The sequence below is a fragment of the Achromobacter sp. FW305-C-28 genome (genome assembly GCF_058783235.1).
Genome location: NZ_JBYSYL010000006.1, coordinates 263,845 through 365,350 on the forward strand (window position 1 = coordinate 263,845; position 101,506 = coordinate 365,350).

The 101,506-nt window shown below is 64.8% G+C and carries 98 protein-coding genes, 1 tRNA gene and 1 pseudogene (1 of these 100 cut by a window edge); 50 read left to right on the plus strand and 50 right to left on the minus strand.

Going from position 1 to position 101,506, the window contains the following annotated elements; all coding sequences use genetic code 11:
* From carB to AC3WMR_RS17285, 3 genes are all read left to right on the plus strand, one after another.
* Positions 1–1,869, plus strand: partial view of a carbamoyl-phosphate synthase large subunit gene (gene carB / locus AC3WMR_RS17275; protein WP_492264042.1) — the 3' portion only. Its footprint begins 1,374 nt before the window's first position; 1,869 of the gene's 3,243 nt are visible here — the last part of the coding sequence; the start codon falls outside the window, past its left edge; it ends in the stop codon at positions 1,867–1,869.
* Between the two features lie 53 nt (positions 1,870–1,922).
* The gene (gene lpxO, locus AC3WMR_RS17280; RefSeq protein ID WP_492264041.1) at positions 1,923–2,819 is read left to right on the plus strand and encodes a lipid A hydroxylase LpxO; all 897 of its coding nucleotides are present in this window, start codon (positions 1,923–1,925) and stop codon (positions 2,817–2,819) included.
* A gap of 86 nt (positions 2,820–2,905) precedes the next feature.
* The gene (locus AC3WMR_RS17285) at positions 2,906–3,685 is read left to right on the plus strand and encodes an SDR family oxidoreductase (protein WP_492264040.1); all 780 of its coding nucleotides are present in this window, start codon (positions 2,906–2,908) and stop codon (positions 3,683–3,685) included.
* 43 nt (positions 3,686–3,728) lie between these two features.
* Here AC3WMR_RS17285 and AC3WMR_RS17290 read toward each other — a convergent pair whose 3' ends face one another.
* The 6 genes from AC3WMR_RS17290 to AC3WMR_RS17315 form a co-directional block, all read right to left on the minus strand.
* A complete protein-coding gene (locus AC3WMR_RS17290; RefSeq protein ID WP_492264039.1) occupies positions 3,729–4,373 on the minus strand; it encodes a histidine phosphatase family protein in 645 nt (214 codons plus the stop codon).
* 39 nt (positions 4,374–4,412) lie between these two features.
* Entirely contained in the window at positions 4,413–5,321 is a 909-nt protein-coding gene (locus tag AC3WMR_RS17295; protein ID WP_492264038.1) for a LysR family transcriptional regulator, read from the minus strand.
* A gap of 24 nt (positions 5,322–5,345) precedes the next feature.
* Positions 5,346–6,431, minus strand: coding sequence for an ABC transporter ATP-binding protein (locus tag AC3WMR_RS17300; RefSeq protein ID WP_492264037.1), 1,086 nt, complete (start codon positions 6,429–6,431; stop codon positions 5,346–5,348).
* Positions 6,432–6,446: 15 nt separating this feature from the next.
* Positions 6,447–8,153 carry an ABC transporter permease gene (locus tag AC3WMR_RS17305; RefSeq protein ID WP_025139571.1) on the minus strand — a complete coding sequence of 569 codons (1,707 nt, stop codon included), beginning with the start codon at positions 8,151–8,153 and terminating at the stop codon, positions 6,447–6,449.
* A 107-nt stretch (positions 8,154–8,260) separates the two neighbouring features.
* Positions 8,261–9,586, minus strand: coding sequence for an ABC transporter substrate-binding protein (locus tag AC3WMR_RS17310; protein ID WP_492264036.1), 1,326 nt, complete (start codon positions 9,584–9,586; stop codon positions 8,261–8,263).
* Between the two features lie 147 nt (positions 9,587–9,733).
* Positions 9,734–10,156 carry a FlxA-like family protein gene (locus AC3WMR_RS17315; RefSeq protein ID WP_492264035.1) on the minus strand — a complete coding sequence of 141 codons (423 nt, stop codon included), beginning with the start codon at positions 10,154–10,156 and terminating at the stop codon, positions 9,734–9,736.
* Positions 10,157–10,287: 131 nt separating this feature from the next.
* On the opposite strand from AC3WMR_RS17315, the gene AC3WMR_RS17320 reads away from it, so the two are divergent.
* Positions 10,288–11,604 (plus strand): solute carrier family 23 protein, encoded by a 1,317-nt coding sequence (locus AC3WMR_RS17320; RefSeq protein WP_492264034.1) that lies wholly within the window; start codon positions 10,288–10,290, stop codon positions 11,602–11,604.
* Positions 11,605–11,701: 97 nt separating this feature from the next.
* Here AC3WMR_RS17320 and AC3WMR_RS17325 read toward each other — a convergent pair whose 3' ends face one another.
* On the minus strand, positions 11,702–13,321 hold the full coding sequence (locus AC3WMR_RS17325; protein ID WP_492264033.1) for a methyl-accepting chemotaxis protein: 1,620 nt from the start codon (positions 13,319–13,321) through the stop codon (positions 11,702–11,704).
* A 677-nt stretch (positions 13,322–13,998) separates the two neighbouring features.
* On the opposite strand from AC3WMR_RS17325, the gene greA reads away from it, so the two are divergent.
* Entirely contained in the window at positions 13,999–14,475 is a 477-nt protein-coding gene (greA, locus tag AC3WMR_RS17330) for a transcription elongation factor GreA (RefSeq protein ID WP_025139566.1), read from the plus strand.
* A 131-nt stretch (positions 14,476–14,606) separates the two neighbouring features.
* On the opposite strand, the gene AC3WMR_RS17335 is transcribed toward greA, so the two are convergent.
* Entirely contained in the window at positions 14,607–15,218 is a 612-nt protein-coding gene (locus tag AC3WMR_RS17335; protein ID WP_492264032.1) for a YhbY family RNA-binding protein, read from the minus strand.
* 18 nt (positions 15,219–15,236) lie between these two features.
* Between AC3WMR_RS17335 and AC3WMR_RS17340 the strand changes: the two genes are divergently transcribed.
* The 5 genes from AC3WMR_RS17340 to AC3WMR_RS17360 all read left to right on the plus strand — a co-directional run bounded on the left by AC3WMR_RS17340 (position 15,237) and on the right by AC3WMR_RS17360 (position 21,220).
* Complete coding sequence (locus AC3WMR_RS17340) at positions 15,237–15,869, plus strand: RlmE family RNA methyltransferase (RefSeq protein ID WP_025139564.1); 633 nt, start codon at positions 15,237–15,239, stop codon at positions 15,867–15,869.
* Between the two features lie 228 nt (positions 15,870–16,097).
* On the plus strand, positions 16,098–17,996 hold the full coding sequence (ftsH, locus tag AC3WMR_RS17345; protein WP_492264031.1) for an ATP-dependent zinc metalloprotease FtsH: 1,899 nt from the start codon (positions 16,098–16,100) through the stop codon (positions 17,994–17,996).
* An 18-nt stretch (positions 17,997–18,014) separates the two neighbouring features.
* On the plus strand, positions 18,015–18,860 hold the full coding sequence (folP, locus tag AC3WMR_RS17350) for a dihydropteroate synthase (RefSeq protein WP_492264030.1): 846 nt from the start codon (positions 18,015–18,017) through the stop codon (positions 18,858–18,860).
* Positions 18,857–20,200 carry a phosphoglucosamine mutase gene (glmM, locus tag AC3WMR_RS17355; RefSeq protein ID WP_492264029.1) on the plus strand — a complete coding sequence of 448 codons (1,344 nt, stop codon included), beginning with the start codon at positions 18,857–18,859 and terminating at the stop codon, positions 20,198–20,200. The genes folP and glmM overlap by 4 nt, the downstream gene beginning before the upstream one ends.
* 216 nt (positions 20,201–20,416) lie before the next feature.
* Positions 20,417–21,220 carry a GNAT family N-acetyltransferase gene (locus tag AC3WMR_RS17360; protein ID WP_492264028.1) on the plus strand — a complete coding sequence of 268 codons (804 nt, stop codon included), beginning with the start codon at positions 20,417–20,419 and terminating at the stop codon, positions 21,218–21,220.
* Positions 21,221–21,388: 168 nt separating this feature from the next.
* Here the strand turns inward: AC3WMR_RS17360 and ppx are convergent, their stop codons facing one another.
* Entirely contained in the window at positions 21,389–22,876 is a 1,488-nt protein-coding gene (gene ppx, locus AC3WMR_RS17365) for an exopolyphosphatase (RefSeq protein ID WP_025139559.1), read from the minus strand.
* Between the two features lie 221 nt (positions 22,877–23,097).
* Here ppx and ppk1 point away from each other — a divergent pair, with 221 nt between their 5' ends.
* The 5 genes from ppk1 to pstB all read left to right on the plus strand — a co-directional run bounded on the left by ppk1 (position 23,098) and on the right by pstB (position 29,364).
* A complete protein-coding gene (gene ppk1, locus AC3WMR_RS17370) occupies positions 23,098–25,173 on the plus strand; it encodes a polyphosphate kinase 1 (RefSeq protein ID WP_492264027.1) in 2,076 nt (691 codons plus the stop codon).
* A gap of 291 nt (positions 25,174–25,464) precedes the next feature.
* Entirely contained in the window at positions 25,465–26,505 is a 1,041-nt protein-coding gene (gene pstS, locus AC3WMR_RS17375; RefSeq protein ID WP_492264026.1) for a phosphate ABC transporter substrate-binding protein PstS, read from the plus strand.
* Between the two features lie 137 nt (positions 26,506–26,642).
* Positions 26,643–27,659 carry a phosphate ABC transporter permease subunit PstC gene (gene pstC / locus AC3WMR_RS17380; protein ID WP_175194411.1) on the plus strand — a complete coding sequence of 339 codons (1,017 nt, stop codon included), beginning with the start codon at positions 26,643–26,645 and terminating at the stop codon, positions 27,657–27,659.
* Between the two features lie 26 nt (positions 27,660–27,685).
* Entirely contained in the window at positions 27,686–28,540 is an 855-nt protein-coding gene (gene pstA / locus AC3WMR_RS17385) for a phosphate ABC transporter permease PstA (RefSeq protein WP_175194414.1), read from the plus strand.
* 47 nt (positions 28,541–28,587) lie between these two features.
* Complete coding sequence (gene pstB, locus AC3WMR_RS17390; RefSeq protein ID WP_006221056.1) at positions 28,588–29,364, plus strand: phosphate ABC transporter ATP-binding protein PstB; 777 nt, start codon at positions 28,588–28,590, stop codon at positions 29,362–29,364.
* 64 nt (positions 29,365–29,428) lie between these two features.
* Here the strand turns inward: pstB and AC3WMR_RS17395 are convergent, their stop codons facing one another.
* Positions 29,429–30,784, minus strand: coding sequence for an MFS transporter (locus AC3WMR_RS17395; RefSeq protein ID WP_492264025.1), 1,356 nt, complete (start codon positions 30,782–30,784; stop codon positions 29,429–29,431).
* A 155-nt stretch (positions 30,785–30,939) separates the two neighbouring features.
* Here AC3WMR_RS17395 and AC3WMR_RS17400 point away from each other — a divergent pair.
* Positions 30,940–31,016, plus strand: a tRNA-Pro gene (locus AC3WMR_RS17400).
* 119 nt (positions 31,017–31,135) lie between these two features.
* On the opposite strand, the gene argE is transcribed toward AC3WMR_RS17400, so the two are convergent.
* From argE to AC3WMR_RS17420, 4 genes are all read right to left on the minus strand, one after another.
* Complete coding sequence (gene argE / locus AC3WMR_RS17405; RefSeq protein ID WP_492264024.1) at positions 31,136–32,323, minus strand: acetylornithine deacetylase; 1,188 nt, start codon at positions 32,321–32,323, stop codon at positions 31,136–31,138.
* A gap of 47 nt (positions 32,324–32,370) precedes the next feature.
* Entirely contained in the window at positions 32,371–33,339 is a 969-nt protein-coding gene (locus tag AC3WMR_RS17410; RefSeq protein ID WP_492264023.1) for a LysR substrate-binding domain-containing protein, read from the minus strand.
* A gap of 95 nt (positions 33,340–33,434) precedes the next feature.
* On the minus strand, positions 33,435–34,106 hold the full coding sequence (locus tag AC3WMR_RS17415; protein WP_492264022.1) for a DUF1028 domain-containing protein: 672 nt from the start codon (positions 34,104–34,106) through the stop codon (positions 33,435–33,437).
* 20 nt (positions 34,107–34,126) lie between these two features.
* Positions 34,127–34,540, minus strand: a complete 414-nt coding sequence (locus AC3WMR_RS17420) for a RidA family protein (RefSeq protein ID WP_175194459.1) — start codon at positions 34,538–34,540, stop codon at positions 34,127–34,129.
* A gap of 317 nt (positions 34,541–34,857) precedes the next feature.
* Here AC3WMR_RS17420 and AC3WMR_RS17425 point away from each other — a divergent pair, with 317 nt between their 5' ends.
* From AC3WMR_RS17425 to AC3WMR_RS17460, 8 genes are all read left to right on the plus strand, one after another.
* A complete protein-coding gene (locus AC3WMR_RS17425; RefSeq protein ID WP_492264021.1) occupies positions 34,858–35,655 on the plus strand; it encodes a maleate cis-trans isomerase family protein in 798 nt (265 codons plus the stop codon).
* Positions 35,656–35,697: 42 nt separating this feature from the next.
* Positions 35,698–36,489 carry a transporter substrate-binding domain-containing protein gene (locus AC3WMR_RS17430; RefSeq protein WP_492264020.1) on the plus strand — a complete coding sequence of 264 codons (792 nt, stop codon included), beginning with the start codon at positions 35,698–35,700 and terminating at the stop codon, positions 36,487–36,489.
* Between the two features lie 124 nt (positions 36,490–36,613).
* Positions 36,614–37,327 carry an ABC transporter permease gene (locus tag AC3WMR_RS17435; protein WP_492264019.1) on the plus strand — a complete coding sequence of 238 codons (714 nt, stop codon included), beginning with the start codon at positions 36,614–36,616 and terminating at the stop codon, positions 37,325–37,327.
* The gene (locus AC3WMR_RS17440; protein ID WP_492264018.1) at positions 37,317–38,006 is read left to right on the plus strand and encodes an ABC transporter permease; all 690 of its coding nucleotides are present in this window, start codon (positions 37,317–37,319) and stop codon (positions 38,004–38,006) included. Before AC3WMR_RS17435 ends, AC3WMR_RS17440 begins: the two co-directional genes overlap by 11 nt.
* Positions 38,007–38,043: 37 nt before the next feature.
* Positions 38,044–38,829 (plus strand): amino acid ABC transporter ATP-binding protein, encoded by a 786-nt coding sequence (locus AC3WMR_RS17445; protein WP_492264017.1) that lies wholly within the window; start codon positions 38,044–38,046, stop codon positions 38,827–38,829.
* 25 nt (positions 38,830–38,854) lie between these two features.
* Positions 38,855–39,880, plus strand: a complete 1,026-nt coding sequence (locus AC3WMR_RS17450; protein ID WP_492264016.1) for an ABC transporter substrate-binding protein — start codon at positions 38,855–38,857, stop codon at positions 39,878–39,880.
* A gap of 71 nt (positions 39,881–39,951) precedes the next feature.
* On the plus strand, positions 39,952–40,806 hold the full coding sequence (locus AC3WMR_RS17455; RefSeq protein WP_492264224.1) for an ABC transporter permease: 855 nt from the start codon (positions 39,952–39,954) through the stop codon (positions 40,804–40,806).
* Positions 40,806–41,627: an ABC transporter permease gene (locus AC3WMR_RS17460; protein ID WP_492264015.1), complete on the plus strand. Its 822-nt coding sequence runs from the start codon at positions 40,806–40,808 to the stop codon at positions 41,625–41,627. Before AC3WMR_RS17455 ends, AC3WMR_RS17460 begins: the two co-directional genes overlap by 1 nt.
* 43 nt (positions 41,628–41,670) lie before the next feature.
* Here the strand turns inward: AC3WMR_RS17460 and AC3WMR_RS17465 are convergent, their stop codons facing one another.
* The 5 genes from AC3WMR_RS17465 to AC3WMR_RS17485 all read right to left on the minus strand — a co-directional run bounded on the left by AC3WMR_RS17465 (position 41,671) and on the right by AC3WMR_RS17485 (position 45,960).
* Entirely contained in the window at positions 41,671–42,630 is a 960-nt protein-coding gene (locus AC3WMR_RS17465) for a 2-hydroxyacid dehydrogenase (protein WP_492264014.1), read from the minus strand.
* A 12-nt stretch (positions 42,631–42,642) separates the two neighbouring features.
* Entirely contained in the window at positions 42,643–43,134 is a 492-nt protein-coding gene (locus tag AC3WMR_RS17470; RefSeq protein ID WP_492264013.1) for a type II 3-dehydroquinate dehydratase, read from the minus strand.
* Entirely contained in the window at positions 43,124–43,738 is a 615-nt protein-coding gene (locus tag AC3WMR_RS17475; protein WP_492264012.1) for a glutathione S-transferase, read from the minus strand. Before AC3WMR_RS17475 ends, AC3WMR_RS17470 begins: the two co-directional genes overlap by 11 nt.
* 15 nt (positions 43,739–43,753) lie before the next feature.
* Positions 43,754–44,752 carry an NAD(P)H-quinone oxidoreductase gene (locus AC3WMR_RS17480; RefSeq protein WP_492264011.1) on the minus strand — a complete coding sequence of 333 codons (999 nt, stop codon included), beginning with the start codon at positions 44,750–44,752 and terminating at the stop codon, positions 43,754–43,756.
* 86 nt (positions 44,753–44,838) lie between these two features.
* Complete coding sequence (locus AC3WMR_RS17485) at positions 44,839–45,960, minus strand: ABC transporter ATP-binding protein (RefSeq protein ID WP_492264010.1); 1,122 nt, start codon at positions 45,958–45,960, stop codon at positions 44,839–44,841.
* Here AC3WMR_RS17485 and AC3WMR_RS17490 point away from each other — a divergent pair.
* Entirely contained in the window at positions 45,959–46,201 is a 243-nt protein-coding gene (locus tag AC3WMR_RS17490) for a hypothetical protein (RefSeq protein ID WP_492264009.1), read from the plus strand. The genes AC3WMR_RS17485 and AC3WMR_RS17490 overlap by 2 nt on opposite strands.
* Positions 46,202–46,358: 157 nt before the next feature.
* Positions 46,359–47,609, plus strand: a complete 1,251-nt coding sequence (locus AC3WMR_RS17495; RefSeq protein WP_492264008.1) for a flavin-containing monooxygenase — start codon at positions 46,359–46,361, stop codon at positions 47,607–47,609.
* Between the two features lie 170 nt (positions 47,610–47,779).
* Here the strand turns inward: AC3WMR_RS17495 and AC3WMR_RS17500 are convergent, their stop codons facing one another.
* The 4 genes from AC3WMR_RS17500 to AC3WMR_RS17515 all read right to left on the minus strand — a co-directional run bounded on the left by AC3WMR_RS17500 (position 47,780) and on the right by AC3WMR_RS17515 (position 51,609).
* On the minus strand, positions 47,780–48,868 hold the full coding sequence (locus AC3WMR_RS17500) for a fimbrial protein (RefSeq protein ID WP_492264007.1): 1,089 nt from the start codon (positions 48,866–48,868) through the stop codon (positions 47,780–47,782).
* Positions 48,869–48,973: 105 nt separating this feature from the next.
* Positions 48,974–50,065 (minus strand): fimbrial protein, encoded by a 1,092-nt coding sequence (locus tag AC3WMR_RS17505; RefSeq protein ID WP_492264006.1) that lies wholly within the window; start codon positions 50,063–50,065, stop codon positions 48,974–48,976.
* Between the two features lie 128 nt (positions 50,066–50,193).
* Positions 50,194–50,736: a fimbrial protein gene (locus tag AC3WMR_RS17510; protein ID WP_492264005.1), complete on the minus strand. Its 543-nt coding sequence runs from the start codon at positions 50,734–50,736 to the stop codon at positions 50,194–50,196.
* Positions 50,737–50,985: 249 nt separating this feature from the next.
* On the minus strand, positions 50,986–51,609 hold the full coding sequence (locus tag AC3WMR_RS17515) for a response regulator (protein WP_492264004.1): 624 nt from the start codon (positions 51,607–51,609) through the stop codon (positions 50,986–50,988).
* Between the two features lie 788 nt (positions 51,610–52,397).
* Between AC3WMR_RS17515 and AC3WMR_RS17520 the strand changes: the two genes are divergently transcribed.
* The 5 genes from AC3WMR_RS17520 (at position 52,398) to AC3WMR_RS17540 (ending at position 57,290) form a co-directional block, all read left to right on the plus strand.
* On the plus strand, positions 52,398–52,940 hold the full coding sequence (locus tag AC3WMR_RS17520; RefSeq protein WP_492264003.1) for a fimbrial protein: 543 nt from the start codon (positions 52,398–52,400) through the stop codon (positions 52,938–52,940).
* 98 nt (positions 52,941–53,038) lie between these two features.
* Positions 53,039–53,782, plus strand: coding sequence for a fimbrial biogenesis chaperone (locus tag AC3WMR_RS17525; protein ID WP_492264002.1), 744 nt, complete (start codon positions 53,039–53,041; stop codon positions 53,780–53,782).
* Positions 53,783–53,881: 99 nt separating this feature from the next.
* Positions 53,882–54,046: a pentapeptide repeat-containing protein gene (locus tag AC3WMR_RS17530; protein WP_492264001.1), complete on the plus strand. Its 165-nt coding sequence runs from the start codon at positions 53,882–53,884 to the stop codon at positions 54,044–54,046.
* Positions 53,998–56,472: a fimbria/pilus outer membrane usher protein gene (locus AC3WMR_RS17535; RefSeq protein ID WP_492264000.1), complete on the plus strand. Its 2,475-nt coding sequence runs from the start codon at positions 53,998–54,000 to the stop codon at positions 56,470–56,472. Before AC3WMR_RS17530 ends, AC3WMR_RS17535 begins: the two co-directional genes overlap by 49 nt.
* Before the next feature lie 104 nt (positions 56,473–56,576).
* Positions 56,577–57,290 carry a fimbrial biogenesis chaperone gene (locus AC3WMR_RS17540; protein WP_492263999.1) on the plus strand — a complete coding sequence of 238 codons (714 nt, stop codon included), beginning with the start codon at positions 56,577–56,579 and terminating at the stop codon, positions 57,288–57,290.
* 23 nt (positions 57,291–57,313) lie between these two features.
* Here the strand turns inward: AC3WMR_RS17540 and AC3WMR_RS17545 are convergent, their stop codons facing one another.
* A complete protein-coding gene (locus AC3WMR_RS17545) occupies positions 57,314–57,778 on the minus strand; it encodes a YqhG/Tai3 family protein (protein WP_492263998.1) in 465 nt (154 codons plus the stop codon).
* A 37-nt stretch (positions 57,779–57,815) separates the two neighbouring features.
* Complete coding sequence (locus tag AC3WMR_RS17550; protein WP_492263997.1) at positions 57,816–58,757, minus strand: LysR family transcriptional regulator; 942 nt, start codon at positions 58,755–58,757, stop codon at positions 57,816–57,818.
* Between the two features lie 96 nt (positions 58,758–58,853).
* On the opposite strand from AC3WMR_RS17550, the gene AC3WMR_RS17555 reads away from it, so the two are divergent.
* The 3 genes from AC3WMR_RS17555 (at position 58,854) to AC3WMR_RS17565 (ending at position 61,783) form a co-directional block, all read left to right on the plus strand.
* Positions 58,854–60,221, plus strand: a complete 1,368-nt coding sequence (locus tag AC3WMR_RS17555) for a 2-hydroxycarboxylate transporter family protein (RefSeq protein ID WP_492263996.1) — start codon at positions 58,854–58,856, stop codon at positions 60,219–60,221.
* Between the two features lie 22 nt (positions 60,222–60,243).
* Complete coding sequence (locus AC3WMR_RS17560) at positions 60,244–61,209, plus strand: alpha/beta hydrolase family protein (RefSeq protein ID WP_492281578.1); 966 nt, start codon at positions 60,244–60,246, stop codon at positions 61,207–61,209.
* A gap of 106 nt (positions 61,210–61,315) precedes the next feature.
* A complete protein-coding gene (locus AC3WMR_RS17565; protein ID WP_492263994.1) occupies positions 61,316–61,783 on the plus strand; it encodes a carboxymuconolactone decarboxylase family protein in 468 nt (155 codons plus the stop codon).
* A 47-nt stretch (positions 61,784–61,830) separates the two neighbouring features.
* Here the strand turns inward: AC3WMR_RS17565 and AC3WMR_RS17570 are convergent, their stop codons facing one another.
* The 3 genes from AC3WMR_RS17570 to AC3WMR_RS17580 form a co-directional block, all read right to left on the minus strand.
* Entirely contained in the window at positions 61,831–62,433 is a 603-nt protein-coding gene (locus AC3WMR_RS17570; protein ID WP_492263993.1) for a LysE/ArgO family amino acid transporter, read from the minus strand.
* 131 nt (positions 62,434–62,564) lie between these two features.
* Entirely contained in the window at positions 62,565–62,816 is a 252-nt protein-coding gene (locus tag AC3WMR_RS17575; RefSeq protein ID WP_492263992.1) for a hypothetical protein, read from the minus strand.
* A 135-nt stretch (positions 62,817–62,951) separates the two neighbouring features.
* Entirely contained in the window at positions 62,952–63,176 is a 225-nt protein-coding gene (locus AC3WMR_RS17580) for an HP1242/YdcH family protein (protein ID WP_025139528.1), read from the minus strand.
* 261 nt (positions 63,177–63,437) lie between these two features.
* Between AC3WMR_RS17580 and AC3WMR_RS17585 the strand changes: the two genes are divergently transcribed.
* A complete protein-coding gene (locus tag AC3WMR_RS17585) occupies positions 63,438–64,583 on the plus strand; it encodes a sterol desaturase family protein (protein WP_492263991.1) in 1,146 nt (381 codons plus the stop codon).
* Between the two features lie 3 nt (positions 64,584–64,586).
* On the opposite strand, the gene AC3WMR_RS17590 is transcribed toward AC3WMR_RS17585, so the two are convergent.
* The 4 genes from AC3WMR_RS17590 to AC3WMR_RS17605 all read right to left on the minus strand — a co-directional run bounded on the left by AC3WMR_RS17590 (position 64,587) and on the right by AC3WMR_RS17605 (position 67,658).
* Positions 64,587–65,312, minus strand: a complete 726-nt coding sequence (locus AC3WMR_RS17590) for an anti-sigma factor (RefSeq protein WP_492263990.1) — start codon at positions 65,310–65,312, stop codon at positions 64,587–64,589.
* Positions 65,309–65,878, minus strand: coding sequence for a sigma-70 family RNA polymerase sigma factor (locus tag AC3WMR_RS17595; protein ID WP_492263989.1), 570 nt, complete (start codon positions 65,876–65,878; stop codon positions 65,309–65,311). Before AC3WMR_RS17595 ends, AC3WMR_RS17590 begins: the two co-directional genes overlap by 4 nt.
* Positions 65,879–65,991: 113 nt before the next feature.
* On the minus strand, positions 65,992–66,540 hold the full coding sequence (locus AC3WMR_RS17600; RefSeq protein WP_025139524.1) for a DUF3455 domain-containing protein: 549 nt from the start codon (positions 66,538–66,540) through the stop codon (positions 65,992–65,994).
* Positions 66,541–66,698: 158 nt separating this feature from the next.
* The gene (locus AC3WMR_RS17605) at positions 66,699–67,658 is read right to left on the minus strand and encodes an AraC family transcriptional regulator (RefSeq protein ID WP_492263988.1); all 960 of its coding nucleotides are present in this window, start codon (positions 67,656–67,658) and stop codon (positions 66,699–66,701) included.
* A 319-nt stretch (positions 67,659–67,977) separates the two neighbouring features.
* Here AC3WMR_RS17605 and AC3WMR_RS17610 point away from each other — a divergent pair, with 319 nt between their 5' ends.
* The 3 genes and pseudogenes from AC3WMR_RS17610 to AC3WMR_RS17620 form a co-directional block, all read left to right on the plus strand.
* Positions 67,978–69,024 (plus strand): aldo/keto reductase, encoded by a 1,047-nt coding sequence (locus AC3WMR_RS17610; protein ID WP_492263987.1) that lies wholly within the window; start codon positions 67,978–67,980, stop codon positions 69,022–69,024.
* Positions 69,025–69,151: 127 nt separating this feature from the next.
* A complete protein-coding gene (locus AC3WMR_RS17615) occupies positions 69,152–69,841 on the plus strand; it encodes a lysozyme inhibitor LprI family protein (protein WP_492281579.1) in 690 nt (229 codons plus the stop codon).
* Positions 69,842–69,850: 9 nt separating this feature from the next.
* Positions 69,851–70,603: pseudogene (locus tag AC3WMR_RS17620) on the plus strand (YoaK family protein); the annotation flags it as partial.
* A gap of 67 nt (positions 70,604–70,670) precedes the next feature.
* Here the strand turns inward: AC3WMR_RS17620 and AC3WMR_RS17625 are convergent.
* The 3 genes from AC3WMR_RS17625 to AC3WMR_RS17635 all read right to left on the minus strand — a co-directional run bounded on the left by AC3WMR_RS17625 (position 70,671) and on the right by AC3WMR_RS17635 (position 72,917).
* Complete coding sequence (locus AC3WMR_RS17625; RefSeq protein WP_492263985.1) at positions 70,671–71,477, minus strand: hypothetical protein; 807 nt, start codon at positions 71,475–71,477, stop codon at positions 70,671–70,673.
* Between the two features lie 87 nt (positions 71,478–71,564).
* The gene (locus AC3WMR_RS17630) at positions 71,565–72,317 is read right to left on the minus strand and encodes a tetratricopeptide repeat protein (protein ID WP_492263984.1); all 753 of its coding nucleotides are present in this window, start codon (positions 72,315–72,317) and stop codon (positions 71,565–71,567) included.
* Between the two features lie 54 nt (positions 72,318–72,371).
* The gene (locus tag AC3WMR_RS17635) at positions 72,372–72,917 is read right to left on the minus strand and encodes a fasciclin domain-containing protein (protein WP_492263983.1); all 546 of its coding nucleotides are present in this window, start codon (positions 72,915–72,917) and stop codon (positions 72,372–72,374) included.
* A 283-nt stretch (positions 72,918–73,200) separates the two neighbouring features.
* Here AC3WMR_RS17635 and AC3WMR_RS17640 point away from each other — a divergent pair, with 283 nt between their 5' ends.
* A complete protein-coding gene (locus AC3WMR_RS17640; RefSeq protein WP_492263982.1) occupies positions 73,201–73,860 on the plus strand; it encodes a thiopurine S-methyltransferase in 660 nt (219 codons plus the stop codon).
* 60 nt (positions 73,861–73,920) lie between these two features.
* Here AC3WMR_RS17640 and AC3WMR_RS17645 read toward each other — a convergent pair whose 3' ends face one another.
* From AC3WMR_RS17645 to AC3WMR_RS17660, 4 genes are all read right to left on the minus strand, one after another.
* Positions 73,921–74,520 (minus strand): transglycosylase SLT domain-containing protein, encoded by a 600-nt coding sequence (locus tag AC3WMR_RS17645; protein WP_492263981.1) that lies wholly within the window; start codon positions 74,518–74,520, stop codon positions 73,921–73,923.
* A gap of 215 nt (positions 74,521–74,735) precedes the next feature.
* Positions 74,736–77,327 (minus strand): bifunctional aconitate hydratase 2/2-methylisocitrate dehydratase, encoded by a 2,592-nt coding sequence (gene acnB, locus AC3WMR_RS17650; RefSeq protein ID WP_492263980.1) that lies wholly within the window; start codon positions 77,325–77,327, stop codon positions 74,736–74,738.
* 303 nt (positions 77,328–77,630) lie between these two features.
* Positions 77,631–78,539, minus strand: a complete 909-nt coding sequence (locus tag AC3WMR_RS17655; protein WP_492263979.1) for an FxLYD domain-containing protein — start codon at positions 78,537–78,539, stop codon at positions 77,631–77,633.
* Entirely contained in the window at positions 78,529–79,410 is an 882-nt protein-coding gene (locus AC3WMR_RS17660; RefSeq protein ID WP_492263978.1) for an FxLYD domain-containing protein, read from the minus strand. The genes AC3WMR_RS17655 and AC3WMR_RS17660 overlap by 11 nt, the downstream gene beginning before the upstream one ends.
* 410 nt (positions 79,411–79,820) lie before the next feature.
* Between AC3WMR_RS17660 and AC3WMR_RS17665 the strand changes: the two genes are divergently transcribed.
* Positions 79,821–80,585 (plus strand): TSUP family transporter, encoded by a 765-nt coding sequence (locus AC3WMR_RS17665; protein ID WP_492263977.1) that lies wholly within the window; start codon positions 79,821–79,823, stop codon positions 80,583–80,585.
* Positions 80,586–80,639: 54 nt separating this feature from the next.
* Here the strand turns inward: AC3WMR_RS17665 and AC3WMR_RS17670 are convergent, their stop codons facing one another.
* The 7 genes from AC3WMR_RS17670 to AC3WMR_RS17700 form a co-directional block, all read right to left on the minus strand.
* A complete protein-coding gene (locus AC3WMR_RS17670; protein ID WP_492263976.1) occupies positions 80,640–81,080 on the minus strand; it encodes a CBS domain-containing protein in 441 nt (146 codons plus the stop codon).
* Positions 81,064–81,531 (minus strand): type II toxin-antitoxin system RelE/ParE family toxin, encoded by a 468-nt coding sequence (locus AC3WMR_RS17675; RefSeq protein ID WP_492263975.1) that lies wholly within the window; start codon positions 81,529–81,531, stop codon positions 81,064–81,066. The genes AC3WMR_RS17670 and AC3WMR_RS17675 overlap by 17 nt, the downstream gene beginning before the upstream one ends.
* A 438-nt stretch (positions 81,532–81,969) precedes the next feature.
* Complete coding sequence (locus tag AC3WMR_RS17680; RefSeq protein WP_492263974.1) at positions 81,970–82,983, minus strand: proline racemase family protein; 1,014 nt, start codon at positions 82,981–82,983, stop codon at positions 81,970–81,972.
* A gap of 35 nt (positions 82,984–83,018) precedes the next feature.
* Entirely contained in the window at positions 83,019–83,810 is a 792-nt protein-coding gene (locus tag AC3WMR_RS17685; protein ID WP_492263973.1) for an ABC transporter permease, read from the minus strand.
* Positions 83,807–84,655 (minus strand): ABC transporter permease, encoded by an 849-nt coding sequence (locus tag AC3WMR_RS17690; protein ID WP_492263972.1) that lies wholly within the window; start codon positions 84,653–84,655, stop codon positions 83,807–83,809. The genes AC3WMR_RS17685 and AC3WMR_RS17690 overlap by 4 nt, the downstream gene beginning before the upstream one ends.
* Positions 84,652–85,701 carry an ABC transporter ATP-binding protein gene (locus AC3WMR_RS17695; protein WP_492263971.1) on the minus strand — a complete coding sequence of 350 codons (1,050 nt, stop codon included), beginning with the start codon at positions 85,699–85,701 and terminating at the stop codon, positions 84,652–84,654. Before AC3WMR_RS17695 ends, AC3WMR_RS17690 begins: the two co-directional genes overlap by 4 nt.
* A gap of 16 nt (positions 85,702–85,717) precedes the next feature.
* The gene (locus AC3WMR_RS17700) at positions 85,718–86,773 is read right to left on the minus strand and encodes an ABC transporter substrate-binding protein (protein WP_492263970.1); all 1,056 of its coding nucleotides are present in this window, start codon (positions 86,771–86,773) and stop codon (positions 85,718–85,720) included.
* Here AC3WMR_RS17700 and AC3WMR_RS17705 point away from each other — a divergent pair.
* From AC3WMR_RS17705 to AC3WMR_RS17725, 5 genes are all read left to right on the plus strand, one after another.
* A complete protein-coding gene (locus AC3WMR_RS17705; RefSeq protein ID WP_492263969.1) occupies positions 86,772–87,980 on the plus strand; it encodes a GlxA family transcriptional regulator in 1,209 nt (402 codons plus the stop codon). The two genes, AC3WMR_RS17700 and AC3WMR_RS17705, sit on opposite strands and share 2 nt — an antisense overlap.
* A gap of 105 nt (positions 87,981–88,085) precedes the next feature.
* On the plus strand, positions 88,086–88,793 hold the full coding sequence (locus AC3WMR_RS17710) for a glutathione S-transferase (RefSeq protein ID WP_492263968.1): 708 nt from the start codon (positions 88,086–88,088) through the stop codon (positions 88,791–88,793).
* Between the two features lie 472 nt (positions 88,794–89,265).
* On the plus strand, positions 89,266–90,735 hold the full coding sequence (locus tag AC3WMR_RS17715; RefSeq protein ID WP_492263967.1) for a methyl-accepting chemotaxis protein: 1,470 nt from the start codon (positions 89,266–89,268) through the stop codon (positions 90,733–90,735).
* 127 nt (positions 90,736–90,862) lie between these two features.
* The gene (locus AC3WMR_RS17720; RefSeq protein WP_025139499.1) at positions 90,863–91,087 is read left to right on the plus strand and encodes a DUF1653 domain-containing protein; all 225 of its coding nucleotides are present in this window, start codon (positions 90,863–90,865) and stop codon (positions 91,085–91,087) included.
* Between the two features lie 3 nt (positions 91,088–91,090).
* Positions 91,091–91,711, plus strand: a complete 621-nt coding sequence (locus tag AC3WMR_RS17725; protein WP_492263966.1) for a 3'-5' exonuclease — start codon at positions 91,091–91,093, stop codon at positions 91,709–91,711.
* A gap of 13 nt (positions 91,712–91,724) precedes the next feature.
* Here the strand turns inward: AC3WMR_RS17725 and AC3WMR_RS17730 are convergent, their stop codons facing one another.
* Positions 91,725–92,015: an antibiotic biosynthesis monooxygenase family protein gene (locus tag AC3WMR_RS17730; RefSeq protein WP_492263965.1), complete on the minus strand. Its 291-nt coding sequence runs from the start codon at positions 92,013–92,015 to the stop codon at positions 91,725–91,727.
* Between the two features lie 122 nt (positions 92,016–92,137).
* On the opposite strand from AC3WMR_RS17730, the gene AC3WMR_RS17735 reads away from it, so the two are divergent.
* From AC3WMR_RS17735 to AC3WMR_RS17745, 3 genes are all read left to right on the plus strand, one after another.
* On the plus strand, positions 92,138–92,551 hold the full coding sequence (locus AC3WMR_RS17735) for a hypothetical protein (RefSeq protein WP_492263964.1): 414 nt from the start codon (positions 92,138–92,140) through the stop codon (positions 92,549–92,551).
* A gap of 458 nt (positions 92,552–93,009) precedes the next feature.
* Positions 93,010–93,483: a hypothetical protein gene (locus AC3WMR_RS17740; RefSeq protein WP_492263963.1), complete on the plus strand. Its 474-nt coding sequence runs from the start codon at positions 93,010–93,012 to the stop codon at positions 93,481–93,483.
* Positions 93,484–93,529: 46 nt separating this feature from the next.
* Entirely contained in the window at positions 93,530–94,252 is a 723-nt protein-coding gene (locus AC3WMR_RS17745; RefSeq protein WP_175194586.1) for a hypothetical protein, read from the plus strand.
* Between the two features lie 31 nt (positions 94,253–94,283).
* On the opposite strand, the gene AC3WMR_RS17750 is transcribed toward AC3WMR_RS17745, so the two are convergent.
* Positions 94,284–96,710, minus strand: coding sequence for a DUF3772 domain-containing protein (locus tag AC3WMR_RS17750; protein WP_492263962.1), 2,427 nt, complete (start codon positions 96,708–96,710; stop codon positions 94,284–94,286).
* A gap of 162 nt (positions 96,711–96,872) precedes the next feature.
* Positions 96,873–97,796 carry a LysR family transcriptional regulator gene (locus tag AC3WMR_RS17755; RefSeq protein WP_492263961.1) on the minus strand — a complete coding sequence of 308 codons (924 nt, stop codon included), beginning with the start codon at positions 97,794–97,796 and terminating at the stop codon, positions 96,873–96,875.
* Between the two features lie 125 nt (positions 97,797–97,921).
* On the opposite strand from AC3WMR_RS17755, the gene scpC reads away from it, so the two are divergent.
* Positions 97,922–99,439 (plus strand): succinyl-CoA:acetate CoA-transferase ScpC, encoded by a 1,518-nt coding sequence (scpC, locus tag AC3WMR_RS17760; protein WP_492263960.1) that lies wholly within the window; start codon positions 97,922–97,924, stop codon positions 99,437–99,439.
* Between the two features lie 50 nt (positions 99,440–99,489).
* Here the strand turns inward: scpC and AC3WMR_RS17765 are convergent, their stop codons facing one another.
* Positions 99,490–100,437 (minus strand): LysR substrate-binding domain-containing protein, encoded by a 948-nt coding sequence (locus AC3WMR_RS17765; RefSeq protein WP_492263959.1) that lies wholly within the window; start codon positions 100,435–100,437, stop codon positions 99,490–99,492.
* Between the two features lie 155 nt (positions 100,438–100,592).
* Between AC3WMR_RS17765 and AC3WMR_RS17770 the strand changes: the two genes are divergently transcribed.
* Positions 100,593–100,958 (plus strand): hypothetical protein, encoded by a 366-nt coding sequence (locus tag AC3WMR_RS17770; RefSeq protein ID WP_492263958.1) that lies wholly within the window; start codon positions 100,593–100,595, stop codon positions 100,956–100,958.
* Positions 100,959–101,506: the final 548 nt, after the last annotated feature.

Consider the following 101,506-nt stretch of genomic DNA (forward strand, 5'->3'; position numbering starts at 1 on the left):
CACATCGACCCCTGGTTCCTGTCGCAGATCAAGGAAATCGTCGACATCGAGCTCGCGCTCGAGCAAAAGACGCTGGCCGACCTGGACTACGCCACCCTGTGGGAACTGAAGCGCCGCGGTTTCTCCGACCGCCGCCTGGCGTTCCTGCTGGATTCGGCCGAATCCGAAGTGCGCAAGCTGCGTCACCAGCTGAACGTGCGTCCTGTCTACAAGCGCGTGGACACCTGCGCCGCTGAATTCGCCACCCGTACCGCCTACATGTACTCCACGTACGAGGAAGAGTGCGAATCCGCCCCCACCGATCGCAAGAAGATCGTGGTGCTGGGCGGCGGTCCGAACCGCATCGGCCAGGGCATCGAATTCGACTACTGCTGCGTGCATGCCGCGCTGGCGCTGCGCGAAGACGGGTACGAGACCATCATGGTCAACTGCAACCCGGAAACCGTGTCCACCGACTACGACACGTCCGACCGTCTGTACTTCGAACCCCTGACGCTCGAAGACGTGCTGGAAATCGTCCACAAGGAAAACCCGGTCGGCATGATCGTCCAGTACGGCGGCCAGACCCCGCTGAAGCTGGCGCGCGCCCTGGAAGCCAACGGCGTGCCCATCATCGGCACCAGCCCCGAATCCATCGACGTCGCCGAAGACCGCGAGCGCTTCCAGAAGCTGCTCAACAAGCTCGGCCTGCGTCAGCCGCCCAACCGCACGGCCCGCACCGAAGGCGAGGCCCTGGCCCACGCCACCGAAATCGGCTACCCGCTGGTGGTGCGTCCCAGCTACGTGCTGGGCGGCCGCGCGATGGAAATCGTGCACGAGCAGCAAGATCTCGAACGCTACATGCGTGAGGCCGTGAAGGTCAGCAATGACTCGCCGGTGCTGCTGGACCGCTTCCTGAACAACGCCACCGAAGTCGACGTCGACTGCCTGGCCGATGGCGAAACCGTCTTCATCGGCGGCGTCATGGAACACATCGAGCAAGCCGGCGTGCACTCGGGCGACTCCGCCTGCAGCCTGCCGCCTTACTCGCTGTCGGCCGACGTCATCGCCGAGATCAAGCGCCAGACCACCATGATGGCCAAGGCCCTGAACGTCAGCGGCCTGATGAACGTGCAGTTCGCCATCCAGGGCGGCGATGTCTACGTGCTGGAAGTGAACCCGCGCGCTTCGCGTACGGTGCCTTACGTGTCCAAGGCCACCGGCCTGCAACTGGCCAAGATCGCCGCGCGCGCCATGGCCGGCCAGACGCTGGCGGCCCAGGGCATCACCAAGGAAGTCGTGCCGCCTTACTTCTCGGTCAAGGAAGCCGTCTTCCCGTTCGTGAAGTTCCCGGGCGTGGACACCATCCTGGGTCCGGAAATGAAGTCGACCGGCGAAGTGATGGGCGTGGGCATGAGCTTCGGCGAAGCCTTCGTGAAGTCGCAGCTGGCCGCGGGCGTGCGCCTGCCGGACTCCGGCACGGTGTTCATCAGCGTGAAGAACCAGGACAAGCCCCGCGCCGTCGAAGTGGCGCGCGGCCTGCACGCCCTGGGCTTCAAGCTGGTCGCCACGCGCGGCACGGCCGCCGAGATCGAAGCGGCCGGCATTCCCGTGCAGCGCGTGAACAAGGTCACCGAAGGTCGTCCGCACATCGTCGACATGGTCAAGAACGGCGAGATCTCGCTGGTCATCAACACCGTCGAAGAACGTCGCAACGCCATCGTCGACTCGCGCACCATCCGCACCCAGGCGCTGGCCGCCCGCGTGACCTTCTTCACCACCATCGCCGGCGCCCGCGCCGCGGTCGAAGGCATGCAGTATCTGCGCCAGGGCTTGGGCCTGCAGGTTTATCCCCTGCAGGAACTGCACGCGTCTTTAACTGACAAATAATGCTTGGGCGCGCAGAGGGCGCGCTGCAAGTGAAGTGAGGTGAGGGCAAAGGAATGAAATGGTTCATTCTGGCGTTATTCATTGTGTGCGCCACGGTAGTTCACTACCGTGGCCGTGTCAGGCACCGGTTCTCGCGGCAGGCGTTGGATCACTCCACGTTCACGGCGCCGCTGAACTGCTTCATGTACGCGTTCTCCAGCGTGCCCAACAAGCCCTATCTCGATCTGGACCAGTTTCCAGAGCTGAAGGTCTTGTTGGAACGCTGCGACGAAATCCGGGCAGAGGCCGTCCACCTGTATGGCGACGGCCACATCAAGGCCTCGGACAAATACAACGACGCGGGCTTCAATTCCTTCTTCAAGACCGGCTGGAAGCGTTTCTACCTGAAATGGTATGACGCAGACCACCCGTCGGCCCAAGCCCTCTGTCCGGTCACGACCCAGCTGCTGGCAGGCATTCCCACCATCAAGGCGGCGATGTTCGCCTCGTTGCCCCCGGGCAGCCGCCTGCCGCGGCACCGCGACCCGTACGCCGGTTCGTTGCGCTTTCATATGGGCCTGATCACGCCGAACAGCCCCGACTGCTATATCAACGTCGACGGCCAGGAATACCACTGGCGCGACGGCGAAGCGGTGGTGTTCGACGAAACGTTCATCCATTACGCCGAAAACAAGACCGACCAGAACCGCATCATCCTGTTCGCGGACGTCGAGCGCCCCATGCGTTACCGCTGGGCGCAGGCGTTCAACCGGGGGGTGGGCGGGTTCCTGTTGCGTGCTGCAGCGGCGCCCAACCAGGAAGGCGACGCCACCGGCGGCATCAACCGCATCTTTGGCGTGGTGTACGCGGTGCGGCGCTTCGGCAAGGCGCTCAAGAAAAAGAGCAAGCCGCTGTACTACCTGTCCAAGTGGGCGTTGGTGGCGGCGATCTTCGCGCTGATTTTCCTGTAATCCCCGGCGCCGGCCTTCCTGTAGGATATCGGGCGGCCCTCCCTGGCGGGAGGCGCCGCCTTTTTTCATCCGACCCAGGCGAATCCATGGACAGAGTCTTCATTACCGGCGCCAGCAGCGGCTTGGGCCGAGCCCTGGCCCAGCAATACGCCGCGGCCGGCGCCACGCTGGGCCTGCTGGGGCGGCGCGAAAACGCGCTGCGTGAACTGGCCGACAGCCTGCCGGGCCAGCACCGCTGGTACGCCGTGGACGTGCTCGATCGTCCCGCGCTGCATGCCGCTGCACAGGATTTCATTGCCTTCTGCCAGGGGCGGGTGGACGTGGTCATCGCCAGCGCCGGCATCAGCGCGGGCACCCTGACCGGCCACACCGAAGACTTTGACGTCTTCAAGGCCATCGTCGACACCAACCTGCTCGCCACGGTGGCTACCTTCGAACCCTTCGTGGAATCGATGCGGGCTGCCGGCGGCGGGCGGCTGGTGGGTATCGCCAGCGTGGCGGGTGTGCGCGGCCTGCCGGGCGCAGGCGCCTACAGCGCTTCCAAGTCTGCGGTGGTGACCTACTGCGAAAGCCTGCGGCTGGAACTGGCGGACGACGGTATCCGCGTCGTCACCATCGCGCCGGGCTACATCCGCACGGCGATGACCGCGCACAATCCGTATTCCATGCCGTTCCTGATGGATGCCGACGCCTTTGCGCGGCGCGCGCAGGCGGCCATCGGGCGCGGAACGTCGTACACGGTGATTCCCTGGCAGATGGGCGTAGTGGCCAAACTGATGCGCCTGTTGCCCAATGCCGTCTACGACCGCCTGGCGCGCAACGCGCCGCGCAAACCGCGCAAGGCGGACAAGGCAGGGCAGTCGTAGATCTGGCGGGCCAGGCCGCGCCCGGCGGGCAGGCCCTGGGGCATCACGGCACGACGTCGTCGCCGACTTCGGCTGCCACGTGGCCCACGTCGCCCCAATCCAGCACTTGCCATTGGCGGCCCTTCACGCCAACCCGGTTGATGCTGACATTGAGCAGCGCGGCGTCGCGCGGCGCGTTCAGCGGCACGCCGCTGGCATGGCGCCAGATGATGTCCAGCACGCCGCCGTGGGTGAACATCAGGATGCGTTCGCCATCGTGGCGGCTGGCAATGTCATCCACGGTGGCAATCACGCGCGACTGGAACTGGCCCAGCGTTTCGCCGCCGTCCAGCGGGCGCAGCGGATCGCGGCTTTTCCAGGCGGCAGCGGCTTCGGGCGCCAGCACGTCGATGCGGTCGTGATCCAGGCCTTCCAGCACGCCAAAGCCGCGCTCGCGGATGCCGGGTTCGACGCGTACGCGCAGGTCCAGTTGCTCGGACACCGGCACGGCGGTAGCGTGGGCGCGTTGCAGGTCGCTGCTGTAGATGGCGTGGATCGGCGTGTGGCGGGCTTCTTCGCGCAGGCGCGCCGCCAGCAGGCCGGCCTGGTTGCGGCCGAATTCGTTCAGCGGGATGTCTTTCCAGCCTTGCAGGCGGCGTTCGCGGTTCCAGTCGGTTTCGCCGTGGCGGATGAACCAGATTTCAGTCATTGCAATATCGATACGGTGGGGAAAGGGCGCGGGCCCGGCTCAAAGCGGGTCGGGCGCGATCGGCGCGCGCGGCTTCCAGATGGCTTGAATGACCGAGCTTAACGCGACCAGCGCGGGCTCGCTAGCGCGTTCGTAGGGCAGGATGAAGCCCAGCATGGCGTCGGCGCGCGCCTGGCCCCAGACGATGAAGTCGTTCGAGGCCGCGCCGGCCAGCGCGGTTTCCTCGCGCAGCAGCGCGCAGCCGGCGCCCGCCCGCACCAGCGCTTCCAGGTTGGCCTGGTCGTCGTGTTGCATGGCCACGCGCGGCGACAGGCCATGGCGTTCGAACATGTCGCGCAGCAGCAGGTGGGTATGGCTGCCGGCCGGGCCGTCCAGCCAAGGCAACTGCGCCACTTCGCGCCAGCCGCCGCGCTTGAGCACGGCGGCCTGTTCCTTGGGCAGCGCGATGCGGTAGCGCACGCTGCGCAGCGGTTGCCACAACACCCCGCGCGGCGGGTGCGCGGCAATCGTCAGCGCCGCCGGCAAGCGGCCGGTGCTGACCTGTTCGGCAAGCGTGGCAGTGGGCAGCGTCTGCGTTTTCAATTCGATCAGCGGCAACCGCTGGGCAATCGCCGAGGCCAGTTCGCCCAGCCGCAGGAAGTCGGGCTTTTCGCTGGGCACGCCCAGTTCGACCACGCCCTGCAGGCTGCCCTGCAACTGCTGCGCCTCGGACTTGAATTGCGCGCCCAGCACCAGCAGCGATTCTGCCGTGGGCAGCAGCATTTCGCCGGCCTTGGCCAGCGCCAGCCGGCCGCCGCTGCGATCGAACAGGGCCACGCCCAGGCTTTGTTCCAGGGCCTTGATCTGCCCCGTGACGGCGGGCTGGGTCAGCGACAGGGCGTCGGCGGCCTTGGTCAGGTTGCCCAGCCGGGCCACCGTGACGAAGGCGCGTATCTGATAGATTTCCATGGCGCCTTTGTAGGGGAACCGGCGTCAGGCGGCAAGCAGCCGCACTTGGGTCGGCTCCAGCCCGATCGACACAGGCGCCCCCACCGGAAACGGCGACAGCCCCGCCAGGTGAGACTGGTCGGCCGTCAGGCGCTGCTCGCCGACCTGCACCTGGTAGCGGGTGAATTCGCCCAGGAATTCGCTGCTTTCCACCACGCCCGGCAGCCATACGTAGCGTGCATCGCCCAGTCCGTCGGCCATTTCGATTTGCACCGTGTGTGGCCGGAAGCTCGCGGCCAGGCGCTGCGCGGCGGGCGCTTCGGCGGTCAGTGGCAGATGCAGGTCGCCCACGCCTTCGACCGCCAGCACCACGCTGCCGCTGGTGCGTTCGCGCACATTGCCTTCCAGCACGTTCATGGTGCCCACGAAGTTGGCCACGAAGCGATTGACGGGATAGTCGAACAGCGTGCTGGGCGCGCCGATCTGCTGCACCACGCCGTGGTCCAGCACGGCCATGCGGTCGGCGGTGGTCATCGCCTCTTCCTGGTCGTGCGTCACGAAGATGGTGGTGATGCCCAGCCGCCGTTGCAGGCTGAGCAGGTCCTGGCGCATCTGCACGCGCAGCTTCTTGTCCAGGTTCGACAGGGGCTCGTCCAGCAGCAGTACTTGCGGTTCGATCACGATGGTGCGCGCCAGCGCCACGCGCTGCTGTTGGCCGCCGGACAGCTGGTTGGGCCGGCGGCGGCCGTACTGCGACAGGCCCACCAGTTCCAGCGCGGCCTCGACCTTGGCGCGGATCTGGTCGCGCGGCAGCTTGCGTTCGACCAGGCCGAATGCCACGTTGTCCCACACGGTCATGTGCGGCCACAAGGCATAGTTCTGGAACACCATGCCGATGTTGCGGTTCCAGGGCGGAATGCCGCCGATGTCCTTGCCATCCACCAGCAACTGGCCGGCGTTCTGGCGGTTGAAGCCCGCGATCAGGCGCAGCAGGGTGGATTTGCCCGACCCCGACGGCCCCAGCAGGGCGAAGAACTCGCCGGGCTCGATGCTGATATTGACGTCCTTGAGCACTTCCGTCTTGCCGTACGACAGGCGGATATTGCGGCATTCAACGCTGACTTTCTTCATGTTTTTCCCCTTGGTTCAAGCCTCGTCGCCGCGCGCCGGACGCTGGCGCGCCTGGGCGCGTTCCACCAGCAGGTGCGAGACATACGTGCCGACGGCCACGGCCACCACCGCCAGCACCCCCAGCGCGGCCCCGGGCCCGCGGCCCGCCGCGCTTTGCATGTACAGGTAGATGCCGTAGCTCATTGGCGCCTGGCTGTCCTTGGTGACCAGCATGATGGTGGCCGACAGCTCGACTGCCGCCGTCACGAAGCTGGTCACGAAGCCGGCCAGCATGCCGCCTGCCATCAGCGGCACCACCACGCGGCGGATGGTGCGCATGCGGGTCGCGCCCATCGATTGCGCGGCTTCTTCCAGCGACACGTTGATCTGCTGCAGCGAGGCCACGCAGGAGCGCAGCGCATACGGCAGCCGCCGCACCGAGTACGCGATCATGATGATGATCCACGACGAGGTCAGCAGCGTGCCAGTGCCGGGAATCTCCACGCCGCGGAACGTGCGCAGCAAGCCGATCGCCAGCACGATGCCGGGAATCGCCAGCGCGGCGGACGCCAGGAAATCCAGCCACTGGCGGGCCGGCAGGCGGGTGCGCAGCATCAGGTAGGCGATGGCGGTGCCCAGGATCACGTCCACGCCCGCGGCCAGGCCGCAATACAGCAGCGTATTGGCGATCATGCCCTGTGACTCGCTGAACACCGCGGCGTAATGCGCCAGCGTGTAGCCATCGGGCAGCGGCGCAAAGCTCCAGACGCTGGCCAATGACAGCAGCAGGACGCCCATGTGCGGCGACAGCACCAGCAGCAGCACCAGCGCGATCCAGCCATAGGCCAGCGTGCTTTCCAGCGGCCGCAGCTTGCGCTTCTGAATCGAATTGCCGCCCTTTTGCAGCGTCGAATAGTCGCGGCCCTTGAGCACCCGCGCCGACAGCCACAACGCCAGGATCGAAAACGCGATCATGATCACGCTGATCACATAGCCCAGCGGATCTTCCAGGCCCACCTGGGTGATGCGCAGATAGGCCTGCGGCGCCAGCATGTTGGTGGTGCCCAGCACCAGCGGCGTGCCCAGGTCATCGAACACTTTCACGAACACCAGCGACGTGCCCGCCACGTATCCGGGCAGCGCCAGCGGGAAGATCACGCGGCGAAACAGCCGGAACCCGCGCGACCCCAGGTTGAAGGCCGCCTCTTCCATGGCGCCGTCGATGTTGCGCAGCGCCACCACCAGGTTCATCAGGATGAACGGGAAGTAGTGCAGGGCCTCGACGAAGATCACGCCGTTCAGCCCGTCCATGAACGGGATGGTGAAGCCGAACCAATCGTTCAGCAGCAGGTTCACGCTACCCGAGCGGCCGAAGATCAGCTGCATGGCCACGGCGCCCACGAAGGGCGGCATGATCAGCGGCAACACGCCTAGCGTCTGGATGATGAGCGCGCCGCGAAAGTCGAAGCGCACCGTGAAATACGCCAGCGGCACCGCGATCAACGAGGCCAGCAGGGCGGACCAGCCCGCGACGTAGAGGCTGTTGAAGAACGCCTCGCGCATCAGCGGCTGGTTGAAGAAGGCGCCGAAATGGCCCGTGGTGAAGCTGCCGTCCGCATTGACGAACGCCGTGTAGAACACGGTGCCCACCGGCACGGCCAGGAACAGCGCCAGGAAACCCAGCACCAGAAGCGCGGCCAGCACGGGGCCGGCGGGCAGGCGGGTATGGCCCGGAAGATTCATCGAGATTCCCGTTGTGGTTGAAGACAGGCGGTGCCCGCCGGCCTGCGGCAAGGGCCGGGCCGGCGGTCACGCAGGCGGGGCGAGCCCCCCGCCCGGCAGGTCCTGCGTTACAGCGCTGCCGCTTCCCGCGCCAGCTTCACGGCCTGCTCATAATTGCTTTTGGCCGTGCCGTTCCATTCGCCTTCCAGCTGCGTGATCTGCTGGTTGACCGCTGCGTCCTTCTTGTTGCCGCTGAAGATCTTCAGGAAGGCAGGGTCGGCGGCTTTCTTGCCATCGACAAGCGGGGCCCACGCCAGCTTGCGCGCCTGTGCCAACAATTCGGCCGGTTTGCCGCTCCTGGCCTTCTCGCCCAGCTTGGTCTCGGCGTCGTAGATCGCCTTGGTCGCCGCCTGCAATTCCTTCAGGCGGAACGTGACGGTCTGGTCATACAGCGACTGCACCACGTAGTAGCGCGTCTGCGACAGGTCGGCGTTGAACTGGACCTTGCTGCGGCGCGCGATCTCGGCCGGGTCCGGGTAGCCTTGCGGCACCTTGCCGGCCAGCGCCGAGTACGGCAGCACGGGCAGGCGCGAGATCTTGGGTTCCAGCAGCAGTTCCTGGCCTGCCTGGCTCAGCGTGAAGGCGATGAACTTCTTGCCTTCCTCGGTGTTCTTGGCGCCGTCGATCAGCGCGATGTTGGCCGGCACGATGGCCGTTTCCGACGGATAGACGAATTCCACGGGGAACTTCGAATACTTGCTCGACAGGCCGAAGAAGTCGATGACCGGACCCGCGCCGAACTGGCCGTTGTTGACGCCGTCCGGCACGCCGAACGAACGTTCGGTGACCGCGCTGCTGTTGCCCGACATGCGCAGCAGGGTGTTCCAGCCGTCGTCCCAGCCTTCGCCCTGCAGGATGGTTTCCACGGTCAGGTGCATGGTGCCCGAGCGCGACGGTGACGTGATGCCGACGTGGCCGAACCACTGCGGCGCCAGCAGGTCCTTCCATTCGACCGGCGCGGGAATGTTGTGGGCCTTGATGTAGCGCGTGTTGTAGACGATGCCGTAGCCGGCCAGCGCCTGCCCCAGGTACATGCCGCCCGGGTCGTTGATGGGGTAGTTGCCGATCTTGTCCGGCACGTCCTTGTTGGCCACGTCCGACGACTTGGCCAGCAGCTTGTCGCGGCCCAGCACCTCGAACGCGTCGGGAGCGCTGGCCCAGAACACCTCGGGGCGCTGGCCCGCCGGCGTCTCGCGCACGTAGGCGATGCCGGACACGGTGTTCTTGTTCAGGATTTCCAGCGTGATGCCGGGGTTGGCCTTTTCGAACGCGGTCTTGTAGGCCTGGGTCAGGTCTTTCGGGAACGACGTGATGACCGTGACGGTGCCCGCCAGGGCCGGCGCCGCGCAGGCGGCCAGCAACGCCCCTGCAAGGGCTGTGCGCATTGCATGCATGGTTTGTCTCCGTGGTTTTTTGATTTGTCCGGAGACCTTAAAGGCTGCGCCCGCCACGCGTCCAATCAGAAATTTTGATGCGCGTCATCAGCCCGGGGGGGGGCACGGCCCCGGCCCTGGCCTGGGGCCGGGGCAGGCAAAACGCGTCTAAGCCGTGGCGGCCACGCCGCCGTTCGCTTTGGCCATCGCCTTGGCCTTTGCGGCCAGGACCTGCTGGATCTGGTTCATGATCTGAACTGCCTGCCCGTTCAGCGTCTGCATCTGAGTGGCTTTTTGCTCGGCGGACGCGTTGCTGTCGCGCACGCGTGCGATCTGCTCCATGACCCGCTTGAGCTGGCGCTGCAGCTCCTTGATCTGCCGGGTGTAGTGGTCGTCGTTCTCGGACGATTCAGGCTCTTCGGTCTGGCCGACTTTCATGCCCTTGGCATTCGTGACGCGGATCTTGCCGTCCGGTGCCACGGCGGTGCTATTGGCGGTGTCCTTGGCTTCCTTGTTTGCCCTGATTTTTTGCGCCCAGAGGTCCGCCATATTGGCAATACGCGAATTGCCATTGAGGGGATCGATAGCCATGAAGGTCTCCAGAGATCGAGTTGACTGGGGTTTCCACTAATACGGCATGCTGACCGGGAACTTAAGTTGCCGCCCGTTCCCGCCCCCCTTTACACTGGCGCCCGCTCACACCAATCACCCCCGGGGAATCCATGTCCAATTCCTATTTTCCGCGCTGGCGCCTGGCCGATGACGCCGAGCCCGGTGTCATCATCGCGCCCGATGAACGGCTGTCCTGGCCCAAGAACGTGGCCATGGGGGCGCAGCACGTGGTGGCGATGTTCGGCTCCACCGTGCTGGCGCCGCTGCTCATGGGCTTCGATCCCAACGTCGCCATCCTGATGTCGGGCATCGGCACCCTGATCTTCTTCCTGTTCGTCGGCGGCCGGGTGCCCAGCTACCTGGGGTCCAGCTTCGCCTTCATCGGCGGCGTGATCGCCGTGACCGGCTACGCCGGCGGCGGCGCCAACGCCAATATCGGCGTGGCGCTGGGTGCCATCATCGCCTGCGGCCTGGCCTACACCCTGATCGGCGTCATCGTCTGGATCGTCAACGCCCGCGCGGGCGGCGGCGCCAACTGGATCGATACCTTGATGCCGCCGGTGGTGACTGGCGCGGTGGTCGCGGTGATCGGCCTGAACCTGGCGCCCATCGCCGCCAAGGGCGCCATGGGCGCCTCAGGCTTCGACAGCGTCATGGCGATCGTCACCATCGTGTGCGTGGGCGGCATCGCCGTCTACACCAAGGGCATGGTGCAGCGCCTGCTGATCCTGGTCGGTCTGATCCTGGCCTGCGCGGTGTACGCGATCTGCGCCAATGGCCTGAACCTGGGCAAGCCCATCGACTTTTCCGCCGTGTACGCCGCGGCCTGGTTCGGGCTGCCCCATTTCGCTGCGCCGGTCTTCAAGGCCGAGGCGATGGGCCTGATCGTGCCGGTCGCCATCATCCTGGTCGCCGAGAACCTGGGCCACGTCAAGGCGGTCAGCGCCATGACCGGCCAGGACCTGGACCGCTACCTGGGCCGCGCCTTCGTCGGCGACGGCGTCGCCACCATGGTGTCGGGCGCCGTGGGCGGCACCGGCGTCACCACCTACGCCGAGAACATCGGCGTGATGGCAGTCACTCGCATCTATTCGACGCTGGTGTTCGTCATCGCGGCCCTGATCGCCATCGTGCTGGGCTTCTCGCCCAAGTTCGGCGCCTTGATCCAGACCATCCCGGCCCCCGTGCTGGGCGGCATGTCCGTCGTGGTGTTCGGCCTGATCGCCATCGCCGGGGCTCGTATCTGGGTCGTGAACCAGGTCGATTTCAGCGACAACCGCAACCTGATCGTGGCCGCCGTCACGCTGGTGCTGGGCGCGGGCGACTTCACCGTCAAGCTGGGCAACTTCACGCTGGGCGGCATCGGTACCGCCACCTTCGGCGCGATCATCCTGTACGCGTTGCTGCGCCGCAAGAAACAGGGGTAGGGCGGCAGGCAGGGGCCCGGCGACGGGTAGCCTGCACGGGCCAGGGGGCTCCCGGCAGGCCCAGGCCGGCATAGCGCCCGCCCAGGCCCACGCTGCGTCAGGGCCGCGATAGCCGCGAGGCCGGCGCCCGGCCCGTCACCCGCACCGGCGCGGCCTCGATCACCTGGCCCGACTGGGTCTTGAATACCGCGGTGGCCTCCGACAGGCGCCGCGCCTGGTCCTCCATCGCCGACGCCGCGGCCGAGGCCTCTTCCACCAGCGCGGCATTCTGCTGCGTCACCTCGTCCATCTGCGACACCGCCAGGGTGACCTGGTCGATGCCGCCGGCCTGCTCGGCCGACGCCGCCGAGATCTCGCCCATGATGTCGGCCACCCGCTGCACCGAGGTCACGATCTCCTCCATGGTCTGGCCGGCAGCCGACACCTGTGATGACCCCGCCGTCACCGTCTCGACCGACGTTTCGATCAAGGCCTTGATCTCCTTGGCCGCCTGTGCCGCGCGCTGGGCCAGCGAGCGTACTTCGCCCGCCACCACCGCGAAACCCTTGCCCTGTTCGCCCGCGCGCGCCGCTTCGACGGCGGCATTGAGCGCCAGGATGTTGGTCTGGAAGGCGATGCCGTCGATTACCGAAACGATGTCGGCGATGCGGCGCGAGCTGTCCGAAATGCCCTGCATCGTCGCCACCACCTGCCCGACGGTATGGCCGCCGCGTTGCGCCACTTCCATGCTCACCGCGGCCAATTGATTGGCCTGGGCGGCGTTCTCGGCATTCTGCTTGACCGTGGCGGCCAGCTGTTCCATGGTGGCCGCCGTTTCCTCCAGCGCCGCCGCCTGCTCTTCGGTGCGGCTGGACAGGTTGGCGTTGCCCGCGGCAATCTCGGCCGCGCCGACGTTGATTTCCTCCACGCCCTGGCGCACCGTCGTCACCGTTCGGGTCAGCCCGTCCTGCATCCGCCTGACCGCCGAAAACAGCAGTCCGATCTCGTTGTTCGAGCGGGCGTCCACCCGCTGGGTCAGGTCGCCGGCGGCGATGCGGTCGAAGTGGCGGCCCGCGTCCTGCAAGGGCAGCAACACGCCGCGGCGGATGAAGGCCCAGCACAGCACGGCCAGCAGCACGGCCACCGACAGCAGCACGATGGACGACACCCTGGCTGTGGCATAGGTCGTCTGCGAGCGGTCGAGCACGCCATCGCTGCGTTCCTGCACCCGCGCCAGGAAAACCTGCATGTCCTTGGCGAAATCCGTGTCTGACTGCCGCACGGCGCCTTCGCCCTGCTGGTAGCGGGCGACCGAACCTTCCTTCAGCGCGGAATCCAGTTCCTGAAGCGCTGCGGCGTAGCGGTTGAAACGGCCTTCCAGCACCTGGGCAAGCTCCTGGCCGCGTTCGCTCTTGGGTACGGCCATGTAGCGGGCAAAGCGCTCCCGCGCCAGCTGCAGTTGCTCGGTCGCCGCCGTTTCCGCCGCCGCGGCCTGGTCGTTGGCGCCCGCCTGGAGGTTCGCGATGCCGGCGCCCAGCGCCAGCCGAGTCCGCAAGAGGGCGCCATTGGCCTCGTACAGCGGGTCGACCTGGTGCACGGCCACATTATTCAGGTCTTCGATTTCTCCTACGCTGCTTTCGGCATTCATCCAGCTCAAGCCGCAAGCCAGCGCCAGGGTCACGACGAAGCAGGCCAGCACCAGCGTCATTCCCGTACGGACTTTCAGTTTTTCCAGCATGAGAGCTCCCGTTCTTGAACGCGCTCCACCGCCGGCGCAGGCCCCAAGCCCATGGGCGCTGCGGTAGAGGGGCAAACGTCGAGCCGAATGACTGCGATGCGTCCGCCCAATCTGCAACACGCACAATCGATCGATACACGCGGGGGCCGCATTATGTTTATTGGCCGCAGCGCCCCTGGGGTCTGAATAAGGAAAATCGCCGGTTGATTCCGACTTGTATTTAATTGTTATTAATAGGCCGATTTGTCGGTTATACCTTTTTTATTGAAGACAACAGGCCGTTTTTACAGAAACCCGAGGGCGTCCCGACATTCGGGTTATCGGTGAGTATCTTTTATGCAACGCCCGGACGCGGCGATCTTCCGTCGGGTCAGGGCAAGGCTGGTCGGGGACGGGTCGATAACAAGACCGTTTTGAGAAACGACGGGTTTTAGCGGGTTACAGCGGCGAAATGCGCCGAAAACGACGGTTTCTCCGGTGGCTTGCAATTCCCGTGGACTTTGACCACAATATGGCCTTGATTGCCCCGGTTCCGACCCGAGCCGGGGTTTTGTTTTGGTCGCAGCTTGCCGCATCCGCCTGGCGAGCCGACCGGACGCCTACTGCGTCAGGTCCAAGACCTTCACACCGAGAACGCTCCGTCGGGGGCGTTTTCTACTTTTGTTTGGGAAACGACAATGTCTGCCATTCCTTTGACCGTGCGCGGGGCCGAGCGCTTGCAAGAAGAGCTCCAGCGGCTGAAAACCGTGGAACGTCCCGCCGTCATCAACGCTATCGCTGAAGCGCGCGCGCAGGGCGATCTGTCGGAAAACGCCGAGTACGATGCGGCTCGCGAGCGCCAAGGTTTTATCGAGGGCCGGATTGCCGAACTTGAAGGCACGCTTTCCAATGCCCACCTGATCGACCCGTCCTCCCTCGAGGCCGAAGGCCGCGCCGTGTTTGGCGCTACCGTCGACATCGAAGACCTGGATTCGGGCGACCGTGTGACGTACCAGATCGTCGGCGACGTCGAAGCCGACATCAAGTCGAACCTGATCTCCGTGTCGAGCCCCGTGGCCCGCGCACTGATCGGCAAGAGCGAAGGCGATGTGGTCGAGGTCAAGGCCCCGGCTGGCGTTCGCGAATATGAAGTCCTGGGCGTGCGTTACATCTGACGCCTGCCAATAGCGGTAACATCAGCAAAACACCATAGCCAGAACGTAGCGTTCGTCAGGATTTCCGCGGCAATAAGGCGGATCGCTATGGTGGACCGGGCGCGTAAAGCGCCCGTTTTTGTGCCCGGGTTCTATCTTTTGGGCGACGATTTGCGGCTGGTGCCGCTGCGAGCCCCGGCCCGCAGGCTGAGCGCGCTGCCGGCGCGGCGCGGAATGCCGTGACCGCTCGAAGCCGTCTTCTTGTTGCTGGGACGCATCGGCTTGCCGTTCTTGTTCAACTGGTCCTGGGGCACGAAGCGGGTCTTGGCCGGCTTGGGCTCTTCGGTTTCGGAACGGCGCGGACGCTTGGACAGGGTCTTGCCTTCGGCGGCCAGCTTCTTGGGCGTATGCGGCTCGGAGGCGCGGCGCTTGGTCGAGGCGGGGCGTTCCGGTTCCATGGCGGCCAGCGCGGCGGGCTTGATATTGCCGGCCAGCGGGCGGAAAAGAATCAGGGTCTTGCCCAGGTGGTGCACGGGGGCGCAGGACAGCGTGTCGCAGATGGTCGACAGCATGGCATCGCGGGCCTCGCGGTCGTCGCCGCCGGCGCGGACCTTGATCAGGCCGTGGGAAGCGAGTGCCAGATCGATTTCCTTGAGCACGGCTTCAGTCAGGCCATTGTCGCCAATCAGGACGACGGGGCGCAAAGGGTGAGCGGCGGACCGAAGGTCGCTGCGCTCACGAGAGGTAAGTTCTAATATAGGCATGCGTGGAATTGTACGGTAATGGCCAAGAATAAATTCTCCAAAGACTGGATTCACCAGCACATCAACGATCCCTATGTGAAGATGGCGCAACAGAAGGGCTACCGGGCCCGCGCCGCCTTCAAACTGATCGAGATCCTCGACACCGAGAAACTGATGCGCCGGGGCGACCTGGTCATCGACCTGGGCTCGGCGCCCGGCAGCTGGTCCCAGGTGGCGCGCGAGCGCCTGGCCGGGCCGGGCGGCGTCGTGGACGGGCGCATCATCGCGCTCGACATGCTGCCCATGGAACCCGTGGCGGGCGTCGAATTCATCCAGGGCGACTTTCGCGAAGATGACATTTTGAAACAACTGGAAGACATGGTCGGATCGCGCGCGGTAGACCTTGTAATTTCCGACATGGCCCCCAACTTGTCAGGCGTGGGTATCGCCGACGCCGCGCGCATCCAGCATGTGTGCGAGTTGGCGATGGAATTTTCGCTCGCCCATCTCAAGCCCAACGGGGCGCTGATCGTCAAGGCTTTCCACGGAACTGGCTTCTCGCAGATCGTGCAAAGCTTCAAGCAGCACTTCAAGCGGGTGGTCGAGCGCAAGCCGAAGGCATCGCGGGACAAGTCCTCCGAAACCTTTCTGGTGGCCCGCGATCTGAAATAACCCGTGCCGGAGCCTCGCGCCCCGGTCAGAAAAAACCCCCCGGTCGGCCACGGCCGGCCTGCCGAGACAACGACCAGCAAAATCACGAATCAGACGTAATTTAGAGGCCCCGGCTGTTCCCAGGACGCAACCCGGTCCAACAGGGTAGAATGGGCTATTGACATACTTGTGACTGTGCCATATGCGGGTGCGCGGTCGCCGGTCGGAATCGAAAGCAGGAGATCGACCTTGAATAATTCATTTTCGAAAGTCGCCGTCTGGATGGTGATAGCCCTGGTGCTATTCACGGTCTTCAAGCAGTTCGACGGACGCGCGCAGACCCAGGACGGCGTGACCTACACGCAGTTCATGGACGACGCCAAGGCGGGACGTATCCGCAAGGTGGACGTGCAAGGCGGCCCTGGCGGCGACGTGCTCTACGTCACCCCGGACGCGGGCCGTGCCTACACCCTGACCTCGCCGGGCGACCTCTGGATGGTCTCCGATCTGCTCAAGTACGGCGTGCAGGTGTCGGGCAAGCCGCGCGAAGAGCAATCGCTGCTGATGAGCATCTTCGTGTCCTGGTTCCCCATGCTGCTGTTGATCGGCGTGTGGGTGTTCTTCATGCGCCAGATGCAGGGCGGCGGCAGGGGCGGTGCGTTCAGCTTCGGCAAGTCGCGCGCCCGCATGCTCGACGAAAACACCAACCAGATCACCTTCGCCGATGTGGCGGGCTGCGATGAAGCCAAGGAAGACGTCCAGGAACTGGTCGATTTCCTGCGCGACCCCAGCAAGTTCCAGAAGCTGGGCGGTCGCATTCCGCGCGGCGTGCTGATGGTCGGCTCGCCCGGTACCGGTAAAACGCTGCTGGCCAAGGCCATCGCCGGTGAAGCCAAGGTGCCGTTCTTCAGCATCTCGGGCTCGGACTTCGTTGAAATGTTCGTCGGCGTGGGCGCTGCCCGCGTGCGCGATATGTTCGAAAACGCCAAGAAGCACGCGCCTTGCATCATCTTCATCGACGAAATCGATGCGGTGGGCCGCCAGCGCGGCGCCGGCCTGGGCGGCGGCAACGACGAACGCGAACAGACCCTGAACCAGATGCTGGTGGAAATGGACGGCTTCGAATCCGGCCAGGGCGTCATCGTGATCGCCGCTACCAACCGTCCCGACGTGCTCGACCCGGCGCTGCTGCGTCCGGGCCGCTTCGACCGCCAGGTCGTGGTGCCGCTGCCCGATATCCGTGGCCGTGAGCAGATCCTGAAGGTCCACATGCGCAAGGTGCCGCTGTCGCCCAACGTCGACGCGACCATCCTGGCGCGCGGTTGCCCGGGCTTCTCGGGCGCCGACCTGGCCAACCTGGTCAACGAAGCCGCGCTGTTCGCCGCTCGCCGCAATGGCCGCACGGTGGATATGTCCGACTTCGAAAAGGCCAAGGACAAGATCATCATGGGCGCCGAGCGCCGCTCGATCGTCATGCCCGAAGAGGAACGCAAGAACACCGCGTACCACGAGTCCGGCCATGCGATCGTTGCTCGCCTGTTGCCCAAGACCGATCCGGTCCACAAGGTCACCATCATCCCGCGCGGCCGTGCGCTGGGCGTGACCATGCAGTTGCCCGAAACCGATCGCTACAGCATGGACAAGAGCCGTCTGCTGTCGACCATTGCCGTGTTGTTCGGCGGCCGTATCGCCGAAGAACTCTTCATGGATCAGATGACCACCGGCGCCTCGAATGACTTCGAACGTGCCACGGCCATCGCCCGCGACATCGTCACGCGCTACGGCATGACCGACGAACTGGGCCCCATGGTCTACGCCGAGAACGAGGGCGAAGTCTTCCTGGGTCGCAGCGTCACCAAGACCACGCACATGTCCGAAGCCACCATGCAGAAGGTGGATTCCGAGATCCGCCGCATCATCGACGAGCAATACGGCGTGGCGCGCAAGATCCTGGAAGAAAACCGCGACAAGGTCGAAGTCATGACTGCCGCGCTGCTCGAATGGGAAACCATCGACGCCGACCAGATCAACGACATCATCGAGGGCCGCCCCCCGCGTCCCCCGAAGACGCCGCAGGGGCCGTCGGATACGCCCGACACGCCCCCCACCGGCCTGGCTGCAGGCGGCAATACGGCGGCTGCAGTCTGAGGTCTTCCGTCCTGAGTTATGGCAAATAACTTTCTTTGCGGGCGCTTCGAGTTTGATCTCGAGCGCCCGCTTGTCATGGGCATCGTCAATGTCACGCCGGACTCGTTTTCCGACGGCGGCCAGCATGACGATACCGATTCCGCCGTCGCCCACGCGCGCCAGCTCATCGACGAAGGCGCCCAGATCCTCGACCTGGGCGGCGAGTCCACGCGCCCTGGCGCCGACCCGGTATCGGTGGCCGACGAACTGGACCGGCTGCTGCCGGTGATCGAGGCGCTGCGCGACTGCGGCGTGCCCTTGTCCATCGACACCTTCAAGCCCGAGGTCATGCGCGCCACGCTGGATGCCGGCGCCGACATGATCAACGACATCTACGGTTTCCGGCAGCCTGGCGCCATCGAGGCGGTGGCGCAATCGCGCTGCGGCCTGTGCGTCATGCATATGAAAGGCGAGCCGCGCACCATGCAGGCGACGCCACCTGAATATTCAGACCTGATCGGCGAGATCGGGCTCTTCCTGGGGGCGCGCGCCCAGAAACTGCGCGCGGCCTGGGTCGACCCCCGACGCATCGTACTGGACCCGGGCTTCGGGTTCGGCAAGACCGCCGACCAGAACTTTCAACTGCTGCGCAGGCTGTCCAGCCTGCGCAGCGGCGGTTATCCATTGCTGATTGGCTTGTCGCGCAAGACCATGATCGGCCAGGCCACTGGCCGGCCGGTTGGCGACAGGCTGCCCGGCAGCATTGCCGCCGCCCTGGCCTGTGTGGCCCGTGGCGCGTCCATCGTGCGGGTGCACGATGTGGCGGCCACGGTCGACGCGCTCAAGGTTTGGCACGCGGCAGAACAAGGAGCTATTACTTCATGATTCGACGCAAGTATTTTGGTACCGACGGGGTCCGTGGCGAAGTCGGCGGTCCGGTGATCAACGCCGAATTCGCGTTGCGCCTGGGCTACGCCGCCGGCCGCGTGCTGGCCCGCGAACACGCGGTGCGCGGCGGCAGCCGCCCGCAGGTCGTGATCGGCAAGGACACGCGCATTTCCGGCTATATGCTGGAATCGGCCCTGGAAGCCGGGCTGTCGGCGGCGGGCATCGACGTGCTGCTGGCGGGTCCGATCCCGACCCCGGCCGTGGCCTACCTGACGCGCGCATTGCGCCTGGTCGCCGGCATCGTGATCAGCGCTTCGCACAATCCCTACCAGGACAACGGCATCAAGTTCTTCTCGGCCCAGGGCATGAAACTGCCCGACGAGATCGAAGCCGCGATCGAGGTCGCGCTGGACGAGCCGCTGGGTTGCGTCAGCTCCGAAGGGCTGGGGCGCGCGCGCCGCATGTCGGATGCGCAGGGCCGCTACATCGAATTCTGCAAGAGCACGTTCCCCAACGATCTGGACCTGAACGGCATGACGATCGTGGTGGACGCGGCTCACGGCGCCGCCTACAACATCGCGCCGCACGTCTTTCGCGAGCTGGGCGCCGAGGTCCATGCCATCGGGGTGCATCCGGACGGTTTCAACATCAACAAGGGCGTGGGCGCGCTGCACCCCGAGCTGCTGGCCAAGGAAGTGAAGGCACGCGGCGCGCAGGTCGGCATTGCGCTGGACGGCGACGCCGACCGCCTGCAGATGGTGGACGGTGAAGGCCGCATCTACAACGGCGACGAACTGCTTTATGCCATCCTGCGCGAGCGCATGCAGCGCGGCAAGGTCGATGGCGTGGTGGGTACGCTGATGACCAACTTCGGGTTCGAGCGCGAACTGAACCGCCTGGGCGTGGGTTTCGAGCGCGCAAATGTGGGCGACCGCTACGTGCTGGAACAGATGCAGGCGCGCGGCTGGCTGTATGGCGGCGAAAGCTCCGGCCACCTCTTGTGCCTGGATTGCCATTCCACCGGCGACGGCATCGTGGCGGCCTTGCAGGTGCTGACCGCGCTGCGCCGCAACCAGGTGTCGATGGCCGACTGGGTCAAGGACCTGCGCATGTACCCGCAGAAGATGATCAACGTGCCGATCACCCCCGGGCAGGACTGGAAGTCGCACCCTGGCCTGAGCGCGGCGCGCAAGGCGGTCGAGGCCGAACTGGATGGCCGCGGCCGCATCCTGATTCGTGCCTCGGGCACCGAACCCAAGCTGCGCCTGATGGTCGAAGCCGAAGACGAGGCCCTGGCCGTGGCGTCTGCTGAAAAGCTGGCGGCCAGCCTGGGATAAGCCGTTTTTTGCGTGGATTGAACATGGCCATTCATCGTTTTGCGATGAATGGCCATTGTTTGTGAACGTTGCGTATTGCTTTGTAAATATTTGTCGAGCTTTGCAGGAATTGGGCCTCATTGCTCCGATCTAAACTTCATAGTCACGTAACATATTGGTCAAGTCTTTGACATACAGGGCGTCCAAACTGACCGGACTCTCTAGGAGCTTCGCGCAATGCTGGAACTAGCACGCATCAACCCAAGCCGTAATGCCGCCGAACCGTGGACGGGACCTGCCGCCAGGGTGCTGGTGGTCGGCCTGGCGCGCACGGCCGAGGAAATCGAACAAATCCAGCGCCTGCGCTACGACGTCTTCACCGAAGACATGGGCGTGGTTTTCCCGGATGCCCAGGATGGGATCGAGCACGATCGCTTCGACCCCTTTTGCGAGCATCTGATGGTTCGCGAGCTCGACACCGGCCGTGTCGTGGGAACCTACCGCATCCTCACGCCTGAAAAGGCGCGCGAGGCGGGCGGCTACTACTCGCAATCCGAATTCGACCTGTCCGGCCTGGGCGCCATTCGCGACGAGCTCGTGGAAGTGGGCCGCTCGTGCACGCATGCCGACTACCGCAACGGCGCGGTCATCATGCTGCTGTGGTCGGGCCTGGCGGAATACCTGCGCCGCGGCGGCTACCAGTACGTGCTGGGCTGCGCCAGCGTCAGCCTGCGCGACGACGGCGTGACGGCCGCCGAAGTGTGGCGCACCATTTCCAAGCAGCTGCCCCAAGAGGGCCAGCCGCATGTGACGCCGTTGCACCGTTATCCGGTGGAAAAGCTCAACAGCACGCTGCCGGCCCGTGTGCCGCCGCTGATCAAAGGCTACCTGAAGTTGGGCGCCACGGTTTGCGGCGAACCCGCCTGGGACCCCGATTTCAACGCCGCCGATTTCCCGGTGCTGTTGAAGATGGACGGCATGGACGAGCGCTATCGCCGCCATTTCGGCCTGGATCAACCCGTCGCCAACGGCCAGCGCTGATCATGCGCCGCCTGTTCCGCCGTATGAAGATCAAACTGATACGGCGGGCCACGCGGCCTTTCCGTCTGGAACTCAAGCAGCTGGAACGGCAGACGGATCTGTTGCCGTTCTAGCACGCCTGAGTCTTGAGCCACACGACGCGGGGCCTGCCCCGCGTCGTCGTTTGCCTCAGAATTCCAGCAGTTCGAACGAGAACCCCACCTTCGACCACTCGGCTTCTTCCGCGCGCAGCGTGAAGTCGCTGAGCGGATGCTGCGCAAGCCAATCGCGGTTCACGCGGACCACGATCGAGTCGTTGCGCATCGATGCCGTGAGGGGCAGGGGCTCGATTTCGCCGCGGCGGCGAAACAGCAGCACCGCCAGGCGCAGGCTCAGGATGGCCATCCACTGGGCGCGGGTGCGTACCAGGGGTTCCAGCTTGCTCAGCTTGCCTTGGTGGCCAAGCGCCAACAGCGCCAGCAATTGCTGGTCAGCGCGCGAGAAGCCGGGCATGTCGGCGTTTTCCAGCACGTAGGCGGTGTGCTTGTGATACGCGTTGTGGGCGATCGACAGGCCGACTTCGTGCAGGTCTGCCGCCCAGCCCAGCGCCACGCGCAGTTCGGTGCGCTCCGGGCCTTCGGGCATCATCGCGTCGAACAGGCTGAGCGCGGCATGGTGAACGCGGCGGGCCTGGTTGACGTCGACGTGGTAGCGCTTCATGAACTGGCGCACCGACTCGTCGCGTTTGTCGTGTTCGTCGTCGCGGCCCAGCAAGTCGTACAGCACACCCAGGCGCAGTGCGCCGTCGCCGGTGTGCATGACGTCGATCCCCAGTTCGTCGAACAGAGCGCTCATGATGGCCAGGCCGCCGGGCAGTACGTCGGCGCGCTCGACCTTGATGCCGGGCAGTTCGGACGGGATCACCCGGCCGGCGCGCACGATGCGGTCTTTCAGCTTGGTCAGGCCGGCGCGGGTGATGCCGCGATCGGACAGGCCGCCTTCGGTCAGGATGGCGAACAGCGCCTTGGCGGTGCCGGACGAGCCATAGGCTTCTTTCCAGCCGGTCTTGCGGTACTGTTTGGCGATGACTTCGATTTCGCGGCGGGCGGCCAGTTCGGCCAGCTTCATCTGGTGGGCATCGACGATGCCGTCCGAGAAGAACTGGCGGCTGTAGCTGACGCAGCCCATGTACAGTGACGACATCAGGCCGGGCTCGTGGCCCTTGCCGATGATGACTTCGGTGGAACCGCCGCCGATGTCGATCACCAGGCGCTTGTTGGGCGAGGGGGGCAGGGTGTGGACCACGCCCGAGAAGATCAGGCGGGCCTCTTCGCGGCCGGCGATGACTTCGATGGGAAAGCCCAGTGCGGCTTCGGCACGGGGCAGGAAGTCGCGGGTGTTGCGCGCCACGCGGAAGGTGTTGGTCGCCACGGCTCGCACCCGGTTCGGGTGGAAGCTGCGCAGGCGGTCGCCGAAACGTTCCAGCACGGCGATGGCCCGCTCGATGGCGTCGTCGCCCAGGCGCTTTTCTGCGTCCAGGCCAGCGGCGAGCCGGACGGTTTCCTTGAGGCGGTCGATCTGATAAATCTGGGGCGTACCGTCCTGCTGAACGATGCGTCCGATGGAGAGGCGGAAGCTGTTGGACCCGAGGTCCACGGCGGCCAGAAGTTGATCCATGCGGCTCGTCAATATTGGCTTTGAGGTGGCCTGATTATAGATACCCCATGTGACAGCGCCGTCGGCTGCGGGTTTTCGCTTATGGAACATATGGTTGGCGTCGAAAGAAGGGGGCGCCATGTGTCCCGGTTTTGTCGTACGCTACACATTTGGCGTTGTGTCATAGAACCGTCACCCTTTTGCAGTAAAACTCCACGCTCTCCCTACGTATGGAATCCGGTATGACCACACGCCCGCCCGCCGAGCCCTTGCTCCTGAATCGCGAGTTGTCGCTGCTCAAATTCAACGAACGCGTGCTGGCGATGGCGGAAAATCCCAAGACGCCCTTGTTGGAAAGGCTGCGCTACGTCTGCATCGTCAGCTCGAACCTGGATGAATTCTTTGAAATCCGGATTTCCAGCCTGAAAGAGCAGCAGCGCCAGTCACCCAACCTGGTGGGCCCGGACGGCATGACCCCGGACCAGGCGTTCGAGAATGTCCAGCAGGCGGTGCACGAGCTGGTGGGGCGGCAGTACGCCCTGCTCAATGACGAGATCCTGCCGGCCATGCAGGCCGAGGGTATTGCGCTGCACCATGCCTCGGAATGGAACCCGCAGCAGCAGGAGTGGGCGCGCGAGGTCTTCAACCGCGACGTGATGCCGCTGTTGACCCCCATCGGGCTGGACCCGGCGCATCCGTTCCCGCGCGTCTACAACAAGAGCCTGAATTTCATCGTGTCGCTGTCTGGCGCCGACGCCTTCGGCCGCCAGGCATCCATTGCCGTGGTGCAGGCGCCGCGCGCGCTGCCGCGCCTGATCAAGATGCCGCCCGAGCTGTCCGGCCACCCTGAGGGCTACATCCTTCTGACCTCGCTGCTGCGCGCCTTCGTCGGCGAACTGTTCCCGGGCCTGGAAATGCTGGGCTGCTACCAGTGGCGGGTGACGCGCAACAGCGACCTGTTCGTGGACGAGGAAGAAGTCACGAACCTGCGCCACGCGCTGCAGGGTGAACTCTCGCAGCGCAACTTCGGCGCCGCGGTGCGGCTGGAAATCGACAAGCTCACGCCGGTGGAACTGGAAAACTTCCTGCAGCGCGAGTTCTCGCTCAAGCCGGAAGACACCTACCGTGTGCCGGGCCCGGTCAACCTGTCGCGCCTGATGCAGCTGTGCAACTCGCCCGACCGCCCGGACCTGCTGTTTCCCGACTACCGCGCGCCGCTGCCGGCGCCGTTCGACCGGGTTGGCGACAAGCCGTCCGACCTGTTCGAGGCCGTGGCCGAGCAAGACCGCCTGCTGCACCATCCGTACCAGTCGTTCCAGCCCGTCATCGACTTCCTGACCGCCGCCGCGCTGGACCCGGATGTGATGGCCATCAAGCAGACCATCTACCGCACCGGCGAGGATTCCGAGCTGATGAAGATCCTGCTGGCCGCCGCGCGCGCCGGCAAGGAAGTGACGGTGGTGGTGGAATTGATGGCCCGCTTTGACGAGCAGACCAACATCAATTGGGCCTCCAAGCTCGAAGAGGTGGGCGCTCACGTGGTGTACGGCGTGGTGGCGCACAAGACGCACGCCAAGATGGCCGTCGTGCTGCGGCGTGAAAAGGGCCGCCTGCGCCGCTACGCCCACCTGGGTACGGGCAACTACCACCCGCGCACCGCGCGGCTGTACACCGATTTCGGCCTGCTGACCGCCGATCCCAAGCTGTGCGAGGACATGGACAAGGTCTTTGCGCAACTGACCGGCCTGGGCGCGCGCCGCTCGCTCAAGGCGCTGATGCAGTCGCCATTCACCATGCATGACGGCATGGTGGCGCTGATCCGCGCCGAGGCTCGCGCGGCCAAGGCGGGCAAGCGCTCGCGCATCATGGCCAAGATGAACTCGCTGCTCGAAGAGCAGATCATCGAAGAACTGTACAAGGCCAGCCAGGCCGGCGTGAAGATCGACCTGATCGTGCGTGGCGTCTGCGCCCTGCGGGCGGGCGTGCCGGGCTTGTCCGAGAACATCCGGGTGCGTTCCATCGTGGGCCGCTTCCTGGAACACTCGCGCGTGTTCTATTTCTACGCCGAGGGCGCCGAGACCGTGTACCTGTCGTCCGCCGACTGGATGGACCGCAATTTCTTCCGCCGCGTCGAAATCGCCTTCCCGATCTACGACAAGTCGCTCAAGAAGCGTGTCATCGACGAAGCCTTCACCTTTGCCCTGCGCGACAACCAACTGGCCTGGCAGCAGCAGGCCGACGGCGACTACGTCCGCGTCAAGAGCCGCCGCGAACCCTTCAACCTGCACCAGTACCTGATGCAGAAGCTGGGCGTGTAGCCCCAGCCCGGGCAGGGGGGATGGGTATCCGTCCCCCTATAAATCTGCCCCCATTTCCCCGCAAGCAAAAAGAGGCATTCGAGGCAGGCGCTCCCAGAGCGCAGCCGCGCGGATCCGGCTACGCCGGTCCGCCACCGGCGCCCCCCTGGGGGGGAAGCGCGCAGCGCTCCGGGGGGGGGTTTGTGACTGTCACTATCTTGTCACGTTGGACTTCTAAGATGCGAGGGTCGCTGAAAGACAGGCAGTAGAAAGCCTGCCAAGACTCCTCTAACGAGCACAGAAGGAACCAAGATGTTCAAACGTGTCTTCAAACAAGTTTCACTGGGTGTCGCGCTGAGCGCCGCCGTGTTTGCCGTCCAGGCCGCCGATGTGACCGGCGCCGGCGCATCGTTCCCGTACCCGGTCTACGCCAAGTGGGCGTCGGACTACAAGGCAGCCACCAACAACGCGGTCAACTACCAGTCGATCGGTTCGGGCGGCGGCCAGCAACAGATCATCGCCAAGACCGTCGATTTCGGCGCTTCGGACGATCCCATGAAGGCAGCCGACCTGGACAAGAACGGTCTGCTGCAGTTCCCGGCCGTCATCGGCGGCACCGTGGCCGTGGTGAACATCGACGGCATCGCACCGGGCAAGCTGAAGCTGTCGGGCAAGGTCCTGGCCGAAATCTTCCTGGGCAAGGTCAAGAAGTGGGATGACGCCGCCATCAAGGCGCTGAACCCCGACCTGAAGCTGCCGTCGGCCGACATCATCGTCGTGCACCGTTCGGACGGCTCGGGCACCACCTTCGGCTGGACCAACTACCTGTCCAAGGTGTCGCCGGAGTGGAAGGAACAAGTCGGTGAAGGCAAGGCCGTCAAGTGGCCCGTGGGTCAAGGCGGCAAGGGCAACGAAGGCGTCGCCGCCTACGTCGGCCAGCTGAAGAACTCGATCGGCTACGTGGAATACGCCTACGCCAAGCAGAACAAGCTGGCCTGGACGCAGCTGCAGAACAAGGACGGCAAGTTCGTCCAGCCGGAACAGAAGGCCTTCGCTGCTGCCGCCGCCAACGCTGACTGGAAGAGCGCGCCTGGCATGGGCGTGGTGCTGACCGACGAGCCGGGCGCCGATTCCTGGCCCGTGACCGCCGCGACGTTCATCCTGATCCACAAGTCGCAAGACAAGCCCGCCCAAGGCCGCGCTGTCCTGGAATTCTTCGACTGGGCCTTCAAGAATGGCGCCAAGTCGGCTGAAGCCCTGGACTACGTGCCGCTGCCGGAAGCCGTGACCAAGGAAATTCGCGCCGCTTGGGGCGAAGTCAAGGCAGCCGACGGCAAGGCCGTCTGGAAGTAAAGCGGAACCCCGGCGCGGCGGCATCGCCCCGCGCCGGGATCTGCCCGCCGCCCCGGCGTCCGGATATCCGGATGCCGGGGCGGGTCTCCCGGATTCTCTCGTAGTTTCCCCCCAGGTTTCCTAAGGAAAGTCCATCCATGAGCGCGGTAATGGATAATAGTGTGCCGCTTTCGCCCAGCGTGGCGGACTCCGTGACTACCGGCACGCCTTCGCCTATGAAGCAAAATAAAAACGCGCTGATGGATGCGCTGTTCAAGAACCTGACCCGCCTGTTCGCCTTCCTGGTGTTCATTCTGCTGGCGGCGATTCTTATCTCCCTGATCTACGGCAGCCGCGAATCGCTGGCCAAGTACGGTCTGTCGTTCCTGTGGCTGAACGACTGGGACCCCGTCAAGCAGAACTACGGCGCCGTGGTGCCCATCATCGGCACGCTGCTGACGTCGGCCATCGCGCTGATCATCGCCGTGCCGGTGTCGTTCGGCATCGCCATCTTCCTGACCGAACTGTCGCCCACCTGGCTGCGCCGCCCCTTGGGCACCGCCGTCGAAATGCTGGCCGCCATCCCGTCCATCATCTACGGCATGTGGGGCCTGTTCGTCTTCGTGCCGGTGTTCCAGCAATACGTGCAGCCTTTCCTGATCGCCACGCTGGGCAGCGTGCCGATCATCGGCGGCATGTTCGCCGGGCCGCCTTTCGGTATCGGCATCTTCACCGCCGGGCTGATCCTGTCGATCATGATCATCCCGTTCATCGCGGCAGTGATGCGCGACGTGTTCGAGCTGGTGCCGGCCATGCTGAAGGAATCAGCCTACGGCCTGGGCAGCACGACCTGGGAAGTGATGTGGCGCGTGGTGCTGCCGTTCACCAAGTCCGGCGTCATCGGCGGCATCATGCTGGGCCTGGGCCGTGCGCTGGGCGAGACCATGGCCGTGACCTTCGTGATCGGCAACGCCTTCAAGTGGTCCGGCTCGCTGTTCTCGCCGGGCAACTCGATCGCCTCGGCGCTGGCCAACGAATTCAACGAAGCGGGCGGCATCCAGAAGTCGGCATTGCTGGAACTGGGCCTGATCCTGTTCCTGATCACGACGATCGTGCTGGCCCTGGCCAAGATGCTGCTGGTTCGCCTGTCTGCTGGCGAAGGCAAGAAAACCTGACGCGCCGCGAGCCCAAGGAAAAGAACATGGCTGTATCCGTACTCAATATGCAGAACGGCGTGTATCGCCGGCGCCGCGTGGTCAACCGCATCATGCTGACCATCTCGCTGGGCACGCTGGTGTTCGGGCTGTTCTGGTTGTTCTGGATCATCCTGACGCTGCTGACCAAGGGCGCGCCGGCGCTGTCGTACACCCTCTTCACCGAGATCACGCCGCCGCCGGGGCAAACCGGCGGCCTGATCAACGCTATCTTCGGCAGCGTGATGATGGCCGGCGTGGGCACGCTGATCGGCACGCCGGTCGGCATCCTGGCCGGCACCTACCTGGCCGAATACGGCCAGCGCGGCTGGCTGGCGCCGGCCACGCGCTTCCTGAACGACGTGCTGCTGTCGGCGCCGTCGATCATCATCGGTCTGTTCATCTACGCCGTTTACGTGGCGCAGGTGGGGCACTACTCGGGCTGGGCCGGCGCCATCGCGCTGTCCATCCTGGTGATTCCGGTGGTGGTGCGCACGACCGACAACATGCTGCTGCTGGTGCCCAACAGCCTGCGCGAGGCCGCGGCCGCGCTGGGCTGCCCCAAGTGGCGCATGATCACGCTGGTCTGCTATCGCGCCGCCAAGACCGGCATCATCACCGGCGTGCTGCTGGCGATTGCCCGCATCTCGGGTGAAACCGCGCCGCTGCTGTTCACGGCGCTGTCGAACCAGTTCATGTCGACCAACATGAACGGCCCGATGGCCAACCTGCCGGTCGTGATCTACCAATACGCCGCCAGCCCCTTCAAGGACTGGAACGACCTGGCCTGGGCCGGGGCTACCCTGATTACGCTGCTGGTGCTGGGCATCAACATCCTCGCCCGCAACATGTTCCGCAAGTAAAGATCGCTTTGCCGGCGCGCCAGGCGCGCCGGACCTAGGGAAACCAAATGGAAAACACCGCTACCGCCGTCAAGAACAAGATCGAGGTCAAGAACCTGAACTTCTACTACGGCAAGTTCCATGCGATCCGCAATGTGAACATGTCGATCCAGGAGAAGAAGGTCACCGCCTTCATCGGCCCGTCGGGCTGCGGCAAGTCGACGCTGCTGCGTACCTTCAACCGCATGTTCGAGCTGTATCCGGGCCAGCGCGCCGAGGGCGAAATCATCCTGGACGGCGAAAACCTGCTGACCGCCAAGACCGATATTTCGCTGATCCGCGCCAAGGTCGGCATGGTGTTCCAGAAGCCCACGCCGTTCCCCATGAGCATCTACGACAACATCGCCTTCGGCGTGCGCCTGTTCGAGCGCCTGTCCAAGGGCGAGATGGACGAGCGCGTGGAATGGGCGCTGAGCAAGGCCGCGCTCTGGAACGAAGTGAAGGACAAGCTGCATCAGAGCGGCAACAGCCTGTCGGGCGGGCAGCAGCAGCGTCTGTGCATCGCCCGTGGCGTGGCCATCAAGCCGGAAGTGCTGCTGCTGGACGAACCGTGTTCGGCGCTGGACCCGATCTCGACCGCCAAGATCGAAGAGCTGATCGCCGAACTCAAGAACGACTACACCGTCGTCATCGTGACTCACAACATGCAGCAGGCCGCGCGCTGCTCGGACTACACGGCCTACATGTACCTGGGCGAGCTGATGGAATTCGGCCAGACCGACCAGATCTTCGTGAAGCCGTCGCGCAAGGAAACCGAAGACTACATCACCGGCCGTTTCGGTTGAGGTGACGCCGGCCTGAGTGGCCGGATCATTGACGGCGCGCCCGCAAGGCGCGCCGTTGTCGTTTTCAGGACCGTTGCTGTTGCAGGGTCTGCGCGCCGGGGGCGGGTTGGGCCTGCGATCCCCCGGCGTAGCGGCCGGGGATCAGGATCACGAACACGGCCGCCAGTACCGCCGCGCACGAGAAGGCGATGAAGTTCCAGGCCAGCGGCAATTGCAGGCTGGCCAGGTAGCCGCCGACGATGGGGCCGCTCATGGCGCCGATGCGGGCAAACGACAGCGCCCAGCCGGTGGCCGCGCCGCGCGCATGCGCCGGGTAGTAGCCAGCCAGGTAGCCCGTCAGGATCAGCGACGACGAGATGCTGCCTACGCCCGCCAGCGCCACCCACAGGTAGTTCACGACCAGCGGGTTGTTGTAGGTCAGGCAATAGATGCCGACGGCGCCCACCAGGAAGAACAGCGCCACGATCTTGCGCGGCTCGGTCTTGTCGGCAAACCGTCCCAGCACCAGGCCGCCAATGGCGGACGCCAGGCTGAACACCAGCAGGAACGACAGGCTGGAACCCAGGTCGTAACCGTTCTTGCGCATGATCTGCGGCAGCCAGGTGTTCAGGCCATAGACCAGCATCATGCCCAGGAACAGCGCGCCCCAGAAACACAGGGTGGCGCGCAGGTGGCGCGGCGAGAACACCGCCGCCATCACATCACGCCAGGTGGCTTTCTCGCCCGCGACTTCGCGCGGGCGGAAGGGCTCGAGCGATACGATACCCAGGCGATCGGCCATGGCGCGGGCGCCGGCTTCGTCCCCCTTGGCCAGCAGGTATTCCAGCGACTCGGGCAACCAGCGTGCCAGCAGCGGCACCAACAGCAACGGCGCTGCACCCACCAGTATTACCGAGCGCCAGCCCCAGTGCTGCAGCAGCGCCATGGCCACCGCAGCCGAACACAGGATGCCCAGCGAATAGCCGGAATACATCACGCCGTAGTTGAAGCCGCGCTTGGCCGGCGGCGAGTATTCGATGGTCAGCGCGGCCGCCACGGGAATCACGCCGCCCAGCCCCAGGCCGCCAATGAAACGGAAGGTGGCGAACCACGTCGGCGTGGGCGCCCAGGCGGCGCCGATCATCGTCAGGGAAAACAGCGTGACGCAGGCCAGCAGCATGCGCCGGCGGCCCAGCAGGTCGGACAGCGTGCCCACCGCGAACGAGCCCACGAACATCCCGGCCAGCGCGTAGCTGCCCAGCATGCCCAGCTGGATCGGCGTCAGGTTCCAGCTCTTATCGTCGGCCAGGGCGGGCAGCACCGCGCCCATCACCCCGACGTCGTAGCCTTCGAACAGGATCGCCAGCCAGCAGACGAACAGCACGGTATAGGTGGTCCGCGTTGGAGCAGCCCAGGCGGACGAAGCAGAGGCGGTGGCCATGATTTTCCCGATGAGTATGTCGTTATGGATTTGAATTTAATTTATGCTTCAACTATATAGGTGTCAATCAGGGCTTGCGCGCGAAAGCGGCCTTCACGGACGCGGGAAGGGCGCGGTTTCGGCGTGCCTGCCGTATCTGGTATAGTTGCCACCCTCGGGGCGTAGCGCAGCCTGGTAGCGCATCTGCTTTGGGAGCAGAGGGTCGTGAGTTCGAATCCCACCGCCCCGACCAGTAAAAACAAAGGGTTAGCTCATTTTTAATGAGCTAACCCTTTTCGTTTTGGGGGGTACGCGTCTTCAGAGAGGCGCTTCAGCGCGGATCTTCGGCGTGCGTCTGGGACTCAGGGGGACTCAGCGGCCCGCCGGCGCCATCAGATACCGCGTCAGCTTCTCCATCATCGCGTCGCACGCCTCAAGCTGGGACAGTTCGACGTATTCATCGGCCTTGTGCGCCACCTCGATGCTGCCCGGTCCGCAGATCAGCACCGCCGTCTGCCCCCACAGCTGCTGGAACAGCCCGCCTTCGGTGCCGAATGCGGCCTTGGTGAGCGGCGTGTCCGGCGGTAACCACGAGGCCAGCAGCGCCACGCCCGCGGAGTCCTCCGGCGTGGCAAGGCCGGGATAGCTGTTGACCGTGGTGACCCGGGGTGGCTCGGCATCGGGCAGGGCGCCTGCGGCACGCATCTTTGTCTGCGTGAGCGCCAGCACCCGCTCCAGGATCTGGTTCGGGTCGTCCTGCGCGACGTTGCGAATCTCGAAATTGACTTCGCATTCCGCGGGCACGATGTTCAGCGCCGTGCCGCCCTTGATGGTGCCGGCATGCACGGTGGTGTAGGGCACTTCATAACCGGGTTCGCGTGGCCCGTGTTCGGCCAGGTCATGCTGCACGTCGCGCAGGGCGCTGATCAGGTCGCTGGCCGTATGGATGGCATTGACGAAGTGCGGCGCCAGTCCCGAGTGACCCGCCTGGCCGCAGCACAAGGCCCGGTAGGCGGCCTTGCCCTTGTTGCCGGTGCCGATCTTCATCAGCGTCGGCTCGCCCACCACGCAGAGCAGCGGGGCGGGTTGCATGGGTTTCAGCGCGCGCAGCAGATGGCGCACGCCGACGCAGCCAATTTCCTCGTCGAACGACAGCGCCAGATGCAGGGGCCGCGCAAGCGGCTGACCGGCCGCGCGGATCATGGCCATCACGGCGCAGGCGACAAAGCCCTTCATGTCCGCGCTGCCCCGGCCATAGATGCGCCCGTTGCGCTCAGTCGCCTCGAAGGGCGGCGAGGTCCAGGGCTGGCCGGTCACGGGCACTACGTCGGTATGGCCCGAGAGCACGATGCCGGGCACGTCCAGGGGGCCGACGGAGGCGAACAGATTGCTGCGCCGGGCGTCCTGCGGGTCCGCCACCCGCGTGGACGCGATGCCCGCCTGCGCCAGCAACGCCTGCACGCGCTCGATGAGTGCGACGTTGGGCGTCAGCGTGACGGATTCAAACGCGATCAGTTCGCGCAATAGGTCTGGACTGTTGTCCGGAGTCGGAGTGCTCATGGCATGGATCTGCAGGGTTGCGAGCGGCACGCGGGCGTGCCGTCCGTTCAGTTGGTTTCAGGGGGCGGCACATAGGGGTCGAAGAAGCTGCCTTCGCTCATGCCGGGTATGTATTGATCCGAGATATAGGCGCGGCAGCGCTGCATGAAGACTTCGGTCAGCCGTGACGGTTTCATCGGCTTGTAAGTCGTCAGCCCAAGCAGCATCGGGCGATGCTCGCCCACCAGGCGCAGCCGCACCAGCCGCTTGCCATCCAGCGCCTGGGTGGACTTGGGCCGCACGTTGAACAGGGCATAGCCGATGCCGTTGGCGACCATGGACCGCACCACTTCTTCCGAGCGCGAACGCGCCACGATGTTCGGCTCCAGGCCGAACTTCGCGAACAGCGACATGAAGTAATCGCGGCTCAAGGGCAGGTCCAGCAGCACCATGGGCAGGCGGGCCAGCTCTTCAAGCGTCACCGCGATCTGCTGCGACAGCGGATGCAGTTCGCTCACCACCACATGCGGCGGCAGGCGCGCCAGCGCCTCGAACGAGATTTCATCGCCCAGCCTCAGGTCGTAACTGAGCGCGACGTCGATTTCCAGGGTATGCAGCTTGTCGATCAGCAACTGCTGGTCGCCTTCGACCATGTGCAGATCCACTTTGTCGAAGGCGCGGGAGAAGCCGAAGATCACCTCGGGCGCGATCATGGCCGTGAGCGACTGGAAGCAGCCCACGCGCAAGGTGCCCTGGATGGTATTGCTGGAGACGGATGCGATCTTGTAGAGGCGCGACGCGCGCTCGAGCAGGTCTTCGCATTCGCTCATGACCTGTTGGCCGAGCACCGTCAGGGCCAGGCCCTTGGACGGATGCCGGACGAACAGCTGCACGTCCAGCTCCGTTTCGACATGGGCGATGGCGGCCGAAATCGACGGCGCCGAAATGTGGATCTGGCTGGATGCCGCAGCGATGCTGCCGTGTTTGGCCGTGGCGACGAAGTACTCCATCTGGCGCAGCGAAATGCGATTGAGCATAGTCCGAAGTGAGAAAGAAGAGTGTCTCCACTATGCCCGGACGGCGGGCAGGGCGCTCCTCGGGTTTTCTCGCACTCGCCGCCTGCCACCGCCTGTCACAGGTTGCCGGGCACGCCGAAACTCGGTGCGGCGCGCGGATCCCTGGCGCGGGTGATGTAATCCTGGATCTGCGGTTCGTAGACCTTCCAGGCCTCGTACAGGGTTTCGACGGGGCATTGTTCCACCCAGTCCATGCGCAGGTCGACGATAGGCCAATCCAGCTCTGCCACCACCAGCAGCCCGGCCGAATGCACCGGCCCTTCTTCGCCGCCGGCTGCCTGACCCGCCAGCATGGCCTGCATCAGGCGTTCGGCCAGCGAACCCGGCGTTTTCTCGAAGGCCGACAGCATGGCGGCGGGCACATCCAGCGAGGCCAGCATATTGCCGGCGGACGCGGCGTGCTCGCCCTTCGCGCTGGCCAGGCGGCCCAGCGCGTTCGACCCGGTGAAGATGGCCGGCGCCTGCGTGGCGTCAATGGCCATCAGTTGCCGATAGCTGATGAACGGGCGCTCGGCCAGCGACTGCAGCGCCCGCTCGGGCGAATGGCCCTGGCCCATCGCGTCAAGGATGAGCGGCCCCAGCGCGGGGTCGGTGATGTTCTGGCTGACCGCTGCTCCCACGCCAGCGCGTGCGCGCACGCACCGCGCCGCCACCGCGGGCGACGACGATGAGACGGCCGCGCCGAACTGGCCGGTGGCCGGGCAACGGGCAATGATGGAAAAAGTCATGACCTGGGCCTCCTGTTGCGTCAATCCGGAATAACGGCAGTCGCGTCGATTTCCACCAACCATTCGGGCCGCGCCAGTGCCGACACCACGATACCGGTGGACACGGGGAATACGCCCTTGAGCCACTTGCCCACCACCAGATAGACCGCTTCGCGATAACGGGGATCGATGATGTAGATCGTGATCTTGCAGATGTCCTGCAGCTCGCCGCCGGCTTCCCTGAGCAGCATGTCGATGTTCTTCATCGCCTGCTCCGCCTGGCCCGAGGCATCGCCGATGCAGACGCTCTCGGACGTGTCCAGATTCTGGCCGATCTGCCCGCGCAGGAAGACGGTGCTGCCGCGCGCGACGACGGCCTGGCACAGATCGTTGTCGAGTTTCTGTTCCGGGTAGGTGGCCTTGGTATTGAAAGTGCGTATGCGCTTGTGCTTCATGGCTCGTATCTTTATTAGGGTTTATCCGGGGCCCCCGCGTCTGCCTGGCAAGCGGCATCGCATAAGACCGTGACCTGCCCGCTGATGGTCGGCCCAAGCGACGCAGCAGCCTATTTGTTTTTTCCGGCGTCCCGTCTCGGAAATCCTGACGTGGGCGACGTCCGCGGCGGCGGGCCGTTGCCATGCCTCGGACGGCCTGGTACGGCCATCAGGAAAATCTATCCATGCCAACGGAAAAGGCGACTTGGTCGCTCGGATCGCGTCTCTCATCATTGGTTTTCGCTGGCCCACGCCACTTCTCCTTGCAGGGAATCCGGATGAACACCGCCTCTACACGCCCACCCGCCACTTATCCCCGATTTCGCTACGACGGTTCCGGCGATCTCGCCCGCATCGGGCTGATCTACATCGCCTCCAGCGTCGTGATGGAAGAAGAGATGTGGGCCATGTCCGCACCGGGGGTTTCCACCCATACCGCGCGCATCAAGCTGCCCAAGGTCACGGTGCAGGGCATCGAGGAAATGATGAACGCCCCGGAACTGGAACAGGCGGCGCGGCTGGCGGGCGCAGCCCCCATCGACGTGCTGCTGTTCGGCGGCACCAGCGCCTCGTTTCTGCATGGCACCGCCTACGACCAGGCACTTATCGAAAAGCTGCGGCAATGGGTGCCGGGGCCGAAGATCACCACGGCATCGACCGCCACGCTCGCGGCCTTGAATAAGGTGAAGGCCGGCAAGGTGGCGCTGGCCACGCCGTATCTGCCGGAAATCCATGAGCGCGCCATCCGCTTCCTGCAAGAGAATGGCCACGAGGTCGTCAAGAGCGCCTGCCTGGGCATCTCGGATGACCACGCGCTGGCCGAGGTCTCGCTCGAGAAGGTCTATGACCACGTTGTCTCGGTCGACCACCCGGACGCGACGGCCATCTTCGTGTCGTGCACCAACTTCCGGACCGTAGGCGCCATCGAGGCGCTGGAGCAGAAACTCGGCAAGCCGGTGATCTCGGCCATCCAGGCCTCGTTCTGGCACTGCCTGGACCTCACCGGCGCGGCGGGCGCCAAACCCGGTTATGGCTCGCTGTTCGACTCGACCCTGAGCAAGGCCCACACGATGTAAGCACTTCGCCACGGCGGATCACCAATAAACAAGGGGAAAAAGATGCATCTGCACAAAACCATCACGGCGCTGACACTCGCAAGCGCCTCGTTATCCGTCTTGGCGCCGGCCCATGCCGAGAAGCTGGTGCTTGGCAACGAGGGAAGCTATCCCCCGTTCAGCATGGTCGATCCGTCGGGTCGCCTGACGGGTTTCGAACCCGACCTGGCGCGCGAGATGTGTAAACGGATGAAGGTCGATTGCGAAATCGTCGTCATGGACTTCAAAGCCCTGATCCCGGCGCTGCTGCAGAAAAAACTGGATGCCGTGGTCAGCCAGACCAAGCCACTGCCAGAGCGCAAGGAAAAGGTGCTGTTCGGCCGTGCGGTGCTGTTCAATCCGGACTCTTACGTGGTGCCCGAGGCGAAGCACTACACCTTCACGCCCGAGGGACTCAAGGGCGTACGGATCGGCCTGCAACGCGGTTCGGCGCAAGCCAAATACGTGTCCGAGACGTTCGGCAACGCCGTACAGATCGTGTTCTACGACAACCCCGACCAGATCCGGCTCGATCTCGCCAACGGGCGGCTGGACATGAGCCTGGGTCCCAAGATCAGCTGGACCAACGAGTTCCTGTCCAAGCCCCAGGGCAAGGGTTGGAAATTCGCGGGCGGCGACTTGTGGACCGGCGGCGGCGAGGCCGGATCGAGCTGGATCGCCCGCAAGGACAGCGGCGAGCTGCTCAACCGCATGAACGCCACGCTGGAAACCATCATCAAGGACTGCACCTTCACCAAGCTGCGCAAACCCTATATGGAAGTGGAACTGCTGCCCGAGGAAGCGGCCTGCCGCTAGCCCGATCCGCGCAACCCGCCTGAGCCGCTCGGCACGAGGCCGGCGGACCAGGCGGTATGTTTCGCACGCTTGCCAGGGTTTGTGCCTGGCGCTTTTCAATGTGACCAGGCTTTAGGAATACCTCATGCCTTCGATGGGTTTCGTGCAGCAACTCGCGACCGGCGCGATGATGACGATCCAGGTCGCCGTCTGTGCCTATCTGCTGGCGCTTGTGATCGGGACGTTCTTCGCCCTGATCACGCTGCGGCCAACGCTGCTGGCCAGAATCATCTGGATTCCGTATGCCTCCATTTTCACCGGCGTGCCTTCGCTGCTGGTGGGCTTCCTGTTCTATTACGGCGGCTCGCAGATCGTCGCCGGCATGCTTGCGCCGTTCGGCATCGGCCAGCGCATCGAGATCACGCCTTTCATGGCGGCGGTGGCGGCGCTGGGCATGGTCTACGGGGCCTACCTGGCCGACCTGATACGCAGCGCGATCCAGAACGTGCCCCATGGACAGTTCGAGGCCGCGCGCGTGCTGCTGGTGCCGCGCAGCGCTATCTGGCTGAAGATCATCCTGCCGCAGATGTTGCGCCTGGCCTTGCCCGGCATGACCAATATGTGGATCGTCGTGCTCAAGGACACCGCGCTCATTTCGCTGATCGGCCTGAAGGAAATCATGGCCTACGCCAAGCTGGCCTCCGGCGTGACCAAGGAGCCCTTCGTCTATTACCTGCTGGCGGCGTTCTTCTTCCTCATGATGACCTGGCTGACCTACTACGTGGCCCGCCGCGTCGAAACGTGGGCCGCGCGAGGCTTTCATCCCGTCGTGACCCAGGGAGCGTCTCATGCACTTTGATTTCCAGGTGGCCTGGGACAGCCTGCCCAAACTGCTGGCCGGCGCCGGCACCACGTTCGCCGTGTTGCTGCCGGTGCTGGTCATCGGCCTGCTGCTGGCGCTGCCGGTTGCCCTGGCGAGCTTTCGGCCGGGCCCGCGCACCGTCTTCGCCAGCAGCTATATCGGTTTCTTTCGCGGCGTACCCAGCCTGGTGCTGCTGTACCTGATTTACAGCGGACTGCCGCAGTTCTCTTTCGTGCGCGACACTTTCCTGTGGGACGTCTTTTCCAGTGCCTACGTCTGCGCCTGGCTGGGCCTGGCGTTGACGCACTCGGGCTTCATGGCAGAGATCATTCGCGGCGGGCTGGCGGCGATTCCCAAGGGCACCATCGAAGCCGCGCAGACCCTGGGCCTGAAGCCCGCGCAGATCCTGTTCCGCCTGCGGCTGCCGCTGATGGCGCGCTATGTGCTGCGCGCCTATCAGAACGAGCTGCTCATCATGGTGAAAAGCACGGCGGCCGTCAGCGCCATCACGCTGGTCGACCTGACCGCCGCCGCCAACACCGTGTTCGACTACACCTACGACCCGTTCACGCCCCTGATCACGGCGGCGGCCATCTACTGGTGCATCACCAACTGCATACGTCTTGGATTCTCGATCGCCGATCGCAAATTGAACCGCTATCTCGTCAGAGTCTGAACCGCCCGGCCGACCGTCCACCAGAGCGCGAACCATCATGACTGCCATCCTGTCCCGCATCACGCCGCCGTTGTCCTCCGTCCGTTCTGAATGCGCGCCCGCGGTATCCATCGCGGGACTGAACAAGTTCTACGGCACGTTCCACGCCTTGCGGGACATCCACCTTGAGGTGGCCAGCGGTGAGATCGTCATTCTGTGCGGCCCATCGGGATCGGGAAAGTCCTCGCTCATCCGCTGCATCAACCATCTGGAACAGCACGACTCGGGCGAGATCCACGTCAATGGCACCGCGCTGACCCGGCGCCCGGAAAGCGTGGAGCAAGTCCGGCGCCAGCTGGGCATGGTGTTCCAGAGTTTCAATCTCTTTCCGCATATGACGGTGCTGGAGAACTGCACCTTCGCGCTGAAGATCGCCTTGAAGACGCCGGCCGGCGAGGCCGAGCAGACGGCTCGGGAATACCTCGCCAAGGTCAATGTGATCGAACAGGCTGGCAAGTATCCGATCCAGCTTTCCGGCGGCCAGCAGCAGCGCGTGGCCATCGCGCGCGCGCTCTGCCTGCGGCCGCGCATCATGCTTTTCGACGAACCGACCTCGGCGCTGGATCCGGAATCGGTCGGTTCCGTGCTGCGCATCATGGAAGACCTGGCCCAGACCGGCATCACCATGATCTGCGTCACCCACGAAATCGGCTTTGCCCGCAGGGTGGCCGACCGCTGTGTGTTCATGGAGCGCGGCGAAATCATCGAGACCGCGCCCACCGAACAATTCTTTGCCTCGCCCAGGAACGAGCGGTTGAAGACTTTCCTGGAGCAGGTTCTGTAGCCAACAACATAGACAAGGGGTTGTCATGATCAAGAAACTTATTTGCGCGGGCCTCGTTGCCGGCGCGGCCTTCGCCGGTACGGCGCAGGCGCAGGATGCGCTGGTGGTGAGCACCTGGGGCGGCAGCTTCCGGGACCTTATCGACGAGACCATCGGCCGTGAGTTCACGCGGCAGACGGGGGTGCCGGTGAAGTACATCACGGGCGGCACCATCGATCGCCTGAACAAGGCCAAGCTCGCCACCAAGCCGGAAAGCGACATCACGTTCACCACATCGCACATCGGCTGGCTCTACGTCAATGCCGGCCTGTACGAGAAGCTGGACCTGAGCAAGATCCCCAACTACGCGCACCTGGTGGAGCGCGCCAAGATCAGCCCGTACCATATCGGCAGCTGGGCGTATGTGTACACCATCGGCTACCGCCCCGACCTGGTTCCCGCCGGCATCACCTTCAACAGCTGGAACGACCTCTGGAACCCGGCGCTGAAAGGCAAGCTGTCCGCGCCCGATTTCGACCCCAGCCATATCATCGATATTTCGGCGTTGCTTTCGGGCGGCGACGCGAGCACCTGGGAAAAAGGGCAAGACAAGCTCAAGGCCCTGAAACCCAACTTCAAGGCCTTCTACACCAACGATGCCAACAGCCAGCAACTGATCGCCGCCGGCGAGACGCCCGTACAGATCGTGCTGTCCATGAACGCCTACTACATGATCGGCCAAGGCGTGCCGATCAAGGTGGCCATGCCCAAGGAAGGCGCGGTGCTGGGCGTGGATACCATGGGCATCATGAAAGGCAGCACCAAGATAGACCTGGGGCACAAGTTCATGAACATCGCGCTTTCGCCGGACGTGCAGGCCAAGATCGTGGCCGCCAAGAAGGCCAGCCCTGTCATCGACGACGCCAAGGTCTCGCCCGAAGACGCCGCGCTGCCGGGCGTGTTCACGACCAGGCAGCAATGGGATACCCAGGCCATCGTCATCGACGACAAGCTGCGCGCCGAGAAGACCGCCGAATGGCGCAAGTGGTTCACCGAGAACATCATGAACTGACCGCCGGCGCCTCGGCCTTTCCGGACCGCGGCGCCGCCACGCTTTCACCGTACACGAAGGATGGGTCCACCATGGATGCGCGTTCCAACTTGAGGGGATGGCTGATATCCCCGGCCAGCTTCATCGCGCTGTGCATCTGCGTCGCCATGGCGGCCGTGCTGCAGTACAGCTTGCGCACTTTCATTCCCGGTTCGCTGGATGTCGGCGGCCTGACGCTGATGAACTTCTCGGGCATGGGCAAGCAGATCTACATCGATGCCTTTGTCAACACGTTGCGCCTGAGCGTGGAAACCACGGTCTTCTCATTGCTCGTCGCGTATCCCTTGGCGTACGCCCTGGTCAGGGTGCGAAACCGCTACATCAAGTCTTTCATCCTGATCGTCGCCATCACGCCGCTTTTCCTGGGTGAGATCGTGCGTACCTATTCCTGGATCATCGTGCTGGGCAGCACGGGCTTCATCAATTCGATGTTGCTCAAGCTGGGCCTGATCGATACGCCGCTTACGCTGATGTTCAGTCATCTGGGCGTACTGGTGGCGCTGGTGCATGTCACGGTTCCCGTGGTCGTGTTGATGCTGGCCACCGCCATCTCGCATATCGACCGCGACTACGAGAAAGCGGCCGAAAGCCTGGGCGCGGGGCCGGTGCGCACGTTCCTGACCATCACGCTGCCGCTGTCGATGCCCGGCATCCTGGCCAGCATCACGACCTCGTTCGCCTGGACGTTCAGCGCCTTCGCCACACCGCAGATGATCGGTGGCGGCCGCGTGCCGACGGTCTCGACATTGGTCTACCAGCTAGGGTTTTCATCGATGAACTTTCCCCTGGCGGCCAGCCTGAGCGTCATGGGCCTGGGCCTGACGGCGATTGCGCTGATGCTGCTCGGCCGCGTCACGCGGCGTCTCAAGGTCATTGGAGGACACTGATGGGTCTGCGCAAATCCCTGCCCCTGTGGCTGCGTATCGGCGCGCCCGTGCTGATCACGCTCATTCTGGCCTTCGTGCTGCTGCCGGTCGTGGTGGTGGTGCTGGCTTCCTTCAATGAAAAAGCCCTGCTTACGTTTCCGCCGCAGGCCTGGTCCTGGCGCTGGTTCGAGCGGGTCTTCACCTACTCGGACTTCCGTGACGGCTTTCGCGCCAGCATGGTGGTCACGTTCTGGTCGTCGTTGCTGGCGCTGGTCATCGGCACCGGGCTGGCGATTGCCGTCAAGCGCATGGCGTTTCCCGGCAAGAACATCCTGCAGGCCATCCTGCTGTCGCCGCTGGTGATCCCGCACTTCACGGTGGGACTGGGCCTGCTTATTCTGGTTGCGCAGCTGAACATCGATCGCGGCTACGGCATCGTGATCCTGTGCCACGTCATTCTCGTCCTGCCTTTCGTGCTGCGCAGCGTCTATGTCTCGATGGAGAACCTGGACGTGCGACTGGAGCAGAGCGCCGCCAGCCTGGGCGCATCGCCCGTGCGAGTGCTGTTCACGATCACCGTGCCATTGCTGGCGCCGGGCCTGTTCGGCGGCTGGCTGTTCGCGGCCATCATGTCGTTCAGCGAATTCACTGCGTCGCTGTTCGTGACCACCCAGAACACGCAGACCCTGCCGGTGACCATGTACAACTATGTGCGCGAGTTCGCCGACCCGACCCTGGCTGCGCTGTCGGTGGTGTATATCGTCGTGACGGCCACGTTGCTGATCTTCGCCAACCGTTTCCTGGGATTGGGCAGGATCCTGAATATCGAGGACAACCACTAGGGCCTGTCAACAGGCCCTGGCCCGCGGGCCAGGGCCGTGCCTGTCAATAGCCGCGTGCACCATCCACGCGATTGACGGGCGGCAAGCCCTGGCTGACACGCAGTACGTTGTCGGCGATCTGTTCGGCGGCCGAGGCCGGAATGGCTACCGACGCCAGGTGGGGCGTGATCAGCACGTTTTCCATGGCCCAGAGCGGGTCGCCGGGTGGCAGGGGCTCGCGCTCGAAGACGTCCAGCGTCGCGCCGCCCAGGTGGCCGCTGCGCAGCAGGTCGGTCAGGGCGGTCTGGTCGACCAGCGCGCCCCGGGCCACATTGATCAGGGCCGCGCCGCGCGGCAGACGCTGCAGGCGTTCGCGATCCAGCAGGCCGTGCGTCTGCGGCGTGAGCGGGAGCATCACGACCAGGATGTCGGCGCGCGACAGCACGGTATCCAGCGACGCCATGCCGGCATGGCATTCGATGCCTTCGATATTGCGCGGGCTGCGCGACCAACCCAGCACCGCCAGCCCCTGGCGGGACAGTTCCCGCGCCGCACAGGCGCCCAGTTCGCCCAGGCCCAGCACCGCCACGCGCACCGTCTCCGGCGAACGCGGATGGCGATAGGCCCATTCGCCCCGCCGCTGCGCGGCCTCGAAATGGGGAATGTCACGCGCATAACGCAGGGCGGCAAACAACACATAGCCCGCCATCATGCGCGCCATGTTGGGATCGGTGAGGCGCGTGATGGGCACCTCGGCGGGCAGATCTTCGCGGCCGACCAGCGAATCCACCCCCGCGCCCAGATTCACGATGAGGCGCAGGTGCCTCATGCGGTCGAAGAACCCCGGCGGCGCTTTCCAGACCAGTGCGTAGTGGATCTCGGCCGGATCGTGTGCCTCGTCGCCGTGCACCACGCGCAGGTCGGGCAGACGCGCCTGCATGGCGTCGCGCCACGCCGTGAAGTCGTCGAATTGGCTGTAGAAGACCATTGCGCCCGATACGGCGGGCAGGGGGGCGGCATGCATGGCGGGTCAACCTCAGGCGGCGCGGCCGATCAGGCGGGACATGGCCTCGATGGCAAGCTCGTAGCCATCACCGCCCAGTCCCGCGATGACGCCATCGGCGGCCTTGGAAATATAGGAATGATGGCGGAAGGCTTCGCGCCGCCAGATATTGCTCATGTGGACTTCGATGATCCTGCCAGGAAAGGATAGCAAGGCATCCAGAATGGGTACCGACGAATAGGTCAGGCCGGCGGCGTTGATGATGATGCCTTGCGCCGCGCCGCGTGCTTCCTGGATCCAGTCAACCAGCTGGCCTTCGTGGTTGGACTGGACGAAATTCAGCTGGATGCCCAGCGAGGCGGCCTTGTTTTCGCAGCGTTGCTGCAGCACGGGAAAACTGTCGGAACCGTAGGTTTTGTTGGCATCCAGCCCGTAGAGATTGGCATTCGGCCCGTTGAGAAACCAGACCGTGGAAGAGGTTGGGGGGGCGCTCGGCGTCGTCATGGCGGCAGTCTCAGGTTTCATGGGGAAGGGTCGCCTGCATGGCAGGCAAGGCGTTGATCACGGAGAACCACGCCGCGGCGCGCGGATGCGCGGTGCGCCAGTCCAGTTCGGGAAAGCGGAAATCCAGATAGCCCAGGGCGCAGGCGAGGGTCAGGTCGCCGATGCTCGGATGCGTTCGCGGCAGGTCTTCCGCCTGCGTCTCGATGTCCGCCAGGCAGGCTTGCACCTTGACGAGCTGCGCCTCGCGCCATTGGGGCCACTGGATCGCGGCCGGCCGGGCCGTGTGCTCATAGCGCGCCAGCAGAGCGGCATCCAGCAGGCCGTCGCCCAGGGCCTGGCGCGTCAAGGCCACCCAGCGGGCCGGGCCGGCCGGAAACAACTGCGTGTCGCCGGCAGCGTCGGCCAGGTATTCGCAGATTACGCGGCTGTCGTAGAGCGCGCTGCCGTCCGGCAGGATCAGGGTGGGCACCTTGGCCAGCGGATTGTGGGCGGCGATGCGCGTATCGCGGTTGATCGGATGCGCGGCGCTGGCCAGCCATTCGATCCGTCCGGCCTGGCCGGTCAGGTGCGCGCAGACCATCACTTTGCGCACGAAGGGGGACGTCGGGGCGTAGAGAAGTTTCAAGCAGGACTCCGTGGGTCAGGGTTTGAGGACCAGCTTGCCGAACACCTTGCCGCTTTCCAGCAACTGATGCGCGCGCACGGCATCGGCCAGGGGCAGGCTTTGTGCCATCCTGGGCCGGATGCGGCCCGCGGCCACCAGGGGCAACACATGGCGCTTGAGCGCGACGGCCATCCGGGCCTTCTCGGCATCGGTCTGCGGACGCATGGTCGAAGAATGCAGGCTCAACTGTTTCTGCATCAGCGTCAGCAGCTCGATGTTGATGGCCGACCCTTGCAGGAAGGAAAGGCTGACGTGGCGCCCGCCGAAGGCCAGCGCCTGCAGGTTGCGCCGCACATAGTCGCCACCGACGATATCCAGCACGACATCCACGCCGCGGCCCTGCGTGAACGTTTCGCAGGCCTGTACGAAATCCGTGTCATGAAAGCAGATCACCTCGTCGGCGCCGAGTTCGCGCAGGGCGTCGAAGCGGTCGCGTTCGCCGTCCGTGACGATGACCCGCGCGCCGGCGGCATGCGCCATCTGGATGGCCAGCGTGCCGATGCCGCCGCCGCCGCCATGGATCAGCACCGTGTCGCCCATGCGCAGGCGGCCCAGCTCGAACAGGTTGTGCCAGACGGTGAACAGGCCTTCGGGCAGGGCGCTTGCCGCGGCGTCGTCCAGCGCCTCGGGCACCGCCAGGGAATGATCCACGCGAGCCACGCACCAGGGCGCATAGCCGCCGCCGGCAAGCAGGCTCATTAGCCGCTGTCCGCGCAGGGAGTCCGGCACGCCAGGTCCGCAAGCCGCCACTTCACCGCAAGCCTCCAGCCCCAGCACATCGGTCACGCCCGGCGCCGGCTTGCTCACGCCCTGGCGTTGCATGATGTCGGGCCGGTTGATGCCGGCCGAATGCACGCGCAGCAGCACTTCACCGGGGCCCGGCGCCGGCACCGGCCTGCCGGCCAGCGTCAACACCGTGGCGTCGCCCGGCTCGCGGGCGATGATGGCTTGCATTTCAACGGGAATCTGGGTCATGGCACGATGCCTCGCGGACGAGTGGATACTCGGCGGCTGCGCAGGCGCGGCCGCCAGGAAGAGGGGAGCCTCGCGTGAAGCCGGATTCAGGACGATGCGTTGAAGACACTGACGCCGTGGCCAGGCAGCGCAAGTCCTGCCACGGCGCCCACGGGCCATTCATGCAGGCAGTTCAGGTCGAAGGTGCGCACCATGACGTGCTGGCGCCCCTCAACGGGAATGTGCACCTCCAGGTACAGATCCACGTGGTCGCCCTGGAACACGTGGTTGACGACCGTGCCGCTCAGGACCGACCCGCTATGCAGGGTTTCCAGCTTGATGTGTTCCGGCCGCACATAGAGATCGAGCCGGTGGCCCTCGTGCGAGCCGCCCACCAGGCGCTGGCGGGGGATGTGCGTCAGCCCGGCGCCCAGGCGCAGCTGGATGGTTTCCGCGCTGGTGCCGTGGTAGTGCGCGGGCAGGATGTTGACGTCGCCCAGGAACGAGGCCACGAACGGATCCTGCGGATTGCGGTAGAGCTCGTCCGGCGTGGCGACCTGGCGGATCTCGCCCTGGTTCATCACGGCGATGCGATCCGACATGCTGAGGGCTTCGCCCTGGTCATGGGTGACGAAGATCGTTGTCACGCCCAACCGGCGCTGGATGTCGCGGATCTCAACCTGCATGGCGCCGCGCAGGCCTTTGTCCAGCGCGGAAAAAGGTTCGTCCAGCAGCAACACCTTGGGACGGATCACCAGCGCCCGCGCCAGCGCCACGCGCTGCTGCTGGCCGCCGGAGAGCTCGCGCGGCTTGCGCTCGCCCAGGCCATCGAGCTTGACCAGGGCCATGGCTTCACGCACCCGCTGTTCGATCTCGGCGGCCGGCACGCGCCGCATCCGCAGGCCGTAAGCGATATTGCGTTCGACGGTCATGTGCGGGAACAGGGCGTAGTTCTGGAACACGATGCCGATCTGGCGCAGATACGGCGGCAGCGCCGTGACCGGCGTGTCGTCGATGAAGATCTCGCCTTCGTTCGCTTCGGCAAAGCCCGCGATCAGGTTCAGCAAGGTGGTCTTGCCGCAGCCCGACGGACCCAGCAGCGTCAGGAATTCCCCTCGCTCGATCTTCAGGGACACCTGTTTCAGTACCGCGAGATCGCGGTATTGCTTGACGACGCCCTCCAGGCGGACCGCGCTGGAGCTATCGGAGGCAAAGGGAAGATTCGGCATGGCTGCTGCACTCACGGAGTTCAGTTTCCCGGCGCGAAACGCCGGGAAAAAACAGGCGGGGGTCGCATGGCACGCAGGGCTGCGACGCCAGCGTTCTGATGCAGTCAAGAATACGGTAAAGCCCTATTTCCAGTGCATTGCCGATGCTGATGGGGGGCATCGGAAAAAAGAAATCACGTCGGTGCAAGCGCTGCACCCGGGCAAACCGACACCTTTGCTTTTTCCTAAGTCAGCCGTCTGAAAAACGAAGTTATCAACGGTGGGCTTCGGGGTCACACTGCGTGCCAATCGTTCAGCGCGCACCGGGATCGTGCACGCGGTTCGCCGGCTTTCTTGTCCTTGATCGTCGTGTCAGCCTCGAGACGCACCAGGGTCTCGGTATTCCTTAGGATCTTCACATGTCAATTGAAAAAACCAATACGCTGGTGATCGGCGCCGGCCAGGCCGGCATCGCAATGAGCGAGCACCTTGGCGCCATGGGGATTCCGCATATCGTGCTTGAACGCAAGCGGATCGCCGAACGCTGGCGTTCCGAGCGCTGGGACTCGCTGGTGGCCAACGGCCCCGCCTGGCACGATCGCTTTCCCGGCCTGAAGTTCGATGATGTCGGGCCCGACGTCTTTCCGCCGAAAGAGCGCATGGCCCAGTACTTTGAAGACTACGCCAGGATGCTCGATGCGCCGGTGCGTACCGGCGTCGAGGTCCGGCGCGTCAAGCGCAATGACAAGCGCCCGGGCTTCACTGTCACCACGTCCGAAGGCACGATTGAAGCGCTGCACGTGGTCGCCGCCACCGGTCCCTTCCAGGTGCCGACCTATCCGAACATCGTGCCCGAAGACTCCGGCATCCAGCAACTGCATTCCTCGGCTTATAAAAACCCGGGCCAGCTGGCCGACGGCGCCGTGCTGGTCGTTGGCGCGGGCGCTTCCGGTTCGCAGATTGCCGAAGAGTTGCGCCAGGCCGGCCGTACCGTCTACCTGTCGGTGGGCGAGCACTACCGGCCGCCCCGTTCATACCGCGGACGCGACTATTGCTGGTGGCTGGGCGCGCTGGGAATGTGGGATGAAGTCAAGAAAAAGCCAAAGCGCGAACACGTCGCCTTCGCCGTGAGCGGCTACGAAAACGGCAAGACCGTCGACTTCCGGCGCCTGGCCCACGACGGCATCCAGCTCGTCGGCATCACGACCTCTTACGAGAACGGCACGTTGCGCTTCGCCGACAATCTCGCCCGCGACGTCGCCCAAGGCGATGCGGACTACTTCGAAGTCCTGCGCGAAGCCGATGCCTACATCGAGCAGAACGGCCTGGACCTGCCGCCCGAACCCGATGCCTGGAAGCTGCTGCCCGACCCGGAGTGCCTTGCCTGCCCCATCCTCAGCCTGAACCTGGCCGAGGCCGGCATCAAGACCATCCTGTGGGCGACGGGCTTCAAAGTCGACTTCAGCTGGATCGACGTCGACACCTTCGACGAAAAGGGCTACCCCATCCACAAGCGCGGCATCTCCGCCGAAAAAGGCATCTACTTTCTCGGCCTGCCCAACCTCACCAACCGCAGTTCCTCATTCATCTGGGGCGTCTGGCACGACGCGCGCTACATCGCGGACCACATCGGCATCCATCTGGACTACCTGGCCTACAAGAAGGAATGACGGCGCCGGCGTTGGCCATCGACCATGCCCAGGCCTGGCATCCAGCCTGGCCGGCGCGTGGGTTCGAATCCGGTCGCCCCGGCTCCATACGGCAAGGCCGCCGGCGATTCAATCGCGGGCGGCCTTTGTTTTTTTGCCACGAACGGGCGGGGCGAGGTCCGCGCGGTTGCCTAGCGGTACTCCATCGTGATGGTGGCGGTGGCGTTGGCTAGGCCGGGGGATATTGCGCCGGATTGCAAGCGCCGGTACTGGGCGCGGAACTTCAGCGGAAATGATCCGGCCGTTGTGGTCACCGGGGCTTGCCATCCAAGTAGATTCAACGGCGTGCCGCTTTCGTCCTGGATTTGCAGCCCGACATTGCGGGCGCTGATGGGCGTATCCTGCAAGGCGATGATGCCCTGGTCGGCCCGCGACATGTCATTGCTGTAGAAGGAGTACGCCATCTTCATTGCGCCGCTGCAGTTCAGGTTCACCTGAAAGTCCTTTGCGGCTTCCTGTGGCGCATCCGAAGCGGCAAAGGCCGCCAGCGGGACCCTGCCCATCTGCACCTCGGTATCCGGAACGGTGCAACTGCCGCGAATGATCCGAATCGGGGGAATGAGAAGATTCAAGACCCGCAGATCAGGTCCCGCGCCATTCTGCTTCACGGTATAGGTGACGGTTGCCGGCTTCGTCATTCCCAAGTCGGACCCGCCTTGATGCGGAGACTTGTTCGTGGCCACCAGTTCAAGGCGGAACCATTCCACACTCCAATAGAACGCACCCAATCCTGCGATGGTGCCAGAGGTCGCCTGAGCATTCTTTCGGTAAGGCAGCCAGTTGGAGACCGCGCCCATGCGCGCCTGAATACCCACGCCGTCCACCCCGCTGGGGTAAATGGGGGGATCGGACCCCGGTATGGGAGCGCCCAGGCCTTCCAACAGCACTTCGGTCGTCCAGTTGCCGCCAACCGAGTCGCAGAAGAGGTAGGGTTTGGACGTGGAATCTTCTCCCGGAAATGAAGGGAAGTTGCCGTCGCTCAAGGGCTCGATGCGCGCGCGCGCCAGGATATTCTTGCTGGCGGCCCCGGCCGTGTCCTCTGTCCAGTCATGACGATCTGCGGGCAGGACAACGGATGGAGGCAGATCAAAGGTGGCGCTGCGCGGATATCCTCCATCCTGCCATAGCTCGCATTTGCCGTACGCCGCGGCAGGTGTGGAAAATAGGCTGCCCATGCACAGCGCCATGGCCTGAAGTGCGGCCGAAAAAGCGGGTTTCATTACGGATTTAATACAGGATTGATTGGGAAAAAAAAGCCGCCGGGGAAGGCTCCCTGGCGGCCATTCGGGCGAGGCGTAGCGATAGCGCCGTTGCCTGGTCGCGGCCTAGTAGTACTGCATCGTGACGGTGGCGGTGGCGGTGGCCCGGCCGGGCAAAATCGGGCCGGGCTGCAAACGGCGGTACTGGGCGATCAACGCAATGGTGTTCAGGCCTGGCCAGGTGGTTTGAGAGGGACTGGCAAAGCCATCCCGCCACTGGCGGAGAAGCACCGGGACGCCATTCTGCCCCTGTATCTGCACACCGACATTGCCCGCGCTGACCGGTGTGTCGTCCAACGAGATCAGGCCTTGGTCCGGGTTGTACATCTGATTGCTTTCCACCTTGTACCTCACCCTTGTCGAGTTTTGGTCGCAGGTGAATTTGAGGTTGAAGGGCTTGGCGCCCTCTGCTGGCGCGTCCGAGGCGTCAAATGCCGACAGGGGCACGCGGCCCAGGTTGACCGTGGTGTCTTGCAACGTACAACTGCCCCGCAAGATTCGTATGGGGGGCAGGATCATGTCCAGCACCTTGAAATCGGGACCTGCGCCGCCCCTGATGTAGACGGTGACGGTTGCCGGCTTGGTCATGCCAAGTTCAGCAGCTCCCTCGCGAGGCAGTCCAGGTATTGCCACAATTTCGGCGGTGAAGTTTTCTACGGACCAGTACAAGCCAGACGGGACGGTGGGGTAGACGTTGGCCGAATAAGGGGCCCAGTTTCCCAGGCCCAATCTGGCGCGGATACCGACACCCGCGACGCCGCTGTGATAGACCGGGGGATAGGTTCCGGCGATGGGGGAGCCCAGCCCTTCTATTTTCATCTCAAAGGTCAGCGGTCCCCCCGATGTGCTATCGCAATGCGCATATGTGTGGAACCACGAGCCGCCAATCGGCTCGACTGGCGTGGAACCCGTATTCATCGTGTCGAATTCCGCACTCCGCACCACATTGCGGCTGAACAGTCCGGTCGCTGAGTCTGACGGGTCGTAGCTGTCGCGCGGCACGATCAAGTCGGTGTTCTGCAAAAGAAGGTTTCTTACCAGTGGGTAGCCGCCTGCTGTCCAGAGCGTGCAATTGCTCGCCGCATGGGTGGACAGCGGGGCCAAGACTGAGAAAAGCAGAATGGCAACACGCAGTGTCGCCGCGAACGGACGTGTCATGGTGGGATCAACATTTGAAACCGGGCTGAGCAGGCGGCGTGGTTGTACGACTGGCGTGGCACGGTCTGATGGCTAGGCAAGGCGATACCGAGGGTCCGACGGCTACCGCCGCCGGACCGTGTGGCAACTTAGTTGTAGACCATCGAGTACGTCACGGACGTGTTGACCGCGCCCGATCCGGCAGCGCCGCCGCTCGCCACGTACTCGGCGTAGTAGCGCAGCATGGCATCGCCGGTGGTGGCGTCGATGATGGCGGTCTGCGAGGCGACGCCCGGGCGAATGATGGTCGAGCCGTCCTCCTGCAACAGGCGGACCTGGACATTGGCGGCACCGCCCGAGGCGGTGTTCATCAGGCGGCCGCTGGTGCCATCCACGTTGGTGCCGGGCTCGAACCACGTCGACACGTTGCCCGACTTGACCGAGCAACCGGTGACCGCAAGGGTGAACGGCGTGCGGCCGGCCGCGGTGCCATCGGACGCCAGCGCCGATGCCGCCACGTTGGGCAAGGTGACCGTGAAGTCGGTGGCGCCGGTGCCATTGCCGTTGATGGTGCAAGTCTGCGCCGAGATGCTGCCGGTGAAGGTGATGGTGCCGTCGGCGGCGTGGGCGGCCGAGCCGAAGGCCAGCGCCAGGGCGGCGACGACGGTGGCGGTCGAGAAAGTGTGTTTCATGAAGTGCTCCAGGTGTGTCATCGCCAAAGGCGCGACAGGGGTTGTGAAAAATAGTTCGCCTTGCGCAGCGTCGAGACAACGGCATCGAAGTAACGGCCGGCAGCCGGTCATCCCGCACTGGTTTTGGCCTGCACAGAGTGCACTTTTATCGGCGATGTAGATATTGGAAGTTTCTAGAAATAGATTTGATGGGGTCATTCCGGTGCATCAGGCGGGGAATACCGTGCCTGGAGACGGGGCCTTGAACACCTAAAAGAAGCGTAAATCGCGCAGCGCGGAATAGAGCTCCGAATCGTTCTTGACGCCGATTTTTCGCATTGCCGATATCTTGTGCGCGCTGGCGGTCTTGACGGTCCGGTTGATCTTCACCGCGACCTCCGTCATCGACATTCCGGCGGCAAATAACCGCAAGACCTCCACCTCCTTATCGCTCAACGGACCGCCGCTGATCGTGTGCCAGCTTTCATCCAGCAGCGCCTGGATGGTTGGCGACAGATACGTCAATCCGCCGATCACGCGTTCCAATGCGGTGGCGATATGGCTCAGCGGGTCGCGCTTGCTGACCACGGCGGCGACGCCATTCTCGATAATGATGCGGATGATGGCGGCGTTGTCCTGCATGCTGAAGACGATGATTTTCGTGCCCGGGTACTGCCGCTGGATCCACTTCACCAGCGTCAGTCCGTCCGCGGCGTCTTCCCGTGGCAATGAATAGTCGGCGATGAGGACGTCGCAAGCCCTGTGCGCCAGCAGTGCGCGCAATCCGCTGATGGTGGATGTGCGTCCGACCAGATCGACAGCGGGCAGGTCGGCGAGGATTTGATCCAGGGCGGTGAGGACCAGGGGATGATCGTCAATGGCGATGACTCGCATGATGTCTTTGCTCCTGAAGAATTGGGGGGGGGCTCGCGTTTGCGCGCATCGCGCGCGGGAAATCGCGCGCATCGCGCGCGGGAAAAAAAAGCGGGGCTGCCTGCCGTACGGCCTTGCCGTTGCAACGACGTGAAAGGCTGCGCGCGCAGGGTGGCGCGATAGTCGCGGCGCACGGTCGCCGGGATGAATGGCGTGGGTGCCATAAATGGGGAGCGTGCGGTTTGCAAAGCGAATGCCGAGCGTGTCGGACCGTGTAGCGGAACTCACGTGCGGCGGCCGGAATGGGTTGCTGGCGACGTTTGACCTGGTCGACATGGTCGGCCGCGCTAGAGGCTAGGCGACGCAGGCCAGGCTCGATTGATGGTGCTTCTGCTTGCTCAAGTTTCTGGTCGGAGTTCTGGCGCGAGAGGCGCCAGTAATGCGCCGTGTGGCGCCCAATGCAACGCTATCCATGCCGTGGAAATGGCCGCCACGGGCGTCAAGCGTGTGAAGAAAAAGGCATCTCGAGGATGGATTTTGCCCAGAAAAATCGCCGTACGGCACGCGGAAAATTCTAATTTCCAAGTGTCGAAATGTTTTTCGTAACGTGAGACTGCCCGGTCCTGGCAACGTTTTGGAAATATCCAATATTCCGAATGATGTGCGCACGGCATGATGTCTCGGCCTGACGTGCTGTCTGATCCGATTGCGGCAAGCGCCGCGGGCGGGAGGGTTTCGGGTGCGCCGCGCATACATCAATCTACTGCCCTGATTCGCGCCAATGCGTGATGGGCTTGAGGAGTTATTACATGAAAAAAATGATCGCAGTCTTGGGTACCGTAGCCGCTGTGCAGCTGGCATTCCTGCCGGCCGCGCATGCTGCCGATGGCACCCTCACCATCAACGGCAGCGTCTCGGCGCAGACGTGCGACATCAACGGTAACGGCTCGGGCGCCGCTGACTTCAGTGTGGGCTTGCCTGCCGTGGCCACCCCTGCATTGGCGACGGATGGCGCCGTCGCCGGCCGCACGCCGTTCACCATTGCGGTGACGGGTTGCACGACCAAGGCGGGCACGGTGGCGACGTGGTTTGAGCCCGGCAACAACGTTGACACAACGACCCACCGGCTGCGGAACACGGCGGCCGGCGGTGCGGCCAATGTACAGATCGGGCTGCAGAATGCGGACCTGTCGGCGATCGTTCCCGGCACGGCGGCGTCCCAGATCGCCAACATCGACACGACGTCGGGTGATGCCAGCCTGAGCTACTTCGCCCAATACGTGGCCACCGGCGGCGCCGCCGGCTCGGGCGCGGTGAACTCGTCGATTACGTACCTGTTGTCCTACAACTAAAGGCATCGTCCGGGTACGTCCGCGGCGTACCCGGTTGCGCGGCCCGGCCTGCGCGCGGGCCGCGTCTTCCAGACCATAGATTGACTTCGGGGCGAACAATGAAAAGTGTTCTCCGGGGCGTGCTCGCGTACGTCCTGCTTTTTTGCATCGTGGCGCCGGCCGCTGCGAGTGTGGTGATTACTAATACCCGTGTTATCTACACGGCGGATGCTCGCGAGGTGACCGTGCAATTGTCCAACAAGGGCAAACAGCCGGTACTGGTCAGCGCATGGATAGACGCCGGCAACGCCCGGGAGCGGCCGGAAGAGGCGCAAGTGCCCTTCACCATCACCCCGCCCCTGTTCCGTATGGACCCGGACAAGGGGCAGGCGCTGCGCATCTCGTTGACCTCGGCGACGCTGCCGACGGATCGCGAGTCGGTGTTCTGGTTGAACGTGCACGAAGTGCCCCCTGTGTCGCAGGAGGCGCTCGAGGGCAAGAATGTCATGCAGCTTGCCTTGCGCACGCGCATCAAATTGTTCTACCGGCCGACGGGTCTGCCGGGCCAGGTCGAGGACGCGCCTGCTCTGTTGAGCTGGAATCTGGTGTCCAACGCGAACGCGCAGGTATTGCGTGTTCGGAACCCCTCGGCCTATCACGTGTCGTTTGCTGGGGTGTCGTTGCAGGTCAACGGCAAGCCGCTGCCGGTTGTGGCGGAAGCGGTCATGGTGGCGCCAGGCGAGTCGCATGATTTTCCCCTCAACGCCTCGCGTTCGACGCTTTCCGGTGCGGCAAAGGTCAAGTTCGAGGTCATCAACGACTTCGGCGGCTTCAGTCCCTACGTCGGCGATGTGCGTCCGTGAAGGGAGTGACCATGTTGAAAGCGCGTTCCGTACGCGGGATAGGTACGGTGTACCCGTTGCGTAAATACCTGGTCGTGGTTCTGGGCAGTCTGTGCTGGCATGGCGCGCAAGCGTTGCCCGCCGAGGGTGCTGCGGCAGGCGATCCTGCGGCAGGCGGTCCTGCGGCAGGCGATCCTGCGGCAGGCGGTCCTGCGGCAGGCGGTCCGGCACCGGTCATGTTCAATCCGGCCTTGTTGCCAGGGGGCGCGCACAGCGTGGATCTGACGCGATTTGAACGCGGTAACGTGACGGAACCCGGTACCTATTCTGTGGACCTGCTGCTCAATGGCCGCTGGATTGCGCGCGAAAGCGTGTCTTTCGTGGGCGGTGGCGCGGGCCGCAGCGCACAGCCTTGCTTTTCTTCCCGCTTGCTGGTGCTGATGAACGTCAACCTGGAACATGGCGGTGTCAAACCGCCCGCGCAGGGCGCGTGCGAACCGCTGGACGTGATGGTGCCCGGGGCGTCCGCGGTATTCGACATGTCCACCCAGGAACTGTCGATCGGTATTGCGCAGATCTATTTGCGGCGTAGCGCCCGCGGCTATGTGCCGCCAGAACTCTGGGATAGCGGCGTGACGTCCGGCATCTTGAACTACACCACCAATTTCTACTCCAGTCGTTCACAGGGCGCGACCAGCGACCAGGCCTATGCCGGCTTGACCGCGGGGCTGAGCCTGGGCAACTGGACCTTGCGGCACCGGTCGGCGTTGAACTGGCGCCACAGCGCCTATGGTTCGACGCAGGAGTGGCAGAACATCGCCAATTACGCCAATCGGGCGGTGCCCGCGCTACGCAGCATGTTGACCGTCGGCGATGCCAGCACCTCGGGGCAAGTCTTTGACAGCGTGTCGTTCCGTGGGGTGCAGATTGCTTCGGATGACCGGATGTTGCCGGATTCACAGCGGGGCTACGCGCCCGTCGTCCGTGGCGTTGCGGAAAGCAATGCCAAGGTCGAGATCAAGCAGAACGGCTACGTGATCTACCAGACCACCGTGGCGCCCGGGCCGTTCGAGATCAACGATCTCTATCCCACGGGGTACGGCGGCGACCTGGAAGTGAATGTGACAGAAGCGGATGGCCGGGTGCGGCGTTTCACCGTGGCCTACGCCGCGGTGCCGTTGTCGTTGCGGCCCGGCGTGACGCGCTACAGTCTGACCGCCGGGAAAGTGCGGGATACCAGCCTGCATACCAAGCCGATGGTCGTCCAGGGCGTGGTGCAACACGGCTTGAATAATCTTCTGACGGCCTACGGTGGTGTGTTGTATGCCGACGACTACTACGCGTTGACGCCCGGCGTTGCGCTCAACACCAGCCTGGGCGCGTTCGGCCTGGACGTGACTCACGCCAACGCGCGCATCGACGGCCTGCCGGAGCAGACCGGGCAGAGCTTGCGTCTTAGCTACAGCAAACTGCTTGCCGAAACGGGAACGAGTTTCTCGCTGGCGGCATATCGCTATTCGACCCGGGGCTATCTGGGCCTGCGCGATGCGCTGACTCTGGCGGACATGGCGCGCGATGAACGAGGTGCCGATGGACTATGGCGCCAGCGTAATCGCCTGGACGTGTCGTTCAACCAGCAGTTCAGCGAAGGCTGGGGCGCCATGTACTTGACCGGTTCGACCATGCAGTATTGGAACCAGCCCGGGCGCACGACGCAGTATCAGCTGGGCTACAGCAATTCAATAGGCAGATTGTCCTACAGCGTTTCGGCAGGACGTTCACGCGACCTGGTCGGGCGCGAAGACCGGCAGTACTACCTCACCCTGTCGATCCCATTGGGCCGGGCGGAAAGCCCCATGAACCTGAGCAGCAATATCGGTCGCAGCGGCGGCCAGATGCAGTCGCAGATGTTGCTCACCGGTGCCGCGGGTGACGCGCAACAGGTCAACTACAACGTGGGCGTCGGGCATGGCGACAGTGGCAATACCTTGAACCTGAATGGCCAATATCGGGCCAGCCAGGGCATCCTGAATGCGGGCTATGCGCAAGGACCGGCCTACCGCCAGGCGTCGTTTGGGGCCAGCGGCGCGTTGGTGGCGCATCCGGGCGGAATCACCGCCGCCCAGACGCTGGGCGAAACCGTGGCAATCGTGCATGCAGCGGGGGCGGAAGGGGCGCAGGTGGGTGGCGCCGTGGGCGTCAAGATCGATAGCCGGGGCTACGCGGTGGTGCCCTACATGACGCCCTACTCGATGAATACGATTGACCTCGACCCCAAGGGCACGTCGCTGGATGTGGAACTGAAGTCCACATCGCAGAAGGTCGCGCCGCGCGCGGGGGCCGTTGTCATGTTGAACTTCGAGACGACCGTGGGGCGGTCGGCGTTGATCGAGGCATCCAGGCCGGGCGGCGAGGCGCTGCCGTTTGGCGCCGACGTGTTCGATGCCACGGGCGCCAATGTCGGCCTGGTCGGGCAGCAAAGCCGCATCTATGCGCGCGGTCTTGAGGATCATGGGCGCCTGACGGTCCGGTGGGGCACGCTGCCGACGCAGCAATGCGATATCGCCTACGACCTGCCGCCCAAGCCCGAGAAGGCGTCGCTGTCCGCGCCCATCCTGAAGCTGTCGGGCATTTGCACCCCATCGGCTGGCGCGGCGCCGTTGCACGAAGGCGGCAAGGCTGCCGGCGCGGCCGAGGCGGGGCAGTCATGAGGTCCAGTGGTGTCACGAACAGGCGGGCGGCCATGGCGCGGTCCGCCCGCCCGAGATCGGCCTGGACTGCCCCATGCCGGCAGTTCTTGCTGGCTTGCGCTGCCATGGCGCTATGGCTGCCGCCGCCCGCTCGTGCCGAAATCCAGATTGAAGGTACCCGCTTTGTCTACTCCGCCAACGATCGCGACATCAGTATCGGTTTGCGCAACCTGGCAAAGGCGACGCCCTCACTGGTGCAGGCGTGGGTGGATGACGGCGCGTCCGACGCGGCGCCGGCCCAGGCGACGGCGCCGTTCAGCCTGACACCCCCCATGTTCCGGCTGGACGGCGGCAAAGGACAGCGATTGCGTCTGGCCTACACCGGCGAGCCGCTGCCGGCGGATCGCGAGTCGCTGTTCTGGCTCAATGTGCTGGAAGTGCCGCCGCAACCCGAGGCTTCTGCCGACGGCGGCCGAAACCTGCTGCAGCTGGCGGTGCGCAGCCGGATGAAACTGTTCTATCGGCCGCGCAATCTGCCGGGCGATGCGGCAACGGCGGGTGCATCGTTGACCTGGCGGCTTGAACCGGGCGAGGGCAAGGGCGGGTATCGGCTGTTGGCGCGCAACGCATCGGCCTTTTACGTGTCGCTATCGCGGGTCAGCCTTGATGTGGCGGGGGGCGAGGTGCGTATCGGTGACGGCTTGGTGCCTCCAGGGGCGCAGACGGCTTTTGAATGGCGTGGCGTGAGGCCTTCACAGGTTGCCCCCATGACCCTGACGTATTCATACATGGACGATTTCGGGGCGGAACGCCGCGAGCAAGCGACGGTGGCGCCATGACTGCCCGGGGGCGCGCAAGCGCGTCACGGTGGGGTCAGGTAGATCCGCCGCAGAGATTCGCCTAGCGGCGTGATGAAGTCATCCAGCCGCCAGCATTGCGGCGCTTGCCGCTTGAGAATCAGATGCACTGTCTGTGGGACCTGTGGCCCGCCCGGTTCCAGCGCGAACGGATAGCGCATGGCGATGATCGCCGTGCCGTCAGGCGCCGGCTCAACATCGAAGACGGGCGCGGCGGCCATCTCGCCATCTTGCGCACCCAGCCAGGGGTCATAGTCCAGGTGCCCGACTTCGCCCTTGGCGTAGGCCCATTCCTGGCGCAGCGCGGCGTCGAAACCGGGGGTGTACCGCGACGGGTCGTGCCGCTGCGGGTTCCAGTGGAAATCGGCGTGGGTCTGTTGGAACGTACGGGCCCATTGTGCCGGCGGCGGGCAGCCGGCATGGGCCGGCCAGGCGAAGACGAAGAGGGCGAGCCCGAGCAAAGGCTTCATGATAGCGGCGCGTGATAGCAAGGCGTCTCCTGTTGTGTCAGATCAGCGTGGCTTGCCAGATGCCTGATTCGATCAGGCTGCGGCATTGCGCCGCGACTTCATCGGCGACCAGATCGACCGGGCTGGACATCTTGCCCAGTTTACGGTGCGCCAGGCAAACGGTGCGGGCCAGCGGCGGATGGATCGGACGTGCATCCACGAGCCGGGCCTCGATTTCATCCTTGACCGCGCAGGGCGCCAGCACGCTGTGGTAGCGGCCGCTGGCGACCAGTTTGACCAATTGATGCCCGGCATCGATTTCCAGCGCCACGTTCAAGGCGGCGCCATGCTTGTCGGCATGGGCTTCCAGGGCCTTGCGAAAGCCATTGGCGCGCGACGGCATGGCCAGGGCATAGTCTCCCAGGTCGGCCATTGCCACGGGGCTATGGCGTGCACGCGTGTTTCGGCGGCTGACCAGGTGCATGGTTTCCTGGGCGAGGGGCAGGCAGTGCAGATCGATGGTGGCCGTGCGGTCGAATACCACGGCCATGTCGATGTCGTTGTTCTGCAGCCATTTCCACAGGTAACCGGAAAAGGCCTCCACCACGCGCAGCTTGATCTTGGGATAGGTGCTGGACAGCCTTTCGATGATGGGCAAGGCCGCGACCGCCGCCGTCGACGACGGCAGGCCGATGGCGACCTCGCCTTGCGGTTCCTGTCGCAGGGCATTTAGCTCGCGCAGGCTGGCCTGCGTCAGCGCAAGGATGTCGTAGGCGCGCGCCAACAGTAATTCACCCGCATGCGTGAGCCGCACGCCGCGCGGTTCGCGGTGCAGCAGCGCCGTGCCCAGGCGCGTTTCCAGCTTGGCGATCGAGATGCTGAGCGCCGGTTGGGCCATGCCCAGTTTCTGCGCGGCGGCGGTCATGCTGCGGGCTTCGCTGATGGCGACCAGCGCGTTCAGGTGGTGCAGGGTCAACGCAAGCTTGTCGGTCTCATCCATTGATTATTTATATGGAAGAATAAATTTGGCATATTTTACATTTATAGATGGCATGGCTACATTCGCCGCTTCCACGCACAACGACAAGGAAGCAGGATGAGACAAGCGGAACACATGGCGACGCCGCCTGGGGCGGCGCAAGTCGGGCGGGCGGCGGCCAATCCCGGCTGGCTGCGGGTATGGTTGAAACTGATGGATGTGCAGATCGGCGTCGTACCGCTGCCTGTCTTCGTGGCGCTGCTGCTGGTGATCGGCGTCATGACCTGGAAGGGCAAAGTTCCTTCCGATCTGTCGATGTCGATCGGGGTGCTGGCCGTGGGCGGTTTTGTCTTCATGGAACTGGGCAAGCGCGTGCGCCTGATTTCGGTGACGGGCGCAGCCGCCATCATGGCGTTCGTGGTGCCTTCCGCGCTGACGTTCTATGGCGTGATTCCGCCGCAGGTGGTCGAGTCGGTGCAGACCTTCACCAAAGTGTCCAACTTCCTGTACCTGTATATCGCCATCATCATCGTCGGCAGCATCATGAGCATGCCGCGCGAGGTGTTGGTGGCCGGATTCCTGAAGATTTTCGTGCCCCTGGTGGCGGGCTCGGTGGTGGCGGGCATCGTCGGTGCCGGGGTCGGCATGGCCATGGGGTTCGACTGGATACACAGCTTGTTCTTCATCGTCATTCCCCTCATGGCCGGCGGCCTGGGTGAAGGCGCAATCCCGCTCTCGCTAGGCTATTCGATGTTGATGGCGCAGCCGCAGGAAGCCTTGTTCGCCCAGATCATCCCTGTCGTCATGCTGGGCAGCTTTACCGCGGTGATCCTGTCGGGGTTGTTGAACATGCTGGGCAAGCGCTATCCCCATCTGACGGGTGAAGGGCAGCTGCAACCGGGCGCCGATCCGTTGCAGGCGACGCAGGCAGATGGTACGCCGGCGCCCTCGGCGTTCGACCCGATGGCGCTCGGTAGTGGCCTGGTGACGGTCGTAGGCCTGTATCTGGTGGGCACGCTGGGCCAGAAGCTATTTGATTTTCCCGCGCCGATCGCGATGCTGATCCTGGTGGTGGCGATGAAGCTGCTGCGGATGATCCCGCTGAAAATCGAGCGCGCCGGAAAGGACCTGTATGCCTTCACGTCCAAGGTGGTGACGTACCCCTTGCTGTTCGCCATGGGCGTGGCGTTGACGCCCTGGGACAAGTTCGTCAGCGCCTTCAATCTGCCCACGTTGGTGACGGTGTTCGCGACAGTGTTGTCGATGATCGCAACCGGTTTCGCAGTGGCGCGGCGGCTGCGCATATATCCCATCGATGTGGCCGTGGTGAATGCCTGCCACAGCGGCCAGGGCGGCACCGGCGATATCGCCATCCTGACGGCCGCCAATCGCATGGCGCTGATGCCGTTCGCACAGATTTCCACGCGCATCGGCGGCGCGATCACGGTCACGCTGGCATTGATTGCGGTTCGCTATGTCGTCTAGGAATGTCGCGGCGACGCCAATCATGCAGGAAGACGTGATTGCCTTGCGTCGCGTGCGCGGATTTCACATCGGCGGGCAGGCTTTGGATCTGCAAGGCCTGCTGCCCAAGACTCTCGAAACCGTGCCGGGCGAGCCGCCGCGGCAGTCCGATCCCAACGGGCGCTATCAGGTCGGGCAGCTGTACGCACAGCATTTCGAATTGGCACGGGCGGCCTATTCGCTGCCCGTGCTGTTCTGGCATGGGGGGGGCATGACGGGCGCCACCTGGGAAGAAACGCCGGACGGGCGTGCCGGGTGGCACGACCACTTCATGCGGCGCGGCTTTCATACCTGCGTCAGCGACGCGGTGGAGCGGGGCCGGGCCTCCTGGGCGCCGTATCCGGAAATTTTCCCGACGGCGCCGGAGCATCGCACGGTGGATCAGGCCTGGTCCATCTTCCGGTTCGGCCCGCCAGGCGGTTACCTGAACCGGGCGGCGCATCCCGGCCTGCGCTTTCCGGTGGCGGGGATTGACCAGCTAGGCAAGCAATTCGTGGCGCGCTGGACGTGCAATGGCGCCAGGACCCTTGCCGCCTATGGTGAACTGCTGCGGCAGGTTGGCCGCAGCATCATCGTGGCTCATAGCGAAGGCGCGCGCCATGCTGCGCAGCTGGCGGCGTTGATGCCGCGGGAGATTGCCGCGGTCGTGTTGATCGAGCCGGCCGGCGCACCGGCGTTGGACGCCTGCATGGCTCGCGAGGCGGCAGGCGTGCCGCACCTGGTGGTCTGGGGCGATCATTTTGGCCACAGCGACCTGTGGCGCCGCTATCGCGCCGGGGCGGATCGGTGGCTGGATCGCGTTCGAACCACGGGCGGCCGGGTGGACACGCTGGACCTGCCGGCCACCGGGGTGTTCGGCAATTCCCATTTGCTCATGATGGACGACAACTCGGCCGACATCGCGGACCGGGTTGCCGACTGGGTTGGCGCGCAGATGCCGGGCAGATAGCGGCGCGGCCATCATGGCCCAGCACGCAACCTGGTTCTTGGATCTACCGGAAATCCCCCGTTGGGCGCAGCATGGCGTCTTCGATATCCAATCATCAGGACTCATCATGAGCAATCGCATCGACTACGCCCAGGCCTCGCCCGAGGGCTATAAGGCTTTCGGCGCCGTGCACGCGTATCTGCGCCACTGCGGCCTGCCGGAGGCGCTGGTCAACCTCGTCTATCTGCGCGTGTCCCAGATCAACGGCTGCGCCTATTGCATCGACATGCATTCACGCGACTTGCTCAAGCAGGGCGTGGCGGTGGACAAGCTGGTGCTGGTGCCGGTGTGGCGCGAAGGCGGGGCGGTGTTCAGCGTGCGCGAGCAGGCCGCGCTGGCCTGGGCCGAATGCGTGACGCGGGTCGCTGAAACTGGCGTGCCCGATGCCGACTACCAGGCGGCGGCCGCGGAATTCAACGACAAGGAACTGGCGGACCTGACCTATGCGATCGGGTTGATGAACGCCTTCAACCGGCTGGGCGTCACCTTCCGCAATGTGCCGGCCGCCGCCAAGAAGGCCGCGCAGGTCCAGTAAGGGCGCAGCCCCGGCGTGGGCCCGCCGGATATCGCTGCCTTGGCGCGTTACGGCCAGACCAGTTTCAGCGCAATCGCCAGCATGGCGGCGCCTACCAGCGCATCGAGCACCCGCCACGCGGTCTGGCTGGCGAATATCGGCCGCAGCAGCCGGGCGCCGAACCCCAGCGTGAAAAAGAAGACGAACGAGGCCGTCATCGCGCCCAGCGCGAAGGCGGTCTTCTGTCCTTCATATTGGCTGGAGATCGATCCGAGCAGCACGACCGTGTCCAGGTAGACGTGCGGGTTCAGCCAGGTAAAGGCCAGACAGGTGGCCAGCGTGGCGCCCAGGCCGGCAGCCTGGCGCGAAGACGGGGTCAGGCTGCCGTGGTTGCGCAGGGCGGACCGCAGGCTGCGAACGGCGTAGGCGAACAGGAACAACGCGCCGCCATAACGCAGCACCGGCTCCAGCCAGGGCAGGGCGTTGGACGCCAGCCCGAACCCCGCGACGCCCGCCGCGATCAGCAGGGCATCCGATACCGCGCATACCAGGCAGACGGCCAGGACGTGTTCCTGGCGCAGGCCTTGGCGCAAGACGAAGGCGTTTTGCGCACCGATGGCGAGGATCAGGCTGAGGCTGAGGAGAAAACCGGGAAGAAAGGCGTGAGTCATGTCGTACCTGCAAGCAAGGGCGACAGACTAGCGGGTGTGGCGTGATTAGAGAATCTAAAGATACTAATCTATCTTTAGCGCTGCTGATCCGAATGGGCCGGACCCGCTTGGCGCCCCGCCCGGCCCAAGACTCAGTGGCGCGCGGCGGCGGGGCCGGGTTGCAGCTTGTCGAGCTGGGCCTGCAGCGAATCCAGCAGCAATTGCAGCTGTTCGGACGTCATGGCATAGACGCGGCCACGGGCGCTGGGTTCGGTGGGCGATGGGGTCGGGTCGGGCAGGAAATCCAGTCGGAACAGCAGGGAGTCGTGTTCGACCAGCGGCAACATGGCCCAGCCGGTCACGGGCGACACGGCCTCGCCTGGCTTGAAATCTCTGTCATGCACCTTGCAGCACCTCGCTTACGCCTCCGGCAAAAGCGGCCGGACAGGGTGATTCTATTCGTTCAGTTATTTGTCAGCAAGCGGGCAACAAAAAGGCGCCGCAGATGGCGCCTCGGGAATGCTGGCGGGCTGCGCCGGCTAGCCGCCGTTCTGGTCGGCCGCGCGCAGCAAGTTATACAGCTTGTCTTTGAGCAGCAACTTTTCCTTTTTCAGGACTTCGACGCTGGTGTCCGAGGCGGGCACGATGCCGGCCTCCATGTTCTTGATTTCCTGGTCCAGGTCGTTGTGGCGCTGGAACAGGGCCGAGAAGTGTCCGTTTTCGGCTTTCAGTTGGGTAATCAGTTGGCGATACTCAGGGAACATGACGGCCTCTTTGCTTGATCCGGTTGGAGGGGGACTGCGCGGGAGCCGGCGGGCCGGCCCGTGATGAGCTGTCAGGTCCATGACATCGCAATGGCCCGTCAAAGTCAACCTCGGGTGGCCGCAGTCGAGGCGGCGAATTTGATGCGGCGCAAGCCTGGGCGGGCCTCGCAGTTGCTTGGTTTTATCTGCTCACGTTTGATTACATAGCGACCGGGGACCGGGGCATACACTCGCTTCCCCGTGGTCTGCCATAAAAGTGAAATGAATCAGCGCGCGCCCATCCACCGTCAAGTCCTGGATCTGTTCAAGCAAGACGGTCGCATTCATCCGGGGACCGGCATGATTACCGGCGTGATCGCGCTGTTCCTGGCGATCCTGTCCGTGCTCGGTGTGCTGGCGTTTCACTTCCCGGCCTACCTGACCACGCCCGAGCTGCGCACCTTCTATACGGTGGAAGCCATGCGCGCGCTGTTGTTCGGCGCCTTGCTGGTGTCGGGCACCATTGCACTGACCAACATCGTGTTTGGCCGCCAGCGCTGGCTGAACATCGCGGCATTCGTGCTGGTGTGCGGCGCGGTCGCCGCCGGCGGCAGCCAGGTGGTGGTGACGTCCACCAACACGGGCCACCATCCCTACCTGGGCCTGGACTGGTTCATCCTGGACCTGCTGGCTTCCAGCACCGTGTTCATCATCTTCGAAAAGCTGTTCCCGCTGTACCCCGGCCAGCCGGTGTTTCGCGGCGAATGGCAGGTGGACATGAAGCACTTCCTGTTCAACCACCTGTCGGTGGGGGCGGTGCTGTTGTGCATCAACTTTTTCGTGCACCGGCTGTTCTCGTGGGCGGCCTACGAACCGCTGCAGCACGCCATCCAGTCGCTGCCGTACCTGGCTGAATTGTTCATGGCCGTGCTGGTGGCCGACCTGGTGCAGTATGCCGCGCATCGGGCGTATCACGAGGTCCCGTTCCTGTGGCGCATCCATGCGGTGCACCACAGCACCCGCACCCTGGACTGGCTGGCCGGTTCGCGCCTGCACATCGTTGAATTGCTGATCACGCGGGTGGCGGTGCTGGGCGTGCTGTTCGCGCTGGGCTTTTCCAAGCCGGTGCTGGACGCCTACATCATCATCGTGGGCTTCCAGGCGGTGCTGATCCATTCCAACGTCAAGCTGCCCTGGGGCTGGCTGCGGTACGTGATCGTGACGCCGGACTTCCACCACTGGCATCACTCGTCCGACACGGAAGCCATCGACAAGAACTACGCCGCCCACCTGTCGTTCATCGATTACCTGTTCGGCACCGCGGTGCGCGGCGCTGGCAACCGCCTGCCGGAAAACTACGGCATCCTGGACAACGACATGCCGGGTACGTTTTTATCGCAGCAGGCTTATCCCTTCCGCAAGAAGTAGCGGCTACATCACCTTCACGGCCCGGCCGATGAACTGGATCGGGCCGGTCGGCTTGCCGATGGGCGAGCCGGTCGCCGGTTCAAGCGTCAATTCAAACAACTGGTTGGGTTCCAGCGGCGGCAGCTTGTCCAGCGGGATTCGCACCGGTTCGCCTGGTTTGACCAGGCCCAGCGACACCGGACCGGCCCAGCCGTCAGCCTTGGTCCAGAATTCCAGCGCGCGATCGGCCGGCACCTGCATGGCCGCGATCGGCACCAGTTGCACCTCGCGTTCGCCCGCCTGGGCTTGCACCACCCAGCCTGGCGTCTGCGATTGGGGGGCGACCAGCACCACCATGTACTGCATCGGGCCGGGCGTTTGCGCGGGCCGCAGGACCAGGATGCCGGCCAGGACCACCGCGGCGGCCAGGCCACTGGCGGCGACTCCGCGCCAGAAGAACAGGCTGTCCCACCATCCCGGGTGCGACGATGCGCCGGCCCGGGCGGCGGTCGACTGGCCGTTCAGTGTCTTCTCGATACGCGGCCACAGGCCGGGTGACGGTTCGACCGGCGCGGCCAGGTTGGCCAGCGGCAGCAGGCGCGCTTCCCAGCGGTCGACGGCGGCACGCAGCGCGGCATCGTGCGGCAGGCGGGCATCGACGTCGCGACGGCGCGCGCCGGACAAGGTGCCCAGCACGTATTCGCCGGCCAGTTCGTCCAGGCCTTCGGGGGGGGCAGGCAGGGCGCTCATGCCAGGCATTCCTTCAGCGCTTTCAGGCTGCGCTTGATCCAGGCTTTGACGGTGCCCAGCGGGGCGCCCAGGCGCTGCGCGATTTCACTGTGCGACAGGCCTTCGACGTAGGCATGCAGCACGCAGTTGCGGCGCACGGGTTCCAGTTGTTCCAGGCAGGGGCCGATGCGGCCGGCGCTGTCGCGCCAGTCGAAGGCTTCACGCGTGTCGTGCCAGGCCTCGATCGCATCGCGGGCGTCCAGCGCGGCGGCGGTGTCGTCGTCCACCGCGGTTTCGTGGCGGCCGTCTCGTACGGCGTTCAGCGCCAGGTTGCGGGCCACGCTGTAGAGCCAGCCGCGGGCAGAACCGCGCGCAGCGTCGAAGCTGGCGGCCCGGTTCCAGATATTGACGAAGGCGTCGTGCACGATGTCTTCGGCCCGGGCGCGGTCGCGCACGATGCGCTGGGCCACGCCCAGCAGCCGCGGGCCTTCATGGCGGTACAAGGCTTCCAGCGCCGAGCGTCGCCCCGCGGCGCACTGCGCGAGGGCCGCTTCGTAATCGAAATCCGGAACAGGTCGGTTCGGCATGCGCGAGGGGGCAGGGGCGGTGGGCTTGGGCTCGGGCGGCGGCGAATGCAGGCATGTTACCGGACTCCCGCCGCCGTGACCCGTGCCGTTGCACGTCGCCTTGGCCCGTCCCTTCAGTCCGCCTTCCAGAAGATGTAGTCGGCCTGGTACGAGACCTGGCTGCGCTGGCCGGCCGTGGTGCAGGGCGTTTGCGGGGCGACGCCGCCCTTGAGCGCAGTGCGCTGGATGTAGGCGACGCCGGTCAGGGCGCCGGCTCCCATGGCGGGATTGGCCTTGACCAGCTGGTAGGGCAAGTTGCCCGTGCCGGCGGGCGCCACGGCAACCTGGGTACCGGTCAGCTTCGAGCCGTCGGCAGCTTCCCAGGTGGCGGGCGGGCCGTAGTAAGTGCCGACCTGCTTGCCCTGGCGATCCTTCAGCACGGCTTTCGGGCCGGCGAAGACCCATTCCATCTGGTCCTTGGCGTCTGCCTTGGCGCGGCATTCATAGGTGATTTCCCCGGCGCCGACGGTTTCCCAGGCGACCTTGTGGCCGGCGGGGACCTGGACGGGCGCGGGCAGCGCGTCCTGCGAATACGCCATGGCGGGGGCGGCTTGCATCAGGCCGCAGGCGGCCAGCAGGGCGGCGGCCAACAGGCCGGTGGCGGGGGTGGGGCGAGTCGTCATGAGCGGTCTCCTGGGGGGTGTCCCTGGCGGATACGGCGGGCAGAATGCGCGCCGTTGCAGGTACTACCCGCGGGAGCCGCATTTGGATGCAGGCTGGTGTCAGTTATTTTTTTGCCCGCTTGGCGACATTTCACGGGAGCCGCTTCCCGGGCAGAGAATCAGGCAGCCGCCAGCGCCTCGTCCTTCCAGCGCTGCTTGTCGCGCAAAGGCGGGGTACCGAACAGGCGGCTGTATTCGCGGCTGAATTGCGACGAGCTTTCGTAACCCACCGCGTGCGCGGCCAGGGCCACGCCGGCGTCGTCCGTCAACATCAGCCGGCGCGCTTCTTGCAGCCGCAGGTGTTTCTGGTATTGCAGCGGGCTCATCGCCGTGGCCTGCTTGAAATGATGGTGCAGCGACGACACGCTCATGTGGACGTCGCGGGCGATTTCCTCGACCCGCAGCGGCTGGGCATAGTTGTCGCGCAGGATGCGGATGGCCTTGGCCACGCGGTTCAGCTGGCTGTCCTGCAGCACGGTCTGGCGCAGCACTACGCCCTGGCCGTTCATCAGCAGGCGGTACAGCAACTCGCGCTTGACCATCGGCGCCAGGATCGGAATGTCGCGCGGGTGGTCCAGCAGGCGCAGCAGCCGCAGCATCACGTCCAGCAGCGTGCCGCCCAGCGGATTGACGCACAGCGCGCGCGACGCTTCGGCCGGCACCAGCGGCGGCAGGTTCTCGTCGCTGATCAGCTCGGAAATCTCTTCCGGATTCAGGTCCAGCCGCAGGCCCAGGTAGGGCAGGGTCGGGCTGGCGACGGATACCTTGGCCACCACCGGCAGGTCGACCGACGAAATCAGGTAATGGAAGGGGTCGTACTCGTAGGATTCGTCACCGATCAACAGTCGCTTGGACCCCTGTGCAATCACCGCCAGCGCGGCCTTCTGCAAGGCGGGCTTGGGGCCGGTGGGCTGCGAGATGCGATGCAGGTACAGGCCTTCGATGGGGGTATCGAGCGAACCCTCCAGCGCCCCGGTCATGCGTTCCAGCAGGCACAGCAATTCGCGCCGGGCAGGCTCGAACGCGGCATCCAGGATGGCGGTGGGGGTGGCAATGGGCAGATCGGGGGTGGGAGGCATCGGGCGGCTCCGTGGAAGACGGCCTCGCGCACGCGTGCAGCGCGAGGCGGCCGGAGAATCAGGCGTTATCGAGTGTAGACCCGGAGAGGCCATCTTGGGACAGCCTGCCAGCTGCGTGCGGAGGATTAGGCAAAGAATGCGGAGGATCGGGCGGATGTCCCGGGGGGGGCTGTACCGCCAGAGAATCAGGCAAAAAAAGGGCAGGATCGAGCATCCATCCGAAGGGCTCGGCGACGCATACTGTTTCCACCCCGGCCACGCGACTTCGCCGTCCCATTCCGGGACCGGCGGCGCGCCGCGCCCACGAAGGAGTGCAATGATGCGGTACAAGAAATTCGGCAGCACCGGCCTGTTCGTCTCGGAACTTTGCCTGGGCACCATGACCTTCGGCGGCGAAGGCGAACTGTGGAGCAAGATCGGCGACCTGCAACAGGAAGACGCCAACCGCCTGGTGGGGCGCGCGCTGGAAGCGGGCGTGAACTTCATCGACACGGCGGACGTGTATTCGGAAGGACGCTCTGAAACCATCACCGGCCAGGCGCTGCGCGACCTGAAGGTGGCGCGCGACGACGTCGTCATCGCGACCAAGGTGTTCGGCCAGACCGGCGCAGGGGTCAACGCCCGCGGCAATTCGCGCTTTCACATCATGGACAGCGTCAAGAAAAGCCTGTCGCGCCTGCAGCTGGACCACATCGACCTGTACCAGATCCACGGCTTCGACCCGGCCACGCCGGTCGAGGAAACCGTGCGCGCGCTGGACAACCTGGTGCAGCACGGCCACGTGCGCTATGTGGGCGTGTCCAACTGGGCGGCCTGGCAGATCATGAAGGCGCTGGGCATCGCCGAACGCCTGGGCCTGGCCCGCTTCGAATCGCTGCAGGCGTACTACACCATCGCCGGCCGCGACCTGGAACGCGAGATCGTGCCGCTGCTGCAAAGCGAAGGCGTGGGCCTGATGGTCTGGAGCCCGCTGGCAGGCGGCCTGCTCAGCGGCAAGTACAGCCGCGACGGCCAGGCCGAGGCCGGCAGCCGCCGCGCCCAGTTCGACTTCCCGCCGGTCGACCGTGACCGCGCCTTCGACAGCATCGACGTCTTGCGCCAGGTGGCGGATGCGCGCGGCGTGTCGGTGGCACAGGTGGCGCTGGCCTGGCTGCTGCACCAGCGTTCGGTCACCAGCGTCATCATCGGCGCCAGGCGCGTCGACCAGTTGGACGACAACCTGGCGGCCACAGCCATCAAGCTGACGGCCGAAGAACTGGACCAGCTGGACAAGGTCAGCGCGCTGCCGCCGGAATATCCGGGCTGGATGCACGTGCGCCAGGGCGAATTCCGTCGCAAGCAGCTGGCTGAGTCGCAAGCGAATTGACCGCATTGGCCGTCCGGGGACACCCCCGGCGGCCAGAGGCGCCGCCCGCCAGGATGCGGCGGTAGAATCCCGGGATCGGACGCGGCCGGCCAGGTTGGCCGCGTCTTCCTGCTCGGGAGCTTTCGCTATGAAGCGCTATGCGCGTGCCGCAAGTGTTGCGGTTGTGATGATGGTTGCCCTGCCCGATAGCGCCTGGGCGGCGTCCAAGCCGTCTTTCGATTGCGCCCGCGCCAAGCACAGCGCCGAAAAAGCGATCTGCGCCGATTCCAGATTGGCCGCGCTGGACGTCAGTATTGCCAACCGCTACGGCAATGCACGCAAGGCCTTTGATGCCGAGACCGCCCGGGCGCTGTCCATCGAGCAATGGTTGTTCGTGGGCGTGCGCGATGAATCTTATGAACACCCGTGGGTCAATCAGACCGGCGCGGCGGAGATCGCCCAACGGCTTGCTGATCGCGACAAATTCCTGGCGTCGCTCGAACTGACGCCGCGCCAGGGTTTCGAGGGCGAGTGGGGTAATTTTGGCGGCCAGCTCAAGGTCAGCCGCCAGGCCGACGGTCGTCTGGTCGCCGAAGCCTCGGCGGCAGCCCCCTACAAAGCCAGCTGGGTCTGCAACACGTTCGGCGTGGGCGAGGTGCGCGGCGATACGCTGGTGATCCAGGAAAAGGACGCCGGCGGCTGGACGCTGCAACTGCGCCGCAAGGGGGCGGGCGTGGTGGCCGAGGAAGTACCGCCTGCCGGTGATAAGAGCGGCGCTGGCACGCCCAATTGCGGTGCCAACGGCTCCTTGGGTGGCACCTATTTCCCGGTGCGCTGAGGCGTTGCCGTGCCCATTCCGTTCCTGCGCCAGCTCACCGCGGTCAGCCGCACGCCGCAGGCCAACCGGCGGCTGGCGTATTTCCTGACCTTCACCGCGGGCGCGGTCAACGCGGGCGGCTTCCTGGCCGTGCAGCAGTACACCTCGCACATGTCGGGCATCGTGTCGATGATGGCCGACCACATGGCGCTGGGCGGCCTGGCGGTGGTGCTGCAAGGGCTGGCCGCATTGCTGTCATTCCTGGCGGGGGCCGCGACGTCGGCGTCGCTGATCCATTTCGGGCGCCGCTCGCACCTGGCCAGCGAGTTCGCGCTGCCACTGCTGGTCGAAGCCATGCTGCTGCTGGTGTTCGGCCTGTTGGGCGCCAACCTGGAAACGCTGCGCTGGTTCTACGTGCCGGGCACCGTGATGCTGCTGTGCTACATCATGGGCCTGCAGAACGCGATGATCACCAAGGTATCCAAATCCGAGATCCGCACCACCCACGTGACCGGCATGGTCACCGATATCGGCATCGAACTGGGCAAGCTGTTCTATTGGAACCTGGCACGGGCCGATGCGGCCGAGACGCCGCCGGTGCGGGCCGATCGCGGCAAGCTGATTGTGTTGGGCGGGATGGTCACGCTGTTCTTTACCGGCGGTGTCGTGGGGGCGTATTCGTTCTTCCACTACGGCTTCGGGTCCACCTTGCCGCTGGCGCTGTGCCTGATGGTGCTGGCCGCGGTGCCAGTGGCCGACGATATCCGAGGGTTCCTTTCACGACGGCCGTGACGCCACGTCGTGCGCGGCATGCGGCATCGCGAGACGCGCCATGGCCTCTTGTTGCGGCCTAGCTCTTCGCGTGGGCCAGGAAGACTTGTAGCGCCGCTGCCGTCTGCCAGTGCAGGCTGGCCAGGCGCGCATCCTTGGCCGGTTCGGTGATGGCGCGGCCCTGGGCGTCTTGCGCATAGGGTTCGCCTAGCGCGCGCGCCATGTCGATCTGGAAGAAGCTGCTGTCGCCATATGGGCGCTTGCCGTCGATGTAGGGCATGGGCCAGAAGGCGTCGCCTTCGCGCAGCACCGCTTCCAGCGCGCCCTGGCCGGCCTCGCGCCAGTTGGCCGCGCGAAGCAGGGTGAGATGTTCGCGCCGCAGTTGGAAAAAGCCCTTGGCGTCCACGCCGCTATCCGGAAAGTCGAAGGCTTCGCGCCGCTCCCGCGGCAGCGCATAGCGGCCGGGCGCCAACTGGCCGATGCGGCGCACATAGGCGGGCACCAGCCGGCAGACCTCGGCCATGCGCTGGGTTGCCAGGCTTTTGTCGGCCGTGCCCAGCAGCGTCATTGCCGTAGCCACCGTGTCCTTGCCGCCCAGCGGATGTTCGAATTCGATGCCGGGCGCGCCAGTCTCCACGGGAATCCAGATCACCCCCAGATTGCGCATCAGCTTGGCGTGGTCCGCGCCGTAGCGGATGCCTGCCAGATCGGCCTGGAACACGCGTCGGACGATGGCGTCGCGGTCATTCGGCGCGGTCGCGGCGGCGGCGGCCGTGACGCGCAGCGATGTCACGGCCAGCGCGGCCAGCGCCAGCGTCAACGCACGGCGGGGCGGGCAGGGCACGGACACAGGCAACGCGGATGCAGGGGACGGCAAGCGGGGCATGGGGTGGGCTCCTGGGCGGTGGTGTGGACGCAATCGACCTTATGGAAAAAATGGCCTGCAGTGGGGGCAATCGACCCTGCGCAAAAGCTAGCGCGGCAACGACGCCAGCTCAGACTCGGCGCGGGAGTAACCGGGCTGCACCCGTAGCGCGGCTTCGTAGCTGGCGCGGGCGTCGGCCTGGCGGCCCAGCCGCCGCAGCAGCAGGCCCCGGTTGGTCAGGATCTGGGCGCTGGGCGGCGTGGCGTGCACCGCCTGGTCATACACGTTCAGCGCCTCCGGGATGCGATCCAGGCCGTCCAGCAGCGCGGCTTGCAGGTTCAGGCCGATGCTCCATTGCGGATAGCGCGCCGTCAGGGCCTGCGCGGTGGCCAGCGCGTTGGGCAGGTCCCGCAATTCGGCCTGCGCACCGGCCTTGTTCACATAGAACCAGCGATTGTCAGGGGCCAGGGTGATTGCCTCGTCGAACAGCTTGACCGCCGCCGCTTGCTGGCCATTGACGGATTGCAGCTTGCCCAGGAAGTTCTTGATGTCGGCATTGCCCGGCTCGCGTTGCGACAAGGCTTCGGCGATACGCTGCGCCTGTGCGGGATCGTTGGCACGTAGTGCGGCGGAGATCTGCTGGTTCATGTCCTGCAGCGGCGCGGGCCACTGCTGGATGCGGGCGCGCAAGGCGGCGCTCTCCGAAGCCAGTTCGGCCTTGTAGGCGTTATCGAACTCCAGGGGCTGCGGTTGCGCGCCGGTGGACTTGCCGACCAGCAGCAAGACGGCCAGCAGGCCGGATATCGCGGCAAGACGTAAACCGGACGGCGATCGAAAAGCACGAAGCAGCGTTGCGGTCATAAGGGGGGGGGCGGGGTAGGGGTCTCAGGGACCCCTACGATATCCTGGATGCGCTTACTTGGGCATCAGGACGCTGTCGATCACGTGGATCACGCCGTTGGACTGGTATACGTCATAGGTGCTGATATTGGCCACGCCACCTTTTTCGTCCTTGACGGTCAGGTTGTGCTTGCCATTCATCATGACCCAGAGTTTGCCGCCGCTGGCCGTGGTCAGTTCGGTGACGCCACCCTTCCTGGCCTTGGCCGCCAGGGCGTCGAAGTCCAGTTTGCCCGGTACCACGTGGTAGGTCAGGATCTTGGTCAACGTGGCCTTATTTTCAGGCTTGACCAGGGTGTCGACCGTGCCGGGCGGCAGTTTGTTGAACGCGGCATTGGTGGGCGCGAAGACCGTGAACGGGCCCTTGCCCTGCAACGTATCCACCAGGCCGGCGGCTTTCACCGCTGCGACCAGCGTGGTGTGGTCGGCGGAATTGACCGCGTTGGCCACGATGTTCTTGCTGGGCATCATCGCTTGTCCCCCCACCATGACGTCGGCCGCGTAGGTCGGCGACAGGGTCAGGGCAGAGCAGGCGATGGCAATCGAGGCTAGCAATTTCATGACGATCTCCTTTGTATTGGCCGTCACGAACACATACGGGGCTGGCGGTGGCGTGGATGCAAAACAAGCGTCGGGATAAACCCTAAGGGAGTGCCCGCACGCCTGTGCCGCCAAGCCTTTGCCTCGACGCCGCGCGAGTATGGGCATTATTCGGGCGCTTGTTCCCCATGCTGCTCTGCCGCCGTACAGGTAGTATCAAGGGGTCTTGCCAAGCCGCGCACCGGCGCGCGGCACCGCCCGCGAATGGAGTAATTCGCTATTTTCAGGAGGATAAATACAAAGCATGGACGCGGAATTCTGGTTGGAACGCTGGCGCGACGGTCGCACGCATTTTCATCAAACGCGCGTGACGCCCCTGTTGCAGAAATACTGGCCGACGCTATCGGTGCCCCCCGGGGGCAAGGTGCTGGTGCCGCTGTGCGGCAAGTCGCTGGATATGGTGTGGCTGGCGGCCCAGGGCTTTCAGGTATTGGGGGTGGAATTATCCCAATTGGCGGTCGAGCAATTCTTCACTGAAAACGAGCTCAAGCCCGTCATCCACGACACTGCCTACGGCAAGCATTATGTCGCCGGCAATATCGAGATCATCTGCGGCGATATCTTCAGGCTGGATGCGCAACTGCTGTCGCATTGCGTGGGCGCCTATGACCGTGCGGCGCTGATTGCCTTGCCCGCGGACATGCGCGGCGCCTATGTGCGGCACGTCTATGGGCAATTGGCGCCGGGCTATCGCGGTTTGCTGATCACCCTGGATTATCCCCAGGAAGAAATGGACGGGCCGCCGTTCGCGCTGGTCGATACCGAAGTACGGGCCTTGTTCACCGGGGTGTCGCCGGCGGTCATCATCGACCGTCGCGACATCCTGGCCAAGGAACCCAAGTTCGCTGAGCGTGGAGTCAGCCGGCTCGATACCGTGGTGTACCGGCTGGGCGTGCAGGCCTGATCGCGGCCAAGGGGGCGGCGCGAGCCGCTTCCCTCGGAAAACCCCGCCTGGAAAACCCGCTTAGAAGAACCAGCCGCCGCGCGTCAGGTCCTTTTCGCAGCTCTTGTACTGGCTGGCGAATTTGTCGGCGCGCGCCTGCACCTTCTTCGATACCGTCTTGAGCCAGGCCTTGCGGTCATAGCTGCGGTTGCGGTAGCCGGTCCAGCCCTCATGGTAGTTCAGGTATTGGCCGTAGGCGTCGGACTTGGAGACGCCATTCAGGCGCTGGGTCTTGCTCATGTACCAGCCCATGAAATCCAGGGCATCGGCGAAATTGTCGCGGCTGGAGCCCCAGCCGCCGGCGTCTTTCTTGTAGTCGCCCCAGGTCTCGTCCTTGGCCTGGGCGTAGCCGTAGGCGGAACTGACCCGGCCCCAGGGGATGATGCCCAGGAAGTAATAGCGCGGCGGCACGGCGTCCTGCTTGAACGACGATTCCTGGTACATCATCGCCATGGGCACCTGCACCGGCGCACCCCATTTCTTCTGCACTTTCAGTGCGGCATCGTGCCAGTCGGGCTTTTCGCGGAAGATGGCGCAGATGTTCTCGGGGTTCGAGGGCGGCGCCGTGGCGCAGCCGGCAAGCGCCGTCAACAGCGGCAGCGGCAACAAGAGCCGTGTCATTGGCAGTCTTCTCCAGGGGCCGGCAGGCGGCTGTCAGGGGTTTTGTGTCATTGGTTACGGTGATTGTATGAAAACGTATCGCCTGAAAAGTTCCGTCCCCGACTACTTTCCTGCCGGGACGAGAATTGACCCCTTTTCGACCTTGCCGCGCCGCCAACGAAAAACGGCCCCGGATCGCTCCGGGGCCGTCTGCGGGCAAGCCTGGCGGATGAGGCTTACACCTCGATCACGTCGGCCACGTCCTTGTAGTCAGCGATCTTGTCGAAGTTCAGGTACTGATAGATCTGATCGCCGCTCTTGTTGATGACGCCCATGTCGGTCATGTACTCGTCCTTGGTCGGAATCCGGCCCAACTTCGAGCAGATGGCGGCCAGCTCGGCCGAACCCAGGTACACGTTGGTGTTCTTGCCCAGGCGGTTCGGGAAGTTGCGGGTGCTGGTCGACATGACGGTCGCGCCTTCGCGCACCTGGGCCTGGTTGCCCATGCACAGCGAGCAGCCCGGCATTTCGGTGCGCGCACCGGCCGTGCCGAACACGCCGTAGTGGCCTTCTTCGGTCAGTTGCGTGGCATCCATCTTGGTGGGCGGGGCCACCCAAAGCTTGACGGGGATGTCGCGCTTGCCTTCCAGCAGCTTGGACGCTGCGCGGAAGTGGCCGATGTTGGTCATGCAGCTGCCGATGAACACTTCGTCGATCTTGGCGCCGGCAACTTCCGACAGCGTCTTGACGTCGTCCGGGTCGTTCGGGCAGGCCACGATGGGCTCGTGCACGTCGGCCAGGTCGATATCGATGACGGCGGCGTACTCGGCGTCGGCGTCCGGTTCCAGCAGCTTGGGGTCGGCCAGCCAGGCTTCCATGGCCTTGATGCGGCGGCCCAGCGTGCGCTCGTCTTCGTAGCCGTTGGCGATCATCCACTTCAACATCACGATGTTGCTGTTGATGTATTCGATGATCGGTTCCTTGTTCAGGCGCACCGAGCAGCCGGCGGCCGAACGTTCAGCCGAGGCGTCCGACAGTTCAAAGGCTTGTTCGACCTTCAGGTCGGGCAGGCCTTCGATTTCCAGGATGCGGCCGGAGAAGATGTTCTTCTTGCCTTGCTTGGCCACCGTCAGCAGGCCTTGCTTGATGGCGTACAGCGGAATGGCGTTGACCAGGTCGCGCAGGGTCACGCCGGGCTGCAGCTTGCCCTTGAAGCGGACCAGCACCGATTCCGGCATGTCCAGCGGCATCACGCCGGTGGCGGCGGCAAAGGCGACCAGGCCCGAACCGGCCGGGAACGAGATGCCGATGGGGAAGCGGGTGTGCGAGTCGCCGCCGGTGCCGACGGTGTCGGGCAACAGCATGCGGTTCAGCCACGAGTGGATCACGCCATCGCCCGGGCGCAGCGACACGCCGCCACGGGTGCTGATGAATTCCGGCAGCGTGTGGTGCGTCTTCACGTCCACGGGCTTGGGGTAGGCGGCGGTGTGGCAGAACGACTGCATCACCAGGTCGGCCGAAAAGCCCAGGCAGGCCAGGTCCTTCAGCTCGTCGCGGGTCATCGGGCCGGTGGTGTCCTGGCTGCCGACCGAGGTCATCTTCGGTTCGCAGTAGGTACCCGGGCGAATGCCGCGGCCTTCTTCCAGGCCGCAGGCGCGGCCGACCATCTTCTGGGCCAGCGTGAAACCCTTGCCGGTGTCGGCCGGGTCCTTGGGCAGGCGGAACAGCGTCGACGGCGGCAGGCCCAGCGCTTCGCGCGCCTTGCCCGTCAGGCCACGGCCGATGATCAGCGGAATGCGGCCGCCGGCGCGCACTTCGTCGAACAGCACGTCCGACTTCACTTCGAATTCGGCGATGACTTCGCCGTTCTTGATGGCCTTGCCTTCGTAGGGACGCAGTTCAACCACGTCGCCCATTTCCATCTGCGACACGTCCAGCTCGATCGGCAGGGCGCCGGCGTCTTCCATCGTGTTGTAGAAGATCGGGGCGATCTTGTTGCCCAGGCAGACGCCGCCAAAGCGCTTGTTCGGCACGAAGGGGATGTCTTCGCCCGTGAACCACAGCACCGAGTTGGTGGCCGACTTGCGCGAGGAACCGGTACCGACCACGTCACCCACGTAGGCGACTAGGTGGCCCTTTTCCTTCAGCGATTCGATGAACTTGACCGGACCGCGCTTGCCGTCTTCTTCCGGCTGGAACGCTGCGCCGTCACGCTTGTTCTTCAGCATCGCCAGGGCGTGCATCGGAATGTCGGGGCGGGTGGTGGCGTCCGGGGCGGGCGACAGGTCGTCGGTGTTGGTTTCGCCAGGCACCTTGAAGACCGTGATGGTCAGGCTCTGGGGCAGTTCCGGACGGCTGGTGAACCATTCGGCATCAGCCCAGCTCTGCATCACGGACTTGGCGTTGGCGTTGCCCTTGTCGGCCTTTTCCTTCACGTCGTGGAAGGCGTCGAACATCAGCAGGGTCTTTTTCAGGGCATCGGCGGCGATGGTGCCGATTTCCGCGTCGTCGAGCAGTTGGACCAGCGGGCCAATGTTGTAGCCGCCCAGCATCGTGCCGAGCAGTTCGGTCGCCTTGGCGCGGCTGATCAGGGCACAAGCTTCCGAGCCCAGGGCCACGGCGGCCAGATACGACGCCTTGACCTTGGCGGCGTCGTCCACGCCGGCCGGCACACGGTGGGTCAGCAACTCGACCAGGTTCTGCTCTTCGCCAGCGGGCGGATTCTTCAGCAGTTCGATCAGTTCAGCGGTTTGTTTGGCCGTCAGGGGCAGCGGGGGAATCCCCAGAGCCGCGCGTTCGGCAACGTGTTGGCGGTAAGTATCCAGCATGTGAGGCCTGCTTAAAGTCGGGTTGGAAGAAGGGTTGTCGGCGGGAATTGTAGAGGGAAGAGGGGGGCGCAAGCAAATGTCTTATATCTTATATAAGACCTGAGTCGATAGCCGTTGCGGGAAGGCCACGACGCCTGCGGACGACGCAGCCCGGACGGGGGGCGCCAGAGGGCGTTGCGGGGAGTTGTCCGGGCAGGATGGCAGCCGGAATAAATAAATGGGGACGGAAAAACAGGGGGCGGGCCGCCCCTGTTTTGCGGGTCCGGGTCCTGGCGAGAGGGCGGGCCGGGCCCTGTTCCGCGCCTAGTTGGCCTTGGCGTCGTACACCACGGCCACCCGCGCGAAGTTGCCGCCGTATTGCTTGACGTCCACCTTGAACGGCGCGCTTTCGCCGGGTTGGAGCTTGGGCAGCTTCAGTTCCGAATACTGGGCGCCCGACAGCCTGTCCTGCGCGTCGTACAGGCTGACCCATACCTTGACGTTCTGGACCTCGGCCTTGTCGTCGTTGCGCACCCGGCCATGCACCACCACATACTTGTAGCGGAAACGGTAGGTGAAATTCAGCGTGCCGGTGCCGACGGCCGCCTCGGTGTTGTCGACGGTGATGTCCAGCTTGGGACGCATGCCGGGCAGCGCGGCGCGTTTGGCAGGTTGCCAATCGGTCTTGATCTCGCTGTAGCGCTCGAAATCCTCGCCTTGCAGCCGCACCGGGATGCGCTCGCCGGGATACAGCATGGACGGCAGCGACCATTCCTGGCGCAGCCGCAGCGGACGGGCGCCGTCGAACACCGACAGCGTCATCCCGGGCGATAGCGCAACATAGCGGTCACTGGTGTTGACGACTTCGGCCAGCAGCAGCGGGCGCTCGATTTCGTCCAGCAGGCGCCGCGGCGGCGACAGCGACAGCGCCGCCGGGTCGAACAGCGCGAAGTCCGGGTCCAGCAGTTCCGCCGTGGTCAGGCGCACGTGGTCGATGACGCGCGTATTGGCGGGGCTGACCCGCACGATGCGGCTGGCGGGGGGCGCGGGTTTGGGGGCGGGCTCCGCGGTGGCCATCGCGGCCTGGGTGGTGGTCGTGGCCTTGGCCTTTTCCCAGGGCAGCATGCCGTTGTACTTGGCCAGCGCATAACCGCCGGCGGCCAGGATGACCAGCACCAGTCCGGCCTTGGCGGGCAGGGACAGGCGTTTGGGTTCGGAACGGCTAGCTTTCACTTTGCACCATGTAATCGTAGGAGCCGACCTTGCCTTCGGACAGCATGTCGCAGGACACGTCGAATGAGGTCACCGCGCCGGGGGCGAGCGAGTTGGCCGAGCCGTAGCCGTTGCCCGTGCCGATCAGCTTGCCGTCTTCGCCGTACAGCATCACCGTAATCTGGGTGCTGTTGGCGGCGGTAGAACCCGCGTTGCGCAACAAGCCGACCAACCGATAGGCGCCGTCGTTGCGCACCAGTTGCACCTTGTCGGCGGCGATCTCCCGCGCGGTGCTGCGGGTGCGGGACGGCACGCTGGGCTCCAGGGTGTAGCGGGTATAGGAGGTGTCCGGCAGCGTGATCACCACCGGGGTGTATTCGCCGGGCAGCAGGGTGCGCGCCAATGGCGACCCGGTCGCGGACGACAGTGTCAGTTCGCCCTGGTAGAACGTAGCGGTGACGCGGGGGCTGTCGATCTTCTCGCCCGTCTCGTTGCGCATCACCATCACCAGCTGGTTGCGGTTGCGTACGCGCATCTCCTGCACGTCGGTCAGCTTGACCAGCGAGGCGTCGATAGGTGGGATGACCGGCGGGCGGTAGGGGGCTCGGGTTGACGAGCCGCTGGCAAAGAGCGATATCGTCAGCGGCAACAGGATCGCCAGCACCGTCAGCACGATCGCCACGATGGCAATCGGCGGCAGCTTGGGTTGCGCCGGCTGCTGCATGCCGCGCAGGATCTTCTCCAGCCGCTGGGCGACGTTGTCCTCGACCAGGGTCACGGCCTGGCAGTGGGCGCACTGGTACTCGTTGGTATCCAGTTTGATGAACTGCGCGCTGCCGCAAGTGGAGCAGGTCAGTGTCACCGTATTGATCGTGGTCTGTTTGGGCGTCATGCTGGGCGGAAAACGCGCCGGGCTCGGCGCGGCGCCAGGATGGCGCGGCAAGACCCGGCAGAGCGTGGCTTACAGGGCGGGAAGGATAGCGGGGGCGGCCGGGTGCAGGGTGCATGAACGCATCCAGTTATGACAAGATGTGTGAGCGGGGCATCAGACTCGCTTCACGAGGGGGCTCCAGGCGGCGTTCAGGTGGGCCTTCAGACGGGGTTTCAATTGCGCTCCAAGTCGCGGCCCTGGTGGCACCCGCAGGTTGGGGGCCCGCGCAAGGGGGAGGCTGCCCCACCCCCGGTGCTATCATCGCCCGCGTCCAACCCTCTTCTTGAATACGCCGTTCCCAGTCGTTCCGCTCTTGGCCGCTTTCCGCCGCGGCCGCGCCGAGCCGAGGCAGGTCAGGCTCCGCCCGAAGCATGAGCATCTTCCAACACGTATTGTTCCTCGCCTGCGTGGCGCTGGCGACCTACGCCCAGACCATGACGGGTTTTGCCTTTGGCCTGGTGCTGCTGGGCCTGTCCGGCGTGTTCCAGCTGGCCTCCGTGTCCGACGTGGCCAATGTGGTCAGCGTGCTGTCGCTGGTCAATGCGGTCGTCACTTTGGCCCGCGCCAAGCCGCAGGTCAATTGGCGGCTGATGGCGCCGGCGTTGGTCAGCAGCCTGGTCGGCGTGGGGGCGGGGGTGGCCGCGCTGGCGTGGATCAGCGGGTCCATGGCGGTGCTGCTGCAATTGTTGTTGGGCGTCACCATCATGGCCTGCGCCGTGCTGCTGGTGGCGCGTACCCAGCCGCTGGAGCGCCTGTCGTCGCGGGCGTCGTTCCTGTTCTTCGGCGGCGTGTCGGGCGTGTTGGGCGGGTTGTTTTCCAGCGCTGGCCCGCCCATGGTGTATCACCTGTACCGCCAGCCCTTGCCGCTGGCGTCCATTCGCAACAGCCTGCTGGTGCTGTTTTCCCTGAATGCGGTGGTGCGCCTGGCGCTGGTGACCGGGCAGGGCGCGTTCATGGCGAATTCTTTCTGGCTTAGCCTGCAAGCCTTTCCGGTGGTGATCGGCGTGACCTGGGCGGCGCGCCGCTATGGCACCGCCGGGTCGATGAAAACCATCAAGCGAATGGTGTTCGTGCTGCTGGTCGCGGCCGGGCTGGGCTTGGTCGTGCCCGCGTCCAGGATCCTGGCCGGCGGCTAGCGGCCAGGGTTCCGCTGGCTGGCCGCCGCCACGAGCGCGCCGCGCACGGGCAGGTCAGTGGGCTTGCCCGGAGATGTAGCGTTCAAGTTCGGTGATGATGAACTTCTGTTCGCTCATGACGTCCTTGACCAGGTCGCCGATGGACACCAGGCCGACCAGCTTCTGGTCATCGATGACCGGCAGGTGGCGAAAGTGCCGCTCGGTCATCAGCGCCATGCAGTGTTCTCGCGTGTCTTCCGGCCGCACATAGAAAACCGAATCGGTCATGATGTCGCGCACTTTCGTGGTGCGCGACGCCCTGTCCTGCAGCACGATCTTGCGGGCGTAGTCGCGCTCGGTCAGCATGCCCAGCACCTCGGCGCCGTCCACCACCACCACGGCGCCAATGCCGCGTTCGGCCATGGTCTTGATGGCGTCGTACACCGACGAATCCGGCGTGACCGTCACGACGGCCGGGTTGGCCTTTTCCCTGAGAATCTCAGCAACTTTCTTCACGATGTGCTCCCGAATCGCTGGCAAGGTTCAAACTCCGGCCCGCGCCGCACGCCTGCGCGCGACGAGCGGTATGGCCGTGGCTCCATCCTAAGCCCGGGGCAGGGATTGCCGCAAGCGTCCGATAAACAGGGCGCTGATAGTGCGCCGGGGGTTCTCGCAGCAGATGGCTGTAGTCGCGTCCGCCGTAGAAAATGCCAATGATGGTCACTGACGCGCGTTCGCCCACTTTATAGGCAATCGTGCAGCGTCGCTGATGGTGCAGAAATCGCATATCGGGCGTGACGGTATCGCGCTGCGCGCCCCGGTAGGGAAAACTCGCCAAGTCCAGGCAGGCCCGTACGACATCATCAATGTATCGATCCGCCGCACTGGCGGAGCCCGCAGCGCTGAAGTACCGCTGCATGTCAATGATGTCGCGCAAGGCATCGGGGGCGAACACGACGGGCGTCATGTCAGCGCGATGGGCGAGATGACGCGCGCTCGGCGGCGAGCGCGGCCCGAACGTCGTCGATGGTCAGCAGTCGAGAGGGATCTGCCTGGCAAGCCGCACTGATTGCCTCGACCTGCTCGATCCAGTCTTGCTCATTGGGAAGTTTGTTCCTGGGAACATAGCGGGGCGGCAGTGGCGCGGACCCGCGGTTGGCCGTTGCCGACGCGGAATAGGGGGGGATTGGGCAGCGCAGCATGGAAGGTGCCTTGTCGATTTGGACAAGGACAGACTACGTGTTCCTCTATGCCGCTACAAGCGTTTCCACCCCCGTCATTCCGTCCGATCTTTACTCCGATAACGTCGCGTGACGAGAACGAGGGAACCGGGGGGCTGCGGTCATCTTCATCCCTCCAACGCGGAGCGGAGGCGGCCCGCAAGCGCCGGCCGCCTCCCGTCACCTCAACGAATCAGGAACCCCGCGCCCACCGGGTCATTCTTGTCGATGACCCAGCGCGCCGTACCCAGGATGCTGGCGGTGCCCTTGACCGTGGGGCGCACCGCGCGGGTGCCGTTCAGGTTCACCTCGCCCAGCAGGCAGCCTTCGAATGTGCCGCTGCCCAGCAGGCCTTCCGACTTGATCGGCTGGTTCAGGCCCATCTTGCCGCGCGCCTCGAACATCGCCATCATCGCGCTGGTGCCGGTGCCGCCGGGCGAACGGTCCAGCTGCCCCGCGCTGAACACGTGCACGTTCTTGTAGAACGCGCCTTCGATCGTCGGCTGGTGCCAGAACGTAATGAAGTTAAGGTTGTTGATGTGCGCCTCCGTCGGGTGCTGGATGCGGTGGCGTGCATTGAGCTGGTCCCGCACGATCAGGCCCATACGCGACAGTTCCGTGCCGTTGTCCGGTGAAATGCGCAGGTCGCAGTTCGACAGGTCGACGATGCCGAAGTAGTTGCCGCCCCACACGATGTCGGCCGACAGCTTGCCGTAGCCCGGCAGTTCCACCGGGATGTCCTGCGCCGCCACGTAGGCCGGCACGTTCTCGAAGCGCGTCCACAGCACGTTGTCGCCTTCGGACGCCACTTCCGATACCACCAGGCCGGCGGTGGTCTCGAAGCGGATGCGGGTGATGCCGTCCTTGCCGCGCGGCACCAGGCCGTTGGCCACCATGGCCATGCTGACCGCGATGGTGCCGTGGCCGCACATGTGCGAATACTCGGTGCCGTCGATGTAGATCAGGCCGGCGTCGTACTCGGAGCTGGACGGCGGCGTGAGGAACACGCCGAACATGTCCTTGTGGCCGCGCGGCTCACGCATCAGCGCCTTGCGCAGCCAGTCGTAATGCTGTTCCAGGAACGCGCGCTTTTCCAGGATGGTCGAGCCGGCGGGGTACGGAATGCCGCTATGCACGATGCACAGGGGCTCGCCTTCCGTATGGGTATAGATGACATCGAACGCGTCTTGCTTGCGCATGACAAAAGCTCCAGGCGGGTGATAGAAGAGAAAAGTTATTTGCCGCGTTCGGACAGCATGTCCAGCCCGACGGTCAAATCCAGGATCACGATGGCGACGACCGCAGCCACGATCGTGGCGCCCGATACGGCTGCGATGGTCGGATCAATCGTGTATTGCACATAGTTGAAAAGCTTCACCGGGATCGTGTTCAGGTCCGCGGTGGTATTGAAGATGGATAGCTCCACGTTGATCCACGACGAGATGAACGCGAAGATCGATCCGGTCACGATGCCCGGCCGGATCTGCGGCAGCACCACCAGGAAAAACGTGGTCCAGGGGTTGGCGCCCAGGTCGGCAGAGGCTTCTTCCAGCGCCCGCTGTTCGGGCGTCAGCAGCGTCAACGTGGATCGCAGCACGAAAGGCGCGATGATCACGATGTGGCCGATCAACAGCGACAGGAAGCTGCGCGTCAACCCGAAGTACGCGCCGAACTGCAACAGCGCCGCGCCCAGCACGATGTGCGGCAGCACCAGCGGCGACATCAGCACCGATGTCAACGCGGCCTTGCCCGGAAATTCGTAGCGCGCCAGGGCCAGCGCCGCGGGCACCGTCAGCAGCACTGCCGCCACGGTCGCGGCCAGCGCCAGCACCGTGCTGGTCGTGAACGCAGCCACGTAGCCGGCTTCCACCAGCAGCGTGCGATACCACTCCAGCGTCCAGCCCTGCGGCGGAAACGCCAGGTACGGCGTGGCGGTGAACGATGCCCCCAGGATCACCACGAGCGGCAGGGCCAGGTAGGCCAGCACAATCAATGCGGTCAGTCGGATCAGGTGGCGGGCGATCATCGCGCGGCTCCCGGCGAGGTGGCGGCACGGTTCGCCAGCGCCACCAGGATCAGCGTAAAGACCAGCAGCACCATGCTCAGCGCGCCACCATAGTGAAAGTCGAACACCGTGCTGTATTGCTGGAAGATCAGCATCGACAGCACCGTGACGCGGCCGCCCGACAGCAGCGCCGGCGTCACATACGCGCTGACCGCCAGGGTGAAGACGATGATGGCGCCCGAGACCACGCCTGGCAGTGTCAATGGCCAGGTCACATGGAAAAAGGTCGCCGCGGGGCTGGCGCCCAGATCGGCCGACGCCTGTTCGCAGGCCGGGTCCACCCGCGCCAGCGCATTGCCCACCGCCAGCACCACGAAGGGCAGCAGCACATAGACCATGCCGATCAGGATGCCCAGCTCGGTGCCGATAAAGCGCATCGGCCGGTCTACCGCGCCGGTGGCCATCAGGCCCTGGTTGACCAGGCCGTTGCGGCCCAGCAGCACCATCCAGCCGAAGGCGCGAACGATGTTGCTGGTGAACAGCGGCACCACCAGCAGGATCACGCAGGCGCGGCGCCAGGCTTGCCAGCGCACCACGCGCACCAGGTACCAGGCCAGCGGATAGCCCAGCACCAGGCAGGCCAGCGTCGTGAACAGGGCCAGCCGGAACGTCACCAGGATAACGTCCCAGTGGTATTGATCGGCCAGAACGCGCAGGTACTGGGCGGCCGTGGGCGTCAGCCCATCAGGCCCGCCGGTGGCGCTGGCCAGCGCCACCACCGCCAGCGGCGCCAGGAAGAACGCCGCGAAGAACAGCACGGGCGCTGCCAGCAGCAAAGCGGGAGAAAGCCAGGCGCGCCGCATCATGGCTGCCCGCTTATCAGGTGCAGGTTCTGGGGAGCAAACGCCAGCGCCACCTCGGCGCCGCCATGCAGCCCCGTGGGGGCACTGCCGCCATGCCGCGCCACCAGCGTCTGCGCGCCGATGTCGACGTGGATCATGCTGTGGCTGCCGACGTTGATCACGTCGGTCACCTTGCCGGTCAGCATCGCATCGGCCGCATCGCACAGTTTCAGGTCTTCGGGTCGCAATACCGCCAGGCCGCGGGCGGCGACCGGCTGCGGAAAGTGCGGCACGCGCAGGCCCTGGGCGTCCAGCACCAGGGTGCCGTCGTCGGTGGCCGTGTAGGCCAGGAAATTGGCGTCGCCGATGAATTCGGCCACGAACTGCGTGGCCGGGCGCCGGTAGATATCAGTGCCCGCGCCCACTTGCTCGATGCGGCCCGCGTGCATCACCACGACGCGGTCGGCCATGGTCATGGCTTCTTCCTGGTCATGGGTGACGAAGACGAACGCGATGCCCAGTCGTGCCTGAAGGTGCTTGAGTTCAAGCTGCATGCGCTTGCGCAGCTTCAGGTCCAGCGCCGACAGCGGCTCATCCAGCAACAGCAGCTTGGGCTGGTTGACGATGGCGCGCGCCAGCGCCACGCGCTGCTGTTGGCCGCCTGACATTTCCCGGGGGTAGCGCGCACCGAAATCGGCCAGCCCCACCATGTCCAGCGCCTCCCGGGCGCGGGTCGCAGCCTGTGCCCGGGACGCGCCCTGGCGCCGCGGGCCATAGGCCACGTTTTCCAGCACCGTCATATGCGGAAACAGCGCGTAGTTCTGAAACACGGTGTTCAGCGGCCGGTGGTGCGCGGCCAGGCGGCTGATGTCCTGGCCGTCGATCAGGATACGGCCGGATTCCGGCTTCAGGAAGCCGGCGATCGATTTGAGCAGCGTGGTCTTGCCGCAGCCGCTGGGGCCCAGCAGGGCCACGAACTCTCCCTGCTGGATCGCCAGGTCGATATGGTCCAGCGCCTGGTAGGCGCCGAAGCGCATCGACACGCCTTCGATAGTGAGCAAAGCGGACATGGGAACGGGACCTTGCTCAGCGCTTGCGGGCAACCTGCCGGTTCCACGCATCGGTGATCTCGGCGCGGCGGGCGTTGATGATGTTCCAGTCGAACAGGCTCAGGTTCTTCACCGAGCCTTCCGCGCCCCAGGGCAGCTTGCGGGCGACGTCCTTGGACACCTGCACGTCCTTGACGGCCGGGCCCAGGTAAAGGCGGGTGGCCAGGCACGCGGCGGCGTCCGGCGTCAGCGCGGTGTCGATGAACTTCTGTGCGGCAGCCTTGTTGGGCGCGCCCTTGACCAGGTGCAGGCGCGCGTCGGTCGCCCAGACGCCTTCCTTGGGCACCGTGAAGCCGATCGGCAGGCCCTTGTCGATCAGGTCCCAGGCGCCCACGTTGAAGTGCGCGCCGATCACGGCTTCGCCGCTCTGGTAGGCGTTGGTGGCGGCGCCCGAGCTATCAAAGAACAGGGCGGTGTCCAGCGACGCCAGCTTGGCGTACAGCGGACTCAGATTCGACGGATCGATCGCCCAGACCCGGGCCAGGAAGAAAATGAACGGCACGCCGGACGAATTGGCGGGCGAGGGCACCGCCACCGCACCCGCATATTCGGGCTTCCACAGGTCTTTCCAGCTGGTCGGCGGCTGGGTCACTTCCTTGGTGCTGTAGGTGATGCCCAGCGAGTAATAACCCGTGCTGACCGCGAATACGGATGGGCCGTCGCGATACACGCCCTGGTCGATCACGTTCTTCAGGTTGGGCACGGCGGCCGGGTCCAGCGCATCCAGCACGCCGGCCTGCTGCGCCAGCTCGCTGATGCCGCCATCCATCCAGGCCACATCGATAGTCGGCGCGGCCTTCTGCTGCTGCAGCTTGGCCAGCGTGGTGGTGGACGTGCCGACTTCCGGCACCACCGTCACGCCCGTCGCCTTGGTGTACGGGTCCGCCACGCAGGCCCGGAACGCGTCGCCCCAATTGCCGCCGTACCAGGCGACCGTGATCTTCTGCTGCTGCGCCAGCGCTGCCTGCGAAGCCAGGATCAGCCCCGCACCCAGTACGGCGGCGCCCAGCGCGCTGCGGTTGTGTGTTGCCATGTCGGATTCCCCTTGTAGATTTGTCGATCCGCGAATCGTTGACTCAAGTACCACAGCCACATCTTGGGCGATGCTCGGGAAAACGAGCTTGAAGGCGCGGGACATAAACTTGAATAATTGCGTCATGACTGTCGCCGCGCCACCTTCGTCCGCGCCGCTCTCCTATGAAGACGGCGCAGACCCGCTGCCCCCGGGGAAACCCGCACTGACCGTCGGCCTCGTGCTGCTGGACCAATTCACGCTGGCCGCCTTTGCCGGTTTCGTGGATGTACTGCGCCTGGCGGGCGACCACGGCGGGCGCAGCCGGCAGATCCACACTGCCTGGCGTGTGATGAGCTGGGACGGCAAGCCGCGCTGTTCCAGCGCCGGCCTGACCATCGACGTCGCCGCGGGCCTGCCCGACGACCCGACCCAGTTCGACTACATCGCCGTCTGCGGCGGCAACGACTATTCCAGCGGCCGAATGCCCGAGCCGCTGCGCGATTGGCTGCGGCTGGCGGCCGCGCAACGGGTACGCCTGCTCGGCATCTGCACCGGCACCTTCGCCTTGGCGCAGGCCGACGTGATTGGCCCGCGCACGGTCTGTGTGCACTGGAATGTGCTTGAGGCCTTTCGTGAGCGCTTTCCCCAGACCCGTGCCGTGGTCGACCGGCTGTTCGTGGACGAAGGCGACCTGATTTCCTGCGCGGGATCGACTGCCGCGATCGATCTTGGCCTGTACCTGGTGGCGCGCCACTGCGGCCGCGACAAGGCGCAGCAGGCGATGCGCCACATGATGCTGCAAGGGGCGCGGCCCGGTCGCGTGCCGCAAGCGCATTTCCGCACCGATCTTTCGGGTATCCAGGACGTGCGGGTGCGCCAGGCGGCGCATTTCATCGAACAGCGCATCGACAATCCGCCGCCGCTGGATGCCATTGCGCGTTATGTCGGCGTAGGCCGCCGGCAACTGGAAAGAGCCTTTCGCCTGGCCACGGGGATGTCTCCCATGGCGTTTCAACGACAACTGCGGCTGGAATACGGCAGTTGGTTGCTGCTGAATAATGCCTGCAGCATCACGCAGATTGCCCTGGACTGCGGCTTTGCCGACGGCGCGCATTTTTCTCGCGATTTTCGCGCCCATTTCGGCCAGTCGCCGCGCCAGTATCAACAGATACATGGACGCCAGGCCGCGCAGGTCGACGGCGAAATCAGCGTCTTTGCTGTCTAGGCCGGTTACCTCCCGAAACCGTGTGGCTCCGTGCCGTCATCAGGCATGGCTGGTCCCTGCCTTAGTATGGGCAGGAACTGGCATTCCGTTGGGAAGGAGACCTGCATGACCTACGATCTTTGGTATTGGGACGGCATCCCCGGACGGGGCGAATTCGTGCGCCTGGCGCTGGAGGCGGGCGGTATTCCTTATCGCGAGCGGGCCCGCGAACCCGGCGGTGAAAACGCATTGCTCAAAGACATGCTGTCCGACCGCAAACACCCGCCATTCGCGCCGCCGTATCTGGTGGCCGGCAAGATGACGCTGGCGCAGACTGCCAACATATTGCTGTTCCTGGGCGAAAAGCATGGCCTGGCGCCTGACACCATCGAAGGCCGCCTGTGGGTGAACCAATTGCAGCTGACCATCGCCGACATGGTGGCCGAGGCGCACGATACGCACCATCCCATTGCCGCCAGCGATTATTACGAAGACCAGAAGGAAGAGGCCGTCCGCCGGGCCCGCAGTTTCCGCGAAGAGCGCATTCCGAAATTCCTGGGCTATTTCGAAGGGGTGCTGGCCGGGCCGGATGCCTGGCTGGCGGGCGGCAAGCACTGGACCTACGTGGATTTATCGCTGTTCCACCTGATCGATGGCCTGCTCTACGCATTTCCCAAGCGCATGGGCACCCAGGCCGCGAAATTCCCCAACATCATGGCGCTGCACCGGCGGGTGGCGGAACTGCCCGCGCTGCAACCCTATTTCGCCAGCGGCCGGCGCCTGCCCTTTGGCGAAGGCATATTCCGCCACTATCGGGAACTGGACGCGGAATAAACCCTCGCCGGTTTTCGATCTGACGCCATTTTCATTCACGAGTTAAATAAATAGGGCCGCCGTCGAGGCGGCCTTTTCATTATTACTGCGAGGCATTCCGAAAATGCTAGGCGGATGCGTACTAACCCTGATGTCGCCATGTAGGGCGCTTTATGTCGCAGATGAATTAATGCTGAATTTGCGAGTAATAAAGAAACGTCGTGAAACTTTTTTCAGTAACTGCCTTCTCAAAATATTGAGAACGCCTGATTTTTAGGATTAAATATTTTCGACTGGATACATTCTTCCGTTTTTCTGTATTCACTGACCTGCCGTCGCTGCGGTAGCGACGGATATGCAGGCAAGCATGTGCATGCGGCGCGGCGTGCACTGCCTGATTGTTGGGGCGCGCCAAGCAGTCTGCTTCAGATAAGCCGCCGTTTCTTTATCCGTTTCAGGACACTCGTCCCATCCACTGGCAGGAGACGTCAACATGCAATGGCTTACCCTAAACCGCTTGCTACGTGGCGAGCGCGGTATGCAGAAAGCGGACCTGTATGGCCAGATCGCGGCCATTCACAAGGCGCAGGCGGTTATCGAATTCGATCTCGAAGGCCACGTGTTGATGGCGAACCAGAATTTCCTGGACACCATGGGCTACGAACTGGACGAGGTGCTGGGGCAGCATCACCGCATGTTCGTCGACTCCGACGAGCGTGAATCCCCCGAATATCTGGATTTCTGGCAACGGCTGGGGCAGGGCGCGCACGATGCGGGCCGTTATCGGCGGATGCGCAAGGACGGTTCGGATGTGTGGCTGCAGGCCAGCTACAACCCGATTTTCGACAAACGAAATCGTCCCTTCAAGGTGGTCAAGTACGCCACCGACATTACCGAGCAGCAACAGCGCCAGGCCGATACCGAGGGCCAGCTCGAAGCGATTTCCAAGGTGCAGGCCATTATCGAGTTCGAACTGGACGGCACCATCATTCGCGCCAACGACCTGTTCCTGAATGCCGTGGGTTATCGCGAAGACGAGGTCGTGGGCCGGCATCACAGCATGTTCGTGCTGCCCGAAGAGGCGCGCGGCCAGGCCTACAAGGATTTCTGGCGAAAACTGCGCGGCGGCCAGCACGATACCGGCCAATACCTGCGCATCGGCAAGAATGGCCGCCAGGTCTGGATCGAAGCCAGCTACAACCCGATTTTCGACGCCGAGGGCCGGCCGTTCAAAGTCGTCAAATTCGCCACCGACATCACCAAGCGTTTCACCGCCGCCCAGACCCTGCGCGTGGCCGTTCAGGGGCTGACCGAAAATGCCGAGCGCGCCAGCCAGGCCAATACCCTGGCGCAGGACGCCTGCAAGGTAGCCGAAGAAGGCGGCAAGACCGTGCAGGGCGTGGTGCGCACCATGAGTGCCATTACCGACAGCTCCAAGCGCATTTCGGAGATCATCGGGGTGATGGACGGCATCGCATTCCAGACCAATATCCTGGCGCTCAACGCCGCGGTCGAGGCTGCGCGCGCCGGGGCGCATGGCAAGGGTTTTGCCGTCGTCGCGGCCGAGGTGCGCAGCCTGGCGCAGAACAGCGCCGCAGCAGCCAAGGAAATCAAAGGCCTGATCACGACCTCGGTCGAGCAGATCGAAAACGGCGCGAGCCAGGTCCAATCGGCCGGCGCCACCATGGAAGACATCGTATCGTCGTCGCGCCGGGTGACGGAAATCATGGGAGAAGTCGTCGAGGTCTCCCTGGCCCAATCGGGGAAGCTGGGTGAAGTGACCGAAGACATCACCCAGATGACCGCCGAGGCCGCATCCGCCCTGCAGGCCGCCCACGAATTGCATGGCGGCCATGCCATCTTGAAACCCGCGGTCAAGCCGGTGGCGCCGTCCGTGCGGGCCCGCCCGGCCGCCAATACGCCGTTGCCGCCCAAGCCCGTGCTGGAGTACGTGCGGTACTGAGTACCCGGTGAGCACCCGGGGCGGCGCCATCGGCCGCCCGAGTGCGCTATAAATACGGTCTTGTTTGAACCCGTCGGCCCAGGCAGGAATTCCCCGCCCGGGCCGTGCTTTTTTGCGGCAATCTTCAATGACCGAATCCGAAGCCCTGGCGTTAGCCACCCATCGCCACTACAAGGGCGGCCTGTACCGCTATGTGGATACCGCCCGTCATTCCGAAACGGAAGAGTCGATGGTGGTCTACGAGCATCTCTGGCCGCACGCGCGCGGCCTGTGGGTGCGGCCGGCCGACCTGTTTTTCGGCCAGCTGGCCGATGGCTCGCCGCGTTTTGCTCCGCTGCGCGCGGCGGAGTAGGCCGTGGCCTTCTACTACCGCAGGACGCGTCAGCCGGGCGCCACTGCCCGGCCTGCCGGCGCCGCCCGCCCACCGTCGGCGGCGGTGTCCGCGGCGCTGGACGCCTTGCGCGGTCCGTTCATCGTGGCCGACTTGGAAACCACGGGCTTGTCGACCTCGAGCTGCGAGATCCTGGAATTTGCCGCAGTCCGCGTGGGACTGGACGGCGCCGCCGAACGGGAATATGCACAAGTGGTGCGCACCCGCGGCGCCGTGCCGTCCTTCATTTCGCGGCTGACCGGCATCACCCAAGCCGAAGTCGACAGCCAGGGCCTGCCCGTGGCGCAGGCGTTTGCGCGGTTCCTGGAGTTTGTCGAAGACCTGCCGGTGTTTTTCCACAACGCGTCGTTTGACCGTCGCTTCCTGGAGGCTGCCGCGCTGCAGACCGGCATGCCGTTCGCCAATGCCACTCATTGCACGCTGGCGCTGGCCCGGCGAGCCTGGCCGGAACTGCCCTCGCACAAGCTGGACGTGCTGGCGCGGCATGTGGGGGCATCCCAACCCACTCACCGGGCGTTGGCCGACGTGCGCACCACGGTGGCCGTGGCGCTGGCGGCCAGTTCAAGGCTGGCGGCGTCAGGCTGACGCCGCCCGTTTTTCAGACCACTTTCTGTTCGTGATGCACCTGCGGCGGTTCCACGAAGAAGCCCGCCACGAGTTTGCGCCACTCTTGAAAATCGGGCGATTCCCGGAAATCCACCATATGGTTTTCAACGGTTTCCCAATCCACGACCAGCGTATAGCGCTGCGGCTGTTCGATGCTGCGGTACAGCTCCATGCCGTGGCAGCCCCGGGCGCGCAGAAAAAGCGGCTTGGCCTGCGTTACGCCGGCCTCGAACAGCGCCTCCTGGCCTTCGCGGACATGAATGCTGGCGATCTCCTGGATCATGATGGTGTCTCCGGATGAAAGGGGCCGGGCAGGGCCCGGTCGGGCGGAGTAGTATGGCTGAAAAATCCCCTCGCGTCGCCGGGCGGGCAGCGGGTTCCGCCTGCCAGCCCCCCGCCATTCCGATGAACCGACAAGCTGTCACCCTGCCGCGCCTGATCGTTGTCCGCCTGTTGTGGTACGCGGCCGTTGGCGCGCTTGCTGTCATGGCGCTGGCCTCGCAAACCCAGTTCAGCGTGGCCGCGGTGCTGTCGGCCATTGCGATCTACGTGCCGCTGTCGATGCTTGGCCTGCCCTTGATTGCCTGGCTGGGGTTGAGCCGCGCCAAAGGCATCGCGCCCAAGGGACCGGCACCTGTCTGGCCCTGCTGGCTGGCCGGCGGGGCTGGCATCTCGTTGCTGGCCAGCTACCACCTGTCGGCCCGGCTGGAACTGGCCGAGTGCGGCGTGCTGTTGTTGCTCGTCGCGGTGGACCTCGCGCTGGTGCGGCGAGAATCGGCCTGCCTGGCCGGGCGCATCGGTACGGACCCGCGCGCCTGACCCTGCCGCGCTCGGCGTCGGCAAGCCATTGCGCCGTCGTGATACGGCTTTGCCCCTTCCATCCTGACAGTCAGCCTAACGGCTGTCGCCGCTCGGCTTGCCGCCGTGCGCGCTAGGTTAATTGCGCGAGAGCGCGGCGCGTCGACCCATCCTTAGAGTTGAGAAGCGCCGCAGCAATTTCGCGCGCGGCGCTCGCCGCCTCGTCCATCCGCATGGCCTGCGGCGCGGTGCTCGCAGATTCCACGACATCTTTTACGTCTTCTTCCCCACTCTCTTGGGACCGGTCGCCCGTTTAACCGATATCGACATCCTTAGTGCGGCGCAATCATTCCGTACCAATACAAAAGTCCCAAGCGTCACGTTGCCGTAAGGGCGTACTGCGTCGGGGTGGTAAAGGTCCGCGCCGGTCGGCCACCGGCACCTGTTCATCCGCATGAAACGGATCAGGAGGAGCTCAAATGAAAAAGCTCGCAGCAGTCGCAACTTTGTCCTTCGTCGCGTTCTCCGCCTACGCGGGCGGGCCGAGCCCCAGCATTTCCGCATCGGGCCACGTCGGCACCATCACCGGAACGGTCTCGTCGGTTTCCACGGGCACTTCCGTGGTGTCGACCCAGATCAACGGCTATGGCACATCGAGCCAGACGTCGTTCGGTGAGACGGGCGGCGTCGCCAGCGCCGGCGGCACGTTCGACAAGGACGGCACCAACGTGGTAACGAGCACCCGGCAATACGCCACCAGCGAGACCTACGGCCACATCACCGGCAATGCGCCGATCATGGTGGGCGACAGCATCGCCAACGGCGGCGCCACGTTCGGCAGCACCACCACGAACGCCTCGGCAACGGGGACGTTCAATGCGGGGGCGATCGGCGCCACGGCATCGATTCACGGCATCGGTCCCGTGGGCGGTATGGGCGGGTTCGGTCACTGAGCAGCAGGCAACCCGGACGGCCTCGGCCGTCCGGCTGGAGGACATCATGAAAACCATTGCGCTTGCCTTATCCCTGTCGCTGTCGCTGGTGGCCTTCTCGGCCAACGCCCAGACCAGCTCTTCCGCTGCGACGACCTCGGCGTCATCGGGGTCCACCAACGCCGGCAACAACCAGGGTATTACGCTTAACTCCAACAATAGCGGCTCGAGCACCTTGCGCACGGCGCCGCCGATTGGCGCGCAGAGCTTCTACGGCTCGTTCTCGTCTGACAGTTGCATGGTGTCGGCGGGCGGCGGCGGTTCGGTCGTAGGGTTCGGCATGAACGTCGCGTTTCCGGTGGAAGACACAAAATGCAGCCTGCGCCGCAACTTCGAACGCACCATGCAGGCTGCCGCGTCGACCAAGGATCCGGACCGCTCGCGCAGGTTGGAAACGGCCGCGGTCGACATCCTGTGCCAGACCGACGACCGTACCAAGGCGGCGTTGACCGCCCAGGGCCTGTGCACCAATCCGTCGTTGACCACGGCTGACCACCGCTTCGAGAATCCGACCGTGGCCCAGGCCGCGCCCGCAAGCGCCGCGCCGCAGGCCATGATCGCGCCCGCCCAGCCGCCGATGCAGACGGCGCAATACGCGCCGCCGCCTGCGCCCGTCGCCGCGCAAGCCTATCCGGTGCTGTCGGTGCAGAACTCCATGTCCAACTCGCCGCCGCTGCGCAATCCGCGGATGGATCGTCAAGGGCTGGTGGACTTCTATTCGCCGGGTTGAAATCGTGTCCGGCGAACCGATGCGTAAAGGATCAGGGCGTGGCGGCTGGCGCGGCCGTGGCGCCCGGTCCTTCAGCGGCAGGCGCTTGCAAGGCCGTGGCCTGCGGCGCAGAGGCCAGCAGCATGGTGGGGGGCGACGATACCTCCAGCCCGGCGTCATGCAGCCGTTGCAGCAACGTGAACAGCAAGGCGCTGCGCACCCCGTACGACGAGCGTGGCGACGACACATAGCCCTTGGCGTTGAACACCAGGTTGCCGCCTTCGATGCCATCCAGGAACACATTCGGCGCCGGCGTATCGAGCACATCCTCGTGGTCGGCAAACGCTTGCAGGATCAATTCGCGCACACGCTGCGCATCCGTTGACAGCGGCAGCGGCAGCTTGATCTGCACCAGGCCCAGCGGGTTCGAACGCGTGACGTTGCGCACGGTCTTGGTCACGAATTCCGAGTTCGGCACGATGACCGTGGAACGGTCGCCCATCTGGATTTCCGTCGCGCGCACATTGATGCGCAGAATGTCGCCCTCGACACCGCCCAGCGACACCCAGTCGCCCACCTTGACCGGCCGCTCGGCCAGCAGGATCAGGCCCGAGACAAAATTCTGCACCACCGCTTGCAGGCCGAAACCGATACCCACCGACAGTGCACTGGCGATCCATGCCACCCGTTCCAGGCCGATGCCCGCCGCGGACAGCGACAGGGCCACGGCCAGCACGAAGCCCGCATAGCCGAACAAGGTCGCGGCCGACAACTGCATGCCCGGGTCGAGTTCGGTGGTCGGCAGGTAGCGGTTGGACAGCCAGCGCTTGAGCATCTTCACGCTCAAGAGCGATACCGCCAGCACCAGCAACGCTTGCAGCACGGCGCCGGGGCGAATCTGCGCTTCGCCGATGGCCAGCCCCTTGCGCAGCTGGTCAAAGCGTTGCAGCAAGTCCATCGGCCCTTCGCCGAAGGGCGCCAGCAGCAGGATCACCGCCAACAGCCCCACCGCCACGCGGCCCACGCCGGACAGCAGCACCGCCGCCTGGTCGCGCAGGCTGGGGCCTTCGCTGTCGTCGCGGTGCGACGTTCCCAGCAGGGTGCTGAAACCGTCTTCGATCAGGGTCGACAGCAGGTAGGCCGAGGCCAGGATGATCGCGACCCACAGCACCTGCTTGGTCAGGAAACTGCCAAAGGCCACGTAGCCCGCCAGCAGGCTGGCCAGGCTGATCGCCAGCACGGTACCCATCGCCGTCAGCAGCAACGAGATCCAGAAGGGTGTCGGCGCGGCGTCCGCTTGTTGCGCCTGGCGCCGCAGGCGTCGGCCGATCGACAGCGCCACCGCCATCGTCAGCATGACGAAGACGGACACGATGCCGGTCAGGGTGATCGTCGTGGTCAGGCTGGCGTTCAGCAGCACGGGCAGCCGTTCGGCCAGCCAGATCATCACGACCAGCACGCCCAGCACGCCGGGCAGCCAGCGCAGGCGCTGCGCGACCGCGTCGGTAATGGGCGGCAGGCGCCACGACGGCCGATTGGTCGACATCAGCGCGTAGCCCAGGCCCGACACGTAGCCGCCGAAACACACCGTGGCCACCAGGTTGGCCAGCAGCGCACCGGTGCTGTCCGACAGTTGCGAATTCCAGTCCAGGCCGGTGTGGATCAGCACGGCGATGACGCCGGGCGTCGCGACGGCCAATGCCAGCAAGGCAACGGCCAGGAACGAGCGGCGCAGGCGCCCGGGCGGCACCCGGGTCGCCGTGATACGGAGCAGAACACGGCCGATCCAGATGCGCAGTGCAATCGCCACGGCGGCCGCCACGGCCAACAACAGCCAGCCCCCTTTGGGCGTTTGGCCGACGGCGGTGGTCAGGTCATCGCGCAGCGCCACCAGGCGTTCCAGGTCGCCGGGAAATTCCTCGCGGAACTCCGCCCAGAACTGGCCGGACAGGAACGAGTCGCGTCGTTCCCCCAGCCGTGCCTGGAATTGCGTGCGGCGCAAGCCCGAGATCTGTTCGGCGGTCTGCGCCGCATCCACCGACAACAGCCGCGCCAACTTGATCTGCGCATCCAGCGCACGGCTGTTCTTTTCCAGCTGCATGCGCTGCGCCGCCACGTCGGGCGCTTCCTTGACGCCGTCGGGCGGGGCGCCCAACTCGCTCAGGCGCGCCGTCACGCTGGCCAACTGCGGCGTCAGGGCGTCGGCGGTGGCATCGGCCTTCGATTGGATGTCCTGCACATCGCCGCGCTGCTTGAGCAGGTTGGCATCGTCGGTTTCATCCGGCACGCGCTTGCGGATGTCATCGAGCTGCTTGCGGGCATTGGCCAGCGTGGCGTCGGTGTCGGCGGGAGCTGCGGGCGCCGCGGCGAAGGCGGGGCCCATGCAGAATGCCAGCAGCAGGGCGGCGATCAGCGCCGCAAAGGAAAGCATGCGCGGCCGGGCGGCGCGCAAAGGCGGGTGTTGCAGGTTCGGGGTCATTTTTCTTGGGGCGATTCGCTCGCGTCGAGGCGGCAGCATACCAAGCCGCAGACGGGGCCGTTGCAACAAAAACTCAGCTGCGTCCCTGATAGATTTCGTGGCATCGGCGATGCCGCTGGCCGTCCGTTTGTCAGGAGAAATAGGGCCGGATGGACGCGGGTTTCAGGGCGGGGATCCGCGCTTGCGGGTGGCCGCTGGCCGAGTCTTGCCCAGCACGTCATCGCACACGGCCAGCCAGGCCCGCGCGGCGTAGGAAAGATAGCCGGAGGCCTGCCAGATATGGCCGACTTCCCATTGCAGTCCGGACTTGGCCAGCTTGGCGGTGCTCAGGCCGCGCGTCTTCATCCGCTGCATCAGCGGCTCGGGCAGCAGCGCCGCGCCCAGACCGGCCGAGGCCATCGCCACCAGGAAGTCCCAGTGCGCGCTCTGGGCGGCGATGCCGGGTTGCATGCCGGCATCGGCAAAGGCCTGCCGCAGCCGCCGTGTCATCGCGAAATCGTCCGTGGGAATCAACAGCCGGGTGTCGCGCAATGCGCTCAACGGCAGTGACGTCTTGCCGGCCCAGGCGGCGTCCGGCGGCCCGATCACCCAGATGGGATAGCTGCCAAAGGCCTGCACGGCCAGGCCGCTGTCGGGCGCGACGGGCAGGATGGTGGCGCCGACTTCGAGCTCACCGCCGGCCACCTGCTCTTCGACCGCGCGGCCCGTGCCCTCGCGCAGGGTCAGGTGGATGCCGGGATGCAGTTCGCGAAAGCGTTTGACCACCGGCGTGAACAGCAGATTGATCATTGGCGGAATGCCGACTTCGAGCGCGCCGCGCTGCAGGTCGGCGGTCTGGCGCATCTCCTCGGTCAGCTGGCGCATGGTTTCCAGCACTTGCAGGCCACGCTGGTACATCACGCGGCCCGTATCAGTGGGTCGCGCCGTGTGGCCGTCGCGCACCAACAGCGCGGTGCCGGCTTCTTCTTCCAGCTGGCGGATCATCTTGCTGACCGTGGATTGCGTCACGAACAGCGCCTTGGCCGCCTGCGTGAAGCTGGCGTGCCTGACGGTTTCCACGAAATAACGCAGGGCGCGCACGTCCAAGGCTCAACTCCTTTGCAAGACGCGGAACATTCAATCAATGAAAAAAACGACTGGATTGAATGATTTTAAGTCATTACGAGATTTGGCGCGGCCTTCCTATACTGCGAAAAAAATCTGGAGACACCATGCATCTCGACCGTATCCGTCACCCTGGGCTGCGCGCCAAGATCACGTCCGCCGAACAGGCGGCCCTGCTGGTCCAAGACGGTATGACCGTCGGTATGAGCGGCTTTACCCGCGCCGGAGACTGTAAGTCCGTGCCCGCGGCCCTGGCCAGCCGGGCAGAGCGCGAGCCGCTGTCCATCACGCTGATCACCGGCGCCTCGCTGGGCCACGACACCGACAAGGTGCTGGCGCAGGCCAATGCGCTGGCGCGTCGCATGCCGTTCCAGGTCGACACCACGCTGCGTCGCAAGATCAACCAGGGCGACATCGCTTTCATCGACCAGCATCTGTCCGAGACGGCGGAGCAATTGCGCGCAGGCCACATCGGCCCCATCGACGTCGCGATCATCGAAGCCGCCGCCATCACCGAAACCGGTGCCATCGTGCCGACCATGTCGGTGGGCAATTCGGCTTCGTTCGCCCAGCAGGCGCGCACCGTCATCATCGAACTGAACCTGGGCGTGCCCGCGGCCATCGAAGGGCTGCACGACATCTACGTGCCCGGCGACCGTCCGGGGCGCGAGCCGATCGGCCTGGTGTCGGCCGACCAGCGCATCGGCCAGCCGTTCATCCAGGTGGACCCTGATCGCATCGCCGCCATCGTCATCACGCAAGAACCGGACAGCCCGTCCAACGCCTTGCCGCCCGACGCCGAGACCAATGCCATCGCCGCGCACATCAACGCCTTCCTGCGCCGCGAAGTCGATGCGGGGCGCCTGACCAATTCGTTGCTGCCGCTGCAGGCAGGCATCGGCACCATCGCCAACGCCGTGCTGCATGGCTTCGAGTCGTCCGACTTCGATGGCCTGACCATGTATTCCGAGGTGCTGCAGGACAGCGCCATCGAATTGCTGGACCAGGGCAAGCTGGCGTTCGCATCGGCCTCGTCCATCACGGTGTCCAAGCCGGTGTACGAAAAGATCCTGGCCAACATCGAGCACTATCGCGAACGCATCGTGCTGCGCCCGCAGGAAATCAGCAACGCGCCGGAAATCGTGCGCCGCCTGGGCATCATCGCCATCAACACGGCGCTGGAATTCGACCTCTACGGCAACGTCAACTCCACCCATGTCGGCGGCACCCACATGATGAACGGCATCGGCGGCTCGGGCGACTTCGCCCGCAATGCGCACCTGGCGATCTTCGTGTCCAAGTCCATGGCCAAGAATGGCGATATTTCCAGTGTGGTGCCCATGGTGTCGCACGTGGACCATACCGAGCACGATGTCGACGTGCTGGTCACCGAGTGCGGCCTGGCCGACCTGCGCGGCCTGGCGCCGCGCGAACGCGCCCGCGCCGTCATCCAGCACTGCGTGCATCCGTCGTACCGCGACGCGCTGCAAGACTACTTCGATCGCGCCTGCCAACGCGGCGGCCAGACGCCGCATCTCTTGGAAGAAGCGTTTTCCTGGCACCAGCGTTTCAACGAAACGGACAGCATGCGCGCGGCGCAGTCCGCCGAGCGCAAGGTCGCCTGAGTCCGTCGCGGTTTAACTGCCGCCGCAGTTGGGGGTAAAGCCGGGCCGCTTTACCCCTTTTTTTCTTGCGCGGCCTGGGCGGCCTCGTGGCGTGCCGGTGTCACCAGCGTCTTGCTCGACCGCTCCAGCTCATCGCGCAGCCATTGCTTGAATGCCACTAGCGGCGCCCAGTCGCGCAGGCTGGGCCGGTAGACCAGGTGATAGGTCTGCGCCTGTTCGTAGTGCACGCTGACGGGCGACACCTGCACCAACCGTCCCGTGCAGATCGCGTCGGCCGCCAGCAATTCACGCCCTAGCGTGATGCCCAGCCCCTGTTCCGCCGCCTGCAGCATCATGCCTGCGTCATTGAAGGTCGCCACCGGCGTAACGGGCACCCGCAGGCCGGCCGCGGCGAACCAGTGCTGCCACATATCCCGTTCGCCCAGCAGCGGCTGGCGCGCCAGCGTTTCGGGCGTGTTGTCCGGCAAGGCCCGCGCCGTCTCGGGGGACGTCAGGGCGATCAGCGGCAGGGGCATATCGAACAGCGGTTCTGATTCGACGCCCGGCCAGGGCCCGCGGCCAAACCGCAACGCCGCATGAAAACCGTCGCGCAGCAGATCCACGACCTGCTGGGATGTCTCGATTTCCAGCGACAGACCAGGGTGCTGGGCATGCCAGCGCGCCATGCGCGGCAACAGCCAGCGCTGCGCAAATGACGGCAGCACCGACACGCGCATTCGCTGCGCGCTGCCGCTGGCCGCCGCTGACGCCGCCATCAGCCCTTCGTCCAGCAACGCCATGGCGCTTTGCACGCTGCACAGCAGTGCCGCGCCGGCGGCATTGAGCACAATGCCGCGCCCGCTGCGCTCGAACAAGGGGAAGCCCAATTGCTCTTCCAATCCCTTGATCTGCTGGCTGACCGCGCTGTGCGTCAGGTGCAGCCGATCCGCGGCCGCGCGCAGGTTCTGCAGCTCGGCGACCGCGCGAAACGCCGGCAGGGTATTCAGGGGCAAACGCATGGATTCGGGGGGGTAAAAAGGATTGTCTGGGGAAGAGGCACGCAAAGTACCTCGATTGGTTAGCTTAACTGACCGTATCGGGTAAAACAATTCGATTTTCAGGGCGGATTTGGGCGACTACGCTTACCAAAAGGATCGAATCAAGGAGATCACCCATGACCGCGCACTCTTGCCCCCCGATTTCCCCGCCCTTCGGCAACGTGCCCCAGGCCGTTCGCACGGCTCGTTCGTCCGAAGATCCCCTCTATCCTGCGTCTAAAGCCGCCGCCGCTCAAGCGGAGATAGCCGACGCGGTCCCGGCCGTCACCAAGGCCGACTCGGTGCCCACGCCAGGTGGTCTCATCGGACGTCTTTGGCGTGCCTATCGCCAGAAGCGCGCCGAAGCGGCGCTGCGCAATCTGGCCCATGAAATGGATGCCCACATGCTCAAGGATGTCGGCGCCCCGCCATGGCTGGTGAACCAGACGACCCACGAGCAGTCCCTCAAGCGGATCACCCGCATCGACAACCTGCGCTGGTGAAGGTCAGGCGGTGCCTCTATATAGATGGCGCCTCTATATAGCGCGCGCCGCCAGCGGTAGAGGGCCGCCTGAGGTAGGAGGGCTGGCGAACAGGGAGAGGGGCTCCAGCGGGGCGTCCTCCGATTGCCTCCCTACCCTATAGAGAACTTCCAACTTTCTCTATATATAGAGCACTTCCAACTTCTCTATATATAGAACACCCTGCAGGGCATCCCGTACAGACGGCCGCCGCCCGAGGGGCCACAGACCTGCACAGCGTTGCCTGCCTGGCCGGTCCCGCGTAGCGGGGCGTAAGCCAAAGACGATTTTTGTGCAGGTTTTTGCTTCCGGCGCGTGACAAGCCAAAATTCTGTGCTATAGTCTCGCTCCTTCGCAGTTCAAGCAGTTTTCTGAACCGCGAAGCCAAGCAAGTGCAACGGATCAGGACGCAAAAGCGAACGGATCTGCCGCAGGGCTCCAGGGCGATGAGTTGGTCAGCAGTTTGTGACCTGATTCTCGAACCAGCAGTCAGCGGGTTTTGCAAAAGAGGGTGCAAATCAGGCAGAAGC

What these genes read in the sequence shown, in the direction of transcription:
- lpxO (WP_492264041.1), top strand. Translation starts at nt 1,923, where the DNA reads ATGAAATGGTTCATTCTGGCGTTATTCATTGTGTGCGCCACGGTAGTT.
- AC3WMR_RS17285 (WP_492264040.1), top strand. Translation starts at nt 2,906, where the DNA reads ATGGACAGAGTCTTCATTACCGGCGCCAGCAGCGGCTTGGGCCGAGCC.
- AC3WMR_RS17290 (WP_492264039.1), bottom strand. Translation starts at nt 4,373, where the DNA reads ATGACTGAAATCTGGTTCATCCGCCACGGCGAAACCGACTGGAACCGC.
- AC3WMR_RS17295 (WP_492264038.1), bottom strand. Translation starts at nt 5,321, where the DNA reads ATGGAAATCTATCAGATACGCGCCTTCGTCACGGTGGCCCGGCTGGGC.
- AC3WMR_RS17300 (WP_492264037.1), bottom strand. Translation starts at nt 6,431, where the DNA reads ATGAAGAAAGTCAGCGTTGAATGCCGCAATATCCGCCTGTCGTACGGC.
- AC3WMR_RS17305 (WP_025139571.1), bottom strand. Translation starts at nt 8,153, where the DNA reads ATGAATCTTCCGGGCCATACCCGCCTGCCCGCCGGCCCCGTGCTGGCC.
- AC3WMR_RS17310 (WP_492264036.1), bottom strand. Translation starts at nt 9,586, where the DNA reads ATGCATGCAATGCGCACAGCCCTTGCAGGGGCGTTGCTGGCCGCCTGC.
- AC3WMR_RS17315 (WP_492264035.1), bottom strand. Translation starts at nt 10,156, where the DNA reads ATGGCTATCGATCCCCTCAATGGCAATTCGCGTATTGCCAATATGGCG.
- AC3WMR_RS17320 (WP_492264034.1), top strand. Translation starts at nt 10,288, where the DNA reads ATGTCCAATTCCTATTTTCCGCGCTGGCGCCTGGCCGATGACGCCGAG.
- AC3WMR_RS17325 (WP_492264033.1), bottom strand. Translation starts at nt 13,321, where the DNA reads ATGCTGGAAAAACTGAAAGTCCGTACGGGAATGACGCTGGTGCTGGCC.
- greA (WP_025139566.1), top strand. Translation starts at nt 13,999, where the DNA reads ATGTCTGCCATTCCTTTGACCGTGCGCGGGGCCGAGCGCTTGCAAGAA.
- AC3WMR_RS17335 (WP_492264032.1), bottom strand. Translation starts at nt 15,218, where the DNA reads ATGCCTATATTAGAACTTACCTCTCGTGAGCGCAGCGACCTTCGGTCC.
- AC3WMR_RS17340 (WP_025139564.1), top strand. Translation starts at nt 15,237, where the DNA reads ATGGCCAAGAATAAATTCTCCAAAGACTGGATTCACCAGCACATCAAC.
- folP (WP_492264030.1), top strand. Translation starts at nt 18,015, where the DNA reads ATGGCAAATAACTTTCTTTGCGGGCGCTTCGAGTTTGATCTCGAGCGC.
- glmM (WP_492264029.1), top strand. Translation starts at nt 18,857, where the DNA reads ATGATTCGACGCAAGTATTTTGGTACCGACGGGGTCCGTGGCGAAGTC.
- AC3WMR_RS17360 (WP_492264028.1), top strand. Translation starts at nt 20,417, where the DNA reads ATGCTGGAACTAGCACGCATCAACCCAAGCCGTAATGCCGCCGAACCG.
- ppx (WP_025139559.1), bottom strand. Translation starts at nt 22,876, where the DNA reads ATGGATCAACTTCTGGCCGCCGTGGACCTCGGGTCCAACAGCTTCCGC.
- ppk1 (WP_492264027.1), top strand. Translation starts at nt 23,098, where the DNA reads ATGACCACACGCCCGCCCGCCGAGCCCTTGCTCCTGAATCGCGAGTTG.
- pstS (WP_492264026.1), top strand. Translation starts at nt 25,465, where the DNA reads ATGTTCAAACGTGTCTTCAAACAAGTTTCACTGGGTGTCGCGCTGAGC.
- pstC (WP_175194411.1), top strand. Translation starts at nt 26,643, where the DNA reads ATGAGCGCGGTAATGGATAATAGTGTGCCGCTTTCGCCCAGCGTGGCG.
- pstA (WP_175194414.1), top strand. Translation starts at nt 27,686, where the DNA reads ATGGCTGTATCCGTACTCAATATGCAGAACGGCGTGTATCGCCGGCGC.
- pstB (WP_006221056.1), top strand. Translation starts at nt 28,588, where the DNA reads ATGGAAAACACCGCTACCGCCGTCAAGAACAAGATCGAGGTCAAGAAC.
- AC3WMR_RS17395 (WP_492264025.1), bottom strand. Translation starts at nt 30,784, where the DNA reads ATGGCCACCGCCTCTGCTTCGTCCGCCTGGGCTGCTCCAACGCGGACC.
- argE (WP_492264024.1), bottom strand. Translation starts at nt 32,323, where the DNA reads ATGAGCACTCCGACTCCGGACAACAGTCCAGACCTATTGCGCGAACTG.
- AC3WMR_RS17410 (WP_492264023.1), bottom strand. Translation starts at nt 33,339, where the DNA reads ATGCTCAATCGCATTTCGCTGCGCCAGATGGAGTACTTCGTCGCCACG.
- AC3WMR_RS17415 (WP_492264022.1), bottom strand. Translation starts at nt 34,106, where the DNA reads ATGACTTTTTCCATCATTGCCCGTTGCCCGGCCACCGGCCAGTTCGGC.
- AC3WMR_RS17420 (WP_175194459.1), bottom strand. Translation starts at nt 34,540, where the DNA reads ATGAAGCACAAGCGCATACGCACTTTCAATACCAAGGCCACCTACCCG.
- AC3WMR_RS17425 (WP_492264021.1), top strand. Translation starts at nt 34,858, where the DNA reads ATGAACACCGCCTCTACACGCCCACCCGCCACTTATCCCCGATTTCGC.
- AC3WMR_RS17430 (WP_492264020.1), top strand. Translation starts at nt 35,698, where the DNA reads ATGCATCTGCACAAAACCATCACGGCGCTGACACTCGCAAGCGCCTCG.
- AC3WMR_RS17435 (WP_492264019.1), top strand. Translation starts at nt 36,614, where the DNA reads ATGCCTTCGATGGGTTTCGTGCAGCAACTCGCGACCGGCGCGATGATG.
- AC3WMR_RS17440 (WP_492264018.1), top strand. Translation starts at nt 37,317, where the DNA reads ATGCACTTTGATTTCCAGGTGGCCTGGGACAGCCTGCCCAAACTGCTG.
- AC3WMR_RS17445 (WP_492264017.1), top strand. Translation starts at nt 38,044, where the DNA reads ATGACTGCCATCCTGTCCCGCATCACGCCGCCGTTGTCCTCCGTCCGT.
- AC3WMR_RS17450 (WP_492264016.1), top strand. Translation starts at nt 38,855, where the DNA reads ATGATCAAGAAACTTATTTGCGCGGGCCTCGTTGCCGGCGCGGCCTTC.
- AC3WMR_RS17455 (WP_492264224.1), top strand. Translation starts at nt 39,952, where the DNA reads ATGGATGCGCGTTCCAACTTGAGGGGATGGCTGATATCCCCGGCCAGC.
- AC3WMR_RS17460 (WP_492264015.1), top strand. Translation starts at nt 40,806, where the DNA reads ATGGGTCTGCGCAAATCCCTGCCCCTGTGGCTGCGTATCGGCGCGCCC.
- AC3WMR_RS17465 (WP_492264014.1), bottom strand. Translation starts at nt 42,630, where the DNA reads ATGCATGCCGCCCCCCTGCCCGCCGTATCGGGCGCAATGGTCTTCTAC.
- AC3WMR_RS17470 (WP_492264013.1), bottom strand. Translation starts at nt 43,134, where the DNA reads ATGAAACCTGAGACTGCCGCCATGACGACGCCGAGCGCCCCCCCAACC.
- AC3WMR_RS17480 (WP_492264011.1), bottom strand. Translation starts at nt 44,752, where the DNA reads ATGACCCAGATTCCCGTTGAAATGCAAGCCATCATCGCCCGCGAGCCG.
- AC3WMR_RS17490 (WP_492264009.1), top strand. Translation starts at nt 45,959, where the DNA reads ATGGCTGCTGCACTCACGGAGTTCAGTTTCCCGGCGCGAAACGCCGGG.
- AC3WMR_RS17485 (WP_492264010.1), bottom strand. Translation starts at nt 45,960, where the DNA reads ATGCCGAATCTTCCCTTTGCCTCCGATAGCTCCAGCGCGGTCCGCCTG.
- AC3WMR_RS17495 (WP_492264008.1), top strand. Translation starts at nt 46,359, where the DNA reads ATGTCAATTGAAAAAACCAATACGCTGGTGATCGGCGCCGGCCAGGCC.
- AC3WMR_RS17500 (WP_492264007.1), bottom strand. Translation starts at nt 48,868, where the DNA reads ATGAAACCCGCTTTTTCGGCCGCACTTCAGGCCATGGCGCTGTGCATG.
- AC3WMR_RS17505 (WP_492264006.1), bottom strand. Translation starts at nt 50,065, where the DNA reads ATGACACGTCCGTTCGCGGCGACACTGCGTGTTGCCATTCTGCTTTTC.
- AC3WMR_RS17510 (WP_492264005.1), bottom strand. Translation starts at nt 50,736, where the DNA reads ATGAAACACACTTTCTCGACCGCCACCGTCGTCGCCGCCCTGGCGCTG.
- AC3WMR_RS17515 (WP_492264004.1), bottom strand. Translation starts at nt 51,609, where the DNA reads ATGCGAGTCATCGCCATTGACGATCATCCCCTGGTCCTCACCGCCCTG.
- AC3WMR_RS17520 (WP_492264003.1), top strand. Translation starts at nt 52,398, where the DNA reads ATGAAAAAAATGATCGCAGTCTTGGGTACCGTAGCCGCTGTGCAGCTG.
- AC3WMR_RS17525 (WP_492264002.1), top strand. Translation starts at nt 53,039, where the DNA reads ATGAAAAGTGTTCTCCGGGGCGTGCTCGCGTACGTCCTGCTTTTTTGC.
- AC3WMR_RS17530 (WP_492264001.1), top strand. Translation starts at nt 53,882, where the DNA reads ATGGCGCGCAAGCGTTGCCCGCCGAGGGTGCTGCGGCAGGCGATCCTG.
- AC3WMR_RS17535 (WP_492264000.1), top strand. Translation starts at nt 53,998, where the DNA reads ATGTTCAATCCGGCCTTGTTGCCAGGGGGCGCGCACAGCGTGGATCTG.
- AC3WMR_RS17540 (WP_492263999.1), top strand. Translation starts at nt 56,577, where the DNA reads ATGGCGCTATGGCTGCCGCCGCCCGCTCGTGCCGAAATCCAGATTGAA.
- AC3WMR_RS17545 (WP_492263998.1), bottom strand. Translation starts at nt 57,778, where the DNA reads ATGAAGCCTTTGCTCGGGCTCGCCCTCTTCGTCTTCGCCTGGCCGGCC.
- AC3WMR_RS17550 (WP_492263997.1), bottom strand. Translation starts at nt 58,757, where the DNA reads ATGGATGAGACCGACAAGCTTGCGTTGACCCTGCACCACCTGAACGCG.
- AC3WMR_RS17555 (WP_492263996.1), top strand. Translation starts at nt 58,854, where the DNA reads ATGAGACAAGCGGAACACATGGCGACGCCGCCTGGGGCGGCGCAAGTC.
- AC3WMR_RS17560 (WP_492281578.1), top strand. Translation starts at nt 60,244, where the DNA reads ATGCAGGAAGACGTGATTGCCTTGCGTCGCGTGCGCGGATTTCACATC.
- AC3WMR_RS17565 (WP_492263994.1), top strand. Translation starts at nt 61,316, where the DNA reads ATGAGCAATCGCATCGACTACGCCCAGGCCTCGCCCGAGGGCTATAAG.
- AC3WMR_RS17570 (WP_492263993.1), bottom strand. Translation starts at nt 62,433, where the DNA reads ATGACTCACGCCTTTCTTCCCGGTTTTCTCCTCAGCCTCAGCCTGATC.
- AC3WMR_RS17580 (WP_025139528.1), bottom strand. Translation starts at nt 63,176, where the DNA reads ATGTTCCCTGAGTATCGCCAACTGATTACCCAACTGAAAGCCGAAAAC.
- AC3WMR_RS17585 (WP_492263991.1), top strand. Translation starts at nt 63,438, where the DNA reads ATGAATCAGCGCGCGCCCATCCACCGTCAAGTCCTGGATCTGTTCAAG.
- AC3WMR_RS17590 (WP_492263990.1), bottom strand. Translation starts at nt 65,312, where the DNA reads ATGAGCGCCCTGCCTGCCCCCCCCGAAGGCCTGGACGAACTGGCCGGC.
- AC3WMR_RS17595 (WP_492263989.1), bottom strand. Translation starts at nt 65,878, where the DNA reads ATGCCGAACCGACCTGTTCCGGATTTCGATTACGAAGCGGCCCTCGCG.
- AC3WMR_RS17600 (WP_025139524.1), bottom strand. Translation starts at nt 66,540, where the DNA reads ATGACGACTCGCCCCACCCCCGCCACCGGCCTGTTGGCCGCCGCCCTG.
- AC3WMR_RS17605 (WP_492263988.1), bottom strand. Translation starts at nt 67,658, where the DNA reads ATGCCTCCCACCCCCGATCTGCCCATTGCCACCCCCACCGCCATCCTG.
- AC3WMR_RS17610 (WP_492263987.1), top strand. Translation starts at nt 67,978, where the DNA reads ATGCGGTACAAGAAATTCGGCAGCACCGGCCTGTTCGTCTCGGAACTT.
- AC3WMR_RS17615 (WP_492281579.1), top strand. Translation starts at nt 69,152, where the DNA reads ATGAAGCGCTATGCGCGTGCCGCAAGTGTTGCGGTTGTGATGATGGTT.
- AC3WMR_RS17625 (WP_492263985.1), bottom strand. Translation starts at nt 71,477, where the DNA reads ATGCCCCGCTTGCCGTCCCCTGCATCCGCGTTGCCTGTGTCCGTGCCC.
- AC3WMR_RS17630 (WP_492263984.1), bottom strand. Translation starts at nt 72,317, where the DNA reads ATGACCGCAACGCTGCTTCGTGCTTTTCGATCGCCGTCCGGTTTACGT.
- AC3WMR_RS17635 (WP_492263983.1), bottom strand. Translation starts at nt 72,917, where the DNA reads ATGAAATTGCTAGCCTCGATTGCCATCGCCTGCTCTGCCCTGACCCTG.
- AC3WMR_RS17640 (WP_492263982.1), top strand. Translation starts at nt 73,201, where the DNA reads ATGGACGCGGAATTCTGGTTGGAACGCTGGCGCGACGGTCGCACGCAT.
- AC3WMR_RS17645 (WP_492263981.1), bottom strand. Translation starts at nt 74,520, where the DNA reads ATGACACGGCTCTTGTTGCCGCTGCCGCTGTTGACGGCGCTTGCCGGC.
- acnB (WP_492263980.1), bottom strand. Translation starts at nt 77,327, where the DNA reads ATGCTGGATACTTACCGCCAACACGTTGCCGAACGCGCGGCTCTGGGG.
- AC3WMR_RS17660 (WP_492263978.1), bottom strand. Translation starts at nt 79,410, where the DNA reads ATGACGCCCAAACAGACCACGATCAATACGGTGACACTGACCTGCTCC.
- AC3WMR_RS17665 (WP_492263977.1), top strand. Translation starts at nt 79,821, where the DNA reads ATGAGCATCTTCCAACACGTATTGTTCCTCGCCTGCGTGGCGCTGGCG.
- AC3WMR_RS17675 (WP_492263975.1), bottom strand. Translation starts at nt 81,531, where the DNA reads ATGACGCCCGTCGTGTTCGCCCCCGATGCCTTGCGCGACATCATTGAC.
- AC3WMR_RS17680 (WP_492263974.1), bottom strand. Translation starts at nt 82,983, where the DNA reads ATGCGCAAGCAAGACGCGTTCGATGTCATCTATACCCATACGGAAGGC.
- AC3WMR_RS17685 (WP_492263973.1), bottom strand. Translation starts at nt 83,810, where the DNA reads ATGATCGCCCGCCACCTGATCCGACTGACCGCATTGATTGTGCTGGCC.
- AC3WMR_RS17690 (WP_492263972.1), bottom strand. Translation starts at nt 84,655, where the DNA reads ATGATGCGGCGCGCCTGGCTTTCTCCCGCTTTGCTGCTGGCAGCGCCC.
- AC3WMR_RS17695 (WP_492263971.1), bottom strand. Translation starts at nt 85,701, where the DNA reads ATGTCCGCTTTGCTCACTATCGAAGGCGTGTCGATGCGCTTCGGCGCC.
- AC3WMR_RS17705 (WP_492263969.1), top strand. Translation starts at nt 86,772, where the DNA reads ATGTCGGATTCCCCTTGTAGATTTGTCGATCCGCGAATCGTTGACTCA.
- AC3WMR_RS17700 (WP_492263970.1), bottom strand. Translation starts at nt 86,773, where the DNA reads ATGGCAACACACAACCGCAGCGCGCTGGGCGCCGCCGTACTGGGTGCG.
- AC3WMR_RS17710 (WP_492263968.1), top strand. Translation starts at nt 88,086, where the DNA reads ATGACCTACGATCTTTGGTATTGGGACGGCATCCCCGGACGGGGCGAA.
- AC3WMR_RS17715 (WP_492263967.1), top strand. Translation starts at nt 89,266, where the DNA reads ATGCAATGGCTTACCCTAAACCGCTTGCTACGTGGCGAGCGCGGTATG.
- AC3WMR_RS17720 (WP_025139499.1), top strand. Translation starts at nt 90,863, where the DNA reads ATGACCGAATCCGAAGCCCTGGCGTTAGCCACCCATCGCCACTACAAG.
- AC3WMR_RS17730 (WP_492263965.1), bottom strand. Translation starts at nt 92,015, where the DNA reads ATGATCCAGGAGATCGCCAGCATTCATGTCCGCGAAGGCCAGGAGGCG.
- AC3WMR_RS17735 (WP_492263964.1), top strand. Translation starts at nt 92,138, where the DNA reads ATGAACCGACAAGCTGTCACCCTGCCGCGCCTGATCGTTGTCCGCCTG.
- AC3WMR_RS17740 (WP_492263963.1), top strand. Translation starts at nt 93,010, where the DNA reads ATGAAAAAGCTCGCAGCAGTCGCAACTTTGTCCTTCGTCGCGTTCTCC.
- AC3WMR_RS17745 (WP_175194586.1), top strand. Translation starts at nt 93,530, where the DNA reads ATGAAAACCATTGCGCTTGCCTTATCCCTGTCGCTGTCGCTGGTGGCC.
- AC3WMR_RS17750 (WP_492263962.1), bottom strand. Translation starts at nt 96,710, where the DNA reads ATGACCCCGAACCTGCAACACCCGCCTTTGCGCGCCGCCCGGCCGCGC.
- scpC (WP_492263960.1), top strand. Translation starts at nt 97,922, where the DNA reads ATGCATCTCGACCGTATCCGTCACCCTGGGCTGCGCGCCAAGATCACG.
- AC3WMR_RS17765 (WP_492263959.1), bottom strand. Translation starts at nt 100,437, where the DNA reads ATGCGTTTGCCCCTGAATACCCTGCCGGCGTTTCGCGCGGTCGCCGAG.
- AC3WMR_RS17770 (WP_492263958.1), top strand. Translation starts at nt 100,593, where the DNA reads ATGACCGCGCACTCTTGCCCCCCGATTTCCCCGCCCTTCGGCAACGTG.